Below are 115,343 nucleotides of genomic sequence, written 5' to 3'. Positions count from 1 at the left end.
ATTGGTGGAATCTAATGATTATTTTAGAACGAGTAGGCTTGATATTGATCTCGTTTCCGAATATTCCGGTAAGTCGATTGCTGGCAGGTTGGTGTCAAAGGCTGACCGAGATGAAATCGTGATTAATACCTATGAGCGAGATAATCATATTATGGCTTTGTTTGGTGATTATGGGCTGAGCTTTAGCAAGCGAGATGATTATTGGTTGGTGTCCGATCGTGCCAAAGCAAGCCAAATATTAAAGTCAGCGGGTTTGAGCTCTGTCATTGCGCAGCTTAAATCACGTAGAGATGAGACTCAGATCATTACAAGTAGCGAGTTTCCATATTCGATTTTTTATTCCACCAAGTCTGGTGGCTATATATACGACCAACAAGGGCGCTATTGGGAAGGTAGTACTGTCCCGCGTTTAGGGGTCATTCAATCCATCACACGCGATAAAGTCGTATTTAAAGATGGGCAACAAACTCGAGTTTACCTCATTCAACCTTAATTAGGAGAATCGTATGTCAGAAGTTAATCTTGGAGTGTCTCCGACCATCACTGCGTTAGAGTCAAGTAGTGATATGGCCAGTGTGATTGCCAATAGTAGCCCTGTGGTTAAGCGAGCAGCAGATAGCGCCGCTGACACTCCAACCTATCAACCGCTATTTTCAGCAGGCTTTAGCGATCCATTGGATTTAATTGATGATCTACTGAGCATGTATATTGAGACGCAAACCAAAGCGGCCGATGATTTAGCAGAAGAAATAGAGAAGAAGTCGGATGCTATCGCTGAAATCAACCGTCTTTGGGGCCAAATCATGATAGATGGTTTGGATGGTAAAGATCCAGACGATTTTGGTCCAGCGAAGGATGGTACAACCTATATTGGTGGAAGCACTGAGTATTGGGAAATCGATAAGATTATTTGTGATCTCGAAGGTCTAACCCCTTACGACGATCATCAGGGTGAGGGGATAGCCTTTATTACAGGTGGTGACAGCAGCCCTACTTATGATCAGTTACAAGAAATGAACGCTAAGATGACGGCTTACTGTGACAAAATTCAGGTTGAGTTGGATACTCAGCAACAAGAATTTAAAAATATGATGACAGAAATTTCCTCTGCTCAGGAAGAACTGCGTGATGTTAGACGTTCTGTTGTTTCCATGTCACAACAGGGATAAATGTGATGAAAATAGCTATAGATGTTGTGGTTGGACATACCACAATGACTCTAGATGAGCTTAATCAGCTTCAATCAGGGCAAGTGAAACCATTAACAGACTTCGTTCAATCGCAAGTAATCCTCAAAAGTGGTAATGAATTAATCGCAACAGGTACGTTAATTAAGGTTGATGACCAGTACTGCGTTTCAATTGACGAAATTAACGAGTTAAAAAATTAATCATTATATATCAACAACTAAGGCAACCGAAAACGGTTGCCTTTTTTGATGTTTTTATATTTATATGTTTTTTTATTGTCAGATCTAACAAAATCACGGTTTTTTTCATAATTTTTTCATCCTTTTTTTTGAAAACTAGTACATTCTCTGTCTGGCCGATGTCATGGTTCGCTAGTACGCGAGTCTTAATTACAAATTGAATCAGCAAAATCAAATACGATATTGGCATTGAGGTTCTGAGTGATTAATTGTTGTCTATTAATCATTCGGGTGAATAGCATAGGGTAAAAAGAACTGAGAGTAGGGTTGAATAATGGATAGAAATTACGTTCTGGGTAATCAGGTGATTTTTGACATTCTAAAGCGTGAAATAGTTGCAAGTGACCAAGCCGTGAGCTTGGGTGGACGTGAAGCCGCAATACTTAAGTTGTTATGTGAGCAAGGCAACAAAGTAATTAGTAAAGATGAAATACATGAAGAGGTATGGGGTAAGGTATTAGTGAGTGAAACTTCACTGACTAAAGCGATTTCAAACCTTCGCAAATCTCTTGGCTTGTTTGAGGGGCTTGCCTGCGAAATTAAAACCGTACCAAAAGAAGGCTACATGCTGATTATTGACGAAGAAGCTGTGGCAGAATTCTCTGCAGAGGAGATCCCTACCTTATCGATTAAAAGCATTGCAAGCTCGGTTAAACCAGTGCCTTCTTCCCCTCAATTATTACTGGATACTGAACCTGCAGGAAATATCTCAACAGGTGGAGCATTCTGGCTTACCTTAGTTTTTTCTGCCTCTTTGCTTTCTTCAGCATTAACCACAGGAATTTTGCTGATGGTTCGCTGAAGATCACACATTGACAAGGGCAACATTTTCAGGCGCCCTTGTTCTTAAATTTCTTCCATGTGACAACTTCAGTTTGAGTGGAAGAAAGTCTTCTAAGGTCAGCTCTGAAACTACAAGGGTACCTGACAGTAAGTGACCATAGTTATGTTTATCCCTTGCTCTAAATGTGGTCTATCTCGAAATATAATTTATGAGCCTCTAGACCAATGTTTAAATTTGTCATCGTTTCTCGTCTGATCAAGCTTTAGAGGTTCTTTACTGCAGCTAGACAAAGAGCTGCATATGCTAAAAGCAGCTAATAATCTCAACTCACCAGATCTAATACCTTAAAGTAGAGTGTTCTCGAAACTTGTATCAGCGATAGAAAATACCATGTGGTAGTCAATCGGTCTTGACTCACCGCCATCAGGTATTTTGCCTATGATACGATTAAAAATAGAGCCTAGATAATCTTAACGGAACATAGAGTGTGATTAATCCCATATATAAAGAGAATGGTGAGTTTGTGATGTATAGAGGTGGAATATCTATATCGAGTGTATCTGAATCGCAGCGCTTCAGATATTGGGACATGATGAAAAATGACTTTTGCTGCGTGTTTTGACCGTGCGTGATTTGTCACCTTTTTTCACTTCATTCACGCTATATGGGTTGCTAGATTTAGCGCTCCAAAGTATTGATTATTGATAGGACGAATTTTATGCCAAACCCTACTCCAGGAACTTCAGCTACAACTATCAACCCTGATAGCAACTTAACTACTGGTGAAGTAAGTGATAACTTCGAAGCGTGTATCGAGCAAGCGGATGCACAAATTGAAACATTTCTTGATGCACACACTTCAAATGGCGTTCTTGAGCTTTCAGCATCACAGTCGTTAGAGCTTCAGCAGTTGATGGCTGATCAAAGTATTGCAGCGCAAACCGGTACCTCTACTCTAAAGGGTGTGAAGGACTCTATTGTCGCTTCTGCGCGTAATATTTAACTATGCTGGGGCTTTTGCCCCGCTAGTATCGCTGTTTGTGAGGATAAGTTATGGTGCAGTTACTTAGTCCAGATAATGCGTTTTCTGGTGCTAACCTTGTGTTACTGCTTGTGTTAGCACTCTTATCTACCGTGTTCTTTATTTGCTTTTCTGGTTTTGTAAAATATAACATTGTCCTAAACATCATAAAAAATGCAGTGGGCACGCAGCAAATTCCTCCAACAATTGTGGTTAACTTGCTTGCTGCTTTAATGGCGTTAAATAGCTTATGGCCGGATATCAAACCTGGCCTCGAGCGAATAAAGCCTTACTTTTCCGAGCAACAGCAAGAAGAGAAACTTAACTTACCTTTAGATATTGGTATTGAAGAAGATAAGCCCAAAAATATTACTATGTATTATTTAGCCAGTAATATTTTTGACTTTTTCCCTGAAGTACTGAAAAGAGCAGAAGATAAGACTAATCAGCTTACATCAATGATTGACATCCCACTTAATTTTGATGAGGGAAGTGACACTTTTAAGTTCTTTTTAGGTAATTTAATTCTCGATTTATATCAGGGGTTTGAACTTGGCCTCAAGCTCTACATGGTGTTTGTAAGCATAGACTTTCTCATTGCAGTTGTACTAAGTGGAGTAGGGATGACTATGCTATCTCCTACTGTGATTTCAACACCAATAAAGCTGGCAGTATTTTATTTCTCTGATAGCTGGACTTTGTTATTTAGAGCTCTTGGTTAACATGGGTAATCTCTTATTTCCCAGTTGGATGTTGTTTGCGGGTTTTTTCCTTTTTCTAAAAATCTATAACCCGACACGATTATATTTAGACAATATAACATGCTTGGCGATTGCTATCGCTATGGCTATTTTTGTTGATGTAAGTCAGTTCGACCAATTACCTACCTTTGGTTGGGTGGTTGCCGTATTTATGTTCGCCGTTTTTTCTTCTGTGCCTTATTGGATCAGTGGAACGGTTGGCAGTGTGATTCAGCAGTTGCTGCTGCTGAATGAACAATCTGTTCAGGATAAACGCTTTACAGATGAATCAGAGGCCTTAGCAAAGCTAGGTAGCCTAACATTTTTAGTTTATGCGCTGCAAAGTGGCACATTGTTTCGTCCTATTGTTGAGGTCATTACACAAGGTAAGACAGATACAGGTGGCTTAGATTTCGAGGCGCTATATTTTTTAGTCACGGATAGCTTAACAATGATGGTTACTGTGGCGGGTAAATACATCATTATCATGCTGACGATTACTGTGTGCTGTGGCTATGTAGACTTATTTTTTAAAAAAGCGTCACTGTCACTTTTTGTTACGCCAAACATTAAAGCGATAGTGGTGATTGTGTTGTTAAATCTCTGGTTGTTACATGACCAGTTTTATGTATTTAAGCAAATGATGCACGAGGTGGGTTATGACTAGAGTTGAGATGGTAGATACAGCGGCCATGACAGATGGCAGTGATGTGCAATCTGAATTTGACGCAATTGCTCGCGAAGTTGAGCAAAGTGAAAAAATAGATAATCAGGCTACTTCTGACAACGATGAACCTACGCTCTCAGACGAAGAAATTGCTGACATGATAGTGACTCAAGGTGTGCTAAACACTTGCATGCGTCAGATGAGAGAAAGTGAAGAACGAATGAAAGAGATTCTCGATGAAGAAGTATAGAAAACTGATACTACTTTGTTTGGCTATGCTCGCTCCTCTAGCCCAATCAGAAGTATTGATTAAACAGCAAGACATAAACTTACAAAGTGCGCTGAAAGCAATTGCTAAAGATATGCAAGTTAAGCTTGTCGATGATATCGATGTCAAAACAGAGCGTCAGTTAATTACACAAACCTTATCAGGAAGTGGGCCTGAGCTATTAGAGCAGCTTTCAGAAGTTTATGACTTTGATTGGTATGTGTATGGGGGAACTCTCACAGTCCAATCTGGACAAGCTTATATTAATTATTCATATAAGCCACGCAATATAAAACCCAAAGCTTTGTTGAGAGAGCTTAATCAGACCTTTAATATCAGTGCGACAACTAAGGTTAAGTTGGTAGAGCGTGGAAACTCCATTTTGTTCTCCGGCACACGAAAGTTTGTGAATGATGCTGTTGGTTATGCAACTATGGTTGATCGTAACCAATTTCTAGAAAATGGTAATGATCTTCAGCTTGCGCGCATTAATTTTCACTATATATCGGTGGTTGATCGTCAAATAGATACGTTCGGTAATTCTGTCGTTTTTCCTGGTGCGATGAGTTTGATCTCTTCAGCCATTATCAATATTGGTCAGTTCCAGAATGTCACTGATAGTGACGCGATTGAAAAAGCGTACAAAGTTAAGCTGAAAAATAGCGATAAGCAGGAGCTAGAAGAGGAAGAAAAAACCTCTAAGGTACAACCATTACCTGGCTCAAATGCATTGCTAGTTCGTGGTACTCCAGAAGAGGTGAAGCTGGCTAAGCGCATTGCAGCGTTAATCGATATTAAGCGCAAACAGTTGTTGTTTTCACTTAAGGTTTATGATGTCTCAGTAACACGTGGTGAAGATCTTGGTGTCGATTTTAATGGTACGAGAGGTATCTACGATATTGTGGTCAATCCGTTTACGGAAACAACAGAGTTCCTACAAAGCTTTCAGGCGCTATCGTCTAATGGCGTAGCTCGTGGAGTGTACGAAACGAATTTGTTGGTCCTTGAAAACCAGCAAGGAATTTTTAACAAGAAAGAAACCGCTACCATCAAGCTCGTTTCTGTTGAGGAAGTTCAAACCAAAGAGATAGAAGCGGATAATGGCCTTTATGTGACAGGTCGACTTCTGCCTTCCGGAAGTGTTCAAGCAAAAATTCGTTATATTGAAGAGTCATTAGATGATAGCGACGATGACGATTCTACCATCGCAGAACCCCCGCGTGTTAGCTCACAGTCATTAGAGTCTGAAGTTTATATACACCCAGACCAGACTGTTGTTCTAGGAGGATTTGATAATACAGAAACTCAGTCTACCGAGACTGGTGTTCCTGTGCTATCGAGTATTCCCCTTCTTGGCGAGTTGTTTAAAAGCACAAATGAAACTAAGCGAAAGTACAAACGTTACGTATCCATCTCATATGAGGTTGTTGAGTGATGTTGAATCATTACTTCAAGGTTAAAGAATCTTATCAAGATACGGTTATTTGCCATGTCTCGCTAGATACTTTTGTTGGTCAAGAATGCTTTATCAGCACGGTTACTGGTGATCGCATTCGTGGTGAAGTGATGAAAGTTGCAGGTCATAGAGTCGAAATTAAATTGCTCCAACCCGGAGCAGTCCAGCGAGGTGGTAGAGTTGAAATTACCCCAAGACGTTTTTGCTTCCCGCTCAATGAGGATGCATTGGTCGGCAAGGTGATTAATTGTTACGGTGAGTCTATTTATGGCGATGACTATTTAAATCAGCCAGGCCACTTTGAGGACTTACCGATAGCAGTAGAGCCGATTCCACTAAACATTAGGGCACCAATAGAAACTGTATTTCCGACCAAGCTAAAAATCATTGATGGTCTTTTTACTATTGGGGAAGGGCAACGTCTTGGTCTGTTTGCACCTGCTGGTGCAGGTAAGACGACCACTGTATCCATTATGGCCAACAACATGGATGCAGATGTAGTTATATTTGCCATGATTGGTGAACGTGCCCGTGAAGTGGTCGAATTCCTTGAAGGAGAAATAGGCCCAGAGGTGATTCAAAAGTCTATTACTATAGTATCGACTTCTGAAGCGAACCCATTGGAAAAGGTGCGTTCTGGGTTAGTGGCGGTATCTATTGCTAGGCATTACATGGAACAAGGTAAAAAGGTCGTTTTGTATTTTGACTCCCTGACCCGTTTCGCTCGTGCCCAAGCTATGCTCGATAACACGCCAATTAAAGGGGGGATCCCAATTGGTGTATCGCTTGCTTTATCTCGTTTAGTAGAGAGTTGCGGCAATTCAATCCATGGTTCTGTGACTGGTATATTCACGGTTTTGATTGAAAAAGAAATTGATGATGATCCAATTGCTCATGAGGTGAAATCGCTGATCGATGGACACTTGGTGTATTCAACAACAATTGCTTCAACTGGACGATATCCTGCGATCGATGTTTTAAAGAGTAAGAGCCGTTTGCAAAATAAGGTTCAAAGCGAAGAATATGTTCGATTATCTGAACGCGTAAAAGATATGGTGTATCGATATTTCAATGTTGAGCTCTTAATTCGGGTTGGTGAATATGAAAAGGGCAATGATTTGGAGACCGATGAAGCGATCGATAGGTACCCTCATATCATGTCATTTCTAAAGCAAGGATTCGATGGAGTTGAATATGAACAAACCCTCGAAGCAATGGAAGGAATTTGGTCAGCTTATTGATATTGTAGATATACGTATCGGTAAGCAGCAAAGGAAGTTAGTTAAGTTAAAAAAACAGTATCAGGAACTCCTGAATATTATTGAACAAAAATGGCAACAAATAGAACAACATCAGCAACATTTAAAAGCACTCAATGTTAAAGATGAACCCAATGCATTAAGACTGCTTTTTATGAGGCGAGAAAGCACTAAATCAGCGATAGAGTCGTTGTTTTTCGATGCCTCGGTTAATCGTCAAGATGCGGAAGAGGTCGCATTGGAAATAGCAGAAGTAGAAGCCGAGAAACGAAGACTAGAAAAACGAAAAGATGCGCTTGGGGAACTACGTGAAGAATTAAGGTACGTGAAGTCATGATCAATGTGTTTGAAGGATTAATTCGACAGGATGTATTAGACGGAAAAGGAGGATTTGAAAAGATTCTTAGTGAGGTCGAGCAAACTGGCAGTAAACCAGACGATAATAAGACTTTTCAAACTCGAGAGTCTGAGAGAACGTTTCCTAACGCTCCTTTTGAACCTAGCTTTGATTATCAGATGCTGTTGGGTCTTCATACTTCGGATACTTTGAGAAATGAGTCCGCAAGATCCAATGTATCATGGCGAGAGGACCCTAAGCCTGAGACTCATCCCCCTTTGGTGGCTGAACATATGACAATAAGACCTTGTTTAGAGTTGTCAGATTATCCAGCAATAAGGCTAAATAAGGTAACCTTACGCAGCGTTGAACCTGAAGCACTTCGTCTTTTAGGCAGTAAGCAAAACTCTCAAGGAACTTTATTAGAGTGTGATAACTCTGTTTCTACAGGAAGTACCGCAGGTATAACAGTAGATCGTTTCACAGATAACACCTATCAGCAAAACCATGTTGTGCCTATGAGTTATACGAATGGCTCGGTGAGTACGAAATCCATATCTGAAGAAAGGCTTGGTAATAAAATAGATAAGCTGGCCCCCTCAGCTGTCAGTTTTGATACTAAGGGACAACATAGAGTTAGTATGGAGTACGGGAATGATAGGTTGGCAATCTATGGTGGTGTGTTGTCTCCAAAGGGTGTTCAAGACATACCATCTGACAGATTGGGTAACATAAAGGACAACAATGTGACCCCCTCTGCAGATGAAGGCTTAACCACTTCTCATAGTGTTGCTTCAGTTTCGCCGGTCATAAAACCAATGCCTTTGTCAGGAATAGGGCTTCCTTACTACCAGTTAGCACCGGAACTATTTGTGCAATATCCCAAGTTAAATAGTTATGTGGTGCTATACCGAAACAAATATTATTTGTTCGAATTTAATGAACATAAAATGGTAAATTATCTGGAGTATTCAGATGACAGTAATTGATGTTACCGCGGCATGCTTAGACATAGTCAAAGATGCAATAATAATTTTCTCTTTGAGCTTTGTTATTACAGGGGTAGTTGTGGGTTTACTCCAGACAGTATTTAGTGTTCAAGATCCTGGCCTTCCTATGGCCGCAAAATTAGTCGTTTTTATTGTGCTTTTGACTCAGGTCGGCGGCAATATTTATGACCAATTTCATCTGCTTTTTAGGCAGTTGTAATACATTAAACTATTGACGACTATGTAGGAGTTTACGTTGAAAAAGTTACGCGAAATAGTCTTTAAGACTTTGGTAGATATTTTAGGTGTACCGGCCAACCTATTATCTAGGATTGAAGGTGATGAGCCCATTGGTATTGAGTTGGTTGATGGTGAAGAGATATTCATTTCACTTCATGATAAGACGATTAGAGCGTTCGTTGAGATTCCAGTCCGTGATCGAAGAGTATTATCAGTTAAAGCTCCAAAGCTAATGGAGTTGCTTGTATCTGATGAGCAAGTCTACATGAGTACGACAAAAGATAAGCTGATAATGGTCTCTGAGTGGGAGGTGAGTGTGGCGAATGTTGAACGAAAGCTTGCCGATAAGTTGATGCTATTCAACAAAGCGGTCCATTGTATCAAAGCCTAACCAGTGATTGCCTTATCGACCAATAACATCAGATAAGGCATTTGGTGTTAATATCGCTTCATCCCCATAATTTGGCCACCGTTTAAGAAAGTGATGATGATCATATAATCATCTCCCCTATGCTTGACTTCTACGGTATTGCGAGTTGATAGATAGCGTTCAGCACTATAAAAATTGCGACTAATAGGGAGATCTGGTAGCCGGTGGTTATCAAGAAAATTTGAAGAGTGTTCTTCATAGGTAACCGTAAATAAGTTTCGACTATATCTTTTGACGAAACCTGTACTGTGACTTTCGAAGTACACAGGCTCATGGTCTGCTCCCATTTCTTCAACCACCCATTTAGATTCAAATTCGTTGTCATTGCTGTATATTTGTATCTTGCTTTTACCGTGATAGTCATGTGACATGTGTTTGACTTCATACTCTATGTCGTAGGCAACTCCAGGTTCCCCACTAAACCCATAAACAACGAGCAGCAAGATGTTAAAGCAGGCTATGACAATGAGGCTAGCGTAAAACATTGTCTACCTCACTGAGGGCGAGTTCGGTAATTTGCCCCAATTCAGTACCTTCATCCAAAATAATCAGGCGGTTAGTAATTTTACCGTTACCATCCACTATCGCTAATGAAAGGTTTTGCTTGAACAGTAGTATGGCTACTTTCTTTGGTTGAACTTGTTGTTGCTTAAGCCAGTTCACGACCTCCTCTCCTATCATAGCTGCTGCATATATTCTGTCAGAATAAACTTCAGTGACACCTTTACTATATCCGATCTTGGGGTATTCAGTTATGTTTTCGGGGCTGATAAAGTGATAGTAGATGTTATAAGATACATTGAATGTGGTCGCCAAAAGTACGACTAAGATAGCGATTTTGATTTTAGAATGGTGTTTGACATCACCAAACAATGAATTTTTTGGTTGTGATGATTGTGGGGATGAGACATTAATTTCAAGTGCAGAGTCGTCTTGACCCAGCTCTTTAACTATCGACGCATCGAGCATATAACCGACTTTTGAGACTGTTTTTAACCAACGTTGATCTCTGCCATTATCACCGAGTAAGGTGCGTATGTTTCGGATAGATTGAGTTAGAGAGCTATCAGAAACGATTTTGCCCGGCCATCCTTTTTCGATCAGCGCTTCCTTTGAAACCACTTCACCAGCATGACAGCATAGCTCATACAGAGTGAGCAGATCATGGGTGCCCATTCGAAGATCCTGGTTGGTTCGCAAATCATTTTCAGACAAAGTGTTACCAACCAAAACGAAATCTAGTATTTGAAAGGTTCTTGTTATTTTGTTCTTCGCTTCAGTCATATAGTTAGAGAAACATTTTATATTGTTGTTTTTTTTAAGCTTTCCATGTTTTCTGGTAATCAGAATTCGTTGAAACACAGTGATACTTTATGTTCCTACATCTTTGTCATGGAGTATCTTTGCATAATCAAGATATCATCTGTATTGATATGATATGCCTGTCATCTAATTTGCGCAAAGACTTACAGCGAGACATGTGGCCCAGTCCTACACATATCATTAATGAGAATCATTTCTTATTAATGATTTTTAAAGCTGATAATATTATTGCCTAATTCAAACCTCGGTTCCACAAATTAGTATCATTAGCCTACTATATGCTCTTTGAGCATCTAGTTAGTGGTCAATGAGTGAGCTAACTTAAGAGTAATCATGTAGCCCGCTAGCCTCCAATCTTGCGTTTGACTTGGTAGATCTACCCACTTATCGATCGGAATGCCATTGTGATTTCTTAAATTCACATTTTCATAAAGTGTGAAAAACTCCTGAAGGCTTTACTTACATTTAAATATACTTTCATTAATATAGGATGAGGTTTATTCCAGTGTGACCCCAATAGCTCAATCATCGATAAGATATCTTATTTATGCAAGGGTTTCGTTATTTCGCAGCTATAATATGCAACAGTTAGCTAGTTATAGAAATGATCTCATATTTTCAGGAGAAAAGGGTTTTATTGCCAGCGATAGCCTCCCATATAACCTTGACATTATTATATTTCAATCATAATCCCTTAACTTGCTAGCAATTATTAGTTTTACGACACTTGAAACCTAGGGAATCATATCTAATACTTATACTTAATCTTTATAAAAATTTTAACTTGAGAAACATTTCAACTATTTTCAGGTTTTTTTTTCGTTTATGTCTTGGTTTTTTCTTTTGTTATTGATGGTTTTTTTGTGTTTTTTTATTCATATAAGCACAAATATCTGAGATTTTATTCATTTTTATGTTTTGAGTGGCTTTGGTTTGCATGATTTTTTTTGATTTTTATCGTTGTAGAGGGGAGAACCCCCAGCCAGTGAGGTGATCATACTGATAATCATATCTATTATCCCATTTCAGGAAAACACGCCGTATTAAATTTAGTGAAATGTATGTAATTGATTATGCATAAGTATCTATAGTCTTATTTAAGACAAACCGGGTGATTTATATTGTTTTTTAATATTTGATGTTTTAAGGAAGTAAAAGCTGCTAAGTCGTTGCTTCTTTTTATCTCTAAATTGACGAAGGCTTGATTAGTAAAAATATCAAGTTTGAGTTGATACTTTCCATAAAGGGAAATTGGTTAAATGTTGTTAGGAAATTATTTTCCTATATGCATTATTATACATAAAATACATAGGACAAAAAAATGAAAGCTAATTTTATTCGTTCTTCAATTGCATCATCGCTTCTTCTTGGCTTGATGTCAGCGACTCCTGCTTTGGCTGAGAATACAACCAATGTTTATTTCAAAGGTGAAATCGTAGAATCAGCATGTGGTCTGTCTCCAGACAGTATCGATCAGACAATTGAATTGGGCCAACAGCCTACTCATATTTTTAAAGCTAAAGGAGATCGTTCTACTCCAGTACCATTTCGCGTGAAATTGACTGATTGTGATACTAGCGTGGCTTCTAATGCAGAATTCACTTTTGTTTCTAACCCTGATGCAACTGGCGATCTGTTCAGTGTTGATGGCGGCGCAACTGGCATTGGTGTACGTATCCTTCACAACGGTAATCCAGTGAATAACGGTGATGTAGCGGCAACTAACGTACTTGTTGATGGTACAAACATCGCTTCTTTCTCTGCGGCGTATGAAGCAAACATTGATATTGATGACGTGAACAAGGTAACGGCTGGTAACGCAGAGTCTTGGGCTTTACTACGTGTTACTTATAACTAGTGATCTAGGGTGCTCGGCTGTATAGCCAAGCACCTATTTTCTATAAATTTATTGGTTGATAAAAATGCGTTTTTTGTTACTTAGCTCAATAGTCGTACTTTCCACTCCTAGTTTATCTTATGCGACAAACTTTAATAATTTCTTTATAAGAAGTGAAAATAGTGTTGATTTAAGCAAGTTTTCAACTGCTAATTTTGTGGAAGACGGCAGTTATGATCTAGACGTGTACATTAACGGCGAATTTTTAACGACAGATAAAATATTATTTAGTAATAACGAACCTTGTATATCTGAGGTATTGGTAGATAGTCTGCCTTTCAATGATCGCGGATATAAACTGTATAAAGAACAAATAGAATCAATTGAAGGTGCAGTCTGTTATAAGATTGACAACATTGAATATACTAAGGTTGTTTCTGATCTTGGTAAAGGTCGTATCGACATATCAACACCACAAGAATACATTGCCAACGAGTATAAATATGGATTTGTGCCTGACCGATTGTGGGATGATGGAATTTCAGCTTTATATCTTGACTACAACATAAACTACTTTTCAAGTCAGCAGGACGATGAAAACGGCTGGAATGATGATTTGTCGACATACGGTATTATTGGAGCGAATGCAGGTGCGTTTCGCTTTAGAGCTAATTATCAAGCATCCAATAATTATTCAGGTGAGTTTACCTCATTGTATGGTTATACGCCCGTGCGCAGTATTAAGTCCAAACTTACATTTGGTAATACCCAGTTTGGCTCGGATGTGTATGACTCGTTCCAGATGACGGGTGTTCGCTTACAAAGTGATGACCAAATGTTACCGTCTAATTTGCGTGGATATTCGCCAGTAGTTTCGGGAACTGTAAGTACAAATGCAGTGATCACCGTTAGACAACAAGGAAATGTACTCAAGGTCGTCAACGTCAATGCTGGTCCATATTTGATCGATGATCTTGCGCAAGCTTCTAAGGGCACACTCGATGTAGAAGTTAAACAAGCCGACGGAAAAATTCAACGTTACCAAGTCAATGGTGCTGACGTTTTGTATTTAACTCGCCCAAACCATCTCCGCTACAGCGTATCGGTTGGAGTTCCAGACAGCGAGACTTATGAACATAAACCGGAGTTTTTCTCAGCTGAAGCATCTTATGGGATCAACAATTACGTGTCTGTTTTTTCGGCAACCTTATTATCTGAGGATTACCAGTCTTACACGGTTGGTACAGGGGTTAATCTAAATTACTTTGGTGCTGCATCTGTCGATGTCTCAACTGCGAAGGCCACACTGGGTGATACTAGTGACGTATCTGGTATATCTTACGGTGTTACTTACAACAATACCTTAACTGATTTTGGTTTAGGCTTACGTATTGCTGGATATCGTTTTTCAGAAGAGCAGTATTACGAATTTGATGAATATCTTAACTCTTATGATGATGTAACCTCATCATTTGTTTATGCCGCAAACAACAATCGTAAAGATGAAAAGCAAATCGCATTGACACAGAGTTTCGGTGTTACCAGTGCATATGTTTCCTATACCTCCAATAACTACTGGGATAACCGTCGAGATTCTTCTCGTTACGATGTCAACTTGTCACATCCCATAAATCTTAACGGGATCAACTTATATCTGACGCTGAATCTATATCAAGCCGATGATTCATATCTGACATATAACTATGAGTCGGGTATCCAAGAGTACTCACCAAGCAGTGGTGAAAAAGGTTGGTCGTTAGGCATCTCTATTCCTATTGGGGGCAGTAATTCCGTCTCTGTACAAACAAATTCACGTGACGGCGACTACTCTCAGACTCTATCGTATTCCGGATATGACAAAGGGGATGGCTCTAACTATCGAGTCGCTTACGATGTTTATGAAGGTGAATCGAATGGTGTAAGTGGTAACTACAGTCGCGATTTATCTTTTGTTTCAACTTCTTTTGGTGGGAGTTATAAAACCGACTCATACAGTCAAGTGAACGCAAATGCTACGGGGACTGTATTGTTGTCCGAACATGGATTGGCATACAGTGCACTTAACTCAGGCACATCACGCATTCTTATTGATTCTAGTGTGTCAGACGTCACCATCAATGGTAGTCATCACGAGAAGACCAACGAATTCGGTTTAGCCCTTATTAATGGTGTCACGCCTTACCAAAAGAGCTACAACACTATCGACTTTAAGTCACTGCCTGACAATATTGAAGTGCTCGATAGTGTTAAGAGTATGGTCTTGACTGAGGGTGCGATTGGCTACCAAAAAATAAAAGCGCGAAAAGGTAGCAACTTCCTTGCGCATTTGGAAGGTGATAAAGAGGTTCCGTTTGGCGCTTTAGTCTTTGATGATGAACTTAATCAAGAGATTGGCATAGTTGGCCAAGATTCAACAGTCTATGTGGTTGGAGTCAACATCGATTCAAATATAAGTGTGAATTGGGGAGATAACGAAAGTTGTCACCTAGTCATCGATGAGTCGATTTTGGAAAGTCAAGAAGTCATTCGTTCAGTTAACTGTGAAAACTAAATTAGTAGTTGGGAAAATATGAAAAATTGTATTTTAGCAATCGTGTGCTGCTTGATGGTATCGACCACAGCAAACGCCGCATTAGCACTAGACAGGACTCGCGTTATTTACGATGGCGATTCTAAAGTCGAAACAGTGAAAATAAAAAATCCGGCTGAGACGCCATTTCTTGCTCAATCTTGGTTGACAGATATGACAGGGCAGGAAGTACAAGATAAGTTTATTGTGGTACCGCCAGTGCTGAGAATTGAAAGTAAAGATTACGCTATTTTGCGAATTAAATCTTTACCTACCGTTTCTCAATTGCCTCAGGATAGGGAAACCGCCTATTTTTTACATGTTCGAGAAGTGCCCCCTTCAGTTGAACATAAAGACCATAGTACAAATGTCAAGGTAGCCAGTGGGTCGATCCAAATTGCTATCGAATCTGTCATTAAGTTTTTCTATAGACCTGAAAGTCTTAAAAAAATCAATCGTATAGACAAGGTAATTGATAGTAGTACAAAAATTAGGCGTTTGAATGGTAACAAGGTTGTTATAGAGAATGGTTCACCATTCTACGTGACCTTCTCTGAACTAAAGCTAGCTAATGCAGAGAAATCCTCTAAGTTTAAGCCCTTCATGTTAGCGCCTTTTTCCAGTAAAGCTCTGAACATAGAGAAAAGTGATCGATATACGCTCAGTCATATCAATGACTATGGTGCCACTGTATCAAACACTTTCGTTTGTAGTACACAAAATGTTTGCACAGTGCAAAGTAAACAATAGGCCGGACAATGAGAAAGCTAATTCTAACCCTGCTATTGTTCGCCAGTGGGAGTGTATTCGCCCCGAGTGTATGGGCCCTAGCTTGTTATAGTGCAAGCGAAGGCGGTCATTTTGGCGGCAGTGGTCCAGGCGGCGTGACCAATTTTTATATCGACCCATCAGCATCTGTACCTGTGGATGAAACCAATGGTCAAATTGTATGGCGTGGGCCATCACAGACAGTAACCGTGACCTGTTACAAGGATGCTACACACTATCCTTCTTTTAGATATGAACGAGAACAAGTTTATTTTTGGCCAGGGAAAACAGGAGACACTTCTGTACCAAATATCCCAGGTATAAAAGTCGGCTTTCGCTATGAAGGAACTGACATCTATGGTGTTAAAGCTGCGGTCAACAACTTTGTTGTGCCTGCGTGTCGCAGTGGTGAAAGCTATTCAGATTGTGAAGAGCGAACCAAAACATCACTCACAATTACTTATCAACCTATTATTGTCACTGCGCCCGGTACTTTTACTGGCTATAGCCAAGCGATAAACATCTTCCAAGTTGATGGAGAACATGGTTATAACGGTCTATACGCAAACTATCGAAGCAAGATCGCTAATATGGACATTCTTCAACCTTCTAAATGCTTAGTTGAGTTAGAAATCCAGAATAATGATATTGACTATGGTCGAATAAGCGTCGATGAGGTTGGTCAAGCTGCGCAGCTTCCTCTCACTATCATAGTCAGAAACTTAAAGTATGGTCCCGATTGCCCATCGGTTAAATTGCGTGGTTATTTTGATAACGTTCGGGATGTTGCTAATAAGTCATATATTCCTGTTTTTGATGAAGACGGCAAAAAAATTGATTCTTTAGGTATCAAGTTATACACACTCGGAGGCCAAGAAGTTGAATTAAATGAACCTGTTGGCGATGGCTATGAAGTTGCACAAGTAGGTTATGACCGTTACATCGCAAAACTAATTCCGCGTGGTTCCTCTGAGATCAAAAAAGGTAAGTTTGAAGGAATGGTCGTTTATACCGTTTCTTACTTGTAAGAGAATACTTATGAATTATAAACAAACTATTTTATTAGCTCTTTCTGTACTCACAGCTAACTCGGCTTTTGCTATTGAAGCTCAGCAGTCGGATGAAAATGAGAAAGGCGTTATTGAAACATTAATATCTAACGGGTTGTATTTTCAGGTAGGGGGAGGTCTTGCGCAATTTAAGGACGACCCTTACAAAAATGACAATGACATCACCAGCTTGAAATACAACATAGGTATTAGTACACAACCATTTAACTTCGAACTCGGTTACCTAAGTTTTTCCGATGGCGATGGTTTTAGCATCAAGGGCTTAGATGTACTGGCTAAACATAAATGGTCGCTGTCACGTGATGGAGGCTTATTTGTTGGTGCTGGCGGCTATTTTTATAATGCTGAAATGAACAAACAATTTCTGGACTCACCGCCAGAAACTAGTGGTGTATCACCATACCTTTCGGTTGGCGGTTACTATGCTTTGAGTGAATACATTGATGTTTCCTTACAGTTTGACAGCTTTTTCAATGTGAGTGTGATCGATCAATACTACGATAAAAAAGACAGTAAGCAGCTTAACCAAGTTAGCTTGTCTTTGATCCTTCACCCATGGTCAAACAGCCGCTATGACGCTCAACCAATCGAGTTTATTGAAGAACCAGTAAAACAACAGGTGAAGTTAGGCCAAAATAGTGCAGAATATAGTTATGATGATGCTACGCTTAGCGCTGAAATGAAGGAGCAACTAACTCAGTTCGCAATTAAAGTTACTGAATTAGAAAGCTATGATGTGGTAGTAATTGGTGGAGCAGATAGTAAGCCTGCATTCGTAGAGTATAACACTCGACTAGCTCGAAAGAGAGCAAAGCGAGTAGCGGACTTTTTGATTTTACACGGTGTGGACGAGAGGAATATTCATCTTGAGACATCTGTTGTTGAGAAAGAGGAAAGTGATGAAGACGCTCGTAAAGTTGAAATAGTTGTCAAAGGTACAAAGGTCGTTAATACATATTAATGGTTAGCCTAGGACTCTGAACGTTAAATAAAACCCCTGCAAATTAGTGAGGGGTTTTTACTTTTGAAATATATGGGATTTATATTTCTAGACTAAAGATTACTTGGCGTATGTTAGTAGATAACCACACTATATTTACATTATTCTCGAATCAGCTATTAGAACAGCTTTTCAATACCCACATTACTATAAAAAAACAGTTATCAATGCTAACGAGTAAATTTATAGCTTGTAAACTTGACATTACATTTTCTTAGAGTGATGGTTTTACCCCCTCAAAGTGCTGTGATTCTTCCGCGATTAAAAATTAATATTTTCTACTTTATCAAGGTAAGTTGTGGTTTTAATTAATCTTTTTACAATTTGCCATTAGGGGTTAAGAGATTAAAGGTTACGTGGAACCTATCCTTTTAACAGGTACATATATTAACTGATATCAAGTGAACCTTTGTTTATCTATACTTTTATCAATTAATGTGAGTAACTCTTCAAGTTGGAAATTTGATGATTCAATACACTTTAGATCAAATGTTATCTTTCGCTCTCACAGCAGAACATGGTTCATTTGCAAAAGCAGCTAGGGCAAGTGGTAAAGATAGGACCACTATTAGTGAACATGTTAATAACTTGGAAATTGCACTTAATGCGATTTTGTTTGAAAGAGGTAACAATAAGTTGGTGATTACGGAACAAGGTAAAGCTCTGCTACGATGGTCCCGAGGCCTCATAAGGCATGCTGAGGCCCTACAATCATTTGCTGACTCGCTGTCCTTTCCAGAGCAGCATCATTTCAAAATAGCAGTAGATATGCATCTACCCAGTGAGTTTATCTTAGATGTTGATATAGCGGCTAGAAAGCTATGCCCCAACATTACCATAGATTGGATATACCGCAGCCGGGATGAGGCCGTGGATGAGCTCAAAAGTAAAACTTTAGATGCCGCGATAATACTCAGGAATGATCAATCTTCGAAGCTAATACCACCAAGCGGCTTAATGGCATGTTACTTAGGTGAAGTCAAAGGAAGGTTGTATACTGCTGTGGATTCGCCACTTCAGGAGTTTAGTCCTGTTAACTTCAGGGACTTAGCAGACAGCACGCGCTATGTACTTCAAAGTACATCGGATGCTGGGCTTGGTGAACGCGCAGCCTTTTCTGGTCGGCAAGTTGTTTTAAATGGTATAGAGCTAGTGGTAAAATTTATCGAAAAAGATGGCTGGGCTTATTTACCCTCAATCCCTATGCTAGACAATAACCCAAAAGTTAAAGTGTTAGATGCCAACTTTCTCAACGCCCATTGGTCTGTGGGGCATGTATTGATGAGCCGAAGTGATATTTCAGGAGAAATGTATCAATTATTATTAGATTCAATAAAAGATGTATATAAAGAATCATTCTAAATAAATTGTTCCGCTTCACACTTGTAAAATATAAAGTTACGTTATAAATAACATCTCCATTTTTAGGTAAATAATACGTGGTCAAATTATTTACCTATTGTATCTAAAACTCATTAACAAGCCTCAAGATCTAAAATCCCTTGTTTTATTTCACTCGGGAGTTGGACTTTACAATGATTTATAAAATCAAACATCACACAGGTTGCCTGGCCTTGAGTGCAGACTTTACCTATTTTTTGACTGACAATTTGATACTCCATAGTGAATCTATCTTCTTGTATATCGATGACCTTAGCACCGATAAAAAGAGTATCAGGGTAGGTAATGGGCAGCTTATATTTGCAGTTTGTTTCTGCTAATACTGGTCCGATAGTAGTTTGAGAAGAGTCGAGCGATAAATTTATTTTTTGAAAGTAGGATAAGCGAGCAGATTCAAAATACCGAAAATACACAACATTATTGACATGTTGCAGCGCATCCATCTCGCCCCATGCCACTTTAACTTCACTGATAACTGGAAATTTCTTTAATAGTTCGTGCATGAGGAGTCCCTTATGTCAGTAGGTTGGCCTAGGATTGTAATCTAATTTCATAAAGTTAGTTAAAAATGTTTTTAAAATGTGATTGCTGATGGTTGATATATGGCAGGGCTTTACATCAATAGAGTAGAAGAGTAATTTTAAAGTAATAAGGCTGATTGAGGATCTGATATGACAGCACCTAGCGGTTTTAACCTCGCTTATTTAGAGCAGCGTACGGACTGGACTGATGAGCTATTCAGCTTGCGCTTGAGCGGTGCTCCACTTGACTTTAAAGCGGGGCAATTCACCAAACTTGCACTTCATGATGACGCTGGCCAACTGGTGAGCCGTGCTTATTCGCTTGTCAATGCACCTCTTAATAACAGTGGCACACTCGAATTCCTAGTGGTTGCGAATCCTCAAGGAAAACTAACGCCTGACTTACACAAGTTGAAAGAAGGCGATCAAGTTTATGTAGGTAACGCAGCTCATGGGGATCTTATTTTCAGCTCAATTCCAAAATCTACTCAGGATCTATGGCTACTCTCGACAGGAACAGGCATTGGCCCTTTTTTATCATTGCTCGATGACGTCAATGTTAGATTAGGTCAGGATAAAATTGTATTGGTTCACGGAGTTAGGCATGAAAAAGACTTGGTTTATCGTTACTTGATTGATCAGTTGTTGGAACAATACCAAGGTCGCCTTTTATATTTACCTATTGTTTCAAGGGAGGAATCCTCTTTTGCATTAAGTGGGCGTATCCCTCAATTGCTGCAGGCTAATCAAATTCAGGACATAGCAAAAGTACAACTTACCAAAGAGAGCAGTTTTGCCATGTTGTGTGGTAATCCGGAAATGATCAAAGAAACGACCCAAACATTACAGTCTTTTGGTCTTGAGAAATATCGTAGAGCGACAGGTGGAAATGTTATTTTTGAACGGTATTGGTAATACTTGTGACCAAAAATAAAAACAAAACAAGGCCCAATAAGTAGGGCCTTGACTTTTTAAGCGAGCTAGAAAATCAAATGAGCGACGCCAGCAATGACTGGTAGAGTAATTAAAGTTCTCAGGATAAAGATAGTGAACAGCTCAAATATATTAACAGGAATTCGGCTACCAAGAAGTAGTGCGCCCACCTCTGACATGTAAATCAACTGAGTGACAGACATGGCTGCAATAACAAAGCGAGTCATTTCATTATCAATTGAGCTTGCTAAAATTGCTGGAATAAACATATCAGCAAAGCCTACAACAATAGTCTCTGAAGCGGCAACAGCTTCTGGAACTCCAAGTAACTCTAAAAATGGAATAAAAGGTTGACCAAGGAAACTAAACACAGAAGTGTACTCGGCAATCACTAAAGCGATAGTACCTAGTCCCATGACTACAGGTAGAACACCAAATACCATGTCAATAGCATTGCGAACACCTTCGCCAAAAACAGAACCTAGTGATTTGACCTTACCTGCTTTTGCTAGCGCTAGCTCCATACCCCAAGAAAAGTTGCTATGGCCTTCAGGAACTAGGTCAGCATCTTCAGCGGGTGTAGAACCGTCAATAAAGGTGTCCTTTTTCATACTCAATGGCGGAATACGTGGAATGATAATCGCGGCAACAATCCCAGCTAGACATATAGCACCATAAAAAGGCAAAAATAAATGTTCGAGTTCAACTTGTGCCAGTACAACCAAGCTAAAGGTGATGGATACGGCAGAGAAAGTAGTCCCAACAACCGCAGCTTCTCTTTGAGTATAAAATTTAGTTTCGTACTGTTTGCTAGTTAGAAGAATTCCAACAGAACCATCTCCAAGCCATGATGCCATACAGTCGATAGCACTTCTACCGGGAAGGTTAAAGATTGGACGCATTACCTTGCTAAGCAAAGTGCCAAACAATTCCAACAAGCCAAAATTAAGCAATAGAGGTAGCAGCAAACCAGCAAAGATAAATACCGAGAAGAGTGTCGGCAATAGACCTTCGAGTACCAGCCCTCCGGTATTTTCCTCCCAGATTGCTTTGGGGCCTACCTGGAAGAATGTCATAGCAACAGCAAGGCCGCCTATTACACGGACAAGAAGCCAAAGTGGGCTGGGATTAAAAAGTCCGTTTAAGAATGGGCTACGAGATATGAAGCCAGGGTTTTTTATCCGGCACAGGACTGAAGCTGAGGCCATAAAAATAATGACTGAAGTAACGATGCCGACTAGATGGTCACCGAATAATGCTTGAATAGCTTTAGCTAGGACAGCAATAGGAATAGTGATGTCCCCTTCATAGTGAATGGGTGCCATGAAAAGGAACAAACCCAGTAACGAAGGGATCAAAAACATCCAAAGGTTACCTTTGGTATTTGTCTGTTTAATAGTTTGAGCGTTATTCTGCATTGAAAATCTCGTGTTACTGCTAGTGAATCAATTCTGTATGCTTTTTGAGCATATATATTCACTAAACATCTCTACTTAGTCATTCTTGGCGAAGAGTAATCCTTATTGAGTATTTTTGCAATACTATTCAATAAACTTCCCTAAATATGCACAATATAATATGACGTTTTTGTGAAATTACGGTGTATTGTTTCGGAGATGTTAAATTGATTGTTATTATGTTGCAAGTTGGTTTTTGCTATTAAGAGACATGTGATATCAATAATTGTGAACTCACTCATTATATTTACCGATTACTCAAATAAAAAAACCGCCCATCGGGCGGTTGTCATCATTAGGTCTGTATTTACTTGTTCGCGACTTGTCCAAGCTTTAACCAAGTATCAATAACTGTGTCTGGATTAAGTGAGACAGAACTGATGCCTTGCTCCATTAACCATTCAGCCAAGTCATCGTGATCTGATGGGCCTTGACCACAGATGCCGACGTATTTACCCGCTTTACTTGCCGCATCAATTGCCATTTTAAGCATGGCTTTCACTGCCGGATTACGTTCATCGAATAGATGAGCCACATCACCGGAGTCTCTATCAAGACCGAGAGTAAGCTGGGTCATGTCGTTTGAGCCGATAGAGAAGCCGTCGAAATATTTAAGGAAATCCTCTGCGAGAACGGCATTTGAAGGCAATTCACACATCATGATGACTTTCAGCCCTTGATCTCCTCGGCGCAGGCCATACTTAGCCAGAATATCGATAACCGATGCCGCTTCGCTAGGTGTACGAACAAAAGGAATCATAATTTCGACGTTCTTTAGCCCCATATCATCACGCACGCGCTTAATTGCTAGGGTTTCTAGTTCAAAGCAATCTTCAAATACTGGTGAAATGTAACGTGACGCTCCTCTAAAGCCAAGCATTGGGTTTTCTTCATGTGGCTCATAGCCTTGACCACCGACAAGATTACTGTACTCGTTAGATTTAAAATCAGACATGCGAACAATCACTCGCTTTGGCCAGAAAGCAGCAGCAATCGTCGCAATCCCTTCGGTCAGCTTGCTGACATAGAAATCGATTGGATCTTTATAGCCACGAATGCGTTCACTAATTTCTGCTTTAAGCTCATCGGTTTGTGTATCAAAGTTAAGTAGTGCTTTGGGGTGAATACCTATCATTTTATTGATGATGAACTCTAAGCGAGCTAAACCCACCCCTTCATTCGGGATCTGGGCAAAATCGAAGGCACGATCTGGGTTGCCCACGTTCATCATGACTTTGGTCGGTAAAACGGGAAGCTCATCTACCGTGGAACGTTTGATGTCAAAGTCTAACTGGCCATTGTATACGTACCCTGTTTCGCCTTCAGAGCATGAAACCGTTACTAAACTTCCGTCTGTCAGACTAGAGGTCGCATTGCCACAACCAACGATGGCAGGAATACCGAGTTCTCTAGCGATAATTGCGGCATGACAGGTTCGTCCACCACGGTTGGTGATGATCGCTGATGCTTTTTTCATCACAGGCTCCCAATCAGGATCTGTCATATCAGTGACCAATACATCTCCATCTTGGACTAAGGACATTTGATCTAGAGAGTCGACTAAACGAACAGGGCCTGAACCGATACGCTGTCCTATTGCACGGCCTTCCACCAATACGTCTGCTTTGTTACTGAGTTCATAGCGCTCGATTACGTTTTGTTCGCTTTGAGAACATACAGTCTCTGGTCGTGCTTGGACAATATATAGTTTCCCATCGATACCATCTTTAGCCCACTCTATGTCCATAGGGCGTTGGTAATGTTTTTCGATGATCATTGCTTGTTTAGCAAGCTCAGTAATTTCCTCATCGTTGAGGGAGAACTGATGTCTTTCTTGCTCTGTGGTATCTATGGTGTCTACCTGCTTGCCTATTTCAGGGTTATCTGAATAGATCATTTTGATAAGTTTTGAACCAAATGTTTTTTTAACAATGGCTTGCTCACCGGCCTCGAGCATTGGCTTATGAACATAGAATTCGTCAGGGTTTACCGCGCCTTGAACAACCATTTCACCTAAACCCCAAGAGGAAGTGATAAAGACCACTTTATCAAACCCAGATTCAGTATCTAGGGTAAACATGACCCCAGAAGAAGCTTTGTCGGAGCGCACCATGCGTTGGATGCCTGCTGATAAGGAAATACCTCTGTGGTCAAACCCTTGGTGAACTCGATAAGAGATTGCCCTGTCGTTAAACAAAGAGGCGTAAACATGCTTAGTTGCTTCAAGCACAGCATCTATGCCGCTGACATTGAGAAATGTCTCTTGCTGACCTGCAAATGAAGCATCAGGTAAATCTTCTGCAGTAGCAGAGGAGCGCACAGCAACAGACAGCTCTGTATTGCCTTCAATGAGTTCTTGGTAATTATTACGTATGTCCTGCTCAAGATCGGCAGGGAAGGGAGCATCGAGCACCCATTGACGGATTGTAGCCCCTGTTTTTCTCAAGGCATCGACGTCTTCAACATCCAGATTGTCAAGTAGTCCATGAATACGTTCATCTAGACCCTCAAAATCTAGAAATTGGTTAAATGCGTATGAGGTAGTGGCAAAACCATTGGGCACTGAAACACCGGCATTCGCCAGATTAGAAACCATTTCGCCAAGTGAGGCGTTTTTACCGCCGACTTTGTCGACGTCTGACATGGATAGGCTATCAAACCAGAGGGTGTTCTTTTGCATGTCTTTCTCCAGAAACATTGCAGTTTTGTAGGAATAGAGCAAACGATTACGCTTGTAAATAAAAAAGCTCAGCAATTTTCAAAGCTGTGCAGTCCGTAACTGTTCGCTATGCTTTATTATCGATATTATTGTGTTACCCATCCTACTCAAAATAATTTTAAAGCTTAAATAAAAAATGCAAATTGATATTCAAAGTCGTGATGTATTCTATGTTTCTGATGGAACTGCTATTACGTGCGAGACATTGGGGCATGTGGTGATTGGTCAGTTTCCGCTCAACGCCCATGAAAAGACATTTCCTTTTGTGGAGAGTGAAGACAAACTTGACGACCTGCTAAGGGAAATTGAGCAGTCTTACCAAAGAACCGGTCGAAAGCCCTTGGTGTTTTTCTCGATTGTTATTCCACGTATTAAACACAGGCTTTTGCAAGCTCCAGCTCATAGCTACGATGTGCTCGCGGATATTGTTGAGCAAGTCAAAGGTGATATAGAGATGGAGCCTCAGCCTAAATTGCAGCGCTCACGGAGTGTTGGTAAAGATTCGGCCTCGTATTTTGATCGTATCGCAGCGATAGAATACACCTTAGCGCATGATGATGGTATTACACTCAAAGGTTTAGATGAGGCTGATATTATCTTGCTTGGTGTTTCACGTAGTGGCAAGACCCCAACGAGTTTGTATATGGCCATGCAATTCGGTTTACGAGTGGTCAACTATCCTTTTATTGATGAAGATATTCGTCGTTTGAGGCTATTACCTGAGTTTGAAATACACAGGCATAAACTGTTTGGTTTAACCATTGATCCACAAAGATTAAATGAAATCAGGGAAAGTAGGCTGGCAGGAAGCGATTATGCCAGTACAGAGCAATGTATTAGTGAATTAAAGAGTGTTGAGTCTCTGTTTCGACGCGAGGCGATTCCCTACATTAACACATCGTCCCTTTCCGTTGAGGAAATATCAACCCGTATTCTAGAAAAGGCCGGTCTGCGGCGTCGATTACTATGAGCTAAAATGACTCGGTCTGGTATTTTTTAAGTCCCTGATCGAGTAGCTCTTTAAGCTGTTCTTTGTATTTATACTTTTTTGAAATCATCATATGGAACTTATGCTTTGGCATTTTAGGAATAACTTCTATCGCTAGGTTTTCACCTATATAGTCTATACCCCAAATGCTCTTTATCCCCGCTACAATCTCCTTCCATGCGAGTATAACATCACATTTTCCTTCGTTAAGCTCTGTGACGAGTTCGTGCATGCTATGAGCATTTTGATGGATTGTTTTCAAGCCAAAGTCGCTGTAATTGTATCCATGGATACCGCATACCTTGTAAGCGTTTAAATCTGAACCTTGGGTTATCTTTAGTCCGTTTTTAAACTCTGATTTTCTATACAGATAAGAAGGCGTCGTAGCATAGTACCAAGTAGTGTAAAGGAAATGCTTCGCCCGTTCGTCGGAGTATGTCGCGCTAACTGCGACTTGAAAATCACCCGCTCTTCCCCCTTTTAAACAGCGAGACCAAGAAGACATGGTAAAATCAAACGTTATACGATGTTTTGGCAGTATCTCATTCAGTACATCAAGATCAAATCCCTTCACCTCTTCATCTTGGACATAGGTGTAAGGCTCCCAATCAATAGAATCCCCACATATACTTAAATGAGTGTCTGACAACTCACTGGGTTTCGCGAGAGCGTTTGTGCTAACTAGCACTAGAATAAGCCAAGGGTAGATGAGTAATTTCATTTGCAAATAAGATGATAGCCGTTGTTAACATCAAGTATAGACAGCATCTAAATATTAGGTTGACTTTGTCGTCGCAAAATCGATATGAAGTGTTTCGATAGCATGTCAGCTTACATATAGTGTAATGCAAGCTGACATCAAGCCATAAGGTCTAGTGATCTAGGCTTGTTTGATGCTCGCTAATAAGCACATCGAGAGAGAGCTCTGCGCGAGCTTCTGCTGAAGCGAAGCTGTCTTCGATGCTGAATTCTTCTACGACTTCGTAGTAGCATTTCAGCTTAGGCTCGGTGCCTGAAGGGCGAACAATTACTCTAGCTCCTCCGTCCAAACGGTAGATAAGTACATCACTAGGAGGAAGATCTATCGGGTTGCTTGTACCGTCAGCATGATAACGGGTCGAAAGCTGTAGATCGTCTATTTCAGTTACCTTCCTGCCGGCAATATGGCTTGGTTGCTCAGCTCGGAGTCTATCTCCAATTGGGGGAGCATTAGGATCTAGCGCAGTACTATGCTGAGCATTAATGTACATGCCGTGCTCACGATAGATATTCTCTAGCTGATCCCAAACGGTTTTACCTTGTTGTTTTAATTCTGCAACTAATTGTGCAAATGCTACTAACGCTGACAAACCATCTTTATCCCACACCTTATTACCTATGGTATAGCCAAGCGCTTCTTCATATGCGAAAAGGAATTGTTTTTCAGCTGACTCTTTTGTCATTGCAACGTTAGTTAGCCATTTAAAGCCAGTCAGAGTTTGGTAGTACTCTGCATTATGAGAACGGGCTATTTTCTCCAGTAAGCTAGAAGAGACAACCGTATTACCGACTAGTTGTTTTGAAGCTTGAGTCTGATTCAGCAGGTAATGACCAAAAAGCGCCCCGACTTGATCGCCGGTTAACATTTGATAACTTCCATCCGGTTTGACTGCCGCAACGGCGAATCGGTCGGCATCTGGGTCATTAGCACACGCAATATCTGCATTATGTTGTTTAGCTAAAGCGATCACCATATCCATCGCCCCTGCTTCTTCGGGGTTTGGGAAGTTTACAGTGGGAAATGTACCATCGGGTATTTCTTGTTCTGCAACGCTATAAACAGATGTGAAACCCGCGTCAGTGAGTAAGGTTTTTGCCATAGGGGCACCAACGCCATGCATCGCGGTATAAGCAATAGAAACCTGCGCTGTATCTGGCCGGTATTCAAGCACAGGATTACTGTTAACGCTTTGGCGATAAGACTCATAGTATTCTTCTGTTAACCACACGAGTCGCGTTTCTTTTTCAGCCTGTTCTAGAGACATAAGCGGTATTGGTTGAACCGCTGCTTGCTCGATTTCTGAAGCAATCCCTGAATCATGGGGAGGAATGATCTGAGCACCATTTTCCCAATAGACTTTAAAGCCATTATACTCCGGTGGATTATGGCTTGCTGTCACGACTACCGCAGCCGCTGAATTTAATTGTTTAACACCAAAAGCAACGATAGGCGTTGCCGCTACATCGTGAGTCAGATATACCTTTATGCCCAGCGCTGTGAGAACGGAAGCTGTGCTGTGAGCGAACTGTTTAGAATCGATACGGCCATCATAGCCGATCACGACGCCTCGTTGCTTGGCATCTTTAACATTGTTAATCAAATAGTGGCCTAGGCCCGCGGCAGTTTCTTGAATTACGAGCTGATTCATTCTGTTTGGCCCAGCACCGACTTTACCTCTCAGCCCTGCTGTTCCAAACTCTAATCGCTGACTAAATCGGTCTGCGATTTCTTGCTCGTCTTTATCATCGACTAACTGTGTTAGTTCTTCGCGCGTGCGTGGATCTGGGTCTCTTTCTAACCAATGAGTAACTTGTTGCTTCATAACTTATCTTACCCTGACACTTAGTGTCTTGAGTGAATGAAATTGGAAAATCAATCATGTGATATTAAGTGAAATTGGTCATTATTTGCGAGAGAGCAATCGTTAAATTAAATATTGTGATCGAGGTTGACCTTAATCAGCAAAACTAGTCGACATTTCCGGTAGCACTTTCTTGCATATTCCCGAAACGCCAACTAGCTTTTGATAACATAAATATAACAAAACTAATAAAATTTGTTGTTTTTAACGTATTTCCTGAACCCATTTGCCCAATAGGACTTTTTTGCGTCAGCAAGTTGTAGGCGTATTGGTGAAATCGTCATAGATGATGCCTCAAGAAAGAGGAGAGATCTTTTGAAAAGATTACAGGTAATACTGTGGCAACTGATCAATGTGTTGTTACTTGGTTTTGCTACACAAGTGAGTGCTGAACAGTCCTCATTGAATATGACTCAAGGTGTAACCGAAATCAGCAGTCAGGTCTATGACTTGCACATGCTAATATTTTATATCTGTTGTGCTATCGCGGTTGTGGTTTTTGGGGCGATGTTCTACTCCATGTATCACCATAGAAAGTCTAAAGGCGCTGTAGCTGCAAACTTTCATGAAAGCACAAAAGTTGAGGTCATTTGGACTGTCATTCCCATCATTATTTTGGTCCTAATGGCGATTCCGGCCACTCGCACTCTCGTTGCGATGGAGGACACTTCTCAATCCGATTTAACGGTTAAAATCACTGGTTCGCAGTGGAAGTGGCACTATAGCTATTTTGGTGAAGATGTAGACTTCTTCAGTTTGCTGGCGACCAGCCAAAAAGAGATAGAAGGTATTGAAGACAAAGGTGCTCACTATCTGCTAGAAGTTGATAATCCTCTCGTTTTGCCCATTAACCGAAAAGTACGATTCCTGATGACGTCTGATGATGTGATCCATTCTTGGTGGGTTCCAGACTTTGCTGTGAAAAAGGATACCATTCCTGGTTTTATTAACGAAGCGTGGACCCGTATAGACAAACCGGGTATCTACAGAGGTCAATGCGCGGAGCTGTGTGGTCGAGCTCATGGCTTTATGCCGATAGTTGTTCAAGCGATGGAAGAAGAAGACTATGACGCTTGGCTATTAGCAAAAAAAGCTGAAATAGAAAAAGCGAAGCAAGAAGCTGCGGCTTCTCTAACCGCATCATTATCTAAAGAAGATTTAATGTCGATTGGCGGCAAGATTTACATTGACCGATGTGCGGTTTGTCACCAAGCGAGTGGGGCTGGTATTCCCGGTGCATTTCCGGCAATTACGGGCAGTAAGATTGCAACAGGGAAAGTCTCAGATCACATCGATATTATCGTTAACGGCCGCTCAGGTACAGCCATGCAGTCGTTCGCCAACCAATTGTCCGATAAAGAAATTGCTGCGGTTGTGACGTATCAGAGAAATGGATTAGGAAACAACATGGGTGATCTTGTACAGGCATCCGATGTGAATGCATTTAAAGCTGCCAAGGAGGGACAATGAAAACGTCCAAACCTACCGAAAGCGTAAAATCAGCACCAGCGACAGATGCGGAACTCGTTGGCGCCAACAGTACCATCGCTCTTGATGATCATGATCATCATGATGCGCCTCAAGGGATAGCGCGATGGATATACTCGACTAACCATAAGGACATCGGGACACTTTACCTTTGGTTTAGCTTTATTATGTTTCTCACTGGCGGTGCTATGGCGATGATAATTCGTGCAGAGTTATTTCAGCCCGGATTACAGCTAGTGGAGCCACAGTTTTTCAATCAAATGACCACAGTGCATGGTCTGATTATGGTTTTTGGTGCTGTGATGCCTGCTTTCACCGGCCTAGCAAACTGGATGATTCCCCTTATGATTGGTGCGCCTGATATGGCCTTACCAAGAATGAACAACCTCAGTTTTTGGATTTTACCTTTTGCCTTCTTGATTTTGCTGGCTTCACTGTTTACTGAGGGTGGCGGCCCGGATTTTGGTTGGACTTTTTACGCGCCGCTCTCTACAACTTATGGTCCAGACAGCACTGCTCTGTTTGTGTTTGCGGTTCATATTATGGGGATCAGTTCTATCATGGGAGCAATCAATGTCATAGTGACTATTGTAAACATGAGAGCCCCTGGTATGACTTGGTTTAAAATGCCAATGTTTGTTTGGACTTGGTTGATCACCGCTTTCTTACTTATTGCTGTGATGCCTGTATTGGCAGGGGCAGTGACCATGGTGCTAACGGATAAATATTTTGGGACATCGTTTTTTGATGCGGCTGGGGGAGGAGATCCAGTGATGTTCCAGCACATCTTCTGGTTCTTTGGTCATCCAGAAGTGTATATCATGATATTACCGTCTTTTGGGATAGTCTCAGCCATTATTCCCGCGTTTAGTGGAAAAAAACTCTTTGGTTATCACTCGATGGTTTACGCTACCTGTAGCATTGCTTTATTGTCTTTCTTAGTGTGGGCACATCATATGTTTACAACGGGAATGCCGGTATTCGCAGAGCTTTTCTTCATGTATTGCACCATGTTAATTGCGGTGCCGACTGGGGTTAAAGTCTTTAACTGGGTTGCGACTATGTGGCGCGGCGCAATGACGTTCGAAACCCCAATGTTGTTTACCATTGCGTTTATTATACTATTTACAATTGGTGGCTTTTCCGGCTTGATGCTAGCGATTGTTCCTGCCGATTTTCAGTATCATGACACTTATTTTGTCGTTGCACATTTTCATTACGTTCTGGTTTCTGGTGCTGTGTTCTCAATTATGGCGGCCGCTTACTATTGGCTACCTAAATGGACGGGCTATATGTACGATAACCGACTGAGTTTGTGGCATTTTTGGTGCTCTGTTATCTCGGTTAATGTCTTGTTTTTCCCGATGCATTTTGTTGGATTAGCCGGAATGCCAAGACGCATACCAGATTATGCAATTCAGTTTGCCGACATCAATCAGATAGTGTCGATTGGTGGTTTTGCTTTTGGTTTGTCTCAGCTAATTTTCCTCTGGGTAGTGATTAAATGTATTCGAGGAGGAGAAAAAGCAGAGGCAAAAGTTTGGGATAGAGCGGAGGGCTTGGAATGGACAGTCCCAAGTCCTGCTCCTCATCATACCTTTTCAACTCCACCAAAGGTTGATTAGGGGGTCCGATGGATGAACAAGCGCAATCAAATAACAAACTCACGCTAAAGCTATTTGCTGCTGTATTGGCTATGTTTGGTTTTGGATTTGCACTCGTGCCTCTTTACGATGTGATGTGTGATACCTTGGGGATTAACGGTAAGACAAACAGCGAAGCGTCGATACAACCTCAAGGCATGGTGCCAGATACCAATCGAGTCATCAGAGTCGAATTTATGGCACATCTTAATCAGGGTATCCCTTGGGAGTTTAAACCCGAGGAGCAATATTTAGATGTGCACCCGGGTCAGGTGATTCAGACAGCATTTGTCGCTAAAAACAACTCATCGACGGCGATAATTGGGCAAGCGGTTCCTTCCGTCTCTCCTGGGCTTGGGGCGTCGTACTTTAATAAAATTGAGTGTTTTTGTTTTAACCATCAACCTCTGGAAAGTCTCGCCACGGCAGAAATGCCCCTGATTTTCTACATTGAGCCTGATATTCCAGATACGATACACACGCTAACACTGTCTTACACCCTTTATGATATTACAAATAAGGTTCCTCAGTCTGTAGAAGTGGCGCGAGTTGAACCTAGTGGCGATCTCATACAGCAAGGAGCGAAGCCGTGAGTTCAAAAAAGCAAGCTTATTATGTTCCGGCACAAAGTAGTTGGCCAATTGTTGGCGCCGTTTCACTATTTTTGATTGCCGTTGGTGCAGGGTTAACTGTACAGAATATGGCAGAAGGTGGTGGAGGTAGTATATTTGGCAAGTTTATACTGCTGTCTGGATTCCTATTTCTTCTTTACATGTTTGCTGGCTGGTTTAGTAGTGTCATTACAGAGTCCATGGAAGGGAAATATTCAGATCAAATGTCACGGTCATTTAGGCAAGGCATGAGTTGGTTTATTTTCTCTGAAGTCATGTTTTTTGGCGCCTTTTTCGGAGCACTATTTTACGCTAGGATGATTTCTGTACCTTGGCTTGGCGGTGCAAGTAACAATGCTATGACTCATGAGGTGCTATGGCCGGCATTTGAAGCACTTTGGCCATTGACCACAACACCAGATGGAACAACGACACAAGCTATGGGTTGGCAAGGTATTCCCTTGGCAAACACCATCATATTATTAGTGTCCTCTGTTACCTTGCATATGGCTCATATCAGTTTGGAGCAAAATAAGCGTATGGCTTTGATTGTTTGGCTTGAGCTGACAATCGTACTGGCCGGATTCTTCCTCTATTACCAAGGTGTTGAATATGTTCATGCTTATCAAGATTTAGACCTGACTCTACAGTCAGGAGTGTATGGTAATACCTTCTTCTTACTTACTGGCTTTCACGGTATGCATGTATTGTTGGGAACCATTATTCTGACCATACTGTTAGCTCGTATAGCCAAAGACCACTTCACACCTAAAGATCATTTCGCATTTCAAGCAGGAAGTTGGTATTGGCATTTTGTCGATGTTGTTTGGTTAAGCTTGTTTGTGTTTGTTTATGTGCTTTAAGTTGACTAATAGGGGCGTGAATTAGGCTCAATAACTCCGGTTAAAAGAGCGGCTATGAGAAGGGTTACGGCCAGAGCGGAAAGAAGAACTCGTCGTCCAAGGTAATGACTCATGGGTTTATTGTTATCAGTGTTGCCCTCTTCATCTGCTTGAGGACCTTTTACCATTTCGAACATCGCTTTTGCGAGATTTATAATGACAAAAAGCAGTAGCAATACCAATAGCGATTTAAAGATCAATACCATGACGTCTTCCCTATTTATGTCGTTGAAAAGTAGTTCAGTTTGGGTGGGGATGATCTTAACTTTGGTTGTATTTTCCATTTTGGTCAACCTAGGTTTTTGGCAATTTGGACGGTACAAAGAGAAAGCTGAAATTGAGCACGAGTTATTAAGGCGCGATCAATCTTCAGTTGTCTCGTTAGACGAATTACATTCGGTAGGTGTTGAATACTGGACCGGGATAAAAGTTATTGCAGAGTTAGTACCTATTGCAGACAAATATTTGCTACTTGATAACCAAGTTTTTAAGGGAGAAGTGGGCTATCTCGCCTATCAATTGATGGAATCAGCAACTGGAAGGGTAATATTAGTTGAAAGAGGATTTGTCCCTGCCAAAGAAGAACGCGCAAAGCTACCCGAAGTCACTTGGATAATGACGCCAATATCGCTCGTAGCGCGGTTATACCAACGCTCAGTGAACCCACTAAGTGACAGACTCTACTTAGAAACTGGCAGACAAAATAGAATTCAAAATTTGAACATTGAAGAGCTTGGTGAACTTTGGGGAAAAGATATTGAACCTTATTTGCTCCAACCTTTAGTAGACGGTTGGCCTTATCCCCAACCATGGCAGCCTCTGCCCCTTAGTTCAAGTAAACATCTGGGCTATGCCGTGCAGTGGTTTAGTATGGCAACAGCATTACTAATTTTAGTATTTTGGGTCTTAGTTAGGTCGTTCAGAAGAAGGGAGAAGCAAAATGGTGAGTAAGGTTGTTCGGGGTAGGGTAATGCTCGTGGCTTTGTTAACTTTTTTTGCTCTGCCAGCGGTAGTTGCTAAGTTTTTTTTGGTAAACCAATGGTATGAATCTGGCGTGACCAATAAAGGCCAACTTATTGAACCCAGACAAAGCTATGAAAACTTAGGAATCAACAATCCTTACTCCGGTCAGCAATGGCAACTGGGATATGTAGTGCCAGCCAAGTGCAATGAGTTTTGTTACCAGCAAGTTCATTTACTTGGTCAAAGTCATATCGCCTTAGGTAAATATCAAAATCGTGTCACTCCAGTGCTTTTATTGTCTGAGGTAAGCGATCGTGTGGCTATAGATAAGAGCTCATTTCAGCGTATTGAGATAAATGATGCGTTTCATAATCTGATCTCTGATTTTGAGTTAGTTATTGTGGATCCTCTGGGGCAATTGGTAATGCGTTATCCGATGGTCGAACGTGAAGGGGATTTGGTGAATCAAAGCAAAGATATTTTAACCGATTTACGTAAGTTGCTGAAGTTATCCAGAGTAGGGTAAACCAGTTTCCGATGTCTCTTGTCTTTTTGGTAGTGCAACTCTCACTGGTTGAGTGGGTCTTCATGGAAGGAGTTTGGTTATGGGATTGACCAATTTAGTTCGTGTCACCTTAGTCATGACATTTATTGTTATTTTATTGGGTGCTTATACTCGATTGGCAGATGCAGGGCTTGGGTGCCCAGATTGGCCAGGGTGCTATGGCCATTTGACAGTGCCTGATGAACAACATGAAATAGCACTCGCTGAGTCTCTCTATCCTGATTTAACTATCGAAGCTAACAAAGCTTGGCTAGAGATGATCCATCGATATTTTGCTGGAATTTTAGGTGTGCTGATTTTTGCTATTTCTGCAAAAGCTTTTAAGCATGATGAAGTATCGAATGTATTGCCTATTACCCTATCTGTTGTTGTAATTTTTCAGGCTTTGCTAGGTATGTGGACAGTTACGATGAAATTGATGCCGATTGTCGTTATGGGGCACCTTCTTGGCGGATTTACGCTATTTTGTTTACTTGCACTTCTATATTGGCAGTTGTCGGGTAAAGTTACTTCGAAAAAAGAAGTGCTACCGCCCTATCTTAAGGGTATTAAGTGGCTTGCCTCAATAACACTATGCTTGGCCATTATTCAGATTGCGCTTGGTGGATGGACGTCTTCTAACTATGCGGCTTTGATGTGTAAAGATTTACCAATTTGTGAGGGTAACTGGCAAGAGTATCTTGATTTCGACGGTGCATTTACCTTTATTCAGCCAGAGCAGCCAAGTTATGAATTTGGTACGCTTGATTATGGCGCTCGGATGACTATTCATGTCACGCATAGATTTGGAGCTATGCTGCTTACCCTTGTATCTTTGTGTTTGATAGTCTCTTTACTACTGACAAAAATTTCCAGCTTAAAATGGACGGCTTTGAGATTGTGTTGCTTATTGACGTTTCAGATAGGACTTGGCATCACCAATGTTGTGTATAGCCTTCCTATGGTTATTGCAGTTGCGCATAATTTAGTTGCGGTCTTATTACTTGTCTCTATTTTACACGCCAATGTTCAACTATGGCGCAAAGAAGTAGTTGATGATCTGACGATTTCCAACCTTATCGGCAAGGAGAGAGAGCTATGAATAACACCATCAGCCGAGTATCCGAACAAGAGCGCTCCCTATGGCGAGTTTATTTGACCTTGACCAAACCTAAAGTGGTTGCATTGATGCTACTGACGGCTTTAGTGGGTATGTGTTTAGCGGTTCCCGGCGTATTACCTATACAGGAAGCCATACTAGGTTTGGTCGGGATTGCCTTTATGGCGGGTTCAGCTGCAGCCTTTAACCATTTAATCGATAGGCGAATTGACGCCATAATGGCGAGGACATATAAACGGCCATTACCGTCAGGAGAGCTTCAGACGAGCAATGTGTTTGTATTCGCGAGTGGCTTGGGTTTAGCTGGGTTCTTGGTTTTATACGTGGGTGTTAATGGTCTTACGGCTTGGCTGACTTTTGCAAGTTTACTTGGGTATGCGGCGATTTATACTATGTACTTAAAACGAGAAACGCCACAAAATATTGTCATCGCAGGTATGGCAGGGGCTATGCCACCTCTGCTGGGATGGACATCAGTGACAGGTGAACTACATGCCAATGCATGGCTACTTGTCATGATTATTTTCATTTGGACACCACCTCATTTTTGGGCATTAGCAATCCATCGTAAAGAAGATTATGCCAAAGCTGAAATACCCATGTTGCCAGTTACTCATGGGGAAGAATACACAAAAACGTCTATTTTACTGTATACGATCTTGCTGTTTGTTGTCTGTTTATTACCTGTGCTGGTAGGTATGGCTGGGGTGTTTTATCTAGTGAGCGCAACTATTCTGTCAGTTCTATTTATGTATCATGCGTGGAAGCTAAAATTTGAACCATCCAAGAATCAGGCAATCACCACGTTTAAGTTTTCAATATGGCATCTGATGCTATTATTCTCAGCTTTATTAGTTGACCACTATTTTGTATGAACTTATCTATTTCAAAATTCTTAGCGGGAATTTTGGAATTTTAAACTCTTTTTCTCTAGCCTTTTGAATAAAGCAGAAAATGTTGCGCAAAATATCAAGTAAACAGCACCCACGATAAGCCATATCTCAAAGATTAGGCCAGATGAGTTAGCCATTTCGGTGCCTACAAACGTCATTTCTTGAATAGAAATAAGAGATACAATAGACGTATCCTTTACTAAGGATATGGCTTGTCCTGCCAATGCAGGCGTAATGGTTATGAGTACTTGTGGTGCGATAACAAATCGATATTTGGCCCACATTGAGAGTCCGAGAGCATCTGCCGCCTCCCATTGACCTCTTGGTATGTTTGCCAGACCTGAACGAACGATTTCAGCAATATAAGCCGAAGATAAAATACTGATACACAGAACACCCGAAAGTAAGTTTTCCCATAGAGGCTTGGGTCCAAACAACCAAATTTGCCAAATTTGAGTTGTTTCAGAACCATCTCGCAATACACTGTCTAGGCCTAATCCCGGGATGAGCTGATTAGAGATAAAAAAGTAAAATATAAATACGAAGACAAGCGGTGGGATATTACGGATAAGCAATATGTACATATTGGCTATAGAGCGCAGTAGATAAATAGAGGAATGTCGTGATAAGCCAACCAGAACACCGACAGGGAGTGCTAAAAATACCCCCCATAAGCTTAGCCTTAATGTCGCGATCACACCCTGAAAAAAATAGGGAATGCTGCCGTCAGCACGTGGAGTAAAAATGAGAATCACTGCTTCCTTCCAGCGCCAAATATACTCAATGCCGACCTCAGATCTGTGATATATCCAAATTCCAGCGATGCTGACGGCAAACAATATCGCTAAGTCCAGTCTATTCAATTTTAGGCAGGGCTTCTTTTCAGGCTTTTGGGGGCTTAAGGTTTTGGTTATATCCACATCATTGTCTCATTCTAACTATCTGCTCAGGTTTTGGGATAAATAGATAGGCGTCAATTGCTTATTTATTTTTGCCAATCTAATGTAGAAAACCAGTACTCGTAGCGCTGTTCTAGCCATCCATCTTCAATTCGATCATTGATCCAATGATCAAAGAAAGCTTGTTTATCCGTCTCGCCTAAACGAACCGCAAAAGCTTCATTGCCTTTTGATAGACGTTTGTTGAAGGGGATGAACAAGGTATTAGCGTGTTTTACGGCTTCATGTTCGGGTTTTGGGCTAGAGGCAATAACTGCATGTGCGTTTCCATTTAGAACTTCCTGAAAGGCTTGAGCTTCGTCATCAAACTGAAGAATTTTTGCTTTCGGGAAAGCCTCACGGGCGACTTGAACGGTAAAGGCCCCTCGTCGTGCTGCAATTTTGATACGTCTTGAATTAAAGTCACTGATTTTCGAAAACCCTTCAGCTAGTTGTTTGTTGGCAGCAACTTGAACACCGGAATGTGAATAGGGTTGGGTAAAAAGCACACTTTTAGAACGCTCATCCGTTATGCTCATTCCGCCAATAATGACATCAAATTTCTTCGCCAAAAGAGCTGGAATAATGCCATCCCAAGCGGTAGGAACAAACTTAATTTTCCAACCTGAGTCTGCTGCTAAACGTTTCGCCACATCAATTTCAAATCCGATTAGTTCGCCCTGTTTGTCACGCATTGCCCAAGGAACAAATGTTGACATGCCGACACGTAAAGTACCTCTTTGATTGATCTCATCTAGGTTTGGGGTGTTACTAGCTTGAACATACATTGGAGTTACTATAGAAATTATTGTTATTAATGATGCCCAGATTTTATGAACTGAGAGCTTTTGATATCTAAATATGTTCATTTTCTATCCTACTTTGAAGCGCGCCAGCTAGTTCCCAGTTTGTATTCTAACCAGACTGAAAGACCAGAGAGCGATAGAGTGAGTGCTAAATATATTGCAGCAACAGTGAACCATATTTCAAATGGCATAGCCGTTTCTGACACTATGTTGCGCCCTTCTGTCGTCAAATCAAAAATAGCCATGACGCTGACAATAGAAGAGTTTTTAACCAAAGACACAACTTCATTGGTTAAAGGTGGTAACGTACGTTGTAACAACTGCGGGAATATGATTTTGTAAAAGGTCACAAACGGACCAAGGGCAAGGGAAGAGGCTGCCTCAAACTGACCTCGCGGTATACCATTCAAACCTCCTCTAAGGATCTCAGCCGTGTAGGCACCTTGAAAAAGAGACAGAGCAAGAATAGCGCTCGTCATTCTATCAATGCCTAGAACAGGACCAAAAATAAAGTACAGCAGGTAGATTTGCACTAAGAGTGGGGTGTTGCGAATCACTTCAATGTAAAGTGTTGCCAATAGTCGCCCGATGATAGAATCAGAAAGTTTGAGTAGAGCAGTGGCAACACCTATCAACAAGGTAAATATCAAGCTGAGAAATGAAATTTTTATGGTGACGATCAAACCTTCAATTAACTCGGCAGGCCACCACTGTCCCTGTTCATAAAAAGCAATAAAATCAGGTACTCTTTGCCACTGCCATTGGTAGTCCATCGCTTTTGCGCCAGAGTCAAGAACCCACCCCAAAATGATGACTAAGACAAGGATCTGCACTACCGTAGAAGCAATGGGTCTAAACATTTTTAAAATCATTGGTGACTCATAAACTGATCTAAACATTTTTAAAATCATTGGTGACTCATAAACTGATCTAAACATTTTTAAAATCATTGGTGACTCATAAACTGATCTAAAAAGTGTTGAGCTCTCGGATGTTGCGGTTGATTGAAAAATTGTTCTGGTGGTGCAACTTCAATTATTTTTCCTTGCTCCATAAATACCACTCTGTCTGCTATTCTCTGCGCAAAACTGACGTCGTGGGTGATGCATATCATGGTCATGCCCGATTTGGCGATATCTGTAATGATATTCAAGACGTCATGTTTTGTCTGCGGGTCTAGCGCTGATGTTGGTTCATCGAACAGTAGCACTTCGGGTTGCATACAAAGCGATCGAGCAATAGCCACGCGTTGTTTTTGGCCACTTGATAGCTGGACTGGAAATTGATCAGCCTGATCGGTCATACCAACTTGGTTGAGAAAGTGCATGGCGTTTTTGAGTGCCTCTCGTCTTGAAAGATTCAATGTTCGGGTTGGTGCTAGTATCAGGTTGTCAAGAATACTAAGATGCGGAAATAGATGAAAATGCTGGAAAACCATATCAACTTTATCGGACGGCGTAGTTGAAATTGGCTGCCCAAAGACTTTAATTACACCTTTCGAAATGCTTTCTAGCCCGTTGACAGCTCTTATGAGCGTTGATTTTCCAGACCCTGAAGGGCCGCAGATCACTAGTTTCTCACCTTTCTTTACTGACAATTGAATGTCTGTAAGGGCTTTTAACTCTCCATATTGCTTATTAACATCTATCAATTCGACGGCATTCATGCAAAAACCAAGTGCGCATATTATTGTATTTTTACCATACATAGATCATAACGATATTGCATCTAACTTTGAACAAAGTGAGTGATAAAAGCTTGTGTTGACTCATAATTTTTATGATGTAACCTTGAGTTTACGCATGTTGTGCAAGCCAAAGAAAGAAACTATATTGCATTTTATTTGAAAAAATGGTTGCAAGGTTCGTTTTTGATAGATAAGTTACACCCTAGCCCAAGACGATAATTGAGTATTTAAGTGTGCCATGTATGAAGTGCACTACTCATGCTAAGAAAAATAGGAAGACGTAGCAATGTTCCAGACCGATGATGTACGAATTAGTAAAGTTAAAGAGTTATTACCACCAGTAGCGGTATTGGAAAAGTTTCCTGCTACTGAGACAGCGTCTTCTACAACCTTTCAATCTCGTCAAGATATTTCAAAAATTCTTCGTGGTGAAGATGATAGATTACTTGTGATTGTCGGCCCATGCTCGATCCATGATCCACAAGCGGCAATCGAATACGGAAAGCGATTGAAGGTCTTGCGAGACGAGCTGGGTGACAGACTCGAAGTTGTGATGCGAGTGTATTTTGAAAAACCGCGTACAACGGTAGGTTGGAAGGGTCTTATTAATGACCCTTACATGAATGACACGTTTAAAATCAATGATGGTTTGCGCATTGGTCGTAAGCTTCTGCTTGATTTGACGGATCTTGGTCTACCTACCGCAAGTGAATTTCTTGATATGATCACGCCTCAGTATGTGGCTGATCTTATTAGCTGGGGGGCGATTGGTGCGCGCACAACCGAATCTCAAGTCCACCGTGAATTGGCATCGGGCCTTTCTTGCCCAGTCGGATTTAAGAATGGAACCGATGGTAATATTAAAATTGCTTCAGACGCGATTCGAAGTGCGAGTGCATCACACCACTTCTTATCAGTGACTAAGTATGGCCATTCTGCCATTGTAGAAACGGCAGGTAACTCGGATTGTCATATTATTCTGCGTGGCGGTAAAGAGCCTAACTATAGTGCAGCGCATGTGAGTGAGATTAAATCTCAGCTAGAAGCTTCCGGCTTGCCGCAAAAAGTGATGATTGATTTTAGCCATGCCAACAGCTCTAAACAATATCAGCGCCAGATGGTAGTTGCAGAGGATGTGGCTGGTCAAATCGCTTCTGGCGAAGATGCTGTCTTTGGTGTGATGATTGAGTCACACTTGGTCGAAGGCCGTCAAGACTTGGCTGATGGTAAAGCTGAAACTTATGGACAATCAATTACCGATGCGTGCATTGGCTGGCAAGATACCGAAAAAGTTCTTCGTCAACTAGCCGATGCAGTAGAAGCGCGTCGTCAGCGATAAGCCCATACAATGCAAAGAAACAGTAAAGGCAGAGTGATCTGCCTTTTTTATTGCTGAAAATAGAGTTAGTGTTCGGAATTTGTCGGGTATTACATATTCGAGTTTTGATATTTGCTCACTATTAACACAGAGAACAAACTATGATTTCGAGCGGTGAAACTGTCAATCACATCCTAACTCCAGTGTCTTATAAGAAACGAAATTATGATTGGTTCTCGGCTAGTCAATATAAAACAGTGATTCTTTAAATTCTTCTAACTTTAGTTATATCCACCATTCAATATGTCTAAATTATTGATTATTTGAGGGAATACTATAGGATTAATAATAATTATGGTAACCAGTTAGCCAATAGCTCATTAGGCGCTTTATAACAGAGAATATGATGACCAAAGTCAAAGACACCTTGAGTTTGAAAGGCGATACATCTAATCCATTTCCTGAGCCATTCAAATCTCTACTTGGTCAGGCAGAATGTAAAAGCTTAGGCGGTCTTTTTGGTTTAACTCAGTTTGGAGTAAATCTTGAAGTTTTAGAGCCTGATGCTCAGTCCGCGTTAAGACATTGGCATACAAAGTCTGATGAGTTTGTTTATGTGTTAAGTGGTGAGCTTTGTTTGGTCACAGATGATGGTGAACAGACTATGCGAGCGGGAATGTGTGCAGGCTTTCCTGCCGGTATTGAGAATGGGCACCACCTAATTAATCGAAGTAGTGATCAAGCAACATTTATTGTTATTGGCAGTCGCGAGTTGGGGGATGAAGTTCACTACCCAGACGATGACTTTAAATGGGTAGTTAACAGTTCAGGTAAGTGGATAGCGTGTAAGAAAGATGGAACAACTTATTAATAATATGGTCCCTTCAAATTACCTGTCAAAGTCGATGTCACCAATTAAATTCAGGTGAGTTAAGATTAATTAAGTACTATATATAAGGAAGTCACTAGTTGTCATCAGTTCAAATAGCACGATACATCATTAGTTTTAGTTGGTTGTATCACGGAATATTCCCTAAACTTGTCCATATTGCACCTTTGGAAAGGTTATTAACTGGAAGCTTCGGTTTTTCAGATGAAGTTTCCTATCTTGTCACTAAATCTGCGGGTTTTTCTGAAGTGATATTTGGTGTTGTCGTATTTGTTTTCTATCGCTCAAAGTTTGTCATTATGCTAAACATATTCGCACTTATTGGGTTACTCATATTGGTTGCTTTTTTACAGCCCTTATTGCTAGTCGAAGCATTTAATCCAGTAACCACTAATATTCCGTTAATTGGATTAAGTTTTATTTTAGTTAAAAATATAAAACCACTTGGGCAGAGTTGAGTGTATAAGTTTCAATCAGTTAGAAATAGGATTGATTGTTATTAGGATTTTATTTTTTAGAGGCTAGAGAAAGGATGATTCAGAGCATTTATGATCAAATGTGGACAAGTTTTAAATTAGCGTCTGAATGCAACGATTATGAATTAGATCCTTACTTATTGAATATTGAGAAGGATAATAGAAGAGGTATTAGTGTTTTAGCATATTTAAAACAGGGTAATCGCTCTGTTCTTGATGAAATCATGCACTTTCAGAAAATGGTAAGAACTATTGAACCTGATCAGTACTTTCACCCATTAGATGAACTTCACCTAACTATTCTTTCAGTAATCTCATGCATACCTAAATTCAGGCTTAGCGACATCAATATCCAAGACTATGCAGAAATATTCCAGTCAGCCTTATGCTCTATATCTACGATAGAAGTTAAATATCGGGGTGTTAGCGCATCATCAAACTGTGTGGTTATTCAGGGCTTCCCTGTCAATGATGCTTTGCAATGTTTCAGAAATGCGCTTCGGAGTAACCTGATTAAGGCAGGGTTAAGAGCTACGTTTGATAGTCGATATACCCTAGTGGCAGCTCATAGTTCGATTATTCGATTTAAGGTCCCAATTCACGATGGTCAAAAGCTTTTGGCACTGTGCCAAGAATATCGAGATTATGATTTTGGTAGTATTATTCTTGAAGATTTTGAACTGGTGTTTAACAACTGGTATCAGAACTTAGCAGTAACAAAGTCTTTAGCTTGTGGTTCAGTCTCACAATAAGCATAAACAGTCGATTTAGGCTGAGCTATGACGACAAACATCCGTCTCTTTAGTACATCGAAAATTTGCGGTGACATCTTTTATAAGCTAACTCGATTTCACCAACATACATTTCAACACTTCACCGTTTTTATTCTCCATGATGCTCTTGCCTATGAGCCATATGAAAATGTCATTTTTTGACTATTGAAACAATAAATACTGTACCTTTTTAAGCTGTTATTTTGACTAATGATATTTAAATGATAAGGGGCTTAAAGTGGCATGATTACCTATATTGATAGAGATATTTTCTACTTTCTCAAAAAAGTTCCAATCTAATTTCTAAAAATGTGAACTTGATCTTGTGTTATTTCATAAATATCAATAATGAGAAAAAACCTTTATATTCATTAGGTTAAAAATTAATCATATTTTTATTAGTTCAGTAATTGCTAATTTACCCTTTAAATATGAAACCATACGCACTTCACTTTTGATTTTTTCGTACTACTTTATAAATGTTCATGAAAAAGCTTGGTTTTCTGAGTGTTATGTGAACAAAGGTTATAACCCTATATGGACGTTAAATTATGAAAATTAAATTATTAGCCGCTTTGGTTGCGGCAACAGCATGTGGTTCAAACGCTTTTGCAGCAGAAGTTTATAACAGTGAAGGCACAACTCTCTCTATTGGCGGCCACGTCTCTGTGGGTGTCGGTGAGTATGAAAAGGACACAGACCTGACTGAAGAAGAAAGAAATGATGTAGAAGTAGAGCAGGTATCCCCTCGTATCAATATTGCAGGCTCTCAAGATGTTGGCAATGGTGTCGTTGTCGATATGAAAGGCGAGTGGGCACTTAGCTACCTTAGTGGTGGTTCTACTTCTTTCACAACTCGTTTGGGTTATATTGGCGTTACCCATGAAGAGATGGGCCGTATGGTTGTGGGTACTCAGTGGTCACCTTACTACGATGTGGGTGGTGTAGCAGACTTGCCTATCGCTTTTGCTAATGATTTCTTATATGACTCGCATAACCTAATGGGCTCGGCTCGTGCAGAGCGAATGGTAAGCTATAGAAAGTCATTTGCAGTTGCTGAAGATGGTATATTTAACCTAGGTCTTGGTTGGCAAGGAGAGCAAAGTGGAGCTACAAAAGACACTGATGCGAGAATGCAGGCAGCTGTAAGTTTTAGTATGATGGACTTTGGATTGGGCTACGCATATTCTGGCGGAGATCGCACAGTTAGTGGAGTTGATGAAGACGCGACTTCTCATATCTTCTCGCTTAATTATGGCTCATACGGTTCTGGGGTTTATGCGGCTTTAGTTTATGGTATGAATGAGTACTTCTATAGCAGCCTTAAAGAAACGGTTCAGCTAGAAGGCTTACTTGCTTACGGTATGGATAACGGCCTTAATATCAGTGTTAACTATGAGTCTGTTGAGAATGATACAACCAGCAAAACTCTATTTAGTACATCTGCACTTCAGTTAGAGTATACAGTCGCTCCAAGTTTTGTGACCTTTGCAGGTTATGAAGTAGACCTAGGAGATGACGATGATGCAACAAAAGACGATGATAAGTGGATTGTCGGTGCTCGTTACTTCCTATAATTCAATAATCCAACTGCCTTAACACGCATTTGTGTCAACGCCTATTCAACTTTGAATAGGCGTTTTTGTATTGTTCGATAAACTTTGTGCATTATCTCAATCTTTATTGTGCTGTGTATCGACGACATACAGATTTCTATTACCATCTAGCTGAGTGAATGATAACAGGGAGCGCACATGAACTCGGTTAAACTTGGCAGTAACCCAATTCAGCCTACCAAGATTTTGTGTATTGGTCGAAACTATCACGACCATATTAAAGAGCTGAATAACTCAGTTCCTGACGAAATGGTAGTGTTTAATAAACCACCTTCATCGATAGGTTCCCAGTTATGTTCTTACCATGGAGAAACGATTCATTATGAGAGTGAGATTTGTTTTTTGGTTAAGAATGGGCAATATTGCGCGGTAGGGTTTGGGTTGGATTTAACTAAACGTGAATTGCAGTCAAAACTCAAAAGTAAGGGGCTACCATGGGAGCGTGCGAAGGCGTTTGATGGATCGGCAGTGTTTAGTCGTTTTCTTCCAATTGAAGGCGTTCACATTGAGTCTTTGCAAGTTGAGTTATTTATTAACTGTGTTCGAGTACAAAAAGGTTTGGTTGCGGACATGATTTATTCGCCATCATCGATCTTGGAGGAACTGACGACTTATACCAGGTTAGAGGATGGAGACATTATCATGACGGGAACCCCACAAGGTGTTGGTGAAGTACATCAAGGCGATGTTTTTTTAGGGAGACTAAGCAGCCAAAATAAAATTTTGTTGGAAGTGGAGTGGATTGCACAATAGGTAATTGTCACTTTTGACAATATTAATGCTTGAGTAAGATATTGCCCTGCAAGTATTTTAACTTAGGTTACAGGGCATGAAATAAAAACTATAACGGTTCTTGACCGCTTCTTTCCTCATTAACCTCAGTTTCCAGTTTGAGTGTTTGAGTTGGGAAGGCAATATCGGCGCCATGTTGATGAATGATGTGCATGATTTGCAGCAGGACATCTTCTTTCACTTGGTGGTAGCGTACCCAATTCACCGTTTTGGTAAATGTGTACACCAGCATTTGAAGTGAAGATGGGCCAAAGGCATTGAAATTCACAATCAATGTTTGTTTGGTATCAATATCTGGATGATTCTGTAGCATAGACTTGATATCGTTAACGATGCTTTCTACTTTATGGCCATCACTATAGCGCACCCCGATGGTTTCTTTAATCCTTCGGTTAAGCATTCTTGAAGGGTTTTCTACCACGATATTGCTGAAAACAGAGTTGGGGATATACAGAGGTCGTTTTTCGAATGTTCGAATAATCGTCATTCTCCAACCAATACGTTCAACCGTGCCTTCTATTTGGCGATCGGGAGAACGAACCCAATCACCGACTTTAAAAGGACGGTCAAAGTAGATCATCATACCGCCAAAGAAATTCGAGAGTAAGTCTTTTGCGGCAAGACCGACAATCAAACCACCCACACCACCAAAGGTTAACAAGCCAGATAGGCTAAGCCCAAAAGCTTGCATTATGGTGAGAGCACCTATAATAACGAAGATAAGTCGTGAGACTTTAGCGATCGCATGAACTGTGGTTTCATCATGTGTTTTTTTCTGAAGAACAAAGCTCTCGACGTTATTAATAAAGCGTATTGTTATCCATGCCAGTATAGCGATAACAATGGGTAGTTTTAACGTACTGAGCCAACCAAGCTTGATGCCAAAGTGCTCTTGAATAAAAAAGTCGAGTGATATTGTTGCTGGCCAACACCATATAAGCGCACTAATGGGTGTTTTTAGCGCATTTAATGTCAAGTCATCCCAATCGAAGTTGGTTTTCTTCGATAGGTATTCTAGTCGATTGTATATAATTCTCCATGCTATCCAAGCAAGGAAGCTTGCTAGGGTAATAAACAAAAAGTTAGTGTTCCAACTTTGCAAAAATGTCATCATGGATTGTGTTAGAGGAGATGAAGGCTCCATAAGGTATTGGCTCTCATAGTTACAAACTCACACATTAGTATAAAGAGATGTTGTCCATCAAACTAGTTATGTTCTACGCAAAACCCTTTATAAATTGTACAATAACGAAGAAAGTTTACGTTTAGTAAGAGACGATAATACTGTATGTTGGTAAGCTGTAAGAAAATATACGATTACTTTTTACTATTGAAGTGTTCTGATAAGGCGGCGCGACGCCTTTTGGCGGCTCCCTCACCACTTTTCACTGTGTCTTCATAGCCAGATTTTATAAAGCGTTGAGTCGGGCTGCTTGGCGTTACACGCTTAAGCTGTGGTGATTTCGGCGTTCCTGCGACCTGATAAACAGTCTGTCCACTTCCCGTTGTTACCGTAATGAGTGTCCCATCATAACCAAAGTCTGTAGTGATAAGCCTTTCGTTACGAAAGACACCACGTTCACTGAATGTCAGTATCTCAGTGTCATACTCTGGAGTACCAATTTCAATCCATCTTCCATAGACGTGTTTAGGATGAATAAAGTCTTTGTAGCTAAAGTATAAGATAGCAGAGAAGGCAACACCGAGAGCGATAAGTAAGGTTATCCCAGAAAACTTGAGAAAAGCGTTTTTTGTCAAATTGGAGTCATCTGATTCCGACTCTTTGCTTTTCTTATTTAATGCCACATTAAACTGCTCTTTTTTGATGGTATCAAATGATAAGTATACCTTTAAACCAGAATCATTAGTGAAAAAATTATTTTAGCAACATCTGTGTATCCAGATAGAAAGAGTGCTCTCGCTTAAAATATAACGACTTTCACACAACCACACCCTGGTGAACGTCTCAGAATACAAGCCGAAAAAGATAAATACTTCTCACCAAATTACCATTAAAGCTGTAGAACCACATATCTTGCTGTTGCTATCAAAAGTATAAGGTGGTCAGTGAAGTGGATGTTAGTTTTTACAATTGATATAAATATCTACTACAATTAAAAGGCGAAGTTGTATTTGGTGAGGTGATATATGTCTGTTGTACCAAAGCACAAAGACCCGCACGCTCGTTATGATCCCAATCAGGAATTGACTACGGATCAATTGCATCGATTTGGTAAGGTTGCTAATGAAGCGCAAAAAAGACGAGAGTTAAGAGCGCAGAGAGGGACGTTGGCGTCAGCTGCTCGCACTGTGAAAGATAAAGCGATGAAGCCGGTGGTCGTGCCCAAAAAAGATAAACGGAATTCAGTTAGGTATGCCGCTTGGGTGCTGGTTGCTATGTCTGTGAGTTTATGGTTAATGTTTATGAGTCGTTAGGCCTTGCTGTCTTCAGAGGTGTTACCTTACCCAACCCAAGTTCTTCTTCACTATTTAGAGAATCACATTGATGTGGGTTGTAGTACCTGTATTGGTTCTTACCACTGTGTTTAGCTGAATACATAGCTTTATCTGCACAACGTGTCAGCTCTAACATTGAGTCTGCGTCTTCAGGAAACAAAGCCACACCAGCGCTTACAGTGAGTTTATTAATCCTTTCCGTACTTTGATAACTATCTTCAAACAGGTGACATATACGTTCCAAAATTCGGTTAAGGTCCTCAACGCTGTTTACACCATAAAGAAGGAGTACGAACTCATCACCAGCAAATCGAGCAATAGAGTAATCATTTCTTTGAGTTTTCCTGTCCTTGGTGCGGATATTGTTTTTTAGACGATTTGCAAAGTGCTGGAGAACACGATCGCCTATTTCATGACCGTAGGTATCATTGATCATTTTGAAGTTGTCTATGTCTAAAAAGACCATTGCCGTTAACGTATCATTGTCCCTTACTTGCTCGAGTTTGCCCAATGCCCAGCTTTCAAAGCTCCATCGATTGGCTAGCCCTGTGAGTTGATCACGGTACGCCAGATCTTCAATGCCCTCTTTGTAAAGGGACTGTATATAGCTTGTCACTTTTGCATAGAAATAGGCAGAGGTATTACACAGAACACCAAGTGCCAGTAAGCTAGTCAAGAATCGATCGATTGCAAACTGGCCGGATACCACGACCAAATCGGTAAACACACAGACGACAAAGATCAACAGGTAGGACGATACACTGATGATCAGGCCTGTCTTAAATTCGCACGCTAATATGACAGCAGCCAAGATCGGAAAAAGCCAGAGTAATCTGTCGGTGATATGTTCGCCGTAAAAAAGGAGCATTGCGGCTTGAAAAAGCAACACTCCGGACAATACGATGTCTGACACGTTAACTGAGGGGTTTAACCTCTGGTACAAAAGGTTACCAGCTAAAATTACTACGCAAAGACCATTAGTGATGCCGAATAAATAGCTTTGATTTGAAAGATGTAGGAGCCCGTAATAGGCCATGATTATTAAAGCTATCACAGAGCACAGGAATACGATTTTACATTTTCTCGCAGAGCGCATATCTGCCATTTCTTCGAGATGTTGTCCTACAAAGTTTGTCATATGGTCCTTGCCTACGCAATTTACAGTCCGGCTCTTTAAGTCTAGAAGAAAAAACTGAATTTGGAGCAAGGTTTTATAAATAAATTAATATTTTTCAATATTATATATTAACAATGTTGCATATAGTGAGTGTTGCTATGACTAAAATACAGGTCGAAAGTACAGCTAAGACTATGTATTTGTGTGTCAAATAGCTAAGCAGTCACTCTAATTCATGATGTACTATTTTTCGTATGGTTTGCTAGAGTGGCATCCAAGTGTGTTTTGATATAATCAAACGTTCTATAAAGCTTAACATTGATAGTTTGAATTCATTAACTGAATTCCTGGCGTAGCCAGTTACGCAGCAACAGAACGTTCTCATTCTTAAGTTTTTCTGGCGGGCATGCGAAGTAGAAATCTTGGTGAGGGTTACGAATAGGCGAACCAACTTCAATAAGAGAACCTTGACCCACTTCGTCTCGAATAAAATGCCGATGTGAGACAAAAATGCCGAGTTTACGGATTGTTGCTTGAACAGCCTGAATTGAGGCGCTGAACTTAAGGTTTTGTGTGTAGGCGGGCTCTGGGAGTTGATAACTTTTACACCATATTTTCCAGTCATCTTTTCGCCTATCATTGGTAACTATAATTGCTGGGTGCTGCTTTAGGATAGATTCTGGCGTAGTATGAATATCAATTAGCTCGGGGCTGGCTGTCAGAACGAGTTCATCTGTCGCTAACAACTCACAATAATAATCAGACCAGTCATGGGTATTACCATGGATAATAGCCACATCTATGCCTTCGGATTCCATTTTGAAGTGTCCTGTGAGACTTGAAATTCGAATGTCAATGTTTGGGGCAAATTGGTTAAATCGGTCAACATGAGGTATCCACCAATGCATGACCAGAGAATTGACCATGTTGAGGGTTATTCGTTGACTGTGTTGTTGTTCAATAAGTTTTTCAGTTGCCGATACTATTTGTTCCAGTGCAGGTGCGACTTGCTTGTAGTAGTGCCGTCCAGTTGAATTTAGTGAAACACTCCTTCCCTGACGGATAAACAGTTTCTGCCCGAGCTGTGATTCAAGATTTTTTATTGATTGACTGATCGCTGAATGACTAACGCTAAGGAGTTGGGCTGCATCAGTCATGCTACCAGTTTCTGCCACTGCAACAAAAGCATACACTGACTTTAACGGTATAGGTCTTTTCATATGTAAGTTTCTCTTACAAATACTGTAAATATAACTCGCTTTTTATCTGACTGACAAGGGCATAAACTTGGGCCGTGATAGAGGAGGATTTATGGTAAATCGTTGGTATTCGATATTATTTATGATCGCGTCTACGTTCAGTTTGTCGTTAACAGGACTGGTTTCCAAATTTTTAACCGATCACTTTGAGGTGAGCTTGTTAAGCTTCCTGCGATTTATTGTTCCAGCAATGATGTTGGTTCTTGTGTTCGTTGGGCGAGAAACTAGGTGGCCCAGTTCTAATGAGCAGTTATCTCTTTGGATAAGGGCTTTGTGTTTGGGTTTAAGCCAAGTGTGTTTTATATTTTCACTCCAACACTTAACCTTGATGGAAAGCGTTGTACTTTTCGCTACAGGGCCTTTGTTTATCCCAGTATTAGAAAATCTTATATTTTCAACCCCAATTAAAGTTGTAAATACAATAGGTCTAGTGGTGACATTTGTTGGGGTAACCATGTTATCGAGCGATGAAAGCCAGATTAGTGTGAGGCTTGAGCTGATTGTTGGTTTGTGTGCAGGGCTATTTAATGCAGGGTCTCAATTAAGTTTGTATAAGATCAGTCAAAGCCGTTTAAACGCGTTTGAGATAAACTTTTGGAGTTTTCTTTATGCAGCGGTTGTGGTTGTCCCCATACTCACGTTCAGTTTCATCGATAATCGCACTATGTATCAGCCCCTAGACGATGGGCCATGGCTTGTTGTCATTGCGCTTAGTTTATTAGGTTTGATGGTCATTAATACGCAAGTGTTTCGTTCGAAGGCATACCAGCTTGCCAGCTCTGGTTCAGAGTTAGCACCAGTTATTTATACCAATTTGGTCTTTACTGCGGTTTGGCAGTGTTTGTTCTTCCAAAAGACATACAGTCATGTTCAATTGTATGGCCTTATCTTAATTATATTGACCAATGCAGTTTGCGCTGCTTGCTCTTACCTAGGTGACAAGAATTATTCCCGCCATACAAGCTAGCCAGAAAGGAATTTATAGCTTATCTCTAGCTTTAACCGTTATTTTGAACCCTTTGCACGTCTTATGATAGGCCTAAACATTGCGATGACGCTATTAGCTTGTGGGAATGGGTACATAAACACAAATAATACTTCTATCATTATTAATGGAAACTTACTCAAGTTCATGTAGGTTTTAAGTAGGGACATAGATATCGAACTCTATAGTCGTACACAGAAATCAAGGAATAATAGAGTGACGTGATAATTTGAGAGGATGTACCGTTTTCCAGTGCTGGGGCTCGTGCTGGTTTTATGTGAGGGGCGAATGAGAGAACGCTTGGGCAGTCGATGGGCGGCTATACTAGTGGCACTACTTCTATGTGTTATTGGAGTAGGGTTGGTAGAGTTTATCGATCGTAGCCAGAAGACCTTCATGCACAACAGTATGTTGGTCCGAGCGAAAGAAGAACTATCTATTATCCGTTCAGAGTTAGAAATTGCTATTTTTAACGACATTTTTGTTGCAAACGGTTTGTCAGCTCTGATTGCTGCTAATCCAAACTTTGAATTTTCAGGATGGGGCTTGTTTGCATCCAGCGTTATGCGCAAAGCACATCATGTTGAACTTATTACATTAGCACCAGATGACGTAGTCAAGTACGTCTATCCATATGAAGGTAATGAAGCCTTACTTGCTCTTGATTATCGAACTCTCCCTGAACAATGGAGGACGGTTAACAAGGCAAGAGATATTCATGAAATATTAATTGCAGGCCCGCTTAATTCGATCCAAGGTGGGCGGGTGTTAATTGCTCAAGTCCCGATTTTTTCAGACCCTATATACCATCGTGACTATTGGGGTGTATGTAGTTTAGTCATTTCTCTCGAGTCACTGTTTGAAGATGTAGGGGTAAAGTCTTACACCGAGAAATATTATCTTGCAATGCGAGGTGTAGATAGCTCGGGAGAAGAAGGCGATATCTTTTATGGTACGCAGAGTACCTTTGATCGCGCTTTCGCTGTAGAGTCGGTTAAGTTTCCATACGGGACTTGGACTATCGCGGCCGCAACAAAAAGTGATTTGCTTGAATACAGTGATTGGTACCGAATTCATGCAGTAAGACTCCTTGGCTACCCGCTTATTGTTTTACTCCTTTTGGCTTATGGCACAATCTACTACCTCTATCATGCTGCGAATAAACGAGCTCTACATGACTCATTGACATCTCTGCCTAATCGTCGCTACTTCATGTACACCTTAGAGCGACATTTTGCCCTTGTAGCGGGTTCAGGAAAAAGGGAGTCTTTTGCTATTCTCAATGTTGATTTAGATAAATTTAAGTGGATCAATGATACGTTCGGTCATGCTGCTGGAGATAAGGTGCTTGTCGAGGTAGCGAGAAGGATTAAGAGTGCGTTGAGGTCTTCAGATCTTGTCGCAAGGGTCGGAGGCGATGAGTTCCTAATACTTTTAACTCGAATTAAACGAAAAGAAGACGTTGAGGCCATTAACAACGAGTTACAAAAATCCATTTGCGATAAGCCAGTCATTTATGAAAAAAATGACATCAGTGTTTATGTTAGTGTTGGCCTAGCAATCTATGGCGATCGATATAAAGAAGTAGATGAGATGCTCAAAGCGGCTGATGACAGTATGTATGATGAAAAGCGGCGGGAAGATTAAAGTTGAGTGTATTTGACTATCTCTGAAAGCTAGTTAGTGAATATGATCAAGGCACAGGGAATAAGATTTAGTGGGGGAGAATGCAAGAGTTAACACAATGGCTAAGTGAATATGGGCAAAATCATCGACACCCAATAAACCAGAAGATTAATAAAGTGTCGATACCTGGCACTTTCTTATCTTTAGTAGGCTTGATATGGAGCATACCGTCATTGTCGCTTTCGGGCCTAACACTAAACTGGGTATGGGTAGCAGCTATACCTCTAGCTATTTTTTACTTCAAGCTTTCCCTTAGTGTGTCTTTGATGATGTTAGGCTTTTTCCTAGCTTGTGTGTCGCTAGTCTGGTCTCTTGACATTCTTGAATTACCAGTATTTCTTGTATCTATCCTTGTATTGACTTTATCCGGAATTATACAGTTCGTTGGTTATGAGATTGAAGGTAAACGGCCCTCGCTCAGAGAATACATTGGGTTTATTTTAATTGGCCCCATATGGGTATTTCGTCACAAATAACTCATCTTGAATCACTCTGGTCGCTGCCTTCAATAGAAGATAGGTGAATCACAGTACTTATTGCAAATTAGAAACCTCTTCCTTTGCATTTTGCAATGGAATATTCATAATGCAAGTCTCTTATGCGTATTGTTGGTATACAATTGACCATAATGCATACAAAAACAGGCTTTAAATTACTTTTAAATGTTGGCACGCCTTGTGCATATATGTAGGTGACCCTTATTAAGCCGAGGGTCACCTAGCCAACTGACGTTGTTAGTGAATACATATTGTTCACACTTTATATAGCCAATCACAATCATTGTGGTTGGCTTTTTTTATGTATGCTTTATAAGCATGAGTTAACTATCCAAGTCATAACAACTAGGCTTCCTAGGACATACAGCACCACGAGAGCAAATGACTCGCGCGTCTGCCTGTATTCCACGTTCAACCCAGTTGATATTTAAGATCTTTGCTACCGTAGTGAACTCTTTGCGAATGTTATTTGGGATGGATGAGGTGCCACCACCATCGACACATAATGATTTCAGAGATTCTGCTATTGCTCGAGAGTCTCCTCCTTGGGCATCGATTGCTGGATTCAGATCGATACCAGCGCAGAGCACTCTGTTGTTTCCTGCCGGATCCGCTATGTTAACTGATTCACAGCAATAAATTCTGGGTTCTCCATTGACATCCAATATAGATATCTGAGCAGAACTCGAATGCTGGGGTTGCGATAATCGACGAAAGACAGCCCAATGTTGACAGGGGTCGTTGACCTGACGCATATTTCCCCAAGGTAGTGGAATTCCGTTTCCTCGATACACGGCTTTGAGTTTGTGTTGGCCGTATGCATCAAAATAGTGCCAGTGAGGATATGGAGAAACCACCGTCATGCGCCTCATAGCCACTGAAGGTGATACTCCGGCCTTAATATGAGTATTTATTTCATAACCATTACGATCGAGTAATTGACGAAAAGGCACTTTTGGACAAAGTAAGGCGCCTGCGAAGAAGCTTGATTCAAAATCGCGCCACGCTTGTAAAATGTCCTTTGATTTAAGGTATGAGGACGAATTTGATTGGTCATTTTCTTCCCAGCTAGTTGATTGACCAACAGATAGTACACTTTTTAGACTGGATTTATTATGTAAAACACTATGACCAATATAAACAGCTAAGTCATATTTTAGGCGAGTTGGGTACTGCTTTAAAATATCATTTAAGTAGATAGTGTTGGGAGGTTCGAAGAAAGACGTTACAATTTGGGTTGTACTTACCCCTAACTCATCAATGATGTCCTTTGGTGGACGAGATACCCATTGTACGCTGAGGCCCATTCGAAGAGCAATATCCATCAAATCCTGCTTTGATAAGTTGAGTCGCTTTAGGCCTACTTCTTCAGCTGCTCGTTCAAGATCTGGGAAATGATTTTGGTTACTTTCTTGGTGCGCTCGGATGAGAAGGTGTGCAAATTGTCGTCCTGAGATCCCTGTTTGAGATAACATTTCTGGAATTGCAATCTGTAATATTTCGTTGGAAAAAAGAAAACTAGGCTCTAGCGCCATGCCATGAATACCACCTCTATTCCCTTTCTCTGGTGTGATATCAACTTTTTCTGGCTCGTCGTCTAAAAACCATGAAGGCTCTTTTTGAAATACATCAGCAATCACTTCTAACATGTCGCTACTTGGTACTCGTTTGCCTCGTTCAATCATTGAGAGGTAAGAAACAGATGGAGCAGATTCCGGGTTGATTCTAATACAGCGAGCAGAGAGATCTTCCATTGTTAAGTGGTTTCTTTTTCTAAGATTTCTTATTTTGGTACCCAAAAAATGAGATTGACGGATTAGGCTTTTTGGCAACATTTTGTAAAATTCACACTGTAAAATTTTTGTTGTGAAATTGTAGTAAAAAACAAACTAGTATACCAAGTAAGCAAAGTCACAAATCGACATGTTGCGATGTACAAGTCCTAAATACTTGTTTTAGCGACGTAAATAGGAAAATTTTTTGAGGGAAGACAATATGAACATGCTTACATTCGACAAAATGAAAAATCACACAAAGCATGAAAACTTCATAGCGGAAGCTGTTTTTGAAGTGGAAAGCGCGAATATAGACAAGGGCGTAGAGAAGCAAGTGAAAGCCAAGCAGCTGCTTGATCGTCTTTTTCCTCTAGAGCATGGTTCTCATAACAAGGTGACTGCTTATCTAATCGATTACCGTCATGTGGTGGCTTATTTCAGGGACGGAAGCCACAGTGGTCTAAAATACCCCAAACACTTTGTTGCTTACTGTGGTCATAAAGAAAACCCAGAATCGATTCTCTTTCGAGACGGTAAAGGTAGCCATGTAGAGCTAACATTGGGAACTAAGAAAGGAACAGGTTGTGTTGAACTGGTAGCTATTGATGATATCCAGCTAGAAACGTGTACTTTGTTCCCTCATGAGACACATGAAATGTCCGCTATACGTCATTGGATTAGCCTAATTAAGGCCGATGGACAAGGCAAGCCTCGTGCGTATTCTGAGGCCAAAGAATATACATCGAAATCTGGTGAAGATTATGACTTACTATGTTGCTATAAGTTAAACAAATAAAGATATTTAAAGTTTAATCTATTAATAAAGGCTTCTTGTAAAGGAGCCTTTATTGTATATGAGGTACTGTAAAATGATGAAACAAATATATAAATTGTTATATTATATCAATTGATTATGGAGATGTTCTGCTGTTAAAAAAATATTACACAGAAATGTAATTAGTCTATATATAATTGTTTTTTCGATGTCTTAACGTATCAGAATCAAATATCAATCATTTTACTGATATTTTGGTGTCTTATTTTGTTTCCATGAAATGATTTGTAATTTCATTTTTCAGTTGCTTGATTAGTTTGTCGTCAACCATGTTATTGGAGCAAACACACGCAAAGATACTTCCTATTTAGTCGTTGGGGAGAACAACTCTATACCAATAACAGGAAAGTAAAATGAAACAACATCAGACACTTTGGCTAATCGCCGCTGGATTGGGAGTTAGCCTACCAGCAACGGCCGCACAGATGATTACCGTTAAAAACGATGCATTACTGCAAGAGACTCTCAAAGCTCAGTCAACCAGTGTTGTGCCTATGGAGACTGGCTTTGCTGAAGTTAAGCGAGTGATTTTACCCAACGGAAAAGTAAAAGTCCGCTATCAGCAGACTTACATGGGCCTTCCAGTATTCAACACGTCTGTCGTCGCCACCCAGACCAAAACGAGTCAAAGCGAAGTACATGGCATAATGATGCAAGGGATCAGTGGTGATGTCGCGACACCATCTCCTACATTAGATGAAAAACAAGCGATCTTAGCTGCCAAGAATGCTTTTAAAAGAAAGTCTTTAGTCGAGTCGGATGCACCCATAGAAAATACTAAATCTGAGTTGATGGTTTGGCTGGATGAGTCAAACACGGCAAAAGTAGTCTACATGGTAGATTTCTTTGTTGCCGCTCAAGTTCCACAGCGTCCGTTTTACTTTATTGATGCTAACACAGGCGAAGTACTCAAGCATTGGCGTGGATTGAATCATGCACAGGCTACAGGGACGGGGCCTGGTGGGAACGAAAAAACGGGTCAATACAACTTTGGTTCTGACTATCCGGGCTTTGTAATAAGCAAATCTGGCAACACTTGTATCATGAATAATGATGCAGTTAAAACCGTGGATCTCAATGGTCGTACATCAGGTAGTACAGCCTATAGCTATTCATGTAATGATGACTCGAATTTTAACGACCATAAGTTTGTAAATGGCGCTTATTCACCGCTCAATGATGCTCACTACTTTGGTAAAGTTGTCTTTGATATGTACAAAGATTGGATGAATACGGCCCCGTTAACTTTCCAATTAACCATGCGAGTTCACTACGGCAATGGTTATGAGAATGCATTTTGGAATGGTACATCAATGACATTTGGAGATGGCAAAAATAGATTTTATCCTTTAGTAGACATAAATGTCAGTGCACACGAAGTGAGTCATGGATTTACGGAACAAAACTCTGGTTTGGTTTATGCGAATATGTCTGGCGGTATGAATGAAGCCTTCTCTGATATTGCTGGCGAGGCAGCAGAATATTATATGAAAGGCTCTGTTGATTGGATTGTGGGAGCTGATATCTTTAAGTCTCAAGGAGGGCTACGTTATTTTGATCAGCCTTCTAGAGACGGACGTTCAATAGATCATGCATCAGATTATTACAATGGTTTAAATGTTCATTACTCTAGCGGTGTCTTTAATCGTGCTTTCTACTTATTAGCAAATAAAGCTGGCTGGGATGTTCGTAAGGGTTTTGAAATCTTTACTCTTGCAAACCAAATGTATTGGACGGCAAATAGTACCTTTGACGAAGGTGGCTGTGGCGTAGCCAAGGCTGCATCTGATATGGGATATCCTGTGGCCGATGTAGAAGATGCATTTAATACAGTAGGTGTGAATGCATCTTGTGGGGCTACCCCTCCTCCAACTGACAACGTTTTAGTCAAGGGCACTCCTGTAACTAATTTGTCGGGTGCACGACTTTCTGAGACCTTCTATACCTTTAGTGTTGATTCGGCTTCAAATGCTGTTGTCTCTATGTCTGGTGGAAGTGGTGACGCCGACCTATATGTAAAAGCAGGGAGCAAACCGTCAACTAATAGTTTTGACTGCCGACCATACAAATACGGTAATAACGAGCAGTGCAGTGTTTCAGCAACACCAGGTATGATTTACCATGTTATGGTTCGTGCTTATAGCAGTTACTCTGGTGTGACGCTCAGATTAGACTAATAAGAGGGATGTAAATGAAGGGCTCCTTGTTCGGAGCCCTTCTTCATTATTGTTGTAATTTACTTTTTGCTTGCTCGACTTTTGAAAAGTCTAACCCTAGTTCTTCCACTGCATCTTTTATTAACTGTGGGTTTTGCATGACTTGACCCATTAAAACTTGCAGTTGATCTTGAGGCAGCCCAAGTTCTGCTATGCTGGACATCGCAGCGAGAGGGTTTTGTGTTAGTGTTTCGAACAGGTCGTTGATTTGCGCGTTACTAATGCCGTGTTTTTTTAGCAATTCAATTATCGGGTTCATGTTTCACCTATAGATTCGGTATAAAGATTGTAAAAGTGTACCATTCCCCTTAGTTTTGTTGAATGCCTAACTCTAGCTAAAAAAGCAAAGCCGAACACAACCAATACAGCAACAGTCACTGACTAAGCTACTGTATTAAAGAACAGTATTGTCTTTCCCGTTAAGCATTATTTGCTTTAAAGCTGTTTACTGCAGACGCAACACTCTCAGCTCCGCTATAGATCTCGTCCATGGTACGAGAGACTTCTTCTATACGCGTGCTTGTCTGCTCTGCTACACTGTTCACGTCATTCATTGCTTTTGTCACTTCTTGAGTTAGTGACATGTTCTTGTTGACCACTTGAGTAATTTCTTCCGTTGATTCAGAAGTTCTAGACGCCAGTTGCCTAACTTCGTCTGCTACCACGGCAAACCCCCGGCCTTGTTCACCAGCCCTAGCAGCCTCTATTGCAGCGTTTAAGGCGAGTAAGTTGGTTTGATCTGCTATGCCGCCTATGGTTTTGACAATTTCTGAAACATCATTGGATAGAGAGGCAAGCTCCTGAACTTGATTAATTGATTGATTCAGGTTGTGCATCATGGTCTGTGAAATATTTACGGTGTCTTCTAAAACTCTTTTCCCTTCTTGGGTAACTTGTGATGTTTCTACAGCAGTACTGTACGCAATATTTGCAGCATCTGATACTGCTAACTCTCGAGTCACATCATGCGTAATGTCAGAGGCAAATTTGACGACTTTATATACTTTACCTTTATCATCACACACTGGGCTATAAGATGCTTGGATCCAAATTTCTTCACCGTAATTTGTTTTGCGCAGGAATCGCCCCGAAAACGCTCGACCGTTCGATAAATCTTTCCAAAAGTGAGGATTCTGTTCATAAAAGTCGTCAAAGCAAAACATTTTGTGATGTTTTCCTTGGATTTGATCCAATGTATAGCCAAGAGCGCTCAGAAAGTTATCGTTAGCCTCTATGATTGTCCCGTCTGGGTGGAATTCTATAACGGCGAAATTTTGATGAAGAGCTTGAATGAGATCTCGTTGGGATCTGGCTTTAACCATCTTTTCAGTGACGTCGTTGGCAATTTTTATTACACTCTCGATGTGCCCACTCGCGTCTTTTATTGGAAAGTAGGTTGCCTCAATAATTACTAAATCGCCATTTTTGTTGTAGCGCTCAAACGTGCCTGACTTTGCCTTGCCTTTCGCTAGGTCATGCCAAAAACTGCGATATTCTTGTGTCTCGGTGTATTTGGAATCGCAAAATATTCTATGATGCTTCCCTTGGACTTGGTCGAGTTGGTAGCCCATAGCTTCAAGGAATAGTTTGCTAGCGGACTTTATATTTCCATTAGGATCAAAGCGAATAGTAACGAGAGAGTCATTCATTGAATCAACTATTTGTTGGTAGTCATCGCATTTTTCGCTGTTTGTTTGTCCGCTTTCAGCAAGCTTTTTGAAGGGCCACATAGCACCATTCTCCTTAATGATCTTTTTGTCACTAGTAAGTATGATTTGTGTTTAGAGTAAATCAAACTAGACGCATAAGATTTTTTGATTCTGTCTTGCTTTGTAGACCTGCTGGTGGATCTGCTGGGCTAGACGATTAATGCCCAGGTTCCATAGTTCCGTATCTTCAAAGTTGGCGCAGCTTAAGCGAATACATTGACGAAATTGCTTGCCAGTCGTAAAAACTTTTCCCGGTAAAATACTGATTCTATTTTTCCTGCATTCTTGATAGAGCTCAAAAGTGTCAACTGCTTTGGGCAGAGTCAACCAAATGAGAAATGACCCTTGAGGTTGGGATAGATGAAACCGTCCTCTTAAGTCATCGTATCTATTTAATGCCAAGCTAAGCAGATTACTAAACTGGCGAACATTGTATTGGTATACGCGACGCATCTTATTGACATGTTGACGGTATTTCCCTGTCGATAGAAAGTCTCCTACAGCGGACTGGATGAGATTTAAGCTCCCCATGTTATCGCTTATTAAATACTTTTCTATTTTTGAGTGATATTGACCCGCTATTATCCACCCAATACGAAGCCGAGAATCAAGCACCTTGGAGAGTGAATTGACGTAGATAACTCTATTTTGTTTATCCAAGGTTTTGAGAGGCATAATATTGTTGTCATAACCGAGCGCAGCAAAGACATCGTCTTCAATAATTGGTATCGTCTTTGATACTCTTAAGATCTCAAGACGCCGAGCCAGTGGCATTCTAGAGCCGGTCGGGTTAGAAAAATTTGGGGTTACAAGGATAGCTTTGATAGGCCAATCAGTGACGGCTCTCTCTAGGGCCTTTGGCTCCATTCCATGTTGAATACAGCTAGTGATCTCTACGACTTTTAATCCTAGTGACTCCAACAAAAGTAAATTTCCAAAATAACAGGGTGATTCAACGGCTACTATGTCGCCTGGTTTGGTTATCGCTCGAAGAGCCAAACTTATCGCTTGTTGTGCTCCGTGTGTTACAGCCAGCTGTTTTGGACTCGTTTCCACATTAAGTTCAAGGCTGATTTTTGTTAGTTGTTTAACTAGGGTTCTGTTTCCGGGGGGAAGTTGGTAATGACTGGGCATTTGGCTTTGCTTGCGGCTGTGGCGTCCTATTTCAGCATACAAACTCTTGATGGCAGAACTGTTTACGTTTGGATGTGCTGATCCTGTCGCAAGACACTCTTTTTGCTCAGGATATTGGAGGATTTCTTTCGAGGTAGACAAAAGATCAATGGGTCTAGGGCCCTGTTGCTCTAATGCGATTTTCATGGGCACCTTAACCCGATAACCAGATTTGGGAGTCGAGTATATTAATCCAGCGGCATCCATATCTTGATAAGCACGTATTACGGTATTTTTGCTTACGTTGAGGACCAAGCAAAGTCGGCGAATGGAAGGAAGTTTTTCTTCATGTTGGTACACACCACTACTTATTTTATCTTCGATGTATTGCTTAACCAGAAGAAACTTACAAATTTTACCCATGCCATCTGTACCCTAATAAACTTAAGAATCTGTATCTTTTCATTACAACTGAACCTCAATAAAGTAACTTCTTACTCAATGAAAAGCGATAGGAAATCAAATGTTAGTCAGATTTATTCCCACGGTGTTTGTCGTTCTTTGGGCCTCAGGGTTCGTGGGGGCTAAGATAGGTTTGCAATATGCTGAACCTGCAACATTACTAACGTTACGTATGTTGGCCAATCTTGGGGTATTTACTTTACTTGTTGTGATTATGCGTAGCACTATCCCCCAAGGTAAGATGTTCTGCCACAGCTTTATAGTAGGTATCTTAATTCATGGTTTTTATTTGGGTGGGACGTATATTGCAATTGATCTTGGTATGCCCTCAGGCCTCAGTGCTCTGTTAGTAGGTATACAGCCAATTCTAACAGCTATCATCTTTGTTACTTATACTCGTGAACATTTGAAACTATCGCAGTGGTTTGGATTAATATTGGGGTTTGTTGGTATTAGTTTAGTCTTGATGGGGAAAACTCAATGGCAGGATGGCTCACATAAATTTATTGCTGTTGGCTTGTGTTTAGTCTCCTTGCTTGGGATCACTTTAGGTACTCTATACCAGAAACGCTTTTGCAGCGGGGTGGATAAGATAGGAAGCGCGTTGATCCACTATTTTGCTGCGTTATGCCTATTTTTTCCTTATGCAATGAACTTTGAAACAATGTCTGTTAACTGGACGTTGGAATTTACTTTAACATTGTTTTGGTTGGTTATTGTGCTTTCGGTTGTTGCCATTATGCTGCTTCTTTTTATGGTTGAAAGAGGCGCATCAGAAAAAGTAGCATCGATATTTTATCTTGTTCCTCCAGTGACTGGTATTCAAGCTTGGCTGATATTCGGTGAATCTTTTGATCATACTGCAATAGTGGGCTTTATTTTATCAGCAACCGCTGTATTCCTGATTACTCGAACTAAAAACACAGACTGTCAAAAAATTTAAAATATTGATGTTAATATTATTAAATAATTTAGGCAGTTACAGGGTATTGATATTTTGTTGGTTATTTTTCTTTAGAACTCTGGTCGAGTGGACTAGATTTAAATAGTAGATAATAGCTGGGAGTAGGATAATGAAGCGAATCAAATGCCTTTTATCCTTAGTGATTTTATTGACCGCCCATCATAGCATGGCAAATAGCGCGCAAAGTGCGGGTGATTTACGAGAACTATCTTATTTTACAGAATCATACCCTCCTGGGAATTATCTAAAAGATGGCAAGATATCTGGTTATGCGGTCGATATTCTAAAAGCGGCCAGCAAAATGGTGGGTGAAGAGGTTTCTCTATCGCAAGTTACCTTGCAGCCATGGGCACGGTCATATCGTACTGCTCTAACAGAAGACAATGCTGTTCTGTTTTCGACTACTCGGTCTGAACATCGTGAGAAATTGTTTACTTGGGTTGGACCTATTACAGACATAAAAATTGTTGTCATGGCGCGTAAAGACGCCAACATAAAGATCAATAAAGTGATGGATATGGCAAAGTATCGTATCGGTGTGATTAGAGACGATATTGGTGAGCAAACTCTATTGGATATGGGGATCCCGAGAAATGCAATGCAGGAATCTAACTATGTCACTACATTAGCTGAACAACTCATGAAACGGCGCATCGATTTGTTAGTTTATGCTCACCGAGCAGCGATATGGTGGTCCAAAGAGGCTCAAGTTGACCCAGGCCTGTTTGAGCCCGTGTACACGGTTAAAGAAGGCTATGTCTACTACGCCTTTAATAACCAGGTTAATCCAGATGCAACGGCCAAGCTACAAAAGGGGATTGATATGTTAAAAAGTACTAAAGGGGAGTCGGGTGATTCGCTTTATCAAGAAATAATGTCGAAATATGAGTAGTGTAATCAACGCCGTCACCACTCTAGACATCACACCTTGGACTTTTTAACAAAATATGGATTATCAAATTTCTTCTGTGGTCCCAACTCCGATACGACGAGTCTATTCCATAGATTTTTGTCAAACTCTCCTTTCGGGATAGATGGATATAGTGTTTCCTCCTCTTCACGGGCGTAACGCAAAAACTCTTTTTTCTTAATTTGGTTGTACTTGCGTGCAATGTGATTGTGTTTTGCAATCCATTCCGATTTGAAACGCGCGAGTGCTGGCTCCGCTTCTTCCATAGGTAACCTAGATAGATAGATACGCTTGTAGGATACTTTTCGATCGAGCATAGTCCTCATGGCAGTTTGAATGTACTTGCCATGATGAGTAATGGAAATGTCATTCTTATCAAAAAGGTTGACGCTCCAGCCAGCCAGAAAGAAGTTGGGCTTTCGGTACTGCTTATTACGTACTTCTATCGCTTTATGGATTATTAAATCTGAAGTGCCATTAAACGTCTGCTGCCACTTAGCAATACGTATCTGTGTTGCAGTTGGTAAACGATAGATGTGGGTAAACTTATCTTGGTCCATAAATGAATACACAGAGTGTTTAGTTTAAGAAAAGCCTATTTCAAAGGTAGTAATTAGCGATCATAACTCTGAAACATATTAGGATCAGCACTTTGCTGACTCAGCGCCATATTGTAGAGAATTCTTTCGCTTACTGCTAGTACTTACCGGTCAAATCATAGTAAATACTAACGAATAGTATTAATAAGGTTTTAATTGAGCAGCTACTTACATTTAGACCTCTAATTTTTCATGTTGGTAGCCCTACTTATTGATGCCTTTCGAATATATTTATTATTCACTCTTGTGGAATAGTTTTATAAGCCTCTTTTATCTGCATTTTTCTTACGACGATTGTACCTGCAATTAAATCATGCCATCCCTGTCTTTTGCTATTTAAGCATATCCAAATAAAGCCCAAACACAGTGGAATAGCACTTACATAATATGAAAAATATCGGATTATAGATGTTGAAATTGTTATCTTACTGCCTGTCTCTGCATCTAAAACCTCTAGACCGAAAACTATTTTTCCTGGTGTGGCTGAGCGGTATATCCAAAATGTAATCGTTGCGACCAGTGGGCATATCCAGTTGAGAATGACATCCCAACCTCCTAATATGAAATCATCGGAGTCCCAGTATAGCTCACCATATACCAAGAACATGACGGGCATAGTGAAAAGAAATAGTAAAACAGTATCGATTAGTGTTGCCACTAGCCGTGGCCAGAATCCAGCATATTCAAATGGTCTATCATTCACGTTCTTGACCTCGTTGTGAGAATGGAATGGGTATTCTATAAAAATTATGACTCTTATTTATGAGATAAATAATCAACATATCAGATATTAAATTTCGATGAAGCCTTTAGTGTATAGTTTTAACTCAATCATGACATTATGTCGCCTAGACTATATAAAAGTCTTATTTTTGGATCGGGTAACATCGTTGTTAGACAATTAATAGCCGTGAATTTATGTATAGGACAAAAAACACATGTTATTCGAAAGCGACAAAATTATTCTTTACATGCTACTAATATTAACTTTCTCTTATATAACTGTAACCTTTTGTATCTAATCCTGAAATATTAATATTTTCTAGACAAAACACCTGTTTTAGATAGTGACTGAGATAAGCGTATTTTTCGGTTTTTTTGCCAGTTTGTGCTAAACCTAAAAGTAGAGAAGTGTGATTGGGGGTAACTGGATAGATGGAATTGTTTGCGGACCACCGACAGTCAGAGCAGCCAGAAGCGGATGATGCTAATAAACGAGCAGAACAGGCCCTGCTTCCATGGAAGGTTCTTCTTATTGATGATGATGAACAAATGCATCAGGTAACTATGCTTGCATTATCCGATTTTGAATTTGAGGGGCGCAAGCTTGAGGTGATTTCTGCCTATTCAGGTGATGAAGCGAGAGAGTTATTTACCCAGCACGACAATATTGCATTGGCCTTAGTCGATGTGGTAATGGAAACAGAACATGCGGGGCTAGATTTGGTTAAGTATGTTCGTGAAACCTTAGAAAATAGTTTAGTGAGGCTTGTGTTAAGAACAGGTCAAGCAGGGCAAGCGCCAGAAGATAAAGTCATCCGAGAATACGACATCGATGACTACAAAGAAAAGACAGAACTTACAACTCAAAAGCTCAAGACCTTGCTTTACTCAATGTTACGCTCTTACCGGGATCTGTGTTTAATTGAGCAGCAAAAGAAAGGTTTGAGTAAAGTCATCGAAGCGTCAGCATGTGTGCAAAATACCACGACCCTGCAAACCTATGCCACCTCAGTTCTCGAACAATTGACTTCACTACTCAAGCTGGATAACTCTGCGCTTTACTGTATTGTCCAGCCAAGGCCGGATGGAGAAGAGTCCCGTGCTATGACTCTGGCTGCGACAGGTTCCTTTGTAGATACGTACAGTGAATGCACCTTTGAGAAGCTCCCGACCGAAGTAGCAACGCGATGTAAGCAAGTGTTTGAGTCACGACAATCGGAGAACTTTGGTGATGCTTATGTTTTGTTTTCACACGATGAGCAAGGGGTAGACTGTATACTCTATGTGAATGTCAATCGTGAGCTGACAGAACTTGATATGCAGCTTCTTGAAATCTATATGCAGAATATAGGCTTAACTTTCGAAAACTTGAGCCTGATGTTAGACATTCGCGAAACCTCTAAGGAGCTGGTTTATAATCTTGCTAATGCGGTAGAAGCAAGAAGTAAAGAAACCGGTGCTCACGTCCAGCGGGTGTCTTTATTTAGCGAAAAACTTGCTTTGTTATATGGTCTTAGTGAATATGACGCCTCTATGATAAAGCATGCCTCTCCGCTTCACGACGTTGGTAAAGTCGCGGTACCTGATTCCATCCTCCACAAACCTGGCAAGCTAGATGCAGAGGAGTGGGAGATTATGAAAAAGCATGTTGATTATGGGGTAGATATTCTAAGTAAATCAAAACGTAGATTGATGACGGTTGCAAAAGAGATTGCAGGATACCACCATGAAAAGTGGGATGGAACTGGTTATCCTAATGGCCTGTCTGGACTCGATATTCCCGTCGCCGGACGCATTACGGCATTAGCTGATGTGTTTGACGCCCTAGGGTCTAAACGCAGTTACAAAGAACCATGGACAGACGAACAAATCATGCTGGAGCTCGTTGCTCAGAAGGGTAAACAGTTTGAACCCAAGTTGGTTGAACTCCTTATTAAGCATTGGGATGAGTTCTTAGAGATAAGGAAGTCTCTTCCGGATTAAGAGTTTTTCCTTGAATTAGCTCGTTACCTCTAGGGGTAAATTTAGGGGTACTTTTAGTTTGAAAAATACACCATTTCCCACTTCAGAGCTGAACTCCAGCTCTCCCTTGAGTTTTTGGTGAACTAAGTTAAACACTAGGTTCAAGCCAAGGCCGGAGCCGCCCAATCCTCTTTTGCTGGTATAGAAAGGTTCAAATATTTTCTGGTGTAGTGCTTCTTCTACACCGCCCCCATTATCGCGGTATTCAAAGATAATCATTTCTTCTTCTTGGTAAAATTTGATAGAGATTTCTGCTTTAGGCTGGCTTTCGAAAGCATGATTAATGCTGTTCATTACTAGGTTTGAAATGATTTGTGTTAATACGCCAGGCAGGCTATTCATGACGATAGCCTTGTCTCCCTCTAGGATCGGGCTGACAGGTACTTTCCGAGTCTCTGGATGAAGGCTTGCGAGTAGAGCTTCAATAACTTGTGAAACATTAAATTGAGAACGAGCTTCGGAAACCTGATCGACAGCTGTTTGTTTAAAATCTCTGACCAATTGGGCTGCTCGGTTTAAGTTGTGCTCAAGCATTTGGCTGCTGTCTGACATGCGCTTCATTAAAGATTCAAATTGGGTGCTTGTTAAGGTTTGTGACGCAAACGCAGCATTAAGCTCACTAGTCACATCTCGAATAACAGAAGTGGCTGTTACCGCAATACCCAATGGGGTATTAACCTCATGTGCTACCCCAGCTACCAACCCACCTAAAGCTGCGAGCTTTTCTGACTCTACGAGTTTATCTTGAGCATCCTGCAATTGCTCCATACTTTGTTTGAGATCGAGTGTCCTTGAAGCAACCATGCGCTCTAAGTTTTGATTGAGCTCTTCTAGCTCAATTTGAGTAAGCTTTAGCTCTGTTATATTTATAGCAGTGCCTCGAAAGCCCAGAAACTTACTCTTTTCATATCGAGCAGTTGCTTGGAAGAGTAGGTGCAGAGTAATACTATTTAAGGTAATACTTTCTTCGATTTGGTTAAAGTCGTTGCGTCGCGCTATTGCTTGATGTAGTTGGTCAGCCCCTTTTAGGGCTTCTACGTCAGCTAAGCAGACTCCATGCACTGCGACAAGAGACAAGGCTTCTTTCATTGCATCTGAGCAGTAGGTGAGCTGTCCAAGCTCGTTTGTTTCCCATAGCCAGTCCGAAGATACATTGGTAAAGTCGGCGAGCCTATCCTGCTCTTCTTTAATGTTGTTATAAAGCAGTGTAATGTTACTGCTGATCTTGTTTGCCCCTTCTCCTAGCCAGTCCAGCTCATCATCTTTTTCTGATATCCAACGCTTTTTGGTTAAAACAAGCGGCTTGCTTGGGTGCCTAGGATTGAAAGCGCGAAGATACTGCGCGATTTGAAATATTCGTCTGTTCACACTTGCGTGAAAGATTAACAGCATAATTGAACAGACGAGAGTGGTTTTAAGGGCATTAAGTACTAGGGTTGATATAAATTGGTGAAGAAGGTAGTCGTATATTTCTTGTGCATTTGACTCGACATAGATAGTACCGATTTCTTCAGAATGCCCGTCTTCTGGGTCTCGATAGGTCAAGGAAAATGTCTCTTGTACAACATTATCCGTTGCTTGTTTTCCTGAATTAAAGGTGTAGTTTCCCGATTTAACTTCCAAATAATCAATTTTGGGCAAATTAACAAGACCATCCAGTCTTTCCTGCAATACAGCTAAGTCGAATGACCATAATGACGATGCTAGCAGCCCAGCATGGACATCACGTATTTCTATGTGTCGCTGCTCGACATCATTAAATTCTTTTTTGTAGTCCCAAGAAAGCTGCAATATTGTGGTGAATAAAGTGACAAAACTACTGAGTGTCACCATCAACAATATGATGCGCCGTCCTATACGGCTTTGAAAGGGGTTGTTAATACTCTCATCAACTTTTTTGCTTCGGCTCATAATACTCAAAGATGGTGTTTTCAATTGAGTATAGCTTGCAGTTATCGGTTTTTATCAAGAATATAATTTCGCAAATACAGGCATCAATCTAAACTCAATAAGTGTTTAACATTTTCCGGAGGCGCTTATGAGAGCATTTATACTTTGCTTGCTCATGTTAACAGGCGGTGCACAAGCAGAAAAAGTTTTATTAATAGAAAGCTATCATGCTGAATATCCATGGGATGTCAGCTACACAAAAGGTATCAAGGACACTATGTCGTCCTCAGCGGAGCTGCATAGCTTTCAGATGGATACAAAACGAATCCCTGTCGAACAATTTGAGGTGAAAGCTAATGAAGCGTTCGAATATTATAAAGAACTAAAGCCAAATGTTGTCATTCTAGGTGATGATAATGCGCTAAAATACATGTTGCCCAAGCTGTATCAAGAGCCGATTTCGATAGTATTCTTAGGCATCAATTCCAACCCTCGTGAACTGTTGAGAAAATATAAAGGCCAAGCCCAAGTCACAGGCGTACTGGAGACTCCGTTATTTGTAAAGAGTATTCGTGATATTAGTCAAATGCTGCCGAAGAAAAATCATAAGTTTAGAGTTATGTTTGACTCAGGAGCCACCTCTCAGGAAGCGACTAAGAATATTAAAAAGCAATATGAGCTAATAAAGAGAAACCTAAAAGTTGAGGCAGAACTACTTCTGATAGGAACCAAAGAAGAGTGGCAGAAGAAGGTAAGCAGTGCAAAAGACGATGGCGTTTCGGTGATTATTGTCGGCCTGTACCACACTCTAGTTGATAAGGGTGGTAATAGTGTTCACGCTCCTGAAATATTAGCTTGGACGAACAAGAACTCCAAAACCCCACTGTTTGCATTCTGGGACTTTGCGGTTGGTGAGGGTAAAGCTAGTGGAGGCGTGGTTTTGTTCGGAGAAAGCCAAGGCAAGCAAGCCGCGGGTCTTGTGAATGAAATCTTAGCAGGGAAAGATGCCAATAGTCTTCCTATTGCAATAGGTGAAAAAGGTCGGGCGATTTACTCTGAGAAAGAGATGCAGCGCTGGGGCCTAACGCCACCATCGCATTGGAGTGTGATGAACTAACAAAAACCTTGTACTGCTCCGAAGAGGACAAAGGTCTAGCTGAAAGCTAGACCTTTTTTCGTAGTATGAGTCGAACCAATTGGTTCGATTTTGATCACTAAATGATCACAGATAACTAAGATGGAAACTAGCTAGCTTTCTAAATCAGACATCTGGAATACTTCTCAAAAATAACCAAGTTGCAAACTCCCACCGCTTAATGGCAAATGAAGCCATCAGGTTTAGTTAACTAAGTTGAAAACTCTCTCTTCAATAGAACTCTCTCATTTAGAGTGATTGTTCAGTTCGTAAAACCCGAACCGCACTTTACGAGCCGCGAGTTCGTAATGAATCAGCCGCTTGTTTTTTTAAGCAACTCAATATGCTCAGGGCTCACTTACCTCAAGCTTTATCATCTTTGTTCTGTATAAATCCAGGTACTAGGGCTCGAATAGAGTCAACATGCTCTAGCTCGTGTCTATTCATCAACTGCAAGTTGAAGGCATGCGGCGGCAACGAAGCATTAGGCGTACAGTCTACGTGGAGGTCATTGAGCACGTAACCAGCTAACGCTTCATTGGTTGTAATGTTTCGCACGTATTGCCCCTCCATACCTAGATCAATAGCTAAGTCATTTCTATTTTCATGCTTAGAGTGCGGTGCAACACTTAGGACAACGTCACGGTTCCAAAGAGTATCGTCCTTTATAGTCTTGTCGTATGAGCTGTCAGTTTGCTGAGCCTTAAGAATTCGACTGATTCTAAAGCACAGGAATTTACGTCTTTTGCTGTCCCAAGCACGGATGTGCCAAGCCCCAAGTCCTTTGAATAGAGAATGAGGCGTCAGGGTTCTAGTCTCGGTGCTAGTTGAGGAACTATACAGGACAGAAATACAGTGCTTATTCAGAATCGACCTTGTGACTTGAGAGACGATATCAATAGATAGTGAATCCAACACCGTCGCAAAGCTGCTTACACCATAAGTTGTTACTGGAATGGAGTTAAGCTCCTGACCCCATGCTATTAACCTCAGAGCTGCTTCTGGGTCATGCTCAAAAGCTGGGCTAAACGATGCTGACCTCATGTATGCTCGCAGGCTTTCGTTGAAAACCGTGTTGTTGGGAAAACGTTCTTTGTAAGCATTAAAAGAGCGGCTTGCTGTTGCAACGGCAATATCACCGTGCTGAATAAGGTCGGAGCGATTCACTTTCCCAAAGAAGCAGAGATAGAAATCAATAAGCCTTAGTCGTTTGGTTTGTGGAGATTCGACACAACGCACAATGATTACCCTTATCAAAATGAACTGTACTAATTTACTCTAACGAATCATTTGATTCCAGTGTAATATGATACTAGTTGATTCTTTGACCGCTAGTAGACACGACACACTTGGCTCTTTTGGGTGTTGAGGCATTTCTATCTTAAACGCAGCCTCTTAACTCTGGTGGAAGTTGGAAGCACAAATAATGGACTTACTTAGTGGCAGCCGAGTCAGTAAGTTTGTTGTAGATCATTCACTAACCGAGGGGTTGAGAATATCTCTACCGCGCTGTGATGAAAGAAATGAATAAATCTGAAACAAAAAGCTCAAAACTATTAGGGATCGTACTTTTCCACTCCTTTATCCCTGGGAAACTATTCAAGGTCAAGGCTATCGGGCATAGCAACAATACGGGTGATAACGGAGCTGGTAAATCCACTTTGTTAAGCTTACTTCCAGCGTTCTATGGAGCCGATCCGAGTAAGCTGGTGGATAGACAAGCGGATAAAGTTTCCTTTGTTGATTACTACTTGCCCACCCCAAAATCTGTCATCGTGTTCGAATATGAAAAGCTTGGTGAGAGAAAGTGTTCTGTAATGTATCGAAATGGCTCCAGTGTCGCTTATAGGTTTTTGACAGGAACCGCTGAACAACTGTTTTCTCAGCATTTGTACGACGAGCTAATAAAGCAAGGAAGTGAAGCTAGAACATGGCTTAAAAACCTTGTGTCTCAGTCAATGTCAGTAAGTTCGCAAATTGAAACTAGTGTCGATTACCGCTCAGTAATTCTAAACAATAAAAAGCGTTTGGCCCAAAGACGTAGTACGGGTAAAAACTTAGTTGCAATCGCCCATGAGTACTCGTTGTGTTCTGCGAGCCATAACATGAATCATATCGACATTTTGACGGCGACAATGATGCGCCACAAGAAAATGTTGAGTCGTTTTAAGACGATGATTGTGGACTGTTTCTTGAACAATACATCGATGGACGATGTCCCATACAAGAAAGAGTATATCAACCTAGCAAATAGCCTAGATGTGTTTGTTCAACTAGACACTAAAAAGAGCAAGTTCGATGAAGCAGTTGCAAGTAAAGACAGCCTTGATGAGTACATAAAGCAACTAAACTCCTATCGAGCTCAAATCGCTTCTTATCTGCGTCAACTGGCACTAAATGACATTCAGTTGTCTGACAAAATTCGTTCGCAGAAGGAGTTGCACGGCTCCCTAGTCAGTGAGAGGAAAGATAGGCTTCAAAAGCTTGATACTGAGTTAAGCATTCATCGGACTGAGTTTGAAAGGAAATCCAAAGTAGTTGATGCTATTTACAATAAGCGTGACAAGTACGAGAACGAGGATGATATTTTAGAAAAAATCACGCTTTACAATAGCTTGAGTGACTTGCTGAAGGAAGCAGAATCTGCAAGGAAACATTACGACAACTTACTGGAAGACGTAGAAACCGAAGAAAGTACGTTTAACAGTCAGGTACGAGAATTGGAACTCGAATGTGCTAATTTCCGCTCCAGTAAGCAAAAAGAGATCAATAACATACTTAACACTAAGGAAGAGATATTCGAGCAAAAAAACGACCGTTTAGAGGCGATGCAGAGTGACCTCAACCTTCAAAAGAAAAAGTTGCAAGATGAGTTCGATGAACAGTCTGACAAGATAAGACAAGAACAATTCCGACTTGCAATTCTAGAAGGGCAGTCTTTAGAGTTTACACCAGAACAAAAAGGCGAATTACGTAGTCTGGAAAGTGATCTTGAGAGTAAGCGTGAACAACTTAACACTTCCCACAATGCAGTAATTCATTTGAATGAGCAACTACGTCAGGCAGAGAAAAATCATGAGAACAGTCTTTCTACTTACCACACATGTACTAGCGAATTAAAAGAAATTTCAGATGAAATAGTTTCTATTAGTCGCGCATTATTGCCAGCAAAAGGATCGCTCAACGAGTACCTAGATCAAAAAGTGCCTGATTGGCGCGGCAATATAGGCAAAGTAATCACTCCTAGTTTGTTAAATGCGAAAAACTTGAAACCATTTTTCGACCCAGAAGCTACGGAGTCGATTTTTGGTCTCTATTTGGATCTGGATTCAATCGCACTTCCTGATTTTTGTCTGAGTGAAGAGAAGCTTTCAGAGCGATTGGAGACTCTAAAAATCAAGGAGTCAGAAGTAGAAGTTCGGCAAGGTAAAGCGAAGAGCAGGGCCAAAAGTGATGAGCAAGAAGCAGATAAGCTTCACAAAGAAATAAAAATTCAAAGTCAAAGAACAAAAGTCTTTGAGGAGGAACTGAGCAAGCTCAATCTCCTAAAAGATCAAATAACAGTCCAGTTTGAAAGAGATGCTGAAAGTCGTACATCTGAAGTTAAGAAACAGAAAAGCGTACTAGAGTCTGAACTTTTTACCATCAAGTCTGAGCTGAAAGAAAAACTTGAAAACGAAGAACAGCGCCATCAACAAGAGCGTGTTCAGGTGAAAGCTAACTTCGATTATCGCTTGTCAGAAGAGGACGCGAAAAAAAGTGCTATTGATGAGCTGATCAAAAATAAAGAAAAGATAACTTCAGACAGAGTTAGTGACTACAAGTTAGCGTTCAACCAAGCCTTGATGAGTAAAGGTGTAGATCCAGTCAGTATCGAAAGAGCCAAGTCGAAGTGGGAATCTCTCGAACGCCAATGTGAGGAAATAAAAACATTTCAAGCTTTAATTCACGACTATGACACTTGGCTAGAATCAGAATGGAAATATATTGATAGCTACAATTTTGAAATTTTGGTTTTAGATCGACAAATCAAGGGAGGTGAAGCGAAGAGAGACGACTATGAGAAGTCGGTAAACAAAAGAATTGATGAAATATCGTCTTCAATCAAATTAGATGAAGAAGATCTCATTACAGTCAAGGAGGCCATAGCGCAGCTTACTACTTGTACTAACAGTCTAGAAAAAGCGGTCGATGAATCAGATTTAGCTAACGTAGAGGATGTCTCTGTAGATTCGGAATTTCATTATGTTGAGCACGCAGTGAGTCTAGTGACGGATAAAATCACTGCGATTAACACTCTTAAGAAAGAAATCGTTAGTAAAGTAAAAGACGTAAGTAACACAATCTTAGGGTTGGACGACAACAATGAAATAAAGATGATGTGGGAACAGATGCGCTCTGCCACCATGACGAAGCTTTCAGAAAATTATGACTATGCTATCAACTACGATAGTCCTCAATTTTCCCTTGCTTGCTTGGGAGATCTTGAAGAGCTTGTCCTTAACGTGATTCCAGATGTTAGGGATGTTAAAATTGAGACACTTCGTTCAATATCGACTCAGATTTCTAACTATCACCAAACCCTTAAACAGGTGAATAGTAAAGTAGATTCAGTTTCGAGCACTTTGGACAACTCGATTGAAACGGGCAATCCTTTCCCTGCTATCGACAGCATACACATCAAACTATCAAGCAAGATACATACTTTTGATCTTTGGAAAGACCTTAATCTATTTAGTGTCGAATTGGATAGATGGTCAGGTGCAACCTCAAGAGGTCTACCTTCCAAAGCGTTTCTTGCTTCCTTCAAGCAACTGTTGTCTTCATTTAAAGAGGCTCAGATATCTAAAAACCTAGAGTCTTTGGTCGAGATGGAGATAACGATTGTTGAGAATGGACGCCCAGCAGTGGTTCGAAGTGATGAAGATTTAGAAAAGGTTGGCTCCGAAGGGATTTCCAAACTAGCTATTATCGTTGTTTTCTGTGGGATGACTCGATTCTTGTGTCAGGATGAAGACGTTGCCATTCACTGGCCGCTTGACGAATTAGGGAAAATCTCTATTTCTAACCTGGCTATTTTATTCGACATGATGGCTCAAAAAGGTATTTGCTTGTTCACCGCTCAGCCAGATCTGCATCCAGCTACTTATAAGTACTTCGCGACTAAAAATCACATCGTAAAGAATGTAGGTGTCAAATCATTTATTGGTGGACGTAGAAGCAGAGTCAATCCATTGCTTTCTGAGTCGAAACAAGATCAGTCTACGGAGGTGGTTGAATGAATAAGTTTGAATCGGTTTTCCGAATGCTCATGAGTAAAAAAGTGATATGTGAATATGCATTTCCTATTGAGTACACATACTTATCCGATACCAGAAATCGAAGTGACATGAACCAATACTTGTCTCGAATAAGCATGACAACAGTCGAAACACAAGACGGCCTAGGTTTTTACTGTGGATACGAGAACATCGATAACACTCGAAAGAAAAACGAAGTTCTCAAAGACTTTGAAGTTTTTTCGCAGACGATGGAAGGAATAATCGCTTGGCTCAAACTAGCCCGAAATATTGATTCAGACTCCAGACCTATCATGGCTGGTGGCAAGCTTTCGGAGTCAGAGTTACTCGCAGCAATAGAGGAAAGTAACTCACTTCAAAATCAGCTTGATCATATTGCACACAAGCTTAAAAGAGCCCATAAAAGCAAAGAGAGTAAAACGAAGCTGAGGTCGATCTTAGATTATCTTGTCCAAGAAGGATACTTTGTATCTCCATCATCAACTGGTTCTCTCTTTATCGCTACAGCGAAATGGTCATTGCTTTATGAGACTTTGGAGTTTATCGCTATTAATGAAGGGATGCTGGAAAGTGAAGCTGATGGTGGAAATGAATTAGATACTCAAATGGGGTTGATTTAGATGTCTCGACAAGTGGAGTCAAAAGAAGCTGTGCGAGCTTTAAGCACTCATACTGAGGTAGTAGACGAGGCTTGCTATGAGCAAGCTGGAGTACTTCATCATAGAGAAAGCAATAAAGCTGCAATTGCAGCACTTACAAAACATCAGTTGGCATATCACTTAGATGATGAGCATGGAGTCCAAGTTCATTCGTCTGTTAAACGTTTACTGGATAGGGTAACTAGTCGTTATAGATTTAGAGAACGTCATGGTGAGTTTTCTAATCAGATTGAAAACTTGGATTATGCCGTTGACAGTTACCGACGAGTTAAGGACTTCAATGACGATAAAAAACAACACTACTTAGATGAAATTCGAGAGATAACAGTCGAGATAAATGACGCTTTAGTTGAGACCGTATCTTCTTTTCATAGGATCGTTGCTGATGAATTTAGCATGGTCACTGATGTTGATGACAAAATTCGCCAAATCGGTCGATGCAAACGTGAGATCGGTAGAATCAATAGTATCTTCGAGCATTTAAGTGTGAAAAAGCTAAGGGAGTGGGTACAAACTGACATTCACCTTGAGCGAATTCTTTTGAAGCTACTTAAATCTAAAATCGATATAGCATTGAAGGACTTAAATGTATCAAACAAAAAAATGGTCGATATGTTGGCAAAGCTTCAGCGAGATAAGAAATCTTCCAAGCTTAATCGCATTATTGATGTTTTTTCAGCTAAGTTCCAAGATGACAAAACCTTTTCGCCATCTATAGATTCCATTGAATGTTTGCCTGACTGCTTGTCTCAGGTTTCGGAAACAGAAGTACGAGCCTACGGAAATACTAACAGTGACATTCAAGCTGATGACTTAATTGATTTGGCTGTAAGGGCTCTTGCTAGCTGTGAGAGGAGAAAAGGCAAAGCTTCAGATTTAGACAGTATCGAAGTTACGGATGTCCGTGAAGATGAAGAAGAGTTTGAACTAAACGAGGTAGATGAAGCGCTAGAGTTAATGTTTGAGGCAATAAAATCCAACCCTAACATTCTCCCTCTATCTGCTGCGCAAAGCTATACACTGTTTGATCTCGATATAGAACTGGAGGACTGGCTTTTACTGGTCGATGGTTACATTAGTGCGCAAAAAGTCGGTTTGAAGAGTATCGTTCAAGTTAAGGAAGAAAGAGAAGTCGTATTACCTTATGACGGTAATGTGATTATTAGTGATATTGTTTTTGAAACAATCGGAGGTGCTAAATGACGCTATCTCTATCGCTAATTAATGCTGCTAAGAGGATTGTTGTTAATTCGAGGGAGAGGATTCCTGCCAACAAGTCCAATACTGAAGTTTGCAGGCTCGTAGAAGTCGGGGCTGTTAGTGGCAATTCAATTCTTTTATCCCGTTCAGAATTGAGGGAAATTGAAAAGTATTTTACTTCAACATTGGGACAAAATCTTCTGACCTTTCAACAGAGTAGCAACTCTCGGATGGATACTGCACGCCCTGGTATTAGCGAGAAGTCTGCAAAAGGTGGTGTGTTTCAGCAGCTCATTAGCTTAGCTGGTAATGTGAATATCCCTTTAAAGAACCAGCCAGATGTACCAAAAGAAGCTAGGTATGTAGCTTCTGTCGAGTTGGATGATCTAGATTTCCCGCGTTTTAGCCGAGTACTTATTATCGAAAATGGCGAGCTAATGGTTCGATGGAAAGACCTTGTACTCTCTTTGCCAGATGAATGGCAATCCGCTGTGCTCGTTTACCGTGGTCACGGAAAAAACCAAAAAGACCTACCTACTCTGATTGAATGCTTTGACAACAATGCCGTTGAAGTAGGCTTTTTCTATGATTACGATCCAGCAGGCTTGGATATGGTTGAGCAGCTAAGCAATGCTAAGCACTATTGGATTGTCCCTGCTTTAAATCTGGAGTTATTTCCAAGTATCAATAAGCTCGATGAATTTTTGAAACAACTAGAGCAGCTTGACAGGCTCAAGAGCAGAGATGTCAGCGCATCGATACGAGAGCATTTAACTTTCATTGAGAAGAATACATTGGCAATAACGCAAGAGCACTTGATTAAAAATCAGTGCCAGTTGGTGAGCTGTGAGCTTAGTTAGTCATTTCACATAAAAAGTCCCCCGTTCTTATAAGGGGTGACACTTTTTAGTGCAATGGTCTTCTCAATCGTACTTCAATAGCACGACTAGCTTGTCGACCATTGCAATGATACAGATGCTAGGTGAGTGTTATTGCGGCTTTGCTACCGCAATAAGCTCTATTTGTTTAAAAATGCATTTCATTTCACTGCTACGCATATGAAATCGTTCTTGAAAATGGCGGATATTTTTCAGTGGCGTCTTTTATTGTAAATGTCCGAACTAGGTTCCCCTCTGAGTCATACTCTTCGTATGTTTCGTAGTCGGAGTCAAGCCTTCCTTTGTCTTTTGATTCAGATTTTATGAGTCTATACTCATGATCAGGGTTAAGCTGAAGTTCTTTTATGTATTCATCATTCATTTTGTAGTCCTTGAGTTTTAGATGTCTATGTCCAGCGACACGACAAATACTTGAGTGTTATTTAGCAGTATCTTGTGATGCTTTCGCCTTTGATTTTTGAGCTGCGGCTAGTTCATTTCTAAGGGTCTCCAACTCTTTTTCTAGGACTTTAGCCTTTTCTTCTAAGGAGTTAGCCTTATGTATCAGCTCTTTATTTTGCTCTACTAAGATCTTTTTTTGGTTTGGTACATTTAGTTGTAGACCTATTTCTAGCTCATCTTTGTAAGGGATGATCGGCTCGAATAATTGTTGATAGGCTCTACCAATAGCGCCTGAGAAAAGTTTCAGTTTAGGCGTATCTACACCACAATTAATTATGTGATCATTTGCCACGCCAGGATATGGATCTATGAAGATTACACTATCAATTTTCAACTGATACGCTTTTTTTGCGCAGAGTTCACATGGGCTAGCTGTAGTGTATAAATATCCATGTTTTACTGGCATCCCACCATACTTAGAGACTTGAAGAAAAGCGTTCTCTTCGGCATGAAGAGCTCTTGTATGAACTTGGTTCTTTTCTCCATCAATAGAGTTTTTAATGTCTTTAAAGCAGTAGGAGACTGGTTTTCCACGGAATGATTTGTTAGTTGATTCTGTAAATGAATAAATGTTTCCGAGGCTTGTTCTGAACTTAGTGTTTTCTCGTTCAAAAAGGCTAAATGCAGACTCGTCTTCATTGGTCAATAAGTCTTCCGCCCTTCGTAAATTACATGGCGTTTGACCTTGAGCCACATTGTTCCAACCAACAGCTTTAATTGACTTGTCTGAATCTGTAACTACGGCGCCAACTTGGCGAGAAAGGCAACCTGAGTTTAGTTTTGCATTGTAAGCAATCTGCATGCAGCGCTCATCTTGAGAAGGCGTAACTAGGCCAGGATGCATTATCAGAGATATATATTTAATGAGTTGCCGTTTGAGGGATTTCAACTTGTAGTTGTCATCTGGGTTGTAGAGGTGGATGTCTGAAATTTCAATACATCTTTGGAGGTCTAGAGACCAAAAACGATCTTCACCTTTTAATGAATCTGGGTTCTCTCTTGAATCAATGGCCTTAATATCTTCCTTGGAAATACTTGATTCTGATAGTAACCTATTGATTCGTTTGTCATTTTCAGTGGTTACTGAAAGCAAGTAGAACGCAGAGTATCTTTCTCTGAAAAAAAATGCTTCGTAAGGGTTTCTGATTGCATCTAAAACTACACAGACATTTTCCCCGTCGTCCTTTGACTTATGCCTTAATACCTTGATCAGTTTGTTAACTCTTTGCGAGAACATATAGATTTTACTAGAATCGTAGTCATCTGATTCGGCAGTGCCAGATTTTCTGATGTTATTGCCTACTATCTGATAAAACTTGGTAAAAAAACCTGGTTGAATTCTATGAAGGATGTTTCTTAGTTTATCTGTAAATTCGGGTAACTCATTGAAGTAAAAATCATAAATATCTTTGCTATATAGGTTATCTTTATACTTCTCAGCATGTTTTTTAGCACTGTCTCTTTTTTTGTAGTACTCGGTGTAGCATTGCTCGAGCTTTGCATCTAGAGGTTTATTATTTGTTCCAAGCTCATTATCTAGCGTAGCCTTATAAAGCTCGTCAAAATCTTTAAAAGTTAACTCTAATAAGAAGGTCGATACGACGTCACTCATTCTAATATGGTGGAACTTACACCAATGTTCAGATAGGTAGTTATATACAATTCTATATTTTCTTTCTTCGTCATTCGGAAACGCTGCTTGATGTGGTTTTGGCGGGTTGAGATCGGAGAAAGTATCGTATTTCAGTAACTTTGAAAGAGTTGTACACCCAGAACCAGTTCTTCCAGTAAGCCCTAGTATTATGAATTTGGCTCGCTCTTTGTAGATTGTCTCTAGACCAGTCATTGTTTTAACTATCCTATCAGATTCAAACTTCTACATTCTTTCAATATCGGAAAGTGTATCGTATGCAATTAATTGTTTAACATTATATTGATTAGGGTCTTTACTCAACAATTTGTATAGTATTGGTGATGCGAGGCACGGTGATTAATAGATCTGATGATATTCTTAAAGAGTTGTGATGAGCTAAGTCTGGTTATTGCAAGCACGATGTGTGGGTAATTTAGATAATAGCCGATTGTGTAAGCAGTAGACTCGAAACGGGCGTCGTGTTTTCGAGTTAACAATCAGAGCTTACTAAATCACACAAAGGCCAACCAATTGGTTCGCCTTCGCCAGTAAGTACATTGTGCTACTAAGTTATGCTGCTATCTCATTTAGTTCGTAGTTACCTTCGTAGTTTTCCATTTCTTTCAGTAATGGTGGGTGTGTGTCCTGAATGTAATCTCCGTGGTGCCTCTGCTGAGAACGAGCTCTTATATACTTCTAAGCCACCGATTTATCGAAAACCATCCAAAGCAGGATGTCAGTGTTGTTTCGGTTTTTTCGTATGAACTTTATTAGCTTTCTGACAAGCGACTCACATATATGAAGAGTCTAAATCAATAGCTTCCATTAGTGAGCCTATGCGCTTAAATCCGCCCTGTAAGCGATAGATAACACCGACATTGGCATAGGGTCTAAGAGCTTCTTCGATTATCCCTGAGCGAATTACAAGTGACTTAGAGTCAGCATCAACAGCATGTGGAGCAATGCGCTGCTCAATGTCAGAAAACTCTTTATGCAACCCTGTAAGTTCGACTAACTCCTTGAACAGATGGTCATAGAAAATTTTAGTGTCTTTTGGCTTCCTATCGACGATTTCAGCCAACAGACTCAGGTTAGAATATGCCAAGTGTTAAACGCCCATAGGCAGGGATAGCTTCGTATATAATTAAGAGCATGAGGTAACTTTGGGTGTTTCCTAGTGGGGCTAGGCTGAAACAACTGATTCAGTGTCATCCACTTCGACCATCTGGAGTAGTCTCTTTTGAACAAGTTATCTTTTGAAAGTAGATAAAGTTCAGAGTTGGTTTTAGCCTGTCTTACGGCGTCTTTTGTCGTTCTAGCCTTCTTAGCTTTATTGTTCGATTCCTTTAAAAAATTTTGTTGAGACCTTTCAATTTTCGGCATTAATTTCGGGTACTTCAACCATTTCCAGGTAGCCCGATTATTCTCAGATGTTGCTGGAGTGCGGATAACTACGCTTCCATTGAGCTTAATAATATCGTCAGGTAAACAATCCTTTAATAGAAACGCTACCCAGATGTGGCTGTCACCTCGAATCGCCTTGAGCAGAAGGTATTCCTCCGTCAGCTTTACTTGGCTAACGCTGTCTACACTCTGTTCAGAGCGAGAATAAACAGTGACTTCTTCGCGATACGTGTACTTGTCAATCTGGCATTCAAACTTTTGAGTTAAGCTAGGTAACAAAATGTAGTTACCTTTAATAAACTTTCTAGCTGAGTCTTTTGCACTACGAAGACGTTTTTTCTTGATACGCTCTGCTTCATGCTCCAGAAACTGCTCCTGTTTATCAATGAGTTGCTCTCGGCACCATTCGTAAAGCCATTTGTAAGGTACTTTTTTCGCTTTTAGATCTGAGAGTGCTTCATCGATGTTGCGGTTGAGATAGGCGCTTAAATCAAATTCAATAGAAGGGATTTTGTTCTGTTGGTAGTAGGTTGTTTTTTCGGCTTCATTTTCATGTGTGACAAATACTTCAATAACTATACCACCGATATCGGTATCAAGTAGTACATCTGCGATATAGCGGTCTAAACGAACTTCTAGATTTCCACCATGAACATTTGTTGATACTTCGCATTGTCTCAGTGTTTGCCCTTTGTATTCAAAAGATGCTGGCGGAAGATAAAGAGGCTGCGACTCAAGAAAAAAGTGTTGTGCGACTAAGTGGAGTTGGGTCATTAAGCAGTTACTGTTTTCGTCTTTCGAATCATGTGCAAAATGATGTCTTGTACCACTAGTTCCATTGTTTTTAGCTACTAAGCGATCTCCACAACCAGAGCATACGCAATTGCACTTTAAGCCATTCTCGACCGAATCAACGTGCCTTAAGGTATTTGAATCGCTATGCAACGCATATTCTAGCATCGTCACTCCTCTCAATTCGAAGGCAATGAGCTAACCAAAGCCCATTAAATCAATATGATAAGCTAAGTGAAAATAGAGCAAGTTACTAGTGTTGGCCTCAAGTTTTATAGGTATTGAGCTTGGAAATTAGTTATGGTTAGCGCAGAAAGATTTATCAGTATGGCATGGGAACTAGAGCTCACCATCTGCTCATTGATAACTGACCAAACACCAGAGGGCTACTTGGATGTGTGTAGAGACCAAGCCAAGAGTAGAGGCATAGATGTCTTTAATCTGAACTTTAATGAGTATGAATCCCCCCCTAGCTGCTTTCGCAGCAGAAGAGAACCGAGAATTGGTTGCTACTTTGGAAGGTTGTAGACGCAAGACACTAGTCATTTTTGAAGGAGCTGATGCGCTGGCAGCTTTGGAGTGTAATGAGACGTTTTGGTTAAGATCTTTACTGGTTAATAGCGATGCTAGTGAGCTTGTTGTTATTTTCTTGGTTACAAGTGAGGGGAAGGTAAGGTTGTTTCAGGATAGTGAGGGAGCGTTCTATCGAGATTGTGTTGATTTAAATTAGAAGCCAGATAAATACTGTTCTCATCTGTTCGATACAAGTAAAGGTCGTTATAACACATTCATTAGTCTTTGATTTAGTTATCAAAAGCAACACAATAACCACATTGCTAGAATGACAATTAGTTTCTGGGTTGCTAGGATATGCAATCTGGATAGTAATCCAACCAATGCTTAATTATTACGATGTTGTTTATTCTAGCTACGGAGATAGTATGAGTGACAGTAGCACCAAGAATGCTGCGTTGACCACAGCATTAGCATTTCACTATCAAGTGCTTATAGGTCTCGATAAGTGTTTTGACCTCAATGAAGGGCAATCGATTTGGTTCGAGAAGGATGGTGATGTGAGCTTAACTGCTTCCGATAACGCATGCTCAGAACAGTTGGAAGTTAAGAACTACAAATCGCCTCTTACTGATCATCATGAAAACTTTTGGAAGACTCTAAAGAACTGGCTAGCTCCAGAGTTTGGTGATACAGATTACGACTCTCTAGTGCTACACACCACTCAGGCTTTTGGTTCCAATAGTAGATTTAAGTCTTGGAACAAACAGTCGAGCGATGAACGCCTGAAAACTCTGAACTCTATCTTTGCAGAGAGAGATGATGACGAGTTGAAATCTGAAAATCTATCTGGTGTCGCGAAAATTCAGAAAGCCGTGATGGAAGAGTCTCCCGAGCGATTAAAAGAGGTATTGTCAAAAATTACCCTTTTCACCGAAGCCGATGACTTGCTTCTTTTAGAGGAAAAGATTTATTCCAAGCCCGTTGGAATTCCTGCGAGTAACTTGAAAAGTTTTTTGGAGGGCTTAATTGGCTTTGTTTACGGTAAAGCAGATAACACTTCATGGTATATCCCTGAGAATGAGTTTCGAGCTAAATGTGAGGAGTTAACATCTCAGTATTGTAAGAAAGAGTTTACTTTTCCAAGGTTTGAAGGAAGTGAAGCTACAGATGAACAGGTTGAATTGCATAAAAGCAAACTATTTGTAGAGAAAATTGCTGCTATAGAGCATTACGCGATGATACCAGATGCATTAGGCAATTGGCTTGAATTGCAAAACTCATTAATGGAGCAACTCGATGAATTCCCTCTTTACCTTGAGAAGACTACTAATTATCAAAATCAATTAGTTAAGAGATATAAGATTCAATATTCCAGTGCTCAATTAGAAGCTACAGATAGTCTCAAGGGTTCTAAGGTACTGTACAACAAGACTATGTTAGAAACGCCGCTACACATTGGGAATGATATTCCCCCAATAGAGTACAAGAATGGCCTCATTCATGATGCGATGGATGATGAGGAGCGCGATCTACACTGGAGAATTCAGGTATGACGAGCATCGTTAATGCACTTTATGAAGTGAGGTTTAATCCTTTTAAATATGGTGAGTATTTAGCGTCTTTTTATTCAATTCTGAATGAGACGGAAGAAAACCTGTTACTAGCTCCATTGGTCATACCTATCTGTAGTCATCCACTGTTCTCTACTAAGTTAGCTAAAGCTAATATAAGAAGTTCTATATGGTCTATTTTCCAAGAACGAAGTCAACTATATGATTTACAAGAGAGAGTTGATGAGTTTCAAATCTTGACCGAGCAATCTCTCCAATATTGCATAGTTAATGATTGGATATTCTTTGAGGAAGATAGGCTCATGCTACATTGTAAAACAGTCAATGATAGCAAGTTATCTATTCAGAAAAGCGCATATAACTTAGGTCGTTTGTTTCAAGGGCATACTGTCTCAGAAATTTACGCCTTTTTAGGAGTTAAGCCACGATGAAAACATTGATTCGTGAAATAGGTGTTATTGATAAAAGTGGTTTGAAGCATCCTGTAAACTTCAAGTCGGGTTTAAATATTGTTACGGGTAAGTCCTCTACGGGTAAGAGTGCTCTTATAGAGATCTTCGATTACTGTTTTGGTAGCTCAGAAAATACAGTTCCTAAAGGTGTAATAACAGCTAGTGCTGTAGTTTATTATGTTGTTCTGGATGTCGAAGAACAGGTTCTGGTTGTAGCGCGTGATCCTGCCTTGCCCAACAAGGCATTTTTTAAAAGCTTAGAACGTTTTGCGTCTGAGGATATTCAGCAAGATTTCTTTGAAAATAGATACTTTAGACCGTTGGCAGAGTATAAAAAGTATCTTCGCGATTTGTTTATAGATATAGATGATGTTGATGAGTCATTGGTAGCAAGGATGTACAGACGCCGTAAAGCATCCACACCTTCGATTAGAAGTTTTAGCTCGTTCATTTTGCAGCATCAAAACCTTGTAGCCAATAAGCATGCGCTGTTTTATCGCTTTGATGAAAAAGAGAAAAGAGAGCATGTTATTGATCATACTAAAATATTTTTAGGGTTAGTAGATCAAGATTATTTTCATTTAACTCAAGAAAAAGAACGCTTAACGGGTGAAGTGAATGGTTTGAAGAAACAGCAAGATGCAAACAATAGAGCCGCAAAGATATACTTAGACAAGGTTGAGCCTGTACTAAGTCATTTATATTCGATGATGGGCTTTGAAGAGGCTCCTATTGGGTTAGCTCAAGTTCTTCGTAACCCTCAATTAGCTAAAGAACAGCTCGACGATATTATTGTTCCAGAGAAGATTGAACATAATTCAGATGCAGCGACGAAGCGATACAATAAGTTGAAGTTTGAGTTAACAGCGCAAACGTCTGAGTTGAGAAAGTTACAAAGAAAAGCTAGTTCGATTCGTAAACATATCAATGAAGAGTCTAAATTTTTAAATAGTATTACTGAGCTTAAATCACCAGATAAGGTTCATGTTTCGACGACAGTGTGTCCTTTCTGTCGAACGGAAAAAGACGCCCTGTCGGAAAGTGCAGTAAGGCTACAAAATGCGATACATAAGGTATCGGGCAACATTGCTTCAGCTAAGCCAATGAAAGCGAAATTTAAATCTACTCTTTTGGAAGTTGAACGTGACATACAAAGTGTAAATAACTCAATAACAAGAATAAACCAACATATTCTTGTTATCGAAAAATCGGAAGAAAAACTAGCCAAAAGAAAGACGCTGTATGAAGCAGTACTGATCGAAAAAGCAAAGCTGTTTATGTTATTGGATACTCTCAATTTATCTGACGATATTGCATTGAATAAAATGTTAACAGAGCTTGAGGGTAAGTTAAAAGATACGAATAGAAAGCTCCTTAAGTATAATGTTAAACAGGGCCTAGAGAAAGCTGCTGCCAAGGTAAATGCCTATATGGCTGATATAGGGAGCAAGTTCGAATTTGAAAATAGCTACATGCCAATCAATCTAAAGTTTTCATTCGAAACTTTTGACCTTTACCACCAAACTGAAGAAGATGAAAAAATATACTTGAGATCAATGGGAAGCGGAGCGAACTGGTTATACAGTCACGTGACTCTTTTTTTAGCGTTACACAAATATTTTGCAGAGCTTGGAAGTAAGTGTTCAATTCCTTCAGTACTATTTTTGGATCAACCTACCCAAGTTTACTTTCCTAATTTTAAACGTGACAATTCAGAAACGTTTAAGGAGCAAAAAGAAGAAGAAGCCAAGCTGAGAAGTAGTCACGCAAGTGAGAGAGTAGTTGATGAAGATATAAAAGCAGTCGAAAACCTCTTTACACAATTAGCTGAGTACTGCGTCAACATTGAGGAAGAGTGTGGGTTTTCTCCACAGATTATTGTCACTGATCATGCCGATGATTTACATTTATCAAATGAGTATGACTTTGAATCCTTCGTCAATGGCAATAGATGGCGAACAAGGGGACTGATAAACCCTGTTCCAGCTCAATAGACCGACACTGTGTTTAACGTTAGCGTGTGATAAAACTGCCCATGTAGAAAAGGCGAACCTAACGGTTTAATGCCGTTCGGATAAGTATTAACACTTATATCTAAATGGATATTTGGCCCGAACAAAGAGGACTGAACGTGGAAACGTTCGGTCCTTTCTTTTATCTGGCAAAATGAAATGGCTGATGCTCTCTCGCATTTGTTTGAGCCTGACAGGTAAAGTGCCATCGGGGCTGAGCGCTAGCCATCGCAACTGGGCATCTATCAAATTTATTGCTGCTGTGAAGCTAACCTGAGTTGGGTTTACATTGGCATCTTCGGCAATATGAATCATTTCTAAACGTACTAAATTATAGGCAAGCAAAATGCCCCAAAGCTCTTGTCTAACTCCAGCAGCAAAGCGACTTCTAAGTGTCACTTCACTCTGCAACTGAGTTTGCTTGATTTCACCGTAACCTTCTTCAATTTGCCATCGTTGCCAGTAGATACTTAATAGCTGCTCCAATGGATACTTTTGAGGGTCTACTAACGAGGTTATGAACCCTTCAATCTCACCTTGCGGATCTGTATACAGGACTAGCCGAGCTTGCCAATGCGTTGGTAAGTTGGGGTTCTTACTCTGTGCTTGGGGTGAAATTGGCATGGAGATCAGCATATCGTTGTTGGCAAACTGTTTTACAACTTCATATCTGAGTTTACGTTTTACGGGGGTAAGCCAATGGCTGTTAGAAGCGACTTCTTGCCACGATAGCAACAGTTCAGCGGAGAAATAACAACGGTCAAATAGTGTTAGTGAGTTCGCTGGTACATCACCCAGTAATCGCCGGGCCAAAGTTGCTTCACCAACACTACAGGCATCAAATGCGGCTCCCATCATCATGCGTGTTTCGGTAGCCATCAGGCCGACTAAACGTAATTGAGGGTAAGGCTTATACTTTTGAGAAATAAATCCAAATGCCTCTGCGTTTTCTTCAGAATCTTGGCAACGAAAGGTCGTGCCATCAACAGCCATAATGTTCAGACCAAGGAACTTGTCCTTGACTAGCGCATCGGCTTCCCACGCTGTTACCGCTGTTTTAAATAGTGCAGCAAGAGGTGCTTCATCTAGGCGTCGCCTACAATCGGTTAGCACACTTGGGGCGACTCGAGACCATGTGTCCTCTGGTTTGGGTTGCAGAGCCAAATCGAGAGAACTGCACACCTCTTTAATGGATTTATTTCGCTGTAATCCCATCCAAATGACGAGCCATACGGCTTGTTGGGCTGGTAGCCGACGTCTTCTGATACTCGCTTTAGATGTTTCATAGAGAGCTTGCTCTATCCATTCAAGTTGAATGGCATTAACTACAGACTCATAATTTTTGCCATCTTCAATAGTATCATGAGCTAGAACTAACTCTTCGGCCAACATAGAAAAATCCCCACTAACAAAGTTAGTGGGGATTATCATACGATCCCAGGATCGTTCAAGTCTCTAAACCGATCGGCATTAAACCTAACGGTTCGCCTTTTTACTTAAGTTAGTTTCCAACTTAGTTATCGGTTTCTAACTCGTTTATCACAGTTTCCAACTTGGTTATCTGTGATCACTAAAGAAATCTATTCTTCGTAGCTATCGATACTTGGGCAAGAGCAGATTAGGTTACGGTCGCCGTAGACATTGTCGACACGGTTAACCGTTGGCCAGTATTTCCACTGTTTAGTTGCCTGTGATGGGAAACAGCCGAGTTCACGCGAGTATGGACGATCCCACTCGTCAGCAGACAAATCTGCTTGTGTGTGAGGTGCGTTGACTAGCGGGTTGTTCTCTAGTGGCCATTCACCGTTTTTCACCTTGGCCATTTCTTCACGGATGGCGATCATCGCCTCGCAGAAACGATCGATCTCCTCTAAGTCTTCTGACTCAGTTGGCTCAACCATGAGTGTACCAGCCACAGGGAACGACATAGTTGGTGCATGGAAACCGTAGTCCATAAGACGTTTAGCGATGTCTTCCTCACTAATGCCTGTCTCTTCTTTTAATGGACGAATGTCGATAATACATTCGTGAGCCACACGACCATGAGTACCACGGTAAAGTACCGGATAATGAGGACGTAGGCGCTCCATCATGTAGTTAGCGTTTAAGATAGCGACTTTGGTAGCTTCTGTTAAGCCAGCCTCGCCCATCATGGCGATGTAAGCCCAAGAAATAGGTAAGATAGAAGCACTTCCAAGATCGGCTGCGGCAACAGCTAGATCGTCACCTTCAACACCGTTTTCAATATGACCCGGTAGGAAAGGTGCTAGGTGCGATTTAACACCAATTGGACCCATACCTGGGCCACCACCACCGTGTGGAATACAGAAAGTTTTGTGCAGGTTCAAGTGAGAAACGTCAGAGCCAATAAAGCCTGGTGACGTCAAACCAACCTGAGCATTCATGTTCGCGCCATCAAGGTAAACTTGACCACCAGCGGCATGAACCATTTCACACACTTCTTTCACTTGCTCTTCATACACGCCGTGCGTAGAAGGGTAGGTGATCATAATGCTCGATAGGTTGTCTTTGTGTTTTTCGATCTTAGCAGCAAGATCGCTCACATCGATGTTACCGTCTTCATCACATCTTACGACCACAACCTTCATCGACACCATAGAAGCGGTTGCTGGGTTTGTACCGTGTGCTGAGCTTGGGATCAAACAAACGTTACGGTGTCCTTCACCACGACTTTCATGATAGCGCTGAATGGCGATTAGACCAGCGTATTCACCCGATGCACCTGAGTTTGGCTGCAAAGAGAATGCGTCGTAGCCTGTGATTTCACACAGTTTCTGCTTGAGATCTTCGGCAAGGGCTGTGTAACCTGCGGCTTGCTCTAGTGGTGCGTAGGGGTGAATTGCACCAAACTCAGGCCATGTTACAGGGATCATTTCTGCTACGGCGTTGAGCTTCATGGTACAGCTACCCAGTGGGATCATGCCGTGAGTCAAAGAAAAGTCTTTGTTCTCTAGCTGCTTAAGGTAGCGCATCATTTGCGTTTCGCTGTGATGCGTATTGAACACAGGGTGAGTCAGGTATCTAGATGTGCGGCGCAGTGCTTCTGGGATGGCAGCAAATTCGTTTGATGCTATCTCAGTTGATAGCGCATTGACATCTTCTTTAACGCCAAATACCGAGAACAAGGCTTGGATATCTTCCGTTGTGGTAGTTTCATCCAAGCTCACACCTAACTGGCCTTTAAGTAGGCGAAGGTTGATATCTGCGGCTTGCGCTTTAGCATACACTTCATCTGTATTAGCGGCGGTATTGATGGTGATGGTATCGAAGAAGCTATTATGAGCCAGTTCGAAGCCAGACTTAGTCAGACCCGCGGCTAAAATAGCCGTCATGTGGTGAGTGCGACGGGCGATAGTACGTAGACCTTCTGCACCATGATAAACTGCGTAGAAAGAAGCCATGTTGGCCAGCAGTGCTTGCGCGGTACAGATATTAGATGTCGCTTTTTCGCGGCGAATATGCTGCTCACGAGTTTGCATTGCCATGCGCAGTGCTTGTTTACCCGTGCTGTCGATAGACACACCAATAACACGGCCAGGAATTGTACGCTTGTGCTTCTCACGTGTTGCCATAAAGGCAGCGTGTGGACCGCCATAACCCATAGGTACGCCGAAACGTTGAGTTGAACCAATTACCACATCAGCGCCCATTTCACCTGCTGGTTTTAAAAGCGCAGAAGCTAGAAGGTCAGTTGCGACGGCAACCAAAATTTTGTTAGCTTGAGCTTTGGCGATGATGTCTGTGATGTCTCGAACTTCACCTGTCGTATTTGGGTACTGGACTAGCGCGCCGAATACGTCTTGCTCAGCCAGCGAGTCTAGTGAACCGACCAACACGTCAAAACCAATGTATTTTGCACGGGTTTTGATCACTTCCAGCGTTTGTGGGTGAACATCGTCTGCAACAAAGAAGACGTTGCTTTTGCTCTTCCCTGCACGCTTACACAGTGTCATGGCTTCAGCTGCTGCAGTTGCTTCATCAAGCAGCGATGCGTTCGCAATGTCCATTCCTGTTAGATCCATGACCATCTGTTGGAAGTTGAGCAGTGATTCTAGGCGGCCTTGTGAGATCTCTGGTTGGTATGGCGTGTATGCCGTGTACCAGCCTGGGTTTTCTAGTACGTTACGCAAGATGACATTAGGCGTGAACGTGTTGTAGTAACCTTGGCCAATAAAGGTGCGCTTGACTTGGTTTTTGTCAGCAAATTCACGCATGGCGCCCAGCATGTCTGCTTCGCTCATAGCCTCGGCTAGAGCCATTGGCTTCTCAACGCGGATTTGCGCAGGCACAGTTTCGTCGATTAAGGCATCAAGGCTAGCTGCTTTGATGACATCCAACATTTTTTGTTGGTCTTGTTTGTTAGGGCCGTTGTGGCGAGCAACGAACTCATTTTGGGTGCTAAGGCTTTGAAGTAATTCAGTCATTGTCCTTTACCTACTCCATCATTCGGGTATTGGATATCACTACTGATATAAATAATTATACGTCCGAACTTTGAAAAAAAGCTGCCCCTTAATTGGGACAGCCTTACACATTTGCCTATTACTCGTCTTCGATTGAGTTTAGGTACTCTTCTGCATCTTTAAGATTGTCGAGCTCAGAAGCATCTGACATTTTCACTTTGACAATCCAGCCGCCTTCATAGGGCTCTTCGTTGATAAGCTCTGGGCTATCTTCGAGCTCTTCGTTGATTGCAACGACTTCGCCTGTAATTGGGGCGTAGATGTCTGAAGCTGCTTTCACAGATTCAACTAAAGAGAAACTATCACCGGCGTCGATTTCAGCTTCTATTTCAGGAAGGTCAACGAAAACGACGTCACCTAGCATTTCTTGTGCATGTTCAGAAATACCGATAGTTGCTGTGCCGTCACCGTTGTCACGTACCCACTCGTGGCTGTCTGCAAACTTCAGTGTTTTGTCCATTGCTTAGTCTCCAAAAAATAACTTTGTTTAAATTTGTTTACTGGTAAAGAGGGAAGCGGTTACATAATGCTTTCACTTCTTTGCGAACGCGTTGTTCCACTACTGCGTCACCTTCAGGGTTCTCTACTAGCCCATCTAGTACGTCGCCAATCCAATTACCAATGAGTTTGAATTCTTCAGCGCCAAAGCCGCGGCTTGTCCCCGCAGGCGTACCTAACCGTATACCCGATGTAATCATAGGCTTCTCAGAATCGAATGGAATACCATTTTTATTACATGTGATCCCTGCACGCTCTAGCGCTTCTTCTGCTTTGTTGCCTTTCAATCCTTTAGGACGAAGATCAACCAGCATTAAGTGTGTGTCTGTACCACCTGTGACAATGTCACAGCCGCGAGTTTGCAGAACTTCTGCCAATACCTTGGCGTTATTGATGACTGAGTCAATGTAACTTGAAAACTCAGGACCAAGCGCTTCACCAAATGCTACGGCTTTAGCCGCGATAACGTGCATTAATGGGCCACCTTGAAGACCAGGGAAGACAGCAGAATTGATCTTTTTGATGATGTCTTCATGGTTAGTCAAGATCATGCCGCCGCGTGGGCCACGAAGAGTTTTGTGTGTTGTGGTTGTCACTACGTGTGCATGCGGTAGCGGGCTAGGGTGTGCGCCTGTAGCAATTAGGCCTGCGATGTGCGCCATATCCACCATGAGAATGGCGTTGACTTCATCGGCAATTTCGCGGAATTTTGCAAAGTCGATAGTACGTGGAATAGCACTACCACCTGCGATGATCATTTTTGGTTTGTGCTCGAGTGCAAGCTCGCGAACGTCGTCATAGTTTATTTCGAGTGTTTCACGGTCAACACCATATTGAACAGCGTTAAACCATTTACCAGAAAGTGCAGGTCGAGCACCGTGAGTTAAGTGGCCGCCCGCATCTAACGACATACCTAATATGGTATCGCCAGGTTGCAGTAGAGCCAGTTTAACTGCGCCATTTGCTTGAGCGCCAGAGTGAGGTTGAACGTTTGCATATTCGCATTTAAAAAGCTGCTTCGCACGCTCAATTGCGATGGCTTCTACGGTATCAACATGTTCACAACCGCCATAGTAACGACGACCGGGGTAACCTTCTGCGTATTTATTGGTTAAACATGTGCCCTGAGCTTGCATTACGGCTTTGGATACAATGTTTTCAGAGGCAATCAGCTCAATTTGTTCGTTCTGACGAGTATTTTCCGCTTGGATTCCAGCAAAAACTGCGTCATCGGTAGCAGCAAGGTTGGTAGAGAAAAAATTCTCTAGGCTGTGATTTTGGTAACTGTTGTTCATGGTAGATGACCTTCCATTCGTGCCAACGAGATTATTAATAGGATTATCGCTCTCGTTAGTCCTCTTTCTATTTACTGCCTTCATTCCAAAGACAGGGTGAATTCCATACCCCAAATGATGTTTTCATCGCGGGGAAAAACCGAATCTCACTGCTAAATCACGTTATCAGTCAGTTCGGAAATCGCATCTCTACAACTAACAAGTTGGTAACATAGCTCTTGTTGGGACTATAATCAACTAAAAATTTCCTATTGGAAACATGGTTTCTGAAAATGTTACAGAGAGCACGGTTTATTTGTCTTAGTTATCTTTTTTATCCGATAGGCTTAGTGCACAATAAAAACCATTGTGAAATGGACATTCAATGAAGAGGGATACATGCCTGAAGATATCTATGACGAGTACCCATCTTTGACTCTGGCAAAAGAGGGTGATCAAAATATTGAGCCTCTAAAATTAGGTCAGAGAATTAAGGACATTCGAAGTAAGTTAGGGATCACTCTAGAAGAGGCAAGTCAGCGTACAGGGCTGGCTCGTTCAACCTTGAGTAAAATCGAAAATGAACAGATTTCACCAACATTTCAAGCGATGCAAAAGCTGGCGCTTGGTTTGCAAATAGATATGCCTCAACTCTTTGAACCACCTAGAAAAAAGGTGGCAACGGCACGCAGAGACATTACTAAGACAGGGCTGGGTAAACCTCACCCAACGCCCACCTATGAGCATGAGCTATTGGCAACCCAGCTGTCGAACAAGAAAATGATGCCATTTAAGAGTCGAATTCATGCGCGAAATTTTGAAGAATATGGTGATTGGGTTCGTCATGATGGCGAAGAATTTTTGCTGATTTTGTCTGGGTCTGTACTCTTTTATTCCGAGTTTTATGAACCAGTAGAGTTGGATGAAGGTGACAGTGTGTATTACGATGCCACTATGGGCCATATGCTGATTTCAACCAGTGAAGAAGACGCCAATATCTTATGGGTGACTGCCAAATAATGATGCATTTATTATATTTCCTATAGTGAAAGCAAACGTTTGCTTTTTGGTTTTTTGTCGGTACAATAGCGCCATCTCGCCTGAGGTGGCGCTTTCTTTTGTCCTCAGAAAATGTGAATATGATGTTAAATGTCACATTTTGAATGCTTGCTATCTCGTTAAGAGTGCAAAAAGGTCCAACTCGTGTTTATTATTGGAAACAAGGTTTCCTTGAATGGAAAACGGACCTGATTAAATGGAGACAACAATGACTCAAGATCTACTTAAAACACCCCTTCATTCCCTTCATGTTGAAGCGGGTGCGAAAATGGTTCCTTTCGCCGGCTATGATATGCCAGTTCAATACGCACTAGGTGTTAAAAAAGAGCACCTGCATACTCGCGATGCGGCTGGGCTTTTTGATGTTTCTCATATGGGGCAACTCAGACTGCACGGAGAGGGTGCAGCGGCTTTTCTTGAGTCTTTAGTTCCGGTTGATATTATCGACTTGCCGCAAGGTAATCAGCGTTACGCTTTTTTTACTAATGAGCAAGGCGGCATTATGGACGATCTTATGGTAGCAAACCTAGGCGATCACCTGTTTGTTGTTGTCAATGCTGCTTGTAAAGAACAAGATATCGCGCATCTAAACGCTCATTTACCAACTGGTGTTGAGCTTGAAGTGATTGATGATCGTGCTCTATTGGCACTGCAAGGTCCGAAAGCGGTCGAGGTGCTAAAGCGTTTCAACTCTGAGGTTGCTGATATGCTATTCATGGATGTCAAAAAGCTCGATATTTTGGGTGTTGAGTGCATCGTGAGTCGCAGTGGCTACACAGGTGAAGACGGCTATGAGATTTCTGTGCCCAATACTCACGCCCAAGAGCTGGCAACCAAGCTAACTTCAGAAGAAGAAGTGGAGTGGATTGGTCTTGGTGCGCGTGATTCATTACGTCTTGAATGTGGTCTATGTCTGTATGGACATGATTTAGATACGACCACCACGCCCGTTGAAGCGAGCCTCTTATGGGGTATTCAGAAAGTTCGCAGAGCAGGTGGTGAGCGCGCTGGTGGATTTCCAGGCGCCGACATTATCCTCAAGCAGATTGAAACCAAAGATGTTTCACGCAAACGTGTTGGTTTGGTTGGTCAAACTAAAGCCCCCGTTCGTGAAGGTGCGGAGTTATTTGACGCTGAGGATAACAAAGTCGGTGTTGTAACCAGTGGTACCGCAGGCCCTAATGCTGGCAAGCCAGTGTCTATGGCTTATGTTCGCGCTGATCTGTCGGCTATTGGCACAGAATTGTTTGCCGATGTTCGTGGTAAGAAACTACCTATGACAATCGAGAAAATGCCATTTGTACCTCAGCGTTATTATCGCGGTTAAAAGAAAAACCTCGGCACTATTTTCAAATCAAGCCTCTCTTTTTCGAGAGGTTTTTTGTTTTTGATATTGGGATATTGACTATACTATTTTTAATGGAATTAACGATTTATATCCTAACCCCTCTCTCTTTTGTCAACTAAACTTAGGTTTAGCAGGCATAGAAGGGAGACGGAAAGATGAAGGTTTTACTTGGGTTTCTTTGTTTAATGCTGGTGTTATCTCGTGCTATGGCAAACGATGTATCAGCCTACATTGTTAATGGCACTAACGTTAGCAGTGCTGCTACATATCCTTCTTTTGCTAGCATGTTTTTTATTAGTGGAGCTTCTTACAGTAACTATTGTGGGGCAACTATGCTCAATAGCCAATACGCGCTCACTGCTGCCCACTGCATCTATGAAAACCCCAGTACTATGCTCAACACTTACGTCATTCCTCAGCTTTTGGATGAATCAACTTATGCCAGTGCTGAAAAAGCCAGAGCGTCAGAGTTTTACTTTCCTAGTGATTACATAGACTCAGGAGCAGTACTTTGGCCCAACGATATTGCAGTGATCAAGCTTGAATCGCCTCTAACTTCTATTCCTGATTATACCTATTTACTCAATACGACGATTAACAACAGCTTTTCTGCTTCAGATACTTACATTGCGATAGGGCATGGCCAAATTGCGGGTAACGTATCGGGAGGAACCATATTACAACAGACTAACCTCGACTATGTGTCCTTGAATAATTGCCGGTCTCAATACGGCTTAGTGACCGACAAGCAAATATGTTTTGGAGGGGCGCAGTCTGGCGGATATCGAAATTCGACGTGTAATGGCGATTCTGGAGGCCCTGTGTATATAGAAAGTGGCAGCCAATACATTCAGATTGGTATCACTAGCTTTGGTCCTGGGTCGTGTGGTGATGCATCTTTGACTGTTACCTCTGTCTTCACAGATATTTATGACTACATTGGCTGGATTAATCAAGTAATAAATGGTCAGGAAGTACCCAAGTACTATGTTACAACAGTTAACGGGCAGCGCACCCTTGTTAGTAATATTATTACTGCGAATTCTAATTCGGATTCAGGTGGAAGTATTAACCTGATTTGTTTAGTTGTGTTACTTGCAATGAGATTGTTTAAAGAGCAAATAAATAATTCCCCAAGCCGCATTTTTACTGGCTACCTAATGATAAAATAGTTGAATTCGACTTCAACTTAATTTACCTATTATTTTTTAAGATTTAAACGTGTCTCATAATTGATAAATAATGGTCATAATATCGCCATTACCATTAACTTATTGTGTAATTTATTTTTTTTATTCAGGTTAGCTTGACAATTTTCACCGAATCAATATTGTTGCATCGATCAATAAGAATGAGCCGGAGCATGTTAAGATGGCCAATCAACCAACCTATGAAGTAACTTTCCTCTCCGATGCATCTATGCAGTCTAGAGTGTTTAATGATTCGTTAAAAAAAGGCATTGAGCATAATGTTTGTATGGTCGCTATCGAGCAATTACTTGAATCTGTATCTCTAGGTGTAACACTCGGGGACTATGTTTTATTCGATTATCACTATTTAGATGAAAGCAAGCTCGAGCAATATAACCAAGCAAGACTCGCCAGTGAAAATAATGCTAGAGAAATAATCATAAACTGCCCAAGAGAAACGTCATCAGAAGAGCTATTTAAATGGCGAAACTTAGTTGGAGTTTTTTATCTCGATGATGATATGTCGACACTCTTTAGTGGCTTAGAAAAAATTTTCGAAGGGGAAATGTGGTTAACGCGACAGGTGGCGCAAGATCATATCGAGTATTTCAGGAGTATGACTACCTCAAAAACCTCACAAGCGTATGCGAATCTCACAAAGCGCGAAAAACAAATAATGTATTTACTCGGTCATGGGGCCTCTAATGGACAAATTGCTGATGAGCTTGTTGTCACAGAAAATACGGTTAAAACACATTTGCATAATATATTTAAGAAAATCAATGCTAAAAATCGACTTCAAGCACTTCTTTGGGCAAACAATAATATTGCATTAGAAGAAAGATATTAAGCCTAGTAGCAACAATTCGGTTTCATAAGCCGGTCTGCATCTTCCAATATATTAAATTTCAACTGCATGACACTAAAAAATATCTTCCTTGACTTAATAACGACAATTTCACTGCTTCTATCATGAGTTTTATTGACAATCCTGTATTAAGCGTTCATTTAGCCTCTGCGCAACCATGTTTTGCGGAAGAGTTTGACAATATGAAGGACCCATTTTACTCGCCCCACCGTCATGAATACTGGGAGATTGTTTGGTGCTTAAAGGATGAGGGTCACCAATATATTGACTTCACAGAGTATCAAAACCGTGCCAATCGATTTTTCACCATTACTCCAGGCCAAGTACATTCTTCTCACTGCATGGGTGATGACGTACGTTTCTTGGTTTTTGCTACAGGCTTTATCGATACACATCCTCGCAATAATCAACTGATTAATAGTGTTTTTTCGTCATTCGATAGAGTGCCATATATTGACTGTTGTGATGAGGGTATAATGTACTTGGAGTCTATTTTTTCATTACTCAGTGAGGAGTGTAAACGACCAGATTGCGATTGGGGTTTAGTAGAGTCGCTGGTCACCAGTTTTATGCGTTACTTAATTCGATATGCTAAACCATCTGAGAGCAGCACGAAGGTTTATGATAGAAGAGTGACGAGGCTGGTTGAGCTGATAGACAAACACTATAAACAAGAAAAACAGAGTGAGTTTTACGCCGTTCAATTGTCTCTGACACCCAAAAGGCTTAATGAACTCACTAAACGAGATAGGGGAAAGTCAGTCACTCAACTCATACATGATCGTCTGGTGTTGGAAGCCAATAGAGAGCTGACTTTCTCTAAGAAGAGCATCAAGAAAATTGCTTTCAATTTAGGTTTCGTTGACCCAGCTTACTTTAGTCGGTTCTATCGTTGTCAAACCGGTGAAACTCCTACTAACTTCCGCCTTAAATGTTCTAATAATGCAAGAAAATAAGCAGTGAATCCATTTATGTAAGCCTTACGCGTGCTGATAATACCTAACTACATTCTCAACTATTTGGAATTATTAGCGATATGTCAGTTAATTTAGACAAGGATTCAATCTCCACTTCCTTTTATCTGTATTTATGGCCTGCCTTGGCAGGGATGCTTATTAAGTCTCTGTTTATCATGGGTGATGGTTTAATAATAGGTATAGCAATTGGGGCAGAGGGGCTTGGTGCTCTTGCTCTGATAATGCCTGTGTTCTCTGTTTTTACTGCATTTGCGATGTTGATAGGGATTGGCGGTGCGGCGAAGATGTCGATAGATATAGGCAAGGGAAAGACACGAACAACTCAAACTTGGTTTAGTCAGTCTATCCTACTTATTCTTATCCTCAGTTCAATAACGACTACAGCAGCTATCAGTTGTCTTGATGAACTTTTGATACTACTCGGCGCCTCCGGCATGATCGCTCAGCTAGCAGGTGAGTATCTTTTCATTATGTTACCTTTCTTTACGCTCTATTCTTGTGTCTGGGTTTTATCTTGTTTTGTTCGCCATGACTCTAACCCCAAACTAGCGACCTATGCAATGTCTGCTGGAGCAGTAGTAAATCTGTTAGCTGACTATTTATTTATTATCAAAATGGGTATGGGTATTGAAGGAGCAGCTTATGGCACTATTATTTCTCAGGTACTTATGTTACTGACTCTTTTGAGCCATTTTATGCGTGGAAAAGGCAACTTAACGCTCAGCTTTGAGGGAATCGGTATTAGCAAGTTTAGAGATATTCTCGCGATGGGAGTACCGTCGTTTTGTGTGGAAATAGCCACTGCGATAACGATAATATTGTTTAATTACACTCTTTTGACTCAGTTTGATCAGAGTTATGTTGTTGCTTTCGGACTAAACACTAATCTTGGGGTGTTTGCGTTATTTGTTATGGTCGCTATAGGACAAGCTTGCCAGCCGATTATGAGTTTCAATTATGGAGCAAACCACCAACTGAGAATTGAGCAAACTTTAAGATTAGGTCTAAAGGTTGCGATTATTAGTGGCAGTTTGTTTCTCATCATCATCTGGCTATTTGCTTCTGAGATTGCATCGTTATACTTGGGAGACTCGAGCCAGTTGATACCACTGGCGACGACCGCATTAACTTACTATTTTTTCGCTGTGCCCCTGATGGGGTTTAATATAGTGATTGCCAATTTATTTCAAGCTATTGCGTTACCAAAACGTGCGACGGTACTGGCATTATCTCGTGGATTTATTTTTGTCATTGTTGGCATGTGTTTTCTCCCAGAGTATCTGCCGATAAACGGTATTTGGTTGACGACTTTATTCTCAGAATCTTTGGCTGCGATAATGGCCCTGATGATGCTATCAAACTATTTTCGTGATTCTCGTTTGGATAGGGCTTCAAGTTACGGATCTTAGGTCAGCCGATCATTGTCTGCCGTTATTATAAGAGCTTATTTGGTTGCAAATAAGCTCTGTTTCTAGTTTGGGAGAAGACCCGAGTTAGTCGTAAATGGTTGGAATTGGTAGCCGTTTATGTTGTGTTGCTTTGTAAATGGAGATTAAGCGGTCGACCGTATCTTGTGAAACGGGTTTTCCTTCAAGGAAATCATCAATTTGATCATAACTGAGGCTGAGTGCATCTTCGTCTGCTTTCTGAGGAGCGAGTTCTTCCAAATCTGCGGTGGGTGTTTTGTTTACTAGAATCTTAGGCGCTCCTAGCGTGTCTGCTAGTTCTCGGACTTGACGTTTACTTAGACCGAAAAGAGGTGCTAAGTCACATGCACCATCGCCAAATTTTGTATAGAAGCCTGTAATGTTTTCTGCAGAATGATCTGTGCCTAAAACTAATCCACCAACGAAGCCTGCTATTTCATATTGGGCGACCATTCTGGCTCTAGCTTTAACGTTACCTTTGACAAAGTCGACTTTAGCAACTTGGGCTGGCATTAAGCCTATATTGGTCAAAGCTTGCTGAGAAGAATCGTGTAAGCCATCTACGCCAGGTTTGATATTCACCGAGACTGAATGAGTAGGCTGAATAAACTCCAAGGCAATTTGAGCTTCATCTTCATCTTTTTGCTCGCCGTAAGGCAGGCGAACAGCAATGAACTGATAACCTGCATCGGTTTCGCTATTGAGTTCATCAACCGCTATTTGTGCCAAGCGGCCACAGGTGGTTGAGTCCACACCACCACTGATGCCTAGCACTAATGCTTTGCATCGCGCATCCTTGAGCTTATTTTTGATAAATTCAACACGGCGTGAGATTTCAAATTGAGGATCAATTGACGGCAGTACACGCATTTCATCGCGGATTTGCTGTTCCATAGGTTTTCTTCCTGCAAGCATGATTTTACGAAATAATAGTAATATCATACCTCAATGAACAGTTTAGAAAACTATGAACACGAAATTCACGGTTATCAGGAAAAAAAATGAGCAAAATTGCGGTATTTGGAAGTGCATTTAATCCACCGAGTATCGGTCACCAGAGTGTTATTGAATCATTAATGCATTTTGATCGAGTTCTTTTAGTACCTAGTATCAGTCATGCGTGGGGTAAGGAGATGCTTGATTATGCTAAGCGGTGTGATTTAGTTGAGGCATTCATAAAGGACCTGTCTCTCAAAAATGTTGAGTTAAGCCGTATCGAAGAGCGTCTCTACAAACCGGAGCAGAGCGTCACCACTTATGCGGTATTAAAGGAGATTCAAAGCGAATACCCAGATGACTCTCTTACTTTTGTGATAGGCCCCGACAATCTATTTAATTTTGGCAAATTTTATCAAGCGGACAAAATTCTCGAAGCTTGGTCCGTAATGGCTTGTCCTGAAACGGTCAAGGTAAGGAGTACAGATATTCGAGTAAGGATAGCGCGAGACCAAGACATTAGTTCGCTTACTACGCCGCGAGTTTGTAAGTTGCTAGCCGAAAGCCGCCATTACTAACGTATAATTTCGGGTTGAAGCTTGGAGTGACATTTAACAGGTTACAGCCTGCGTAGGTGGCTCACTTGGTCCAAGACTATTTTGCGCTTTAATAATAATATCTGGCTTCTCTGGGCGAGAGTAATAATAGCCTTGGATTTGTGTGCAGCCCATTTGGTGCAACTTATCAACCACTTGCTGTGTTTCGACCCCTTCTGCGACTAAGTCAACTTTGAGTTGTTGGGAAAGCTGGATAATTAGCCAAACTAAGCGCTCTGAGGTTGAGTTACTCATCAAGTCGCGGATGAAACTTGCGTCAATCTTGATACAATCTATTGGATAGCGATGGATATAGTTAAGGCTCGAATACCCAGTGCCAAAATCATCAAGAGCAATACAAAACCCAAGCTCTCGCATCTGATTTAATATAGTACCAATCTCACCTTCTTGTGACAGTAACACGGTTTCGGTAAGTTCGATGGTGAACTCTGAAGGCTTAAAACCGTACATGCTAATAGTGGATGTCAAATGTGCTAGATAGCGCTGACTGTCACTGAGCTCATGTGCGCTACAATTTATACCTAACCTGACTCCATAGCCTAGCCCATCTTCTAGTTGTTTTTTTGCTTGGCATGCGAGCTGAATGATTCTTTCGCCAAGATCAACAATCAAGCCTGATTGTTCAGCGGCCTCTATAAACTCTGTTGGGGAAACAAACCCCAATGACTTACTCTCCCAGCGAGCGAGGATCTCAAAGTAGCGCCACTCCCTCTGATCTTGTTTGGCTATAGGCTGGGCGACAACGTAGATTTCGCTTGTTGCGCAGCGGTTGGCTGCAAGCTCTTGACGCAGCGCATCTATGACCCTTGTTCGGCGATAGTAAAGAGTGCTGAGTTCAGTATCGTAACATCGAATCTGGGTATTTCTTTTTTGCTTACAATCTTTGAGTGCTAGGCTAGCATTAAGAATTAGCTGGTCAACAGTGATCCGAGGATCGGATTTAATCGCTACACCCATGCTAACACTTACTTTTAAGTTATATGCTGGGTCTTGATAGCCTGGCTCCAGTTTTGCCAATATTGAATGGCATACTTCAACAGGATCATTAGCATAGGTCACAAAGGCAAACTCATCACCGGAGATCCGAAATGCTAGTTGTCTGTTATGCAAAGAGGACTCGATCGCGTGTGAGACAAATTTAAGTACTTGGTCACCGATATATTGCCCATATAAGTTGTTAATTGTCTTGAAGCTGTCAATATCGAGATAGACGAGGGTCAAATAGCCGGAGTGTGATTCAGACAATCGCTCGAGCTTGTCGGCCAGGTAACTTCTATTAAGCAGGCCAGTTAGATTATCATGAGAAACTTCATAACTAAGTTGCCTAACCAAGCTATCAGATCGAGAGGCAAGCCATTTCACTCGGAGGCTGTGCACTACTATATTTGCGAAAAGCATATGGTAATAAATAAGTTCTTTAGGGGATTGGACGGGGTGCTTGAAGGTTGACAAGAGCACACCAAGTATTTCACCTGCGGCGGTCTTTAGTGGGATACCAATATAGGCTTCAATATTATGTTCACATAGATACGGGTCATTAGGAAATTGTGACGTGACTTTCTGAGTGTACAGTACGTAATCGAGTTCAGAATGGCTCACGCGAAATGATGGTGTGTTGGTGAGCGAGTATGAAATAGGAACATTACTTGAATCAAAGCACGCCTGCGCTAGGCAATACCCGTTGGCATTGAACTTATCTATCTCGACGATGCACGTCGAGTACGATGTGAAATGCTGATGCAATACACTAGTAACCCGATTAAGCAATTCAGTGCCATCGAGTTGTAACGTTAAGCTCAGAACATCTAAATCAATAGATGTTGCCTGTAATGATGCCCTAGCCATTTGAACTACCTGCTTAGCCGTGATTTAAATAACTTATTTATTGCTAATGTCACGTTTAAATATGGTACAGGTCTCATATCATTTCAAATTTTAGTTTGGATCTTTTTCTCTGTTGAAGCAAACCTACTCATCAAGGAGACGATTTTTCAGGTAGTCTAAAAATAATTTTGTTCGAGTATGTTGGTAATCCAGTTTTGGGTAATAGGCGTAGACAGTAGTTTCATCGGTCGTCGTAGATGGCAAGATCCTTCGTAACGCGCCGGTATTTAATTCGTCTTTAATCATCACATCATTTGATATGAGTATTCCGATAGCGTTTTTAGCTGCATAGAAAAGGGCTTCAGGGTTTGTTGTTGCGAGATTACCCGAAAGTACGATTCTTTTTCCGTTATTGAGCTTCACTTCTCGTTGCGGCCTCTCCCCCCAGATGAGTATGTTATGTTCTGTAAGTTCCTCAATTGCCGTGGGCTCACCATATTTTTCAAGATAAGCAGGAGAGGCGTAAAACCCTGCTTTGTGTTCAAAAAGTGGGGAAGCTTTAAAGCTTAGTGAGTTTAGTTGTTCCAATTCACGACTGATAAATAAATCTAAGCTTAGCTCTGGCAACTGCCCAGGAGTTGTGGTGATCAATTGGATTCGAATGTCTGGGTACATCTGGAGAAAGTCATCGAGGTATTGCACCAAGAACTTAGATCCAACGGCAATGGTGGCCCCTATTTTTAAAAGTCCCGCAGGGGTTTGATTTACTGAACGGGTCTCATCAACAACGGACTGCCACCCCTCTAATTGTACTTTTGCTCTTTGGTAAAAAAGGGCACCAGCTTCGGTTTGAGTTACGCTGCGAGTGGTTCGTTTTAAAAGTTGAACACCGAGCCTTTCTTCAAGCCATTGTATACGCTTGCTAATTGCGGAGCTGGTGGCATTCATTTTACGAGCGGCTCCGTTAAAGCTTCCTTCATCGACTACGCGAATATAACTTTGAACACTTTGAATCCAATCCATTCTCTGCCTTATTCATTCCCATTGGGAATTAATTAGTTTCCTACTGAAGATATTATCATTATTTGGCGCTTAACTTAAACTTAGTTGCACGTCAAAAGTATGAGGTATTGAAATGAAAAAAGCGCCGATATTGATGGCGATGCTCATTATTTCGACCGGGCAGGTAGGAGTGAGCATTTATCTTCCCTCTTTACCCATGATCAGCAAAGCGTTACAAATCAGTCAATCCGATGTACAACTTTTAGTCACTCTATTTCTTGTCGGCTTTGGTGTTTCACAGCTTTTTTATGGTCCCTTATCCGACGCTATTGGTCGCAGACCGGTCTTTTTGCTCGGTCAAGGGATATATTTAATTGGCACTCTAATGTGCATTTTATTTACTCATAACATCTGGATTTTGGTGTTAGGCCGCCTTTTACAGGGCCTAGGTTCTGGCAGTGCTTCTGTGTTAGGACGCAGCGTATTACGAGATTGTTATGATGGTCGGGAGTTAACTAAGGCATTGTCCTACGTATCGGTCACTGCTTCGATAATGCCAGTGCTTGCGCCTGTGCTTGGTGGTTGGATAGCCTTTTATTTTGGTTGGGAGGCTGTGTTTGTATTTGTGTTGAGTTATTTGGCTGCAACTTTTGTTTTAGGTTATTACATACTTCCTGAAACCATGACCTATGGTACAACGACATTTAGTCTAAATAAGGTCGTATCTAACTATGCTTACTTGATTAAGAGCAAGCAAGTACTTTGCAGTGCCAGTTATAATTGGATCACTTACCTAGCGTGTGTAGTATCTTTGTCTGTAATGCCATTTATCCTTCAACACGAACTGGGTTTAACGGCGGCTCAGTATGGAAGCGTAATGGTTATTCCCTCTGCTGGTTTGCTGGTAGGAACTCTGGCATTAAATGTTCTTAACCGTTATGTGAGCTCGCGAAAGATTCTAGCGCTAGCCATTTGTATTATTGTCGCTTCAGGAATGTGGCTGACCGCGACTGAGTTGACACTATTTAATATTATTTGGGCTTTTACTTGGATGGTGGTTGCTCAAGGCTTATCTTTTCCCATTTCTATTGCTATGTTGCTCGGGCCACATAAAAGGCAGGCTGGGGCGGTTTCAGCGTTAACGGGAGCAATCCAAATGTGCTTAGCTGGATTATTGGGGGGATATCTGGTTGAGACTTGGATACAAAGCAGTGTGGCATTAGGTGCATTTTATCTTGTCTGTGCTGGAGCTATGGGTATTGCTTTATACACAGGTCGATTGACGGCGGTTACTCGTCGAGAGTTTGCTTGAAAGGCATAAACACCCTGATACAATGCGTTCACTAATGTTGACATGTTAAAGGTCTACGATGGAACATAAAGAATTTTCTGAGTTAGTCACAGCGCTTTGTAAACAAGAAGATTTGCCCCAAGCGCTCGAAATACTCAAATCGAATCAAAATGAGGATGTGGCGCAAGCTGCGCTCTCGCTGGTAGGCCAGTTTTCGCTCGCTGAAGTTGAAGGCGAACGCCGTATTTATCATGTGACGATTGAGCAAAACGATCAAGGTGAAGAGCAAGAGTACATCGAGCATATTATGAATGAAGGTGATGATGTTATTCGATTTGTTGCCTGGTTCTTTGAAGTAATGTTTGATGTAAAACGTAAAGATACTTATCAAGCGGCAGGTAAAACTTTTCAGCAGCCTAAGCGATAAACGAAACACTTAAGCCCCCAAAGGAGGGGGCTTAAGTAAGTTAACTCGCAGAACCTTGGTTACTTTCCATATTAACCACATTATCTGGCACTTTGTTTAGCCCTTTTTCTTCAAGCCATGCCGGCAGGTTATCTGCGCCTCCAATGTATTGACCATCAAGCCAAATTTGTGGGACAGTAACTGGCGTTTTTTCACCTATGATTGCTTTGACTTCGGGGATCATTCTATATAGCGCTGCGCTATCTTTGACCACATCGTGGTACTGATATTCAACACCAGCATCATCAAGTAATTTCTTGGCTTTTACACAGTATGGACAGGTTGCTTTTCCATAAACAATGTTGCCTTTAAGCGTGTCACGCTTTGTCCACTCTTTTATAACAGATTGCACTAATACACCGCGGTTTAATGCTTCGCCTTGGCTGACTACTTTTCCTTCCACCATTAGGATTGGCGCATGCCAAGCACCTACTTTGAGCGGTTCCCACCAATGAGTTAGCCAGTCTTTAACCTCTAGCTCGACGGGTACATCGGCTAATTCGTTCTCAAAGGTATCTTTGAGAATATCTTTAGTTAGCGTACATTCTCCGCATGGAATTTTAACGCTAAATGGTCCCCAGCTTCCACCCCAGCGATATAGTGTTAATTTGATTGGTTCTGTCATTGAGCACTCTCCCGAATATATGTCTAAATAATAGAACGGTATTAACTATTATTTATTTCACTTCACGAGATTTTTTTGATTCCCATTGAGTGATAAAAGCAACAGATGCAATGATAATAGCGGCTCCTAACCACAGCCTTCCGGGTGGAACCCAGCTAAAAACGACCCAGCCTGCTAAGACATTAAGGGGTAACTTTGCATGATCAAAAGGCTGAACAAACGAGGCATCGGCAACAGAATAGGCTTTGACTATTGCCCATTGAGCTAAAGCGGTTAGTGCTCCTGCACCAATGAGTACTAGCCATATCAAACCACCTTCTGGTGTATGCCATTCGGGTATTGCAAGCAGGAGATTAAATGGTGTAATTAAAATAAGCAAATAAACGACCATAGTCGATGGTGAGTCATTGGAGGACAATTTCTTTACCATCAAGGAGTAACACGCCCAAAAGAATGCTGCACCAATAGGGAGTAATGCCGCCAAGCTAAAGTCATCAGCCCAAGGTTCTAAGATTAACATAGCACCGATAAAGCCAGATAATGTTGCAGCCCATCTCGCTACCCCTACTTGTTCTTTGAGAAACAGGCCTGAGCCTATCGTTGCAAACAGCGGAGATGTCATGAGTAAAGCGATACCTTGCCAAATAGGTACCGGATAAGCCAAAGCCCATAGCCAGAGCTGGATACCAATGACGGAAAGAAAAACACGAAATATATGCCAGCCGAGGTGATTGGTTTGCAAGGATTCGCGTATGCCCAAGCTCAAAAGATAAGGAAGAATCACCACTAGCGCTATCGAATATTGAACAAAGGCGACAGTAGTCGAAGTTAGTCCAAACTTAATACTGGCGACTTGAGCAAGGCTATTGACCAAAGCAAATGCTAAACCTGCGGTGAGCATCCAGCTTGCGCCCTGTATAGGATGGTGGTTGTTTGAAGCCATAATTATCTTTTTGAAAAAATAGTACGCAGAATCATACGATGTTATTGAATGTGCGTCACCTATCTTATTGTTTAATTTGCGGTAAACATGATTCAGTCAAAAGGTGGTCGACTCAATTGGTGATCGAGCAATAGCATAAGCAGCTCGTCTAACTCGGTGACCGTCACTGATGCTTGATGAGAGAATGTGTTTGCATTGCCATGAGTAACCAAGCATGAAGGCATATTCGCATTGCTAGCTGCTTGCAAATCGTAAACATAATCACCCACATAAAGAATCTGATGTGAGTCTAAGCCCCATTCATCTGCTAGTGATAACAAGGAATCTGGGGCAGGTTTAGGAGGGAAGTGTTCTCGACTTATGATACGCGAAATATTTAACTTATTGTGCTCGGCTTTACGCAGCGATGCTTCGAAACAATTTCGTGTGATGATTGCAGTGTGCAGACCGTGCTTTTCAATAAATCCAAGCAGGTCATGACAACCTTGCATGGGTGTTGAATGGTTGGCATCATCAAGTTCATGTTCGAGTACTATTTGATTCGCAGCCGCTGCCGACTGAGAGCAATTGAGTTGTTCAATAAATGTAAGTAAATCAACCTCTTTTGGACAACCAATTTGTGCTCTTAGCCAGTTAAAATCAAGATTTGAGCTTACTAGTGTGTTATCTAAATCAAAAACGATCGCTTTGATTTGATCGATATCTAAAGCCACTACTTCCATGTAATCTCCTCTTGGGTACTACGCGAATTCTTTTTCCAAATACGCGACGATATCGGACGACTCATACATCCACTTTACTTTGCCGTCTTTTTCTATTCTTAGACAGGGAACTTTGACTCTTCCTCCTCCAAGTTCAAGTTCTTTTCTGTATTGTGAACTTGCTTTGGCATCACGTAGCTCAATATTGACCGATTGGCGTTTCATTGCTCTACGGACTTTGACACAAAAAGGACAGGCTTCGAACTGATAGAGGGCCAATGCTTTGGCTTTTTCGTCGACTGCCTGTTGGTCTTGGTCAGAGCGCTTTAGTCCTTTAGGAGAAAAAATAAAATTAAATAGCAGGATAAGACGGCCTAATAACCAACGAACAAACTTCATATTATTCCTTACAGCATGATATTTGATGACGCATTGTACCCAAAATCACTTTCAATGAGTACTGATCTTATGCTGCTTTGTCACCGTCAAGCCGAGTCTTTTGGCAAGTCGAGTCAGGTTGGCTCTGTCTGTTTTGAGTTGTCGAGCTGCTTTAGCCCAATTAAATTCGGCCTCCGTAAGAGCATGAGTGATCAGTTGTCGTTGGAAATCTTCTGTCGATTCGCGCAGCCCTTTGGATACCAGTGACTCTGACATATCAAACAATTGGGACGTCTGTACGGCAGACGCTTCTATTGGCATAGCATGTAAATCACCTATGTCTTCAATGGAAACCGAAATCAATTTAGCGTTATTCGCTCTTGCTCGAGCTTTTAATGCTGCGCGATTAATGACATGCTCTAATTCACGAACATTACCAGGCCAGTTGTAGCGAGACAGTAGATACTGAGCTTCTTTGTTGAGTTTGATTTGAACTATCCCAAGCTTTCGTCTTGCTTGCTCTAAGAAATAGCCAGCGAGTAGAGTGACATCCCCGTCTCGGTGGCGAAGTGCAGGAACACTAATTGGGTACACGCTGAGACGATGATAAAGATCAGCTCTAAATCTTCCTTCATTCACCTCTTCTGGAAGATCCCTGTTAGTCGCAGCTAAGACTCGAACGTCTATGGTTTCGACCTTGTCTTGACCAACGGGTTGAATCTCATTGTTTTGCAAAGCTCTTAGAATTTTACTTTGTGCGCTGAGTGGAAGTTCGCCGATTTCATCCAAAAAAAGAGTACCACGATCCGCAAGAGCAAATTTTCCTAACCTTGATTTATCTGCGCCAGTAAATGCGCCTTTGACATGACCAAATAGCTCACTCTCTACGAGGTTTTCAGGAATAGCCGCACAGTTTACATATACCAAAGGCTGTTTACGTCGATTCGACTGGTGATGAATGCTCCTAGCAACTAACTCTTTACCCACACCAGTTTCGCCATTGATAAGAATATTGAAATGAGAGGGAGCTACGACTTCTATATCGGATTTTAGTGATAGCATCTTTGGACTAGCACCGATAATTTCCCCTCCTTCTCTTTCCCACGCATCTTCATTGAGTTCTTCAAATCTTTGTTGAGTTTGTTTTGCTTGTTGTTCAAGTTGACTGACCGTCATGGCAACTTTAAGAGTTGATGCAACGATAGCCGACAACGCGTCTAGGCTGCGAGTCGGTATTTGGTCGAACACATTAGGCGTTAGGCTGTCTAGAGCCAGAACTCCGAGTAATTTATCAGCATAGAGCAACGGCAGTCCCATACAAGAGTGCATTGGAAGATCGCCCTCGTAATCCATAAGCAGATTATCGAAGGGATCAGGCAGGTTACAGCTTGCGTCAAAACGGACGGCCACTTTAGATGCACATATTGCTTCAAGGCGAGGGTGTTCACTAACAACAAAGCGACGCCCAAGAGTATCTCTTGTTAACCCTTGGATGGCTAGTGGCACAAGAGTATCTCCTTGAAGTGAGAGTAGTGCGACACTATCACATTGGATAGCTTTACGTATTGCGTCGAGCAATTTGTGGAATCGCTCTTGTTCATTATGGCCTGTTGCAAGGCCAATGGTCATATCGATTAGAGTAGAGACAGAAATGTCTTGCATGCTAGTGGTAGGCTCCAGAATACTATTCAGGGTGCTTAAAAAGCAACCGTCCAAAGTGTGTGATTAATTTATTATAGTGTCATATAGACACTTTTCAACGGGGTCTTTATGACTTTTTTATTCTAATTAGTGAAGAAAATCCAAGTAATTAGGTGTTCTTCCTACTTGGCACTGATCGTGCAATAAAGGGTGGAGAGCTTTGAATTATACTAGGAGAATATACAGATGCTTAATAATCAGCATATTGAAGTTGTAAAAAGCACCATCCCTTTACTAGAAGGTGCAGGGCCAGCATTAACTCAGCATTTTTATCAGCGCATGTTTTCTCATAACCCAGAGTTAAAAGATATCTTCAATATGACGCATCAAAAAACCGGTCGTCAGAGTGTTGCTTTGTTTGAAGCCGTAGCGGCGTACGCAAAGAATATTGAAAACTTGGAAGCCTTAGCTTCAGCAGTAGAGCGGATCGCTCACAAGCACACCAGTTTCAACATTCAAGCTGAGCATTATCAGATTGTTGGCCATCATCTGATTGAAACCTTACGTGAATTGGCACCAGAAGCTTTTACTAAACAAGTTGAAGAGGCTTGGACAGCCGCCTATTTGTTCCTTGCGAAGATTTTCATTGACCGAGAGGGAGAGCTATACCTGCAAAGAAAACATGCTATTGGTGGTTGGGAAAACTCACGTCAATTTGTGGTGAGAGAGAAAAAGCGCGAATCTGAGTTGGTGATGAGTTTTGTTTTAGCGCCAGTCGATGGTGGTAATGTTTTGGACTACATTCCAGGACAATATGTGGGAGTTGAGGTTAAACCATCATCAGGAGAACACAACGAGATACGTCAATACTCCCTATCGCAAAAACCCAACGGTAACGATTACCGTATTTCAGTTAAACGCGAGTTTGGTGAGCATAAAGGTTTGGTATCTAATTTCCTTCATGATGAGGTTAGTGAGGGTGATACTCTTTATTTATATGCCCCCGCGGGCGATTTTTATTATCAAGAAAAACACGCGCCTGTTGTGCTTATTTCTGCTGGGGTTGGGGCGACACCAATGCAGTCTATGTTGCAGATGCTGGCGGAGTCAGGTAAGCAAGATGTAGCCTATTTATATGCTTGTAACGGTCCACACCAGCATACATTTAAGCAAGAAACGGAACAGTTGACTAGCCAGAATGGTTGGAACCAGTTTACTTGGTATTTGAATGATAAGGCTGATTTCACAGGCCAAATGGATTTATCCCATGTAGAGGACTCGCTGGCTTTCGGTCGGGCAGATTTTTATCTATGTGGTCCAGTTCCTTTTATGGAAGCATTAGTTAAACAACTGGAAGGGTTTGGTGTTGGAAGAGATCGTATTCATTACGAGGTGTTTGGACCGCACGCTTATCTTTAATATGAAGGCAGGGCTTTAGAAAAAGCCCTACTTATTTAAAGTAACGTTTTAGCCAATGCATGACAGTATGAGTCTTTGAGGGTTTGGGTGTCTTTTCCAGGCCCATATAAAAACTGGCCATAAACTGAGTTCGAGTCTTATCAATGTTCAAGCTAGACAACTCGTTAAGAGTATTGGCTGTTGTTTGCGCATACTCATTAGCAAGGCTGAAGTCCATCTTTAAGTAGCCTTGAAGGTAGAGCCAAACGTGTGTGACCAGGTAAAGCATAGTGTGCTCTTGGTACTTGAATCGTTTGGCATGCCGTTCGCCAAGATTTGTATTGAGAGCCTGCCACATAGCTGTAACAGATTCCTGATTGGTATTAACCCGAGACAAGCTTTCGACGTGCGCCCTAGTTAAAACGCCAAGTAAGTGAGATTGATAGTCTTTATTGGCTTTGGCTTGTTTAACTTTTGTGAACAGTGGGGAATGTTGCTGCAAGAATTGTTGCCACAACATTGGGTGTTCTAGGATTGCTGGTAATGAAGATGCCCCTATCTTGTCGAGCGCGTTAGCAAAATCAGTCATTGGATTGCAGCGTTTCTATCTGAACTTCAAATGATCCAGAAACACAGTCAATGAAAATGCTTGTTCCACTTACCATTACAGATAGGTCCATACCTCTCTCAATTACACTTGATAGCGCTTGAATCCCCTCATTGCTGAGGCGAAAAATATGTGCGTCATATTGATATGATTTATTTTTTGTTTGTTCCCACCAAACGTCAGACTTACTTGTAAAACTAAAGATGTCTACTCGTTGTGCTAAGCGAGTTGCTTTTTTTATTCTATCTAAAGATGGCTCACCAACCTCGATCCACACAGATGTTGAGCCATCGAGGGCTTTTAGCCACAGATCAGGCTCTTCTGTTGATGATAAACCTTTGGTAAAACTCAGCTCAGGTTGATACTTGATGCAATAAGCCAGCACACGAGCCATCATACGTTCTGTGTTTTCCGACGGATGTTGAGCAATGGTTAGCTGGGTTGAGTTATACAGGTCTCTATTTGTGTCTGAAATAGACAGACGGAATTTATATATTGTTGGTTTTAGTGCCATGATTATTTGCTACACATAAAAAAATAGCCAGCGTAATGCTGGCTATTGTAAATCTATAGTACAGTTCAATTAAAGTACTTTGATGTTCTCAGCTTGAGGGCCTTTTTGACCTTGAGAAACAACAAACTCTACTTTTTGACCTTCAACTAGAGTACGGAAGCCGTCACCAGTGATAGCAGAAAAGTGAGCGAAAACGTCAGGGCCGTTTTCTTGCTGAATGAAACCAAAACCTTTAGTTTCGTTGAACCATTTAACTGTACCAGTAACAGTGTTAGACATAATGTTTATCCTTGATAAATCTTTTAAAAGCCATGACGGCAACTATAGCGTGGAAAAGGAGATTGCTATTGCGCACGACGTTACGGAAGAAATACAAGGAAATCCAACGAAACGGCGGAATAAAAACAAGAACCGTTTTCTAGCTGCCTGATAGTCTAAAGGTAAGTGGCACTAAGTCAATATAATTCATATGATAGTTTTCCATTATCAAGGTGTTTTCACTGGAAATTTGCGCTAGGTAGGGTTTCGAAAATATTACTGGTTTCGGTTTAATTAGTGTAACATTCGATATGTCGGTCGTTTTTTATATAAAACATCGCATAAATGATGTATCTATTACTACTGAGTGGTCATTTATAAAATTATGATAAGGAAATTTTATGGTCAAGAGTACCCGAAAAAAAGTTGAGAATGAAACTCAACTGGCAGATCTAGAAGTCGGTCGAGGTGAAATCCACGATAATGCGCTTAAAGCTATAGTGACTAGCAGATTATTTAAGACCCGGACAGAAAGAGCAAAGAAAGGAAGAGGAAGTTTTAATCGTAAAATGAAACATAAGGGTAAAGAGCCCTATTCAAAGGAGGCACAATCTTGCTTTCTTTTGAATAGGGCTTTTTAATAATATCGATATTCTTATCCCACTCCTTGCTTATCTTCTGAGCAGTGCCTGAATTTATTTTTATTAATCGAGATGTGTCACCTGTTAATAAAGTGTAACTTTGTGTGTTTTTTACACTTATGAATCAGCTATCTCCTCAGGTATCAAGGAATAAGAGAAAACAAGGATTTAACCAATATTTTACATCTATGTTTTGTGAGATATTTAGATGTTTTCATCATAGATTTATCACTTGAATTAGTTAAAAAGGTGATGTAAATATACAGAAAATTAGTTTTCATTAATGAAAGTAAATAGTCACAAACTATATAGAGAGTAGAACATGAAGCTTTTCCTGATTATAGTTGCATCGATATCAGCAGGAGTGCTTTCTGCAGAACACTTGCATTCTTTTATGTTGGGACTGTGTGTATCTGCTATTGCAGTTGGCAGTTGTTATTGGTTTGCTTTTCGTAGTACCCGTTTTCCTGAATTAGCGGTTTTACTCCTGATTGTCGGTTTGTTTTCTAAGCTCATCATTACTATTGCAGGTGTTGCTTGGGGTATTTCACAGGAGCTTATCTCGTCGCCGTTTGTGTTTGCCTTGTCATATTTGTTCTTCTCTTTAGTTGTGACCTACTTGTGGTTTACATATAGAGATAGCATCACCCTGAATGCTAAAATAGCCAACAATTCATAAATAACGAAACAAATTAGCATTTTAGCCACTACTATTGTGTTGCTTAAGTTGATTAGAATCAGCGCTACTTGCGCTGATTTTTTGCAATTATTTACTTATAAATCGCGCTGAATTCTCATAAATTGACAAAAGCTACTATCTAAAAGTAACTATTGGTTACAAAGCAAACACATAGCTT

General features: G+C 41.0%; 108 protein-coding genes and 1 pseudogene (1 of these 109 only partly in view). 66 read left to right on the top strand and 43 right to left on the bottom strand.

All coding sequences use genetic code 11. The features are described from left to right. The 14 genes from MHN79_RS07630 to MHN79_RS07565 all read left to right on the top strand — a co-directional run. A protein-coding gene (locus tag MHN79_RS07630; protein WP_239172380.1) for a hypothetical protein crosses the window boundary here: on the top strand, nucleotides 1-493 show its end. The gene continues 512 nt to the left of window position 1, outside the view; 493 of the gene's 1,005 nt are visible here — the last part of the coding sequence; the start codon falls outside the window, past its left edge; the stop codon is at nucleotides 491-493. A gap of 13 nt (nucleotides 494-506) precedes the next feature. After that, the gene (locus MHN79_RS07625) at nucleotides 507-1,169 is read left to right on the top strand and encodes a hypothetical protein (RefSeq protein ID WP_239172379.1); all 663 of its coding nucleotides are present in this window, start codon (nucleotides 507-509) and stop codon (nucleotides 1,167-1,169) included. Between the two features lie 5 nt (nucleotides 1,170-1,174). Beyond that, nucleotides 1,175-1,390: a FliM/FliN family flagellar motor C-terminal domain-containing protein gene (locus MHN79_RS07620; protein ID WP_239172378.1), complete on the top strand. Its 216-nt coding sequence runs from the start codon at nucleotides 1,175-1,177 to the stop codon at nucleotides 1,388-1,390. Between the two features lie 313 nt (nucleotides 1,391-1,703). Further along, nucleotides 1,704-2,231, top strand: a complete 528-nt coding sequence (locus tag MHN79_RS07615; protein ID WP_160930381.1) for a winged helix-turn-helix domain-containing protein — start codon at nucleotides 1,704-1,706, stop codon at nucleotides 2,229-2,231. A 700-nt stretch (nucleotides 2,232-2,931) separates the two neighbouring features. After that, nucleotides 2,932-3,216, top strand: coding sequence for a hypothetical protein (locus MHN79_RS07610; RefSeq protein WP_160930383.1), 285 nt, complete (start codon nucleotides 2,932-2,934; stop codon nucleotides 3,214-3,216). 50 nt (nucleotides 3,217-3,266) lie between these two features. Further along, nucleotides 3,267-3,956 (top strand): flagellar type III secretion system pore protein FliP, encoded by a 690-nt coding sequence (locus MHN79_RS07605; RefSeq protein ID WP_160930385.1) that lies wholly within the window; start codon nucleotides 3,267-3,269, stop codon nucleotides 3,954-3,956. A 1-nt stretch (nucleotide 3,957) separates the two neighbouring features. Then, a complete protein-coding gene (locus MHN79_RS07600; protein ID WP_160930387.1) occupies nucleotides 3,958-4,641 on the top strand; it encodes a type III secretion system apparatus protein VscT2 in 684 nt (227 codons plus the stop codon). Beyond that, nucleotides 4,634-4,891 carry a hypothetical protein gene (locus MHN79_RS07595; protein ID WP_160930389.1) on the top strand — a complete coding sequence of 86 codons (258 nt, stop codon included), beginning with the start codon at nucleotides 4,634-4,636 and terminating at the stop codon, nucleotides 4,889-4,891. Before MHN79_RS07600 ends, MHN79_RS07595 begins: the two co-directional genes overlap by 8 nt. Next, nucleotides 4,878-6,344, top strand: a complete 1,467-nt coding sequence (locus MHN79_RS07590) for a secretin N-terminal domain-containing protein (protein ID WP_239172377.1) — start codon at nucleotides 4,878-4,880, stop codon at nucleotides 6,342-6,344. The genes MHN79_RS07595 and MHN79_RS07590 overlap by 14 nt, the downstream gene beginning before the upstream one ends. Beyond that, nucleotides 6,344-7,606, top strand: a complete 1,263-nt coding sequence (vscN2, locus tag MHN79_RS07585; protein WP_239172393.1) for a type III secretion system ATPase VscN2 — start codon at nucleotides 6,344-6,346, stop codon at nucleotides 7,604-7,606. Before MHN79_RS07590 ends, vscN2 begins: the two co-directional genes overlap by 1 nt. Continuing rightward, nucleotides 7,560-7,961: a hypothetical protein gene (locus MHN79_RS07580; RefSeq protein ID WP_160930395.1), complete on the top strand. Its 402-nt coding sequence runs from the start codon at nucleotides 7,560-7,562 to the stop codon at nucleotides 7,959-7,961. The genes vscN2 and MHN79_RS07580 overlap by 47 nt, the downstream gene beginning before the upstream one ends. After that, nucleotides 7,958-8,950 (top strand): hypothetical protein, encoded by a 993-nt coding sequence (locus MHN79_RS07575; protein WP_239172376.1) that lies wholly within the window; start codon nucleotides 7,958-7,960, stop codon nucleotides 8,948-8,950. The genes MHN79_RS07580 and MHN79_RS07575 overlap by 4 nt, the downstream gene beginning before the upstream one ends. Further along, nucleotides 8,937-9,170, top strand: coding sequence for a flagellar biosynthetic protein FliQ (locus MHN79_RS07570; RefSeq protein WP_114783466.1), 234 nt, complete (start codon nucleotides 8,937-8,939; stop codon nucleotides 9,168-9,170). The genes MHN79_RS07575 and MHN79_RS07570 overlap by 14 nt, the downstream gene beginning before the upstream one ends. Nucleotides 9,171-9,206: 36 nt before the next feature. Further along, the gene (locus tag MHN79_RS07565; protein ID WP_160930399.1) at nucleotides 9,207-9,581 is read left to right on the top strand and encodes a hypothetical protein; all 375 of its coding nucleotides are present in this window, start codon (nucleotides 9,207-9,209) and stop codon (nucleotides 9,579-9,581) included. A 47-nt stretch (nucleotides 9,582-9,628) separates the two neighbouring features. On the opposite strand, the gene MHN79_RS07560 is transcribed toward MHN79_RS07565, so the two are convergent. Together MHN79_RS07560 and MHN79_RS07555 are read right to left on the bottom strand one after the other, a co-directional pair. Then, nucleotides 9,629-10,105 carry a hypothetical protein gene (locus tag MHN79_RS07560; protein WP_239172375.1) on the bottom strand — a complete coding sequence of 159 codons (477 nt, stop codon included), beginning with the start codon at nucleotides 10,103-10,105 and terminating at the stop codon, nucleotides 9,629-9,631. Further along, nucleotides 10,092-10,796 carry a winged helix-turn-helix domain-containing protein gene (locus MHN79_RS07555; protein ID WP_239172374.1) on the bottom strand — a complete coding sequence of 235 codons (705 nt, stop codon included), beginning with the start codon at nucleotides 10,794-10,796 and terminating at the stop codon, nucleotides 10,092-10,094. The genes MHN79_RS07560 and MHN79_RS07555 overlap by 14 nt, the downstream gene beginning before the upstream one ends. 1,468 nt (nucleotides 10,797-12,264) lie before the next feature. On the opposite strand from MHN79_RS07555, the gene MHN79_RS07550 reads away from it, so the two are divergent. The 6 genes from MHN79_RS07550 (at nucleotide 12,265) to MHN79_RS07525 (ending at nucleotide 19,549) form a co-directional block, all read left to right on the top strand. Beyond that, nucleotides 12,265-12,801: a fimbrial protein gene (locus MHN79_RS07550; RefSeq protein ID WP_239172373.1), complete on the top strand. Its 537-nt coding sequence runs from the start codon at nucleotides 12,265-12,267 to the stop codon at nucleotides 12,799-12,801. Between the two features lie 64 nt (nucleotides 12,802-12,865). After that, nucleotides 12,866-15,331 (top strand): fimbria/pilus outer membrane usher protein, encoded by a 2,466-nt coding sequence (locus MHN79_RS07545; protein WP_239172372.1) that lies wholly within the window; start codon nucleotides 12,866-12,868, stop codon nucleotides 15,329-15,331. 18 nt (nucleotides 15,332-15,349) lie between these two features. Then, nucleotides 15,350-16,099: a molecular chaperone gene (locus tag MHN79_RS07540; RefSeq protein WP_239172371.1), complete on the top strand. Its 750-nt coding sequence runs from the start codon at nucleotides 15,350-15,352 to the stop codon at nucleotides 16,097-16,099. 8 nt (nucleotides 16,100-16,107) lie between these two features. Then, entirely contained in the window at nucleotides 16,108-17,145 is a 1,038-nt protein-coding gene (locus MHN79_RS07535; protein ID WP_239172370.1) for an adhesin, read from the top strand. A gap of 10 nt (nucleotides 17,146-17,155) precedes the next feature. Continuing rightward, nucleotides 17,156-18,148 carry an OmpA family protein gene (locus MHN79_RS07530; protein WP_239172369.1) on the top strand — a complete coding sequence of 331 codons (993 nt, stop codon included), beginning with the start codon at nucleotides 17,156-17,158 and terminating at the stop codon, nucleotides 18,146-18,148. Nucleotides 18,149-18,652: 504 nt separating this feature from the next. Continuing rightward, nucleotides 18,653-19,549 (top strand): LysR family transcriptional regulator, encoded by an 897-nt coding sequence (locus tag MHN79_RS07525; RefSeq protein WP_239172368.1) that lies wholly within the window; start codon nucleotides 18,653-18,655, stop codon nucleotides 19,547-19,549. Nucleotides 19,550-19,662: 113 nt separating this feature from the next. On the opposite strand, the gene MHN79_RS07520 is transcribed toward MHN79_RS07525, so the two are convergent. Next, nucleotides 19,663-20,091: a thioesterase family protein gene (locus MHN79_RS07520; protein ID WP_239172367.1), complete on the bottom strand. Its 429-nt coding sequence runs from the start codon at nucleotides 20,089-20,091 to the stop codon at nucleotides 19,663-19,665. A gap of 168 nt (nucleotides 20,092-20,259) precedes the next feature. On the opposite strand from MHN79_RS07520, the gene MHN79_RS07515 reads away from it, so the two are divergent. Further along, nucleotides 20,260-21,024: a ferredoxin--NADP reductase gene (locus MHN79_RS07515; RefSeq protein ID WP_239172366.1), complete on the top strand. Its 765-nt coding sequence runs from the start codon at nucleotides 20,260-20,262 to the stop codon at nucleotides 21,022-21,024. Between the two features lie 65 nt (nucleotides 21,025-21,089). Here the strand turns inward: MHN79_RS07515 and MHN79_RS07510 are convergent, their stop codons facing one another. Together MHN79_RS07510 and ppsA are read right to left on the bottom strand one after the other, a co-directional pair. Next, nucleotides 21,090-22,460 carry a YjiH family protein gene (locus MHN79_RS07510; RefSeq protein WP_160930419.1) on the bottom strand — a complete coding sequence of 457 codons (1,371 nt, stop codon included), beginning with the start codon at nucleotides 22,458-22,460 and terminating at the stop codon, nucleotides 21,090-21,092. A gap of 346 nt (nucleotides 22,461-22,806) precedes the next feature. After that, nucleotides 22,807-25,179 carry a phosphoenolpyruvate synthase gene (gene ppsA, locus MHN79_RS07505; RefSeq protein ID WP_239172365.1) on the bottom strand — a complete coding sequence of 791 codons (2,373 nt, stop codon included), beginning with the start codon at nucleotides 25,177-25,179 and terminating at the stop codon, nucleotides 22,807-22,809. 175 nt (nucleotides 25,180-25,354) lie between these two features. On the opposite strand from ppsA, the gene MHN79_RS07500 reads away from it, so the two are divergent. Then, on the top strand, nucleotides 25,355-26,188 hold the full coding sequence (locus tag MHN79_RS07500) for a pyruvate, water dikinase regulatory protein (RefSeq protein ID WP_160930423.1): 834 nt from the start codon (nucleotides 25,355-25,357) through the stop codon (nucleotides 26,186-26,188). 1 nt (nucleotide 26,189) lies between these two features. On the opposite strand, the gene MHN79_RS07495 is transcribed toward MHN79_RS07500, so the two are convergent. Next, entirely contained in the window at nucleotides 26,190-26,894 is a 705-nt protein-coding gene (locus MHN79_RS07495) for a transporter substrate-binding domain-containing protein (RefSeq protein WP_239172364.1), read from the bottom strand. A gap of 184 nt (nucleotides 26,895-27,078) precedes the next feature. After that, a complete protein-coding gene (locus MHN79_RS07490) occupies nucleotides 27,079-28,788 on the bottom strand; it encodes a phospho-sugar mutase (RefSeq protein WP_239172363.1) in 1,710 nt (569 codons plus the stop codon). A 354-nt stretch (nucleotides 28,789-29,142) separates the two neighbouring features. On the opposite strand from MHN79_RS07490, the gene coxB reads away from it, so the two are divergent. Genes coxB through MHN79_RS07470 form a run of 4 tightly spaced genes read left to right on the top strand, consistent with a single transcriptional unit; the run spans nucleotide 29,143 to nucleotide 33,432 of the window. Further along, nucleotides 29,143-30,297: a cytochrome c oxidase subunit II gene (coxB, locus tag MHN79_RS07485; protein ID WP_239172362.1), complete on the top strand. Its 1,155-nt coding sequence runs from the start codon at nucleotides 29,143-29,145 to the stop codon at nucleotides 30,295-30,297. Continuing rightward, nucleotides 30,294-31,940 (top strand): cytochrome c oxidase subunit I, encoded by a 1,647-nt coding sequence (ctaD, locus tag MHN79_RS07480; RefSeq protein ID WP_239172361.1) that lies wholly within the window; start codon nucleotides 30,294-30,296, stop codon nucleotides 31,938-31,940. The genes coxB and ctaD overlap by 4 nt, the downstream gene beginning before the upstream one ends. An 8-nt stretch (nucleotides 31,941-31,948) precedes the next feature. Continuing rightward, nucleotides 31,949-32,551 carry a cytochrome c oxidase assembly protein gene (locus MHN79_RS07475; RefSeq protein WP_239172360.1) on the top strand — a complete coding sequence of 201 codons (603 nt, stop codon included), beginning with the start codon at nucleotides 31,949-31,951 and terminating at the stop codon, nucleotides 32,549-32,551. Further along, a complete protein-coding gene (locus tag MHN79_RS07470) occupies nucleotides 32,548-33,432 on the top strand; it encodes a cytochrome c oxidase subunit 3 (RefSeq protein WP_239172359.1) in 885 nt (294 codons plus the stop codon). Before MHN79_RS07475 ends, MHN79_RS07470 begins: the two co-directional genes overlap by 4 nt. A gap of 5 nt (nucleotides 33,433-33,437) precedes the next feature. Here the strand turns inward: MHN79_RS07470 and MHN79_RS07465 are convergent, their stop codons facing one another. Continuing rightward, on the bottom strand, nucleotides 33,438-33,677 hold the full coding sequence (locus tag MHN79_RS07465) for a DUF2909 domain-containing protein (protein WP_152432198.1): 240 nt from the start codon (nucleotides 33,675-33,677) through the stop codon (nucleotides 33,438-33,440). Here MHN79_RS07465 and MHN79_RS07460 point away from each other — a divergent pair. The 4 genes from MHN79_RS07460 (at nucleotide 33,676) to cyoE (ending at nucleotide 36,973) form a co-directional block, all read left to right on the top strand. Further along, complete coding sequence (locus MHN79_RS07460) at nucleotides 33,676-34,422, top strand: SURF1 family protein (RefSeq protein ID WP_239172358.1); 747 nt, start codon at nucleotides 33,676-33,678, stop codon at nucleotides 34,420-34,422. The two genes, MHN79_RS07465 and MHN79_RS07460, sit on opposite strands and share 2 nt — an antisense overlap. Then, complete coding sequence (locus MHN79_RS07455; protein WP_239172357.1) at nucleotides 34,412-34,960, top strand: hypothetical protein; 549 nt, start codon at nucleotides 34,412-34,414, stop codon at nucleotides 34,958-34,960. Before MHN79_RS07460 ends, MHN79_RS07455 begins: the two co-directional genes overlap by 11 nt. 79 nt (nucleotides 34,961-35,039) lie before the next feature. After that, the gene (locus MHN79_RS07450; protein ID WP_239172356.1) at nucleotides 35,040-36,080 is read left to right on the top strand and encodes a COX15/CtaA family protein; all 1,041 of its coding nucleotides are present in this window, start codon (nucleotides 35,040-35,042) and stop codon (nucleotides 36,078-36,080) included. Then, nucleotides 36,077-36,973 carry a heme o synthase gene (gene cyoE, locus MHN79_RS07445; RefSeq protein WP_239172355.1) on the top strand — a complete coding sequence of 299 codons (897 nt, stop codon included), beginning with the start codon at nucleotides 36,077-36,079 and terminating at the stop codon, nucleotides 36,971-36,973. The genes MHN79_RS07450 and cyoE overlap by 4 nt, the downstream gene beginning before the upstream one ends. Before the next feature lie 20 nt (nucleotides 36,974-36,993). Here cyoE and MHN79_RS07440 read toward each other — a convergent pair whose 3' ends face one another. The 4 genes and pseudogenes from MHN79_RS07440 to MHN79_RS07425 all read right to left on the bottom strand — a co-directional run bounded on the left by MHN79_RS07440 (nucleotide 36,994) and on the right by MHN79_RS07425 (nucleotide 40,401). Then, nucleotides 36,994-37,905, bottom strand: a complete 912-nt coding sequence (locus MHN79_RS07440) for an amino acid ABC transporter permease (protein WP_239172392.1) — start codon at nucleotides 37,903-37,905, stop codon at nucleotides 36,994-36,996. A 71-nt stretch (nucleotides 37,906-37,976) separates the two neighbouring features. Next, nucleotides 37,977-38,705, bottom strand: a pseudogene (locus tag MHN79_RS07435) (transporter substrate-binding domain-containing protein); the annotation flags it as partial. Nucleotides 38,706-38,806: 101 nt separating this feature from the next. Continuing rightward, nucleotides 38,807-39,607 carry an amino acid ABC transporter permease gene (locus tag MHN79_RS07430; protein WP_239172353.1) on the bottom strand — a complete coding sequence of 267 codons (801 nt, stop codon included), beginning with the start codon at nucleotides 39,605-39,607 and terminating at the stop codon, nucleotides 38,807-38,809. A gap of 74 nt (nucleotides 39,608-39,681) precedes the next feature. Then, nucleotides 39,682-40,401 (bottom strand): amino acid ABC transporter ATP-binding protein, encoded by a 720-nt coding sequence (locus tag MHN79_RS07425; RefSeq protein WP_239172352.1) that lies wholly within the window; start codon nucleotides 40,399-40,401, stop codon nucleotides 39,682-39,684. Between the two features lie 307 nt (nucleotides 40,402-40,708). Here MHN79_RS07425 and aroG point away from each other — a divergent pair, with 307 nt between their 5' ends. From aroG to MHN79_RS07395, 6 genes are all read left to right on the top strand, one after another. Then, a complete protein-coding gene (gene aroG, locus MHN79_RS07420; protein WP_239172351.1) occupies nucleotides 40,709-41,761 on the top strand; it encodes a 3-deoxy-7-phosphoheptulonate synthase AroG in 1,053 nt (350 codons plus the stop codon). Between the two features lie 382 nt (nucleotides 41,762-42,143). After that, entirely contained in the window at nucleotides 42,144-42,611 is a 468-nt protein-coding gene (locus MHN79_RS07415) for a cupin domain-containing protein (protein WP_239172350.1), read from the top strand. Between the two features lie 98 nt (nucleotides 42,612-42,709). Further along, nucleotides 42,710-43,087: a DoxX-like family protein gene (locus MHN79_RS07410; protein WP_239172349.1), complete on the top strand. Its 378-nt coding sequence runs from the start codon at nucleotides 42,710-42,712 to the stop codon at nucleotides 43,085-43,087. Between the two features lie 74 nt (nucleotides 43,088-43,161). Then, a complete protein-coding gene (locus tag MHN79_RS07405; protein WP_239172348.1) occupies nucleotides 43,162-43,857 on the top strand; it encodes a hypothetical protein in 696 nt (231 codons plus the stop codon). A 572-nt stretch (nucleotides 43,858-44,429) separates the two neighbouring features. Further along, entirely contained in the window at nucleotides 44,430-45,455 is a 1,026-nt protein-coding gene (locus MHN79_RS07400; protein WP_239172347.1) for a porin, read from the top strand. Nucleotides 45,456-45,632: 177 nt separating this feature from the next. Beyond that, on the top strand, nucleotides 45,633-46,247 hold the full coding sequence (locus MHN79_RS07395; RefSeq protein ID WP_239172346.1) for a fumarylacetoacetate hydrolase family protein: 615 nt from the start codon (nucleotides 45,633-45,635) through the stop codon (nucleotides 46,245-46,247). An 88-nt stretch (nucleotides 46,248-46,335) separates the two neighbouring features. On the opposite strand, the gene MHN79_RS07390 is transcribed toward MHN79_RS07395, so the two are convergent. Then, a complete protein-coding gene (locus tag MHN79_RS07390) occupies nucleotides 46,336-47,430 on the bottom strand; it encodes a mechanosensitive ion channel family protein (protein ID WP_239172345.1) in 1,095 nt (364 codons plus the stop codon). Between the two features lie 173 nt (nucleotides 47,431-47,603). Then, the gene (locus MHN79_RS07385; protein WP_239172391.1) at nucleotides 47,604-48,044 is read right to left on the bottom strand and encodes a DUF2850 domain-containing protein; all 441 of its coding nucleotides are present in this window, start codon (nucleotides 48,042-48,044) and stop codon (nucleotides 47,604-47,606) included. 390 nt (nucleotides 48,045-48,434) lie between these two features. Here MHN79_RS07385 and MHN79_RS07380 point away from each other — a divergent pair, with 390 nt between their 5' ends. Beyond that, nucleotides 48,435-48,722 carry a hypothetical protein gene (locus MHN79_RS07380; RefSeq protein WP_239172344.1) on the top strand — a complete coding sequence of 96 codons (288 nt, stop codon included), beginning with the start codon at nucleotides 48,435-48,437 and terminating at the stop codon, nucleotides 48,720-48,722. On the opposite strand, the gene MHN79_RS07375 is transcribed toward MHN79_RS07380, so the two are convergent. Further along, nucleotides 48,709-49,881, bottom strand: coding sequence for a GGDEF domain-containing protein (locus MHN79_RS07375; protein WP_239172343.1), 1,173 nt, complete (start codon nucleotides 49,879-49,881; stop codon nucleotides 48,709-48,711). The genes MHN79_RS07380 and MHN79_RS07375 overlap by 14 nt on opposite strands. A 314-nt stretch (nucleotides 49,882-50,195) precedes the next feature. Continuing rightward, a complete protein-coding gene (locus MHN79_RS07370; protein ID WP_239172342.1) occupies nucleotides 50,196-51,080 on the bottom strand; it encodes a LysR substrate-binding domain-containing protein in 885 nt (294 codons plus the stop codon). Nucleotides 51,081-51,171: 91 nt separating this feature from the next. Between MHN79_RS07370 and MHN79_RS07365 the strand changes: the two genes are divergently transcribed. From MHN79_RS07365 to MHN79_RS07355, 3 genes are all read left to right on the top strand, one after another. Beyond that, nucleotides 51,172-52,086 (top strand): DMT family transporter, encoded by a 915-nt coding sequence (locus tag MHN79_RS07365; RefSeq protein ID WP_239172341.1) that lies wholly within the window; start codon nucleotides 51,172-51,174, stop codon nucleotides 52,084-52,086. 306 nt (nucleotides 52,087-52,392) lie between these two features. Next, nucleotides 52,393-53,751 carry a diguanylate cyclase gene (locus MHN79_RS07360; RefSeq protein ID WP_239172340.1) on the top strand — a complete coding sequence of 453 codons (1,359 nt, stop codon included), beginning with the start codon at nucleotides 52,393-52,395 and terminating at the stop codon, nucleotides 53,749-53,751. 80 nt (nucleotides 53,752-53,831) lie between these two features. Further along, nucleotides 53,832-54,266 (top strand): Mpo1-like protein, encoded by a 435-nt coding sequence (locus MHN79_RS07355; protein WP_239172339.1) that lies wholly within the window; start codon nucleotides 53,832-53,834, stop codon nucleotides 54,264-54,266. Between the two features lie 344 nt (nucleotides 54,267-54,610). Here MHN79_RS07355 and MHN79_RS07350 read toward each other — a convergent pair whose 3' ends face one another. Beyond that, nucleotides 54,611-56,122, bottom strand: a complete 1,512-nt coding sequence (locus tag MHN79_RS07350) for a DUF3612 domain-containing protein (protein WP_239172338.1) — start codon at nucleotides 56,120-56,122, stop codon at nucleotides 54,611-54,613. A gap of 160 nt (nucleotides 56,123-56,282) precedes the next feature. Here MHN79_RS07350 and MHN79_RS07345 point away from each other — a divergent pair, with 160 nt between their 5' ends. Both MHN79_RS07345 and MHN79_RS07340 read left to right on the top strand, forming a co-directional pair. Further along, nucleotides 56,283-56,858, top strand: coding sequence for a hypothetical protein (locus MHN79_RS07345; RefSeq protein WP_239172337.1), 576 nt, complete (start codon nucleotides 56,283-56,285; stop codon nucleotides 56,856-56,858). Nucleotides 56,859-57,250: 392 nt separating this feature from the next. Beyond that, nucleotides 57,251-59,074 (top strand): M4 family metallopeptidase, encoded by a 1,824-nt coding sequence (locus MHN79_RS07340; protein ID WP_239172336.1) that lies wholly within the window; start codon nucleotides 57,251-57,253, stop codon nucleotides 59,072-59,074. 46 nt (nucleotides 59,075-59,120) lie between these two features. Here MHN79_RS07340 and MHN79_RS07335 read toward each other — a convergent pair whose 3' ends face one another. The 3 genes from MHN79_RS07335 to MHN79_RS07325 form a co-directional block, all read right to left on the bottom strand. Further along, nucleotides 59,121-59,372, bottom strand: a complete 252-nt coding sequence (locus tag MHN79_RS07335) for a DUF2999 family protein (protein ID WP_239172335.1) — start codon at nucleotides 59,370-59,372, stop codon at nucleotides 59,121-59,123. Nucleotides 59,373-59,532: 160 nt separating this feature from the next. Continuing rightward, entirely contained in the window at nucleotides 59,533-60,843 is a 1,311-nt protein-coding gene (locus tag MHN79_RS07330) for a methyl-accepting chemotaxis protein (protein ID WP_239172334.1), read from the bottom strand. Nucleotides 60,844-60,909: 66 nt separating this feature from the next. Next, on the bottom strand, nucleotides 60,910-62,358 hold the full coding sequence (locus MHN79_RS07325; RefSeq protein WP_239172333.1) for a PLP-dependent aminotransferase family protein: 1,449 nt from the start codon (nucleotides 62,356-62,358) through the stop codon (nucleotides 60,910-60,912). 100 nt (nucleotides 62,359-62,458) lie between these two features. Here MHN79_RS07325 and MHN79_RS07320 point away from each other — a divergent pair, with 100 nt between their 5' ends. Both MHN79_RS07320 and MHN79_RS07315 read left to right on the top strand, forming a co-directional pair. After that, nucleotides 62,459-63,340, top strand: a complete 882-nt coding sequence (locus tag MHN79_RS07320; RefSeq protein WP_239172332.1) for a DMT family transporter — start codon at nucleotides 62,459-62,461, stop codon at nucleotides 63,338-63,340. A 130-nt stretch (nucleotides 63,341-63,470) separates the two neighbouring features. Beyond that, a complete protein-coding gene (locus MHN79_RS07315; protein WP_239172331.1) occupies nucleotides 63,471-64,253 on the top strand; it encodes an ABC transporter substrate-binding protein in 783 nt (260 codons plus the stop codon). A gap of 29 nt (nucleotides 64,254-64,282) precedes the next feature. Here MHN79_RS07315 and MHN79_RS07310 read toward each other — a convergent pair whose 3' ends face one another. Together MHN79_RS07310 and MHN79_RS07305 are read right to left on the bottom strand one after the other, a co-directional pair. Beyond that, entirely contained in the window at nucleotides 64,283-64,831 is a 549-nt protein-coding gene (locus MHN79_RS07310) for a hypothetical protein (protein ID WP_239172330.1), read from the bottom strand. Nucleotides 64,832-65,108: 277 nt separating this feature from the next. Beyond that, nucleotides 65,109-65,573 carry an RDD family protein gene (locus tag MHN79_RS07305; protein ID WP_239172329.1) on the bottom strand — a complete coding sequence of 155 codons (465 nt, stop codon included), beginning with the start codon at nucleotides 65,571-65,573 and terminating at the stop codon, nucleotides 65,109-65,111. A gap of 452 nt (nucleotides 65,574-66,025) precedes the next feature. Between MHN79_RS07305 and MHN79_RS07300 the strand changes: the two genes are divergently transcribed. Beyond that, a complete protein-coding gene (locus tag MHN79_RS07300; RefSeq protein WP_239172328.1) occupies nucleotides 66,026-67,576 on the top strand; it encodes a DUF3369 domain-containing protein in 1,551 nt (516 codons plus the stop codon). A 15-nt stretch (nucleotides 67,577-67,591) separates the two neighbouring features. Here the strand turns inward: MHN79_RS07300 and MHN79_RS07295 are convergent, their stop codons facing one another. Further along, nucleotides 67,592-69,526 carry an ATP-binding protein gene (locus MHN79_RS07295; RefSeq protein ID WP_239172327.1) on the bottom strand — a complete coding sequence of 645 codons (1,935 nt, stop codon included), beginning with the start codon at nucleotides 69,524-69,526 and terminating at the stop codon, nucleotides 67,592-67,594. Between the two features lie 127 nt (nucleotides 69,527-69,653). Between MHN79_RS07295 and MHN79_RS07290 the strand changes: the two genes are divergently transcribed. Then, nucleotides 69,654-70,622, top strand: coding sequence for an ABC transporter substrate binding protein (locus tag MHN79_RS07290; RefSeq protein WP_239172326.1), 969 nt, complete (start codon nucleotides 69,654-69,656; stop codon nucleotides 70,620-70,622). Nucleotides 70,623-71,003: 381 nt separating this feature from the next. On the opposite strand, the gene MHN79_RS07285 is transcribed toward MHN79_RS07290, so the two are convergent. Next, nucleotides 71,004-71,879 (bottom strand): WYL domain-containing protein, encoded by an 876-nt coding sequence (locus tag MHN79_RS07285; protein WP_239172325.1) that lies wholly within the window; start codon nucleotides 71,877-71,879, stop codon nucleotides 71,004-71,006. Between the two features lie 284 nt (nucleotides 71,880-72,163). Between MHN79_RS07285 and MHN79_RS07280 the strand changes: the two genes are divergently transcribed. From MHN79_RS07280 to MHN79_RS07265, 4 genes are read left to right on the top strand one after another with little or no spacing between them, the layout of a single operon-like run. Continuing rightward, complete coding sequence (locus tag MHN79_RS07280; protein ID WP_239172324.1) at nucleotides 72,164-75,922, top strand: ATP-binding protein; 3,759 nt, start codon at nucleotides 72,164-72,166, stop codon at nucleotides 75,920-75,922. Further along, nucleotides 75,919-76,560 carry a hypothetical protein gene (locus MHN79_RS07275; protein ID WP_239172323.1) on the top strand — a complete coding sequence of 214 codons (642 nt, stop codon included), beginning with the start codon at nucleotides 75,919-75,921 and terminating at the stop codon, nucleotides 76,558-76,560. Before MHN79_RS07280 ends, MHN79_RS07275 begins: the two co-directional genes overlap by 4 nt. Further along, nucleotides 76,561-77,802, top strand: coding sequence for a hypothetical protein (locus MHN79_RS07270; RefSeq protein ID WP_239172322.1), 1,242 nt, complete (start codon nucleotides 76,561-76,563; stop codon nucleotides 77,800-77,802). It abuts the gene before it with no gap. Further along, nucleotides 77,799-78,659: a hypothetical protein gene (locus tag MHN79_RS07265; protein WP_239172321.1), complete on the top strand. Its 861-nt coding sequence runs from the start codon at nucleotides 77,799-77,801 to the stop codon at nucleotides 78,657-78,659. The genes MHN79_RS07270 and MHN79_RS07265 overlap by 4 nt, the downstream gene beginning before the upstream one ends. Before the next feature lie 190 nt (nucleotides 78,660-78,849). Here the strand turns inward: MHN79_RS07265 and MHN79_RS07260 are convergent, their stop codons facing one another. The 4 genes from MHN79_RS07260 to MHN79_RS07245 form a co-directional block, all read right to left on the bottom strand. Continuing rightward, nucleotides 78,850-79,059, bottom strand: coding sequence for a hypothetical protein (locus MHN79_RS07260; RefSeq protein WP_239172320.1), 210 nt, complete (start codon nucleotides 79,057-79,059; stop codon nucleotides 78,850-78,852). Between the two features lie 57 nt (nucleotides 79,060-79,116). Then, nucleotides 79,117-80,985: a deoxycytidylate deaminase gene (locus tag MHN79_RS07255; RefSeq protein ID WP_239172319.1), complete on the bottom strand. Its 1,869-nt coding sequence runs from the start codon at nucleotides 80,983-80,985 to the stop codon at nucleotides 79,117-79,119. A gap of 577 nt (nucleotides 80,986-81,562) precedes the next feature. Further along, entirely contained in the window at nucleotides 81,563-81,877 is a 315-nt protein-coding gene (locus MHN79_RS07250; RefSeq protein WP_239172318.1) for a hypothetical protein, read from the bottom strand. After that, complete coding sequence (locus MHN79_RS07245) at nucleotides 81,859-83,136, bottom strand: hypothetical protein (RefSeq protein ID WP_239172317.1); 1,278 nt, start codon at nucleotides 83,134-83,136, stop codon at nucleotides 81,859-81,861. The genes MHN79_RS07250 and MHN79_RS07245 overlap by 19 nt, the downstream gene beginning before the upstream one ends. 283 nt (nucleotides 83,137-83,419) lie before the next feature. Here MHN79_RS07245 and MHN79_RS07240 point away from each other — a divergent pair, with 283 nt between their 5' ends. The 4 genes from MHN79_RS07240 to MHN79_RS07225 all read left to right on the top strand — a co-directional run bounded on the left by MHN79_RS07240 (nucleotide 83,420) and on the right by MHN79_RS07225 (nucleotide 87,501). Next, nucleotides 83,420-83,698 (top strand): hypothetical protein, encoded by a 279-nt coding sequence (locus MHN79_RS07240; RefSeq protein WP_239172316.1) that lies wholly within the window; start codon nucleotides 83,420-83,422, stop codon nucleotides 83,696-83,698. A gap of 211 nt (nucleotides 83,699-83,909) precedes the next feature. Further along, the gene (locus MHN79_RS07235) at nucleotides 83,910-85,037 is read left to right on the top strand and encodes a hypothetical protein (protein WP_239172315.1); all 1,128 of its coding nucleotides are present in this window, start codon (nucleotides 83,910-83,912) and stop codon (nucleotides 85,035-85,037) included. Continuing rightward, nucleotides 85,034-85,486, top strand: coding sequence for a three component ABC system middle component (locus MHN79_RS07230; RefSeq protein ID WP_239172314.1), 453 nt, complete (start codon nucleotides 85,034-85,036; stop codon nucleotides 85,484-85,486). The genes MHN79_RS07235 and MHN79_RS07230 overlap by 4 nt, the downstream gene beginning before the upstream one ends. After that, complete coding sequence (locus MHN79_RS07225; protein WP_239172313.1) at nucleotides 85,483-87,501, top strand: DUF3732 domain-containing protein; 2,019 nt, start codon at nucleotides 85,483-85,485, stop codon at nucleotides 87,499-87,501. Before MHN79_RS07230 ends, MHN79_RS07225 begins: the two co-directional genes overlap by 4 nt. An 87-nt stretch (nucleotides 87,502-87,588) precedes the next feature. Here MHN79_RS07225 and MHN79_RS07220 read toward each other — a convergent pair whose 3' ends face one another. The 4 genes from MHN79_RS07220 to MHN79_RS07205 all read right to left on the bottom strand — a co-directional run bounded on the left by MHN79_RS07220 (nucleotide 87,589) and on the right by MHN79_RS07205 (nucleotide 93,796). Next, complete coding sequence (locus tag MHN79_RS07220) at nucleotides 87,589-88,911, bottom strand: IS4 family transposase (protein ID WP_239172390.1); 1,323 nt, start codon at nucleotides 88,909-88,911, stop codon at nucleotides 87,589-87,591. Nucleotides 88,912-89,099: 188 nt separating this feature from the next. Then, nucleotides 89,100-91,964, bottom strand: a complete 2,865-nt coding sequence (gene gcvP, locus MHN79_RS07215) for an aminomethyl-transferring glycine dehydrogenase (protein WP_239172312.1) — start codon at nucleotides 91,962-91,964, stop codon at nucleotides 89,100-89,102. Nucleotides 91,965-92,082: 118 nt separating this feature from the next. Then, entirely contained in the window at nucleotides 92,083-92,463 is a 381-nt protein-coding gene (gcvH, locus tag MHN79_RS07210; RefSeq protein WP_239172311.1) for a glycine cleavage system protein GcvH, read from the bottom strand. A gap of 37 nt (nucleotides 92,464-92,500) precedes the next feature. Beyond that, nucleotides 92,501-93,796, bottom strand: coding sequence for a serine hydroxymethyltransferase (locus tag MHN79_RS07205; RefSeq protein ID WP_239172310.1), 1,296 nt, complete (start codon nucleotides 93,794-93,796; stop codon nucleotides 92,501-92,503). A 378-nt stretch (nucleotides 93,797-94,174) separates the two neighbouring features. Between MHN79_RS07205 and MHN79_RS07200 the strand changes: the two genes are divergently transcribed. The 6 genes from MHN79_RS07200 (at nucleotide 94,175) to MHN79_RS07175 (ending at nucleotide 100,626) form a co-directional block, all read left to right on the top strand. After that, on the top strand, nucleotides 94,175-94,795 hold the full coding sequence (locus tag MHN79_RS07200) for an XRE family transcriptional regulator (protein WP_239172309.1): 621 nt from the start codon (nucleotides 94,175-94,177) through the stop codon (nucleotides 94,793-94,795). Between the two features lie 247 nt (nucleotides 94,796-95,042). Then, complete coding sequence (gcvT, locus tag MHN79_RS07195) at nucleotides 95,043-96,161, top strand: glycine cleavage system aminomethyltransferase GcvT (RefSeq protein WP_239172308.1); 1,119 nt, start codon at nucleotides 95,043-95,045, stop codon at nucleotides 96,159-96,161. A 176-nt stretch (nucleotides 96,162-96,337) separates the two neighbouring features. Beyond that, nucleotides 96,338-97,354 carry a trypsin-like serine protease gene (locus MHN79_RS07190; RefSeq protein WP_239172307.1) on the top strand — a complete coding sequence of 339 codons (1,017 nt, stop codon included), beginning with the start codon at nucleotides 96,338-96,340 and terminating at the stop codon, nucleotides 97,352-97,354. A gap of 199 nt (nucleotides 97,355-97,553) precedes the next feature. Further along, nucleotides 97,554-98,222, top strand: a complete 669-nt coding sequence (locus MHN79_RS07185) for a LuxR C-terminal-related transcriptional regulator (RefSeq protein WP_239172306.1) — start codon at nucleotides 97,554-97,556, stop codon at nucleotides 98,220-98,222. A 122-nt stretch (nucleotides 98,223-98,344) separates the two neighbouring features. Then, nucleotides 98,345-99,196 (top strand): helix-turn-helix domain-containing protein, encoded by an 852-nt coding sequence (locus MHN79_RS07180; RefSeq protein ID WP_239172305.1) that lies wholly within the window; start codon nucleotides 98,345-98,347, stop codon nucleotides 99,194-99,196. A gap of 80 nt (nucleotides 99,197-99,276) precedes the next feature. Then, on the top strand, nucleotides 99,277-100,626 hold the full coding sequence (locus tag MHN79_RS07175; protein WP_239172304.1) for an MATE family efflux transporter: 1,350 nt from the start codon (nucleotides 99,277-99,279) through the stop codon (nucleotides 100,624-100,626). 84 nt (nucleotides 100,627-100,710) lie between these two features. On the opposite strand, the gene nadE is transcribed toward MHN79_RS07175, so the two are convergent. After that, nucleotides 100,711-101,538: an ammonia-dependent NAD(+) synthetase gene (nadE, locus tag MHN79_RS07170; RefSeq protein ID WP_160930516.1), complete on the bottom strand. Its 828-nt coding sequence runs from the start codon at nucleotides 101,536-101,538 to the stop codon at nucleotides 100,711-100,713. A 107-nt stretch (nucleotides 101,539-101,645) separates the two neighbouring features. Between nadE and MHN79_RS07165 the strand changes: the two genes are divergently transcribed. Then, complete coding sequence (locus tag MHN79_RS07165) at nucleotides 101,646-102,158, top strand: nicotinate-nicotinamide nucleotide adenylyltransferase (RefSeq protein ID WP_239172303.1); 513 nt, start codon at nucleotides 101,646-101,648, stop codon at nucleotides 102,156-102,158. 33 nt (nucleotides 102,159-102,191) lie between these two features. Here MHN79_RS07165 and MHN79_RS07160 read toward each other — a convergent pair whose 3' ends face one another. Together MHN79_RS07160 and MHN79_RS07155 are read right to left on the bottom strand one after the other, a co-directional pair. Continuing rightward, nucleotides 102,192-104,042: a bifunctional diguanylate cyclase/phosphodiesterase gene (locus MHN79_RS07160; RefSeq protein ID WP_239172302.1), complete on the bottom strand. Its 1,851-nt coding sequence runs from the start codon at nucleotides 104,040-104,042 to the stop codon at nucleotides 102,192-102,194. Between the two features lie 123 nt (nucleotides 104,043-104,165). Then, nucleotides 104,166-105,044, bottom strand: a complete 879-nt coding sequence (locus tag MHN79_RS07155) for a LysR family transcriptional regulator (RefSeq protein WP_239172301.1) — start codon at nucleotides 105,042-105,044, stop codon at nucleotides 104,166-104,168. Between the two features lie 112 nt (nucleotides 105,045-105,156). Between MHN79_RS07155 and MHN79_RS07150 the strand changes: the two genes are divergently transcribed. Both MHN79_RS07150 and MHN79_RS07145 read left to right on the top strand, forming a co-directional pair. Then, entirely contained in the window at nucleotides 105,157-106,335 is a 1,179-nt protein-coding gene (locus MHN79_RS07150; protein ID WP_239172300.1) for a multidrug effflux MFS transporter, read from the top strand. Between the two features lie 58 nt (nucleotides 106,336-106,393). Continuing rightward, nucleotides 106,394-106,741 (top strand): hypothetical protein, encoded by a 348-nt coding sequence (locus tag MHN79_RS07145; protein ID WP_239172299.1) that lies wholly within the window; start codon nucleotides 106,394-106,396, stop codon nucleotides 106,739-106,741. A gap of 40 nt (nucleotides 106,742-106,781) precedes the next feature. Here the strand turns inward: MHN79_RS07145 and MHN79_RS07140 are convergent, their stop codons facing one another. The 5 genes from MHN79_RS07140 to norR form a co-directional block, all read right to left on the bottom strand. Beyond that, nucleotides 106,782-107,405, bottom strand: coding sequence for a glutaredoxin domain-containing protein (locus MHN79_RS07140; RefSeq protein ID WP_239172298.1), 624 nt, complete (start codon nucleotides 107,403-107,405; stop codon nucleotides 106,782-106,784). Between the two features lie 52 nt (nucleotides 107,406-107,457). After that, nucleotides 107,458-108,348 (bottom strand): DMT family transporter, encoded by an 891-nt coding sequence (locus MHN79_RS07135; RefSeq protein ID WP_239172297.1) that lies wholly within the window; start codon nucleotides 108,346-108,348, stop codon nucleotides 107,458-107,460. Nucleotides 108,349-108,440: 92 nt separating this feature from the next. Beyond that, nucleotides 108,441-109,070: an HAD-IA family hydrolase gene (locus tag MHN79_RS07130; RefSeq protein WP_239172296.1), complete on the bottom strand. Its 630-nt coding sequence runs from the start codon at nucleotides 109,068-109,070 to the stop codon at nucleotides 108,441-108,443. 18 nt (nucleotides 109,071-109,088) lie between these two features. Next, nucleotides 109,089-109,448 (bottom strand): glutaredoxin domain-containing protein, encoded by a 360-nt coding sequence (locus tag MHN79_RS07125; protein WP_239172295.1) that lies wholly within the window; start codon nucleotides 109,446-109,448, stop codon nucleotides 109,089-109,091. A 51-nt stretch (nucleotides 109,449-109,499) separates the two neighbouring features. Then, nucleotides 109,500-111,089 (bottom strand): nitric oxide reductase transcriptional regulator NorR, encoded by a 1,590-nt coding sequence (gene norR / locus MHN79_RS07120; RefSeq protein WP_239172294.1) that lies wholly within the window; start codon nucleotides 111,087-111,089, stop codon nucleotides 109,500-109,502. 225 nt (nucleotides 111,090-111,314) lie between these two features. On the opposite strand from norR, the gene hmpA reads away from it, so the two are divergent. Then, the gene (gene hmpA, locus MHN79_RS07115) at nucleotides 111,315-112,487 is read left to right on the top strand and encodes an NO-inducible flavohemoprotein (RefSeq protein WP_239172293.1); all 1,173 of its coding nucleotides are present in this window, start codon (nucleotides 111,315-111,317) and stop codon (nucleotides 112,485-112,487) included. 31 nt (nucleotides 112,488-112,518) lie between these two features. Here hmpA and MHN79_RS07110 read toward each other — a convergent pair whose 3' ends face one another. The 3 genes from MHN79_RS07110 to MHN79_RS07100 all read right to left on the bottom strand — a co-directional run bounded on the left by MHN79_RS07110 (nucleotide 112,519) and on the right by MHN79_RS07100 (nucleotide 113,866). Next, a complete protein-coding gene (locus tag MHN79_RS07110; protein ID WP_239172292.1) occupies nucleotides 112,519-113,055 on the bottom strand; it encodes a hypothetical protein in 537 nt (178 codons plus the stop codon). Next, nucleotides 113,048-113,587 (bottom strand): YaeQ family protein, encoded by a 540-nt coding sequence (locus MHN79_RS07105; protein ID WP_239172291.1) that lies wholly within the window; start codon nucleotides 113,585-113,587, stop codon nucleotides 113,048-113,050. The genes MHN79_RS07110 and MHN79_RS07105 overlap by 8 nt, the downstream gene beginning before the upstream one ends. Nucleotides 113,588-113,656: 69 nt before the next feature. Then, nucleotides 113,657-113,866 (bottom strand): cold-shock protein, encoded by a 210-nt coding sequence (locus tag MHN79_RS07100; protein WP_038204438.1) that lies wholly within the window; start codon nucleotides 113,864-113,866, stop codon nucleotides 113,657-113,659. Nucleotides 113,867-114,246: 380 nt separating this feature from the next. Between MHN79_RS07100 and MHN79_RS07095 the strand changes: the two genes are divergently transcribed. Together MHN79_RS07095 and MHN79_RS07090 are read left to right on the top strand one after the other, a co-directional pair. Further along, on the top strand, nucleotides 114,247-114,486 hold the full coding sequence (locus tag MHN79_RS07095; protein ID WP_160930540.1) for a ribosome alternative rescue factor ArfA: 240 nt from the start codon (nucleotides 114,247-114,249) through the stop codon (nucleotides 114,484-114,486). 322 nt (nucleotides 114,487-114,808) lie between these two features. After that, nucleotides 114,809-115,165 (top strand): NADH:ubiquinone oxidoreductase, encoded by a 357-nt coding sequence (locus MHN79_RS07090; RefSeq protein ID WP_239172290.1) that lies wholly within the window; start codon nucleotides 114,809-114,811, stop codon nucleotides 115,163-115,165. The last annotated feature ends 178 nt before the right edge of the window (nucleotides 115,166-115,343 follow it).

The sequence above is a fragment of the Vibrio sp. Of14-4 genome (assembly GCF_022347625.1).
GTDB classification, from domain to species: Bacteria; Pseudomonadota; Gammaproteobacteria; order Enterobacterales; family Vibrionaceae; genus Vibrio; species Vibrio pristinus.
The sequence above is the reverse complement of the archived record's forward strand: the minus strand, read 5'-3'. Positions and strand labels throughout refer to the sequence as shown.

Bases quoted from the DNA above. Each gene is read 5' to 3' on its own strand.
- MHN79_RS07625 (WP_239172379.1), top strand. From the start codon at position 507: ATGTCAGAAGTTAATCTTGGAGTGTCTCCGACCATCACTGCGTTAGAG.
- MHN79_RS07620 (WP_239172378.1), top strand. From the start codon at position 1,175: ATGAAAATAGCTATAGATGTTGTGGTTGGACATACCACAATGACTCTA.
- MHN79_RS07615 (WP_160930381.1), top strand. From the start codon at position 1,704: ATGGATAGAAATTACGTTCTGGGTAATCAGGTGATTTTTGACATTCTA.
- MHN79_RS07610 (WP_160930383.1), top strand. From the start codon at position 2,932: ATGCCAAACCCTACTCCAGGAACTTCAGCTACAACTATCAACCCTGAT.
- MHN79_RS07605 (WP_160930385.1), top strand. From the start codon at position 3,267: ATGGTGCAGTTACTTAGTCCAGATAATGCGTTTTCTGGTGCTAACCTT.
- MHN79_RS07600 (WP_160930387.1), top strand. From the start codon at position 3,958: ATGGGTAATCTCTTATTTCCCAGTTGGATGTTGTTTGCGGGTTTTTTC.
- MHN79_RS07595 (WP_160930389.1), top strand. From the start codon at position 4,634: ATGACTAGAGTTGAGATGGTAGATACAGCGGCCATGACAGATGGCAGT.
- MHN79_RS07590 (WP_239172377.1), top strand. From the start codon at position 4,878: ATGAAGAAGTATAGAAAACTGATACTACTTTGTTTGGCTATGCTCGCT.
- vscN2 (WP_239172393.1), top strand. From the start codon at position 6,344: ATGTTGAATCATTACTTCAAGGTTAAAGAATCTTATCAAGATACGGTT.
- MHN79_RS07580 (WP_160930395.1), top strand. From the start codon at position 7,560: ATGAACAAACCCTCGAAGCAATGGAAGGAATTTGGTCAGCTTATTGAT.
- MHN79_RS07575 (WP_239172376.1), top strand. From the start codon at position 7,958: ATGATCAATGTGTTTGAAGGATTAATTCGACAGGATGTATTAGACGGA.
- MHN79_RS07570 (WP_114783466.1), top strand. From the start codon at position 8,937: ATGACAGTAATTGATGTTACCGCGGCATGCTTAGACATAGTCAAAGAT.
- MHN79_RS07560 (WP_239172375.1), bottom strand. From the start codon at position 10,105: ATGTTTTACGCTAGCCTCATTGTCATAGCCTGCTTTAACATCTTGCTG.
- MHN79_RS07555 (WP_239172374.1), bottom strand. From the start codon at position 10,796: ATGGGCACCCATGATCTGCTCACTCTGTATGAGCTATGCTGTCATGCT.
- MHN79_RS07550 (WP_239172373.1), top strand. From the start codon at position 12,265: ATGAAAGCTAATTTTATTCGTTCTTCAATTGCATCATCGCTTCTTCTT.
- MHN79_RS07545 (WP_239172372.1), top strand. From the start codon at position 12,866: ATGCGTTTTTTGTTACTTAGCTCAATAGTCGTACTTTCCACTCCTAGT.
- MHN79_RS07540 (WP_239172371.1), top strand. From the start codon at position 15,350: ATGAAAAATTGTATTTTAGCAATCGTGTGCTGCTTGATGGTATCGACC.
- MHN79_RS07535 (WP_239172370.1), top strand. From the start codon at position 16,108: ATGAGAAAGCTAATTCTAACCCTGCTATTGTTCGCCAGTGGGAGTGTA.
- MHN79_RS07530 (WP_239172369.1), top strand. From the start codon at position 17,156: ATGAATTATAAACAAACTATTTTATTAGCTCTTTCTGTACTCACAGCT.
- MHN79_RS07525 (WP_239172368.1), top strand. From the start codon at position 18,653: ATGATTCAATACACTTTAGATCAAATGTTATCTTTCGCTCTCACAGCA.
- MHN79_RS07520 (WP_239172367.1), bottom strand. From the start codon at position 20,091: ATGCACGAACTATTAAAGAAATTTCCAGTTATCAGTGAAGTTAAAGTG.
- MHN79_RS07515 (WP_239172366.1), top strand. From the start codon at position 20,260: ATGACAGCACCTAGCGGTTTTAACCTCGCTTATTTAGAGCAGCGTACG.
- MHN79_RS07510 (WP_160930419.1), bottom strand. From the start codon at position 22,460: ATGCAGAATAACGCTCAAACTATTAAACAGACAAATACCAAAGGTAAC.
- ppsA (WP_239172365.1), bottom strand. From the start codon at position 25,179: ATGCAAAAGAACACCCTCTGGTTTGATAGCCTATCCATGTCAGACGTC.
- MHN79_RS07500 (WP_160930423.1), top strand. From the start codon at position 25,355: ATGCAAATTGATATTCAAAGTCGTGATGTATTCTATGTTTCTGATGGA.
- MHN79_RS07490 (WP_239172363.1), bottom strand. From the start codon at position 28,788: ATGAAGCAACAAGTTACTCATTGGTTAGAAAGAGACCCAGATCCACGC.
- ctaD (WP_239172361.1), top strand. From the start codon at position 30,294: ATGAAAACGTCCAAACCTACCGAAAGCGTAAAATCAGCACCAGCGACA.
- MHN79_RS07475 (WP_239172360.1), top strand. From the start codon at position 31,949: ATGGATGAACAAGCGCAATCAAATAACAAACTCACGCTAAAGCTATTT.
- MHN79_RS07460 (WP_239172358.1), top strand. From the start codon at position 33,676: ATGACGTCTTCCCTATTTATGTCGTTGAAAAGTAGTTCAGTTTGGGTG.
- MHN79_RS07465 (WP_152432198.1), bottom strand. From the start codon at position 33,677: ATGGTATTGATCTTTAAATCGCTATTGGTATTGCTACTGCTTTTTGTC.
- MHN79_RS07455 (WP_239172357.1), top strand. From the start codon at position 34,412: ATGGTGAGTAAGGTTGTTCGGGGTAGGGTAATGCTCGTGGCTTTGTTA.
- MHN79_RS07450 (WP_239172356.1), top strand. From the start codon at position 35,040: ATGGGATTGACCAATTTAGTTCGTGTCACCTTAGTCATGACATTTATT.
- cyoE (WP_239172355.1), top strand. From the start codon at position 36,077: ATGAATAACACCATCAGCCGAGTATCCGAACAAGAGCGCTCCCTATGG.
- MHN79_RS07430 (WP_239172353.1), bottom strand. From the start codon at position 39,607: ATGATTTTAAAAATGTTTAGACCCATTGCTTCTACGGTAGTGCAGATC.
- MHN79_RS07425 (WP_239172352.1), bottom strand. From the start codon at position 40,401: ATGAATGCCGTCGAATTGATAGATGTTAATAAGCAATATGGAGAGTTA.
- aroG (WP_239172351.1), top strand. From the start codon at position 40,709: ATGTTCCAGACCGATGATGTACGAATTAGTAAAGTTAAAGAGTTATTA.
- MHN79_RS07415 (WP_239172350.1), top strand. From the start codon at position 42,144: ATGATGACCAAAGTCAAAGACACCTTGAGTTTGAAAGGCGATACATCT.
- MHN79_RS07405 (WP_239172348.1), top strand. From the start codon at position 43,162: ATGATTCAGAGCATTTATGATCAAATGTGGACAAGTTTTAAATTAGCG.
- MHN79_RS07400 (WP_239172347.1), top strand. From the start codon at position 44,430: ATGAAAATTAAATTATTAGCCGCTTTGGTTGCGGCAACAGCATGTGGT.
- MHN79_RS07395 (WP_239172346.1), top strand. From the start codon at position 45,633: ATGAACTCGGTTAAACTTGGCAGTAACCCAATTCAGCCTACCAAGATT.
- MHN79_RS07390 (WP_239172345.1), bottom strand. From the start codon at position 47,430: ATGGAGCCTTCATCTCCTCTAACACAATCCATGATGACATTTTTGCAA.
- MHN79_RS07380 (WP_239172344.1), top strand. From the start codon at position 48,435: ATGTCTGTTGTACCAAAGCACAAAGACCCGCACGCTCGTTATGATCCC.
- MHN79_RS07375 (WP_239172343.1), bottom strand. From the start codon at position 49,881: ATGACAAACTTTGTAGGACAACATCTCGAAGAAATGGCAGATATGCGC.
- MHN79_RS07370 (WP_239172342.1), bottom strand. From the start codon at position 51,080: ATGAAAAGACCTATACCGTTAAAGTCAGTGTATGCTTTTGTTGCAGTG.
- MHN79_RS07365 (WP_239172341.1), top strand. From the start codon at position 51,172: ATGGTAAATCGTTGGTATTCGATATTATTTATGATCGCGTCTACGTTC.
- MHN79_RS07360 (WP_239172340.1), top strand. From the start codon at position 52,393: ATGAGAGAACGCTTGGGCAGTCGATGGGCGGCTATACTAGTGGCACTA.
- MHN79_RS07355 (WP_239172339.1), top strand. From the start codon at position 53,832: ATGCAAGAGTTAACACAATGGCTAAGTGAATATGGGCAAAATCATCGA.
- MHN79_RS07350 (WP_239172338.1), bottom strand. From the start codon at position 56,122: ATGTTGCCAAAAAGCCTAATCCGTCAATCTCATTTTTTGGGTACCAAA.
- MHN79_RS07345 (WP_239172337.1), top strand. From the start codon at position 56,283: ATGAACATGCTTACATTCGACAAAATGAAAAATCACACAAAGCATGAA.
- MHN79_RS07340 (WP_239172336.1), top strand. From the start codon at position 57,251: ATGAAACAACATCAGACACTTTGGCTAATCGCCGCTGGATTGGGAGTT.
- MHN79_RS07335 (WP_239172335.1), bottom strand. From the start codon at position 59,372: ATGAACCCGATAATTGAATTGCTAAAAAAACACGGCATTAGTAACGCG.
- MHN79_RS07330 (WP_239172334.1), bottom strand. From the start codon at position 60,843: ATGTGGCCCTTCAAAAAGCTTGCTGAAAGCGGACAAACAAACAGCGAA.
- MHN79_RS07325 (WP_239172333.1), bottom strand. From the start codon at position 62,358: ATGGGTAAAATTTGTAAGTTTCTTCTGGTTAAGCAATACATCGAAGAT.
- MHN79_RS07320 (WP_239172332.1), top strand. From the start codon at position 62,459: ATGTTAGTCAGATTTATTCCCACGGTGTTTGTCGTTCTTTGGGCCTCA.
- MHN79_RS07315 (WP_239172331.1), top strand. From the start codon at position 63,471: ATGAAGCGAATCAAATGCCTTTTATCCTTAGTGATTTTATTGACCGCC.
- MHN79_RS07310 (WP_239172330.1), bottom strand. From the start codon at position 64,831: ATGGACCAAGATAAGTTTACCCACATCTATCGTTTACCAACTGCAACA.
- MHN79_RS07300 (WP_239172328.1), top strand. From the start codon at position 66,026: ATGGAATTGTTTGCGGACCACCGACAGTCAGAGCAGCCAGAAGCGGAT.
- MHN79_RS07295 (WP_239172327.1), bottom strand. From the start codon at position 69,526: ATGAGCCGAAGCAAAAAAGTTGATGAGAGTATTAACAACCCCTTTCAA.
- MHN79_RS07290 (WP_239172326.1), top strand. From the start codon at position 69,654: ATGAGAGCATTTATACTTTGCTTGCTCATGTTAACAGGCGGTGCACAA.
- MHN79_RS07280 (WP_239172324.1), top strand. From the start codon at position 72,164: ATGAATAAATCTGAAACAAAAAGCTCAAAACTATTAGGGATCGTACTT.
- MHN79_RS07275 (WP_239172323.1), top strand. From the start codon at position 75,919: ATGAATAAGTTTGAATCGGTTTTCCGAATGCTCATGAGTAAAAAAGTG.
- MHN79_RS07270 (WP_239172322.1), top strand. From the start codon at position 76,561: ATGTCTCGACAAGTGGAGTCAAAAGAAGCTGTGCGAGCTTTAAGCACT.
- MHN79_RS07265 (WP_239172321.1), top strand. From the start codon at position 77,799: ATGACGCTATCTCTATCGCTAATTAATGCTGCTAAGAGGATTGTTGTT.
- MHN79_RS07260 (WP_239172320.1), bottom strand. From the start codon at position 79,059: ATGAATGATGAATACATAAAAGAACTTCAGCTTAACCCTGATCATGAG.
- MHN79_RS07255 (WP_239172319.1), bottom strand. From the start codon at position 80,985: ATGACTGGTCTAGAGACAATCTACAAAGAGCGAGCCAAATTCATAATA.
- MHN79_RS07245 (WP_239172317.1), bottom strand. From the start codon at position 83,136: ATGCTAGAATATGCGTTGCATAGCGATTCAAATACCTTAAGGCACGTT.
- MHN79_RS07240 (WP_239172316.1), top strand. From the start codon at position 83,420: ATGAGTATGAATCCCCCCCTAGCTGCTTTCGCAGCAGAAGAGAACCGA.
- MHN79_RS07235 (WP_239172315.1), top strand. From the start codon at position 83,910: ATGAGTGACAGTAGCACCAAGAATGCTGCGTTGACCACAGCATTAGCA.
- MHN79_RS07230 (WP_239172314.1), top strand. From the start codon at position 85,034: ATGACGAGCATCGTTAATGCACTTTATGAAGTGAGGTTTAATCCTTTT.
- MHN79_RS07225 (WP_239172313.1), top strand. From the start codon at position 85,483: ATGAAAACATTGATTCGTGAAATAGGTGTTATTGATAAAAGTGGTTTG.
- MHN79_RS07220 (WP_239172390.1), bottom strand. From the start codon at position 88,911: ATGTTGGCCGAAGAGTTAGTTCTAGCTCATGATACTATTGAAGATGGC.
- gcvP (WP_239172312.1), bottom strand. From the start codon at position 91,964: ATGACTGAATTACTTCAAAGCCTTAGCACCCAAAATGAGTTCGTTGCT.
- gcvH (WP_239172311.1), bottom strand. From the start codon at position 92,463: ATGGACAAAACACTGAAGTTTGCAGACAGCCACGAGTGGGTACGTGAC.
- MHN79_RS07205 (WP_239172310.1), bottom strand. From the start codon at position 93,796: ATGAACAACAGTTACCAAAATCACAGCCTAGAGAATTTTTTCTCTACC.
- MHN79_RS07200 (WP_239172309.1), top strand. From the start codon at position 94,175: ATGCCTGAAGATATCTATGACGAGTACCCATCTTTGACTCTGGCAAAA.
- gcvT (WP_239172308.1), top strand. From the start codon at position 95,043: ATGACTCAAGATCTACTTAAAACACCCCTTCATTCCCTTCATGTTGAA.
- MHN79_RS07190 (WP_239172307.1), top strand. From the start codon at position 96,338: ATGAAGGTTTTACTTGGGTTTCTTTGTTTAATGCTGGTGTTATCTCGT.
- MHN79_RS07185 (WP_239172306.1), top strand. From the start codon at position 97,554: ATGGCCAATCAACCAACCTATGAAGTAACTTTCCTCTCCGATGCATCT.
- MHN79_RS07180 (WP_239172305.1), top strand. From the start codon at position 98,345: ATGAGTTTTATTGACAATCCTGTATTAAGCGTTCATTTAGCCTCTGCG.
- MHN79_RS07175 (WP_239172304.1), top strand. From the start codon at position 99,277: ATGTCAGTTAATTTAGACAAGGATTCAATCTCCACTTCCTTTTATCTG.
- nadE (WP_160930516.1), bottom strand. From the start codon at position 101,538: ATGGAACAGCAAATCCGCGATGAAATGCGTGTACTGCCGTCAATTGAT.
- MHN79_RS07165 (WP_239172303.1), top strand. From the start codon at position 101,646: ATGAGCAAAATTGCGGTATTTGGAAGTGCATTTAATCCACCGAGTATC.
- MHN79_RS07160 (WP_239172302.1), bottom strand. From the start codon at position 104,042: ATGGCTAGGGCATCATTACAGGCAACATCTATTGATTTAGATGTTCTG.
- MHN79_RS07155 (WP_239172301.1), bottom strand. From the start codon at position 105,044: ATGGATTGGATTCAAAGTGTTCAAAGTTATATTCGCGTAGTCGATGAA.
- MHN79_RS07150 (WP_239172300.1), top strand. From the start codon at position 105,157: ATGAAAAAAGCGCCGATATTGATGGCGATGCTCATTATTTCGACCGGG.
- MHN79_RS07145 (WP_239172299.1), top strand. From the start codon at position 106,394: ATGGAACATAAAGAATTTTCTGAGTTAGTCACAGCGCTTTGTAAACAA.
- MHN79_RS07140 (WP_239172298.1), bottom strand. From the start codon at position 107,405: ATGACAGAACCAATCAAATTAACACTATATCGCTGGGGTGGAAGCTGG.
- MHN79_RS07135 (WP_239172297.1), bottom strand. From the start codon at position 108,348: ATGGCTTCAAACAACCACCATCCTATACAGGGCGCAAGCTGGATGCTC.
- MHN79_RS07130 (WP_239172296.1), bottom strand. From the start codon at position 109,070: ATGGAAGTAGTGGCTTTAGATATCGATCAAATCAAAGCGATCGTTTTT.
- MHN79_RS07125 (WP_239172295.1), bottom strand. From the start codon at position 109,448: ATGAAGTTTGTTCGTTGGTTATTAGGCCGTCTTATCCTGCTATTTAAT.
- norR (WP_239172294.1), bottom strand. From the start codon at position 111,089: ATGCAAGACATTTCTGTCTCTACTCTAATCGATATGACCATTGGCCTT.
- hmpA (WP_239172293.1), top strand. From the start codon at position 111,315: ATGCTTAATAATCAGCATATTGAAGTTGTAAAAAGCACCATCCCTTTA.
- MHN79_RS07110 (WP_239172292.1), bottom strand. From the start codon at position 113,055: ATGACTGATTTTGCTAACGCGCTCGACAAGATAGGGGCATCTTCATTA.
- MHN79_RS07105 (WP_239172291.1), bottom strand. From the start codon at position 113,587: ATGGCACTAAAACCAACAATATATAAATTCCGTCTGTCTATTTCAGAC.
- MHN79_RS07100 (WP_038204438.1), bottom strand. From the start codon at position 113,866: ATGTCTAACACTGTTACTGGTACAGTTAAATGGTTCAACGAAACTAAA.
- MHN79_RS07095 (WP_160930540.1), top strand. From the start codon at position 114,247: ATGGTCAAGAGTACCCGAAAAAAAGTTGAGAATGAAACTCAACTGGCA.
- MHN79_RS07090 (WP_239172290.1), top strand. From the start codon at position 114,809: ATGAAGCTTTTCCTGATTATAGTTGCATCGATATCAGCAGGAGTGCTT.